Source organism: Novosphingopyxis iocasae (genome assembly GCF_014334095.1).
Taxonomy (GTDB): domain Bacteria; phylum Pseudomonadota; class Alphaproteobacteria; order Sphingomonadales; family Sphingomonadaceae; genus Novosphingopyxis; species Novosphingopyxis iocasae.
In genome coordinates this window covers 139,905-253,443 of record NZ_CP060495.1, presented here as the reverse complement: position 1 = coordinate 253,443, position 113,539 = coordinate 139,905, and the positions used below count along the sequence as shown (strand labels likewise).

102 protein-coding genes, 2 tRNA genes and 1 other RNA gene (2 of these 105 only partly in view) are annotated in these 113,539 nt (G+C 63.7%); 49 read left to right on the top strand and 56 right to left on the bottom strand.

Going from position 1 to position 113,539, the window contains the following annotated elements; translation table 11 throughout:
* Positions 1-648, bottom strand: the 5' end (the start) of a protein-coding gene (locus H7X45_RS01245; protein ID WP_214645510.1) for a peptide MFS transporter. The gene continues 1,206 nt to the left of window position 1, outside the view; 648 of the gene's 1,854 nt are visible here — the first part of the coding sequence; the start codon lies at positions 646-648; its stop codon lies off the left edge, out of view.
* Positions 649-776: 128 nt separating this feature from the next.
* On the opposite strand from H7X45_RS01245, the gene H7X45_RS01240 reads away from it, so the two are divergent.
* Both H7X45_RS01240 and H7X45_RS01235 read left to right on the top strand, forming a co-directional pair.
* Positions 777-1,358: a nitroreductase family protein gene (locus H7X45_RS01240; RefSeq protein WP_187335771.1), complete on the top strand. Its 582-nt coding sequence runs from the start codon at positions 777-779 to the stop codon at positions 1,356-1,358.
* A 204-nt stretch (positions 1,359-1,562) separates the two neighbouring features.
* Positions 1,563-1,904, top strand: a complete 342-nt coding sequence (locus H7X45_RS01235; protein WP_187335770.1) for a GntR family transcriptional regulator — start codon at positions 1,563-1,565, stop codon at positions 1,902-1,904.
* Here H7X45_RS01235 and H7X45_RS01230 read toward each other — a convergent pair.
* The 5 genes from H7X45_RS01230 to H7X45_RS01210 all read right to left on the bottom strand — a co-directional run bounded on the left by H7X45_RS01230 (position 1,901) and on the right by H7X45_RS01210 (position 9,018).
* Positions 1,901-3,814, bottom strand: a complete 1,914-nt coding sequence (locus H7X45_RS01230; RefSeq protein WP_214645509.1) for a tetratricopeptide repeat protein — start codon at positions 3,812-3,814, stop codon at positions 1,901-1,903. The two genes, H7X45_RS01235 and H7X45_RS01230, sit on opposite strands and share 4 nt — an antisense overlap.
* Positions 3,798-5,165, bottom strand: coding sequence for a PEP-CTERM-box response regulator transcription factor (gene prsR / locus H7X45_RS01225; protein ID WP_187335768.1), 1,368 nt, complete (start codon positions 5,163-5,165; stop codon positions 3,798-3,800). Before prsR ends, H7X45_RS01230 begins: the two co-directional genes overlap by 17 nt.
* On the bottom strand, positions 5,165-7,222 hold the full coding sequence (gene prsK / locus H7X45_RS01220) for an XrtA/PEP-CTERM system histidine kinase PrsK (RefSeq protein WP_187335767.1): 2,058 nt from the start codon (positions 7,220-7,222) through the stop codon (positions 5,165-5,167). Before prsK ends, prsR begins: the two co-directional genes overlap by 1 nt.
* Positions 7,212-8,600: a TIGR03013 family XrtA/PEP-CTERM system glycosyltransferase gene (locus tag H7X45_RS01215; protein ID WP_187335766.1), complete on the bottom strand. Its 1,389-nt coding sequence runs from the start codon at positions 8,598-8,600 to the stop codon at positions 7,212-7,214. The genes prsK and H7X45_RS01215 overlap by 11 nt, the downstream gene beginning before the upstream one ends.
* A gap of 130 nt (positions 8,601-8,730) precedes the next feature.
* On the bottom strand, positions 8,731-9,018 hold the full coding sequence (locus tag H7X45_RS01210) for a hypothetical protein (protein ID WP_187335765.1): 288 nt from the start codon (positions 9,016-9,018) through the stop codon (positions 8,731-8,733).
* Positions 9,019-9,160: 142 nt separating this feature from the next.
* Between H7X45_RS01210 and H7X45_RS01205 the strand changes: the two genes are divergently transcribed.
* From H7X45_RS01205 to H7X45_RS01195, 3 genes are read left to right on the top strand one after another with little or no spacing between them, the layout of a single operon-like run.
* Positions 9,161-9,583 (top strand): hypothetical protein, encoded by a 423-nt coding sequence (locus tag H7X45_RS01205; protein ID WP_187335764.1) that lies wholly within the window; start codon positions 9,161-9,163, stop codon positions 9,581-9,583.
* Between the two features lie 58 nt (positions 9,584-9,641).
* Complete coding sequence (locus H7X45_RS01200; protein ID WP_187335763.1) at positions 9,642-9,890, top strand: hypothetical protein; 249 nt, start codon at positions 9,642-9,644, stop codon at positions 9,888-9,890.
* Positions 9,887-10,891: a DUF6976 family protein gene (locus tag H7X45_RS01195; RefSeq protein ID WP_187335762.1), complete on the top strand. Its 1,005-nt coding sequence runs from the start codon at positions 9,887-9,889 to the stop codon at positions 10,889-10,891. The genes H7X45_RS01200 and H7X45_RS01195 overlap by 4 nt, the downstream gene beginning before the upstream one ends.
* Positions 10,892-10,957: 66 nt before the next feature.
* On the opposite strand, the gene katG is transcribed toward H7X45_RS01195, so the two are convergent.
* The 3 genes from katG to H7X45_RS01180 form a co-directional block, all read right to left on the bottom strand.
* On the bottom strand, positions 10,958-13,150 hold the full coding sequence (katG, locus tag H7X45_RS01190; RefSeq protein ID WP_187335761.1) for a catalase/peroxidase HPI: 2,193 nt from the start codon (positions 13,148-13,150) through the stop codon (positions 10,958-10,960).
* A 113-nt stretch (positions 13,151-13,263) separates the two neighbouring features.
* Positions 13,264-14,049 (bottom strand): 3-hydroxybutyrate dehydrogenase, encoded by a 786-nt coding sequence (locus tag H7X45_RS01185; protein WP_187335760.1) that lies wholly within the window; start codon positions 14,047-14,049, stop codon positions 13,264-13,266.
* A gap of 68 nt (positions 14,050-14,117) precedes the next feature.
* Positions 14,118-15,281 (bottom strand): patatin-like phospholipase family protein, encoded by a 1,164-nt coding sequence (locus H7X45_RS01180; protein WP_187335759.1) that lies wholly within the window; start codon positions 15,279-15,281, stop codon positions 14,118-14,120.
* 111 nt (positions 15,282-15,392) lie between these two features.
* On the opposite strand from H7X45_RS01180, the gene ypfJ reads away from it, so the two are divergent.
* On the top strand, positions 15,393-16,277 hold the full coding sequence (gene ypfJ / locus H7X45_RS01175) for a KPN_02809 family neutral zinc metallopeptidase (protein WP_187335758.1): 885 nt from the start codon (positions 15,393-15,395) through the stop codon (positions 16,275-16,277).
* A 44-nt stretch (positions 16,278-16,321) separates the two neighbouring features.
* Entirely contained in the window at positions 16,322-17,470 is a 1,149-nt protein-coding gene (locus tag H7X45_RS01170; protein ID WP_187335757.1) for an alpha-hydroxy acid oxidase, read from the top strand.
* A gap of 3 nt (positions 17,471-17,473) precedes the next feature.
* Here H7X45_RS01170 and H7X45_RS01165 read toward each other — a convergent pair whose 3' ends face one another.
* On the bottom strand, positions 17,474-18,037 hold the full coding sequence (locus H7X45_RS01165; RefSeq protein ID WP_187335756.1) for an ATP-dependent Clp protease proteolytic subunit: 564 nt from the start codon (positions 18,035-18,037) through the stop codon (positions 17,474-17,476).
* 77 nt (positions 18,038-18,114) lie between these two features.
* On the opposite strand from H7X45_RS01165, the gene H7X45_RS01160 reads away from it, so the two are divergent.
* On the top strand, positions 18,115-19,116 hold the full coding sequence (locus H7X45_RS01160) for an LLM class flavin-dependent oxidoreductase (RefSeq protein ID WP_187335755.1): 1,002 nt from the start codon (positions 18,115-18,117) through the stop codon (positions 19,114-19,116).
* A 65-nt stretch (positions 19,117-19,181) separates the two neighbouring features.
* On the opposite strand, the gene sdhA is transcribed toward H7X45_RS01160, so the two are convergent.
* From sdhA to sdhC, 3 genes are read right to left on the bottom strand one after another with little or no spacing between them, the layout of a single operon-like run.
* Complete coding sequence (sdhA, locus tag H7X45_RS01155) at positions 19,182-21,017, bottom strand: succinate dehydrogenase flavoprotein subunit (protein WP_187335754.1); 1,836 nt, start codon at positions 21,015-21,017, stop codon at positions 19,182-19,184.
* Entirely contained in the window at positions 21,017-21,406 is a 390-nt protein-coding gene (sdhD, locus tag H7X45_RS01150) for a succinate dehydrogenase, hydrophobic membrane anchor protein (RefSeq protein WP_187335753.1), read from the bottom strand. Before sdhD ends, sdhA begins: the two co-directional genes overlap by 1 nt.
* Positions 21,407-21,409: 3 nt before the next feature.
* Positions 21,410-21,844, bottom strand: coding sequence for a succinate dehydrogenase, cytochrome b556 subunit (gene sdhC, locus H7X45_RS01145; RefSeq protein WP_187335752.1), 435 nt, complete (start codon positions 21,842-21,844; stop codon positions 21,410-21,412).
* Positions 21,845-22,019: 175 nt separating this feature from the next.
* Here sdhC and H7X45_RS01140 point away from each other — a divergent pair, with 175 nt between their 5' ends.
* The 3 genes from H7X45_RS01140 to H7X45_RS01130 all read left to right on the top strand — a co-directional run bounded on the left by H7X45_RS01140 (position 22,020) and on the right by H7X45_RS01130 (position 25,143).
* A complete protein-coding gene (locus tag H7X45_RS01140) occupies positions 22,020-23,378 on the top strand; it encodes a methyl-accepting chemotaxis protein (protein WP_246449536.1) in 1,359 nt (452 codons plus the stop codon).
* 75 nt (positions 23,379-23,453) lie between these two features.
* Complete coding sequence (locus H7X45_RS01135; RefSeq protein ID WP_187335751.1) at positions 23,454-24,170, top strand: SDR family NAD(P)-dependent oxidoreductase; 717 nt, start codon at positions 23,454-23,456, stop codon at positions 24,168-24,170.
* Positions 24,171-24,177: 7 nt separating this feature from the next.
* Positions 24,178-25,143, top strand: a complete 966-nt coding sequence (locus H7X45_RS01130; protein ID WP_187335750.1) for a 50S ribosomal protein L11 methyltransferase — start codon at positions 24,178-24,180, stop codon at positions 25,141-25,143.
* Between the two features lies 1 nt (position 25,144).
* Here H7X45_RS01130 and phhA read toward each other — a convergent pair whose 3' ends face one another.
* Entirely contained in the window at positions 25,145-26,032 is an 888-nt protein-coding gene (gene phhA, locus H7X45_RS01125; protein WP_187335749.1) for a phenylalanine 4-monooxygenase, read from the bottom strand.
* A gap of 14 nt (positions 26,033-26,046) precedes the next feature.
* On the opposite strand from phhA, the gene H7X45_RS01120 reads away from it, so the two are divergent.
* The gene (locus tag H7X45_RS01120) at positions 26,047-26,754 is read left to right on the top strand and encodes a TIGR02117 family protein (protein WP_246449534.1); all 708 of its coding nucleotides are present in this window, start codon (positions 26,047-26,049) and stop codon (positions 26,752-26,754) included.
* 123 nt (positions 26,755-26,877) lie between these two features.
* On the opposite strand, the gene ligA is transcribed toward H7X45_RS01120, so the two are convergent.
* From ligA to rimP, 13 genes are all read right to left on the bottom strand, one after another.
* A complete protein-coding gene (gene ligA / locus H7X45_RS01115; RefSeq protein ID WP_187335748.1) occupies positions 26,878-29,001 on the bottom strand; it encodes an NAD-dependent DNA ligase LigA in 2,124 nt (707 codons plus the stop codon).
* A gap of 200 nt (positions 29,002-29,201) precedes the next feature.
* A complete protein-coding gene (gene recN, locus H7X45_RS01110; RefSeq protein ID WP_187335747.1) occupies positions 29,202-30,863 on the bottom strand; it encodes a DNA repair protein RecN in 1,662 nt (553 codons plus the stop codon).
* A gap of 83 nt (positions 30,864-30,946) precedes the next feature.
* On the bottom strand, positions 30,947-31,738 hold the full coding sequence (locus H7X45_RS01105) for an outer membrane protein assembly factor BamD (protein WP_187335746.1): 792 nt from the start codon (positions 31,736-31,738) through the stop codon (positions 30,947-30,949).
* A 171-nt stretch (positions 31,739-31,909) separates the two neighbouring features.
* Positions 31,910-34,207, bottom strand: coding sequence for a polyribonucleotide nucleotidyltransferase (gene pnp / locus H7X45_RS01100; protein ID WP_187335745.1), 2,298 nt, complete (start codon positions 34,205-34,207; stop codon positions 31,910-31,912).
* A 192-nt stretch (positions 34,208-34,399) separates the two neighbouring features.
* The gene (gene rpsO / locus H7X45_RS01095) at positions 34,400-34,669 is read right to left on the bottom strand and encodes a 30S ribosomal protein S15 (protein ID WP_187335744.1); all 270 of its coding nucleotides are present in this window, start codon (positions 34,667-34,669) and stop codon (positions 34,400-34,402) included.
* Positions 34,670-34,691: 22 nt separating this feature from the next.
* Positions 34,692-35,657, bottom strand: a complete 966-nt coding sequence (truB, locus tag H7X45_RS01090; RefSeq protein WP_187335743.1) for a tRNA pseudouridine(55) synthase TruB — start codon at positions 35,655-35,657, stop codon at positions 34,692-34,694.
* Positions 35,658-35,688: 31 nt separating this feature from the next.
* Positions 35,689-36,078, bottom strand: a complete 390-nt coding sequence (locus H7X45_RS01085; RefSeq protein WP_187335742.1) for a hypothetical protein — start codon at positions 36,076-36,078, stop codon at positions 35,689-35,691.
* Positions 36,079-36,087: 9 nt separating this feature from the next.
* Positions 36,088-36,696 carry a thymidine kinase gene (locus H7X45_RS01080; protein WP_187335741.1) on the bottom strand — a complete coding sequence of 203 codons (609 nt, stop codon included), beginning with the start codon at positions 36,694-36,696 and terminating at the stop codon, positions 36,088-36,090.
* A gap of 44 nt (positions 36,697-36,740) precedes the next feature.
* Positions 36,741-37,154, bottom strand: coding sequence for a 30S ribosome-binding factor RbfA (gene rbfA / locus H7X45_RS01075; protein ID WP_187335740.1), 414 nt, complete (start codon positions 37,152-37,154; stop codon positions 36,741-36,743).
* A 92-nt stretch (positions 37,155-37,246) separates the two neighbouring features.
* Positions 37,247-39,847, bottom strand: a complete 2,601-nt coding sequence (infB, locus tag H7X45_RS01070; protein ID WP_187335739.1) for a translation initiation factor IF-2 — start codon at positions 39,845-39,847, stop codon at positions 37,247-37,249.
* Positions 39,844-40,599 carry a DUF448 domain-containing protein gene (locus H7X45_RS01065; protein ID WP_187335738.1) on the bottom strand — a complete coding sequence of 252 codons (756 nt, stop codon included), beginning with the start codon at positions 40,597-40,599 and terminating at the stop codon, positions 39,844-39,846. The genes infB and H7X45_RS01065 overlap by 4 nt, the downstream gene beginning before the upstream one ends.
* Positions 40,580-42,220, bottom strand: coding sequence for a transcription termination factor NusA (gene nusA / locus H7X45_RS01060; RefSeq protein ID WP_187335737.1), 1,641 nt, complete (start codon positions 42,218-42,220; stop codon positions 40,580-40,582). Before nusA ends, H7X45_RS01065 begins: the two co-directional genes overlap by 20 nt.
* Before the next feature lie 66 nt (positions 42,221-42,286).
* On the bottom strand, positions 42,287-42,838 hold the full coding sequence (gene rimP / locus H7X45_RS01055) for a ribosome maturation protein RimP (protein WP_187335736.1): 552 nt from the start codon (positions 42,836-42,838) through the stop codon (positions 42,287-42,289).
* Positions 42,839-43,056: 218 nt separating this feature from the next.
* Here rimP and H7X45_RS01050 point away from each other — a divergent pair, with 218 nt between their 5' ends.
* Entirely contained in the window at positions 43,057-44,256 is a 1,200-nt protein-coding gene (locus H7X45_RS01050; RefSeq protein WP_187335735.1) for a PQQ-dependent sugar dehydrogenase, read from the top strand.
* Between the two features lie 27 nt (positions 44,257-44,283).
* Here the strand turns inward: H7X45_RS01050 and H7X45_RS01045 are convergent.
* From H7X45_RS01045 to H7X45_RS01035, 3 genes are all read right to left on the bottom strand, one after another.
* A tRNA-Gly gene (locus tag H7X45_RS01045) sits at positions 44,284-44,357 on the bottom strand.
* A 67-nt stretch (positions 44,358-44,424) separates the two neighbouring features.
* On the bottom strand, positions 44,425-45,156 hold the full coding sequence (locus H7X45_RS01040) for an extensin-like domain-containing protein (protein ID WP_425498186.1): 732 nt from the start codon (positions 45,154-45,156) through the stop codon (positions 44,425-44,427).
* 7 nt (positions 45,157-45,163) lie between these two features.
* Entirely contained in the window at positions 45,164-46,051 is an 888-nt protein-coding gene (locus tag H7X45_RS01035) for a DUF1499 domain-containing protein (RefSeq protein ID WP_187335733.1), read from the bottom strand.
* 134 nt (positions 46,052-46,185) lie between these two features.
* Here H7X45_RS01035 and H7X45_RS01030 point away from each other — a divergent pair, with 134 nt between their 5' ends.
* Genes H7X45_RS01030 through H7X45_RS01020 form a run of 3 tightly spaced genes read left to right on the top strand, consistent with a single transcriptional unit; the run spans position 46,186 to position 48,504 of the window.
* The gene (locus tag H7X45_RS01030; RefSeq protein ID WP_187336918.1) at positions 46,186-46,749 is read left to right on the top strand and encodes a DUF1285 domain-containing protein; all 564 of its coding nucleotides are present in this window, start codon (positions 46,186-46,188) and stop codon (positions 46,747-46,749) included.
* Positions 46,746-47,330 (top strand): CoA pyrophosphatase, encoded by a 585-nt coding sequence (locus H7X45_RS01025; RefSeq protein ID WP_187335732.1) that lies wholly within the window; start codon positions 46,746-46,748, stop codon positions 47,328-47,330. Before H7X45_RS01030 ends, H7X45_RS01025 begins: the two co-directional genes overlap by 4 nt.
* Positions 47,323-48,504, top strand: coding sequence for a CCA tRNA nucleotidyltransferase (locus H7X45_RS01020; RefSeq protein WP_187335731.1), 1,182 nt, complete (start codon positions 47,323-47,325; stop codon positions 48,502-48,504). The genes H7X45_RS01025 and H7X45_RS01020 overlap by 8 nt, the downstream gene beginning before the upstream one ends.
* 25 nt (positions 48,505-48,529) lie before the next feature.
* Here the strand turns inward: H7X45_RS01020 and parC are convergent, their stop codons facing one another.
* The gene (gene parC / locus H7X45_RS01015) at positions 48,530-50,794 is read right to left on the bottom strand and encodes a DNA topoisomerase IV subunit A (protein ID WP_187335730.1); all 2,265 of its coding nucleotides are present in this window, start codon (positions 50,792-50,794) and stop codon (positions 48,530-48,532) included.
* Between the two features lie 305 nt (positions 50,795-51,099).
* Between parC and H7X45_RS01010 the strand changes: the two genes are divergently transcribed.
* The 3 genes from H7X45_RS01010 to H7X45_RS01000 all read left to right on the top strand — a co-directional run bounded on the left by H7X45_RS01010 (position 51,100) and on the right by H7X45_RS01000 (position 54,578).
* Entirely contained in the window at positions 51,100-52,140 is a 1,041-nt protein-coding gene (locus tag H7X45_RS01010; RefSeq protein ID WP_187335729.1) for a type I restriction endonuclease, read from the top strand.
* Between the two features lie 167 nt (positions 52,141-52,307).
* A complete protein-coding gene (locus H7X45_RS01005; protein ID WP_246449533.1) occupies positions 52,308-53,921 on the top strand; it encodes an acetyl-CoA acetyltransferase in 1,614 nt (537 codons plus the stop codon).
* A gap of 30 nt (positions 53,922-53,951) precedes the next feature.
* On the top strand, positions 53,952-54,578 hold the full coding sequence (locus tag H7X45_RS01000) for an SOS response-associated peptidase (protein WP_246449532.1): 627 nt from the start codon (positions 53,952-53,954) through the stop codon (positions 54,576-54,578).
* A 7-nt stretch (positions 54,579-54,585) separates the two neighbouring features.
* On the opposite strand, the gene H7X45_RS00995 is transcribed toward H7X45_RS01000, so the two are convergent.
* Entirely contained in the window at positions 54,586-54,951 is a 366-nt protein-coding gene (locus H7X45_RS00995; RefSeq protein WP_187335728.1) for a hypothetical protein, read from the bottom strand.
* A gap of 241 nt (positions 54,952-55,192) precedes the next feature.
* Positions 55,193-55,354 (bottom strand): hypothetical protein, encoded by a 162-nt coding sequence (locus H7X45_RS00990; RefSeq protein WP_187335727.1) that lies wholly within the window; start codon positions 55,352-55,354, stop codon positions 55,193-55,195.
* A gap of 332 nt (positions 55,355-55,686) precedes the next feature.
* Here H7X45_RS00990 and H7X45_RS00985 point away from each other — a divergent pair, with 332 nt between their 5' ends.
* The gene (locus H7X45_RS00985) at positions 55,687-56,508 is read left to right on the top strand and encodes an alpha/beta hydrolase (RefSeq protein WP_187335726.1); all 822 of its coding nucleotides are present in this window, start codon (positions 55,687-55,689) and stop codon (positions 56,506-56,508) included.
* A gap of 52 nt (positions 56,509-56,560) precedes the next feature.
* On the opposite strand, the gene H7X45_RS00980 is transcribed toward H7X45_RS00985, so the two are convergent.
* Positions 56,561-56,800, bottom strand: coding sequence for a DUF6289 family protein (locus H7X45_RS00980; RefSeq protein WP_187335725.1), 240 nt, complete (start codon positions 56,798-56,800; stop codon positions 56,561-56,563).
* Positions 56,801-56,981: 181 nt separating this feature from the next.
* On the opposite strand from H7X45_RS00980, the gene otsB reads away from it, so the two are divergent.
* From otsB to kynU, 5 genes are all read left to right on the top strand, one after another.
* On the top strand, positions 56,982-57,728 hold the full coding sequence (gene otsB / locus H7X45_RS00975) for a trehalose-phosphatase (RefSeq protein WP_187335724.1): 747 nt from the start codon (positions 56,982-56,984) through the stop codon (positions 57,726-57,728).
* A 41-nt stretch (positions 57,729-57,769) separates the two neighbouring features.
* The gene (locus H7X45_RS00970; RefSeq protein WP_281385200.1) at positions 57,770-59,542 is read left to right on the top strand and encodes a glycoside hydrolase family 15 protein; all 1,773 of its coding nucleotides are present in this window, start codon (positions 57,770-57,772) and stop codon (positions 59,540-59,542) included.
* On the top strand, positions 59,539-60,957 hold the full coding sequence (gene otsA / locus H7X45_RS00965; RefSeq protein ID WP_187335722.1) for an alpha,alpha-trehalose-phosphate synthase (UDP-forming): 1,419 nt from the start codon (positions 59,539-59,541) through the stop codon (positions 60,955-60,957). The genes H7X45_RS00970 and otsA overlap by 4 nt, the downstream gene beginning before the upstream one ends.
* A gap of 161 nt (positions 60,958-61,118) precedes the next feature.
* Entirely contained in the window at positions 61,119-62,030 is a 912-nt protein-coding gene (locus H7X45_RS00960) for an alpha/beta hydrolase (protein ID WP_246449531.1), read from the top strand.
* Positions 62,027-63,256, top strand: coding sequence for a kynureninase (gene kynU, locus H7X45_RS00955; protein WP_187335721.1), 1,230 nt, complete (start codon positions 62,027-62,029; stop codon positions 63,254-63,256). The genes H7X45_RS00960 and kynU overlap by 4 nt, the downstream gene beginning before the upstream one ends.
* Positions 63,257-63,275: 19 nt before the next feature.
* Here the strand turns inward: kynU and H7X45_RS00950 are convergent, their stop codons facing one another.
* On the bottom strand, positions 63,276-65,066 hold the full coding sequence (locus H7X45_RS00950) for an autotransporter outer membrane beta-barrel domain-containing protein (protein ID WP_187335720.1): 1,791 nt from the start codon (positions 65,064-65,066) through the stop codon (positions 63,276-63,278).
* A 219-nt stretch (positions 65,067-65,285) separates the two neighbouring features.
* Here H7X45_RS00950 and purC point away from each other — a divergent pair, with 219 nt between their 5' ends.
* From purC to H7X45_RS00925, 5 genes are all read left to right on the top strand, one after another.
* Positions 65,286-66,065 (top strand): phosphoribosylaminoimidazolesuccinocarboxamide synthase, encoded by a 780-nt coding sequence (purC, locus tag H7X45_RS00945; protein WP_187335719.1) that lies wholly within the window; start codon positions 65,286-65,288, stop codon positions 66,063-66,065.
* Positions 66,066-66,207: 142 nt separating this feature from the next.
* On the top strand, positions 66,208-69,147 hold the full coding sequence (locus H7X45_RS00940) for a M16 family metallopeptidase (protein ID WP_187335718.1): 2,940 nt from the start codon (positions 66,208-66,210) through the stop codon (positions 69,145-69,147).
* Between the two features lie 260 nt (positions 69,148-69,407).
* Positions 69,408-69,653 (top strand): phosphoribosylformylglycinamidine synthase subunit PurS, encoded by a 246-nt coding sequence (purS, locus tag H7X45_RS00935; RefSeq protein WP_187335717.1) that lies wholly within the window; start codon positions 69,408-69,410, stop codon positions 69,651-69,653.
* On the top strand, positions 69,650-70,315 hold the full coding sequence (purQ, locus tag H7X45_RS00930) for a phosphoribosylformylglycinamidine synthase subunit PurQ (protein WP_187335716.1): 666 nt from the start codon (positions 69,650-69,652) through the stop codon (positions 70,313-70,315). Before purS ends, purQ begins: the two co-directional genes overlap by 4 nt.
* Complete coding sequence (locus tag H7X45_RS00925) at positions 70,291-71,007, top strand: Crp/Fnr family transcriptional regulator (RefSeq protein WP_187335715.1); 717 nt, start codon at positions 70,291-70,293, stop codon at positions 71,005-71,007. The genes purQ and H7X45_RS00925 overlap by 25 nt, the downstream gene beginning before the upstream one ends.
* 23 nt (positions 71,008-71,030) lie before the next feature.
* Here H7X45_RS00925 and H7X45_RS00920 read toward each other — a convergent pair whose 3' ends face one another.
* Together H7X45_RS00920 and H7X45_RS00915 are read right to left on the bottom strand one after the other, a co-directional pair.
* Positions 71,031-71,471 carry a hypothetical protein gene (locus H7X45_RS00920; RefSeq protein WP_187335714.1) on the bottom strand — a complete coding sequence of 147 codons (441 nt, stop codon included), beginning with the start codon at positions 71,469-71,471 and terminating at the stop codon, positions 71,031-71,033.
* Between the two features lie 92 nt (positions 71,472-71,563).
* Positions 71,564-72,319, bottom strand: a complete 756-nt coding sequence (locus H7X45_RS00915) for a queuosine precursor transporter (RefSeq protein ID WP_187335713.1) — start codon at positions 72,317-72,319, stop codon at positions 71,564-71,566.
* Positions 72,320-72,377: 58 nt separating this feature from the next.
* On the opposite strand from H7X45_RS00915, the gene H7X45_RS00910 reads away from it, so the two are divergent.
* Positions 72,378-72,454: transfer RNA gene (locus H7X45_RS00910), tRNA-Arg, on the top strand.
* A gap of 145 nt (positions 72,455-72,599) precedes the next feature.
* Positions 72,600-73,223: a retropepsin-like aspartic protease family protein gene (locus tag H7X45_RS00905; protein ID WP_187335712.1), complete on the top strand. Its 624-nt coding sequence runs from the start codon at positions 72,600-72,602 to the stop codon at positions 73,221-73,223.
* A 19-nt stretch (positions 73,224-73,242) separates the two neighbouring features.
* Here H7X45_RS00905 and H7X45_RS00900 read toward each other — a convergent pair whose 3' ends face one another.
* Entirely contained in the window at positions 73,243-74,178 is a 936-nt protein-coding gene (locus H7X45_RS00900) for a GGDEF domain-containing protein (protein WP_187335711.1), read from the bottom strand.
* A gap of 168 nt (positions 74,179-74,346) precedes the next feature.
* A complete protein-coding gene (locus H7X45_RS00895) occupies positions 74,347-77,892 on the bottom strand; it encodes a PAS domain S-box protein (RefSeq protein WP_187335710.1) in 3,546 nt (1,181 codons plus the stop codon).
* 150 nt (positions 77,893-78,042) lie between these two features.
* On the opposite strand from H7X45_RS00895, the gene H7X45_RS00890 reads away from it, so the two are divergent.
* The 3 genes from H7X45_RS00890 (at position 78,043) to mprF (ending at position 82,273) form a co-directional block, all read left to right on the top strand.
* On the top strand, positions 78,043-78,768 hold the full coding sequence (locus H7X45_RS00890; protein ID WP_187335709.1) for an alpha/beta fold hydrolase: 726 nt from the start codon (positions 78,043-78,045) through the stop codon (positions 78,766-78,768).
* Between the two features lie 46 nt (positions 78,769-78,814).
* Positions 78,815-79,594: a transglutaminase-like domain-containing protein gene (locus H7X45_RS00885; protein WP_187335708.1), complete on the top strand. Its 780-nt coding sequence runs from the start codon at positions 78,815-78,817 to the stop codon at positions 79,592-79,594.
* Positions 79,595-79,684: 90 nt separating this feature from the next.
* A complete protein-coding gene (gene mprF / locus H7X45_RS00880; protein WP_187335707.1) occupies positions 79,685-82,273 on the top strand; it encodes a bifunctional lysylphosphatidylglycerol flippase/synthetase MprF in 2,589 nt (862 codons plus the stop codon).
* Between the two features lie 3 nt (positions 82,274-82,276).
* On the opposite strand, the gene H7X45_RS00875 is transcribed toward mprF, so the two are convergent.
* A complete protein-coding gene (locus tag H7X45_RS00875; protein ID WP_187335706.1) occupies positions 82,277-82,915 on the bottom strand; it encodes a DUF1345 domain-containing protein in 639 nt (212 codons plus the stop codon).
* Entirely contained in the window at positions 82,912-83,637 is a 726-nt protein-coding gene (locus tag H7X45_RS00870) for an AcvB/VirJ family lysyl-phosphatidylglycerol hydrolase (RefSeq protein ID WP_187335705.1), read from the bottom strand. Before H7X45_RS00870 ends, H7X45_RS00875 begins: the two co-directional genes overlap by 4 nt.
* A gap of 189 nt (positions 83,638-83,826) precedes the next feature.
* Here H7X45_RS00870 and H7X45_RS00865 point away from each other — a divergent pair, with 189 nt between their 5' ends.
* From H7X45_RS00865 to H7X45_RS00850, 4 genes are all read left to right on the top strand, one after another.
* Positions 83,827-85,494: a M28 family metallopeptidase gene (locus H7X45_RS00865; protein ID WP_187335704.1), complete on the top strand. Its 1,668-nt coding sequence runs from the start codon at positions 83,827-83,829 to the stop codon at positions 85,492-85,494.
* A 120-nt stretch (positions 85,495-85,614) separates the two neighbouring features.
* Entirely contained in the window at positions 85,615-86,778 is a 1,164-nt protein-coding gene (locus tag H7X45_RS00860) for an alpha-hydroxy-acid oxidizing protein (RefSeq protein WP_187335703.1), read from the top strand.
* A gap of 56 nt (positions 86,779-86,834) precedes the next feature.
* The gene (locus H7X45_RS00855; RefSeq protein ID WP_187335702.1) at positions 86,835-87,752 is read left to right on the top strand and encodes an oxidoreductase; all 918 of its coding nucleotides are present in this window, start codon (positions 86,835-86,837) and stop codon (positions 87,750-87,752) included.
* 189 nt (positions 87,753-87,941) lie between these two features.
* Positions 87,942-90,113, top strand: coding sequence for a S46 family peptidase (locus H7X45_RS00850; RefSeq protein WP_187335701.1), 2,172 nt, complete (start codon positions 87,942-87,944; stop codon positions 90,111-90,113).
* Between the two features lie 229 nt (positions 90,114-90,342).
* Here the strand turns inward: H7X45_RS00850 and H7X45_RS00845 are convergent, their stop codons facing one another.
* The 8 genes from H7X45_RS00845 to H7X45_RS00810 form a co-directional block, all read right to left on the bottom strand.
* On the bottom strand, positions 90,343-90,615 hold the full coding sequence (locus H7X45_RS00845; protein ID WP_187335700.1) for an HU family DNA-binding protein: 273 nt from the start codon (positions 90,613-90,615) through the stop codon (positions 90,343-90,345).
* 203 nt (positions 90,616-90,818) lie between these two features.
* Complete coding sequence (gene lon, locus H7X45_RS00840; protein WP_187335699.1) at positions 90,819-93,215, bottom strand: endopeptidase La; 2,397 nt, start codon at positions 93,213-93,215, stop codon at positions 90,819-90,821.
* 81 nt (positions 93,216-93,296) lie between these two features.
* Complete coding sequence (locus H7X45_RS00835) at positions 93,297-93,632, bottom strand: YbaB/EbfC family nucleoid-associated protein (protein ID WP_187335698.1); 336 nt, start codon at positions 93,630-93,632, stop codon at positions 93,297-93,299.
* On the bottom strand, positions 93,629-95,371 hold the full coding sequence (locus tag H7X45_RS00830) for a DNA polymerase III subunit gamma/tau (RefSeq protein ID WP_187335697.1): 1,743 nt from the start codon (positions 95,369-95,371) through the stop codon (positions 93,629-93,631). Before H7X45_RS00830 ends, H7X45_RS00835 begins: the two co-directional genes overlap by 4 nt.
* A gap of 97 nt (positions 95,372-95,468) precedes the next feature.
* An RNA gene (gene ffs, locus H7X45_RS00825) (signal recognition particle sRNA small type) lies at positions 95,469-95,564 on the bottom strand.
* Positions 95,565-95,709: 145 nt separating this feature from the next.
* On the bottom strand, positions 95,710-96,045 hold the full coding sequence (locus tag H7X45_RS00820; protein ID WP_187335696.1) for a 2Fe-2S iron-sulfur cluster-binding protein: 336 nt from the start codon (positions 96,043-96,045) through the stop codon (positions 95,710-95,712).
* Positions 96,046-96,052: 7 nt separating this feature from the next.
* Positions 96,053-97,159 carry a cysteine desulfurase family protein gene (locus H7X45_RS00815; protein ID WP_187335695.1) on the bottom strand — a complete coding sequence of 369 codons (1,107 nt, stop codon included), beginning with the start codon at positions 97,157-97,159 and terminating at the stop codon, positions 96,053-96,055.
* A gap of 130 nt (positions 97,160-97,289) precedes the next feature.
* Positions 97,290-98,342 (bottom strand): cysteine desulfurase family protein, encoded by a 1,053-nt coding sequence (locus tag H7X45_RS00810; RefSeq protein WP_187335694.1) that lies wholly within the window; start codon positions 98,340-98,342, stop codon positions 97,290-97,292.
* A 109-nt stretch (positions 98,343-98,451) separates the two neighbouring features.
* Here H7X45_RS00810 and H7X45_RS00805 point away from each other — a divergent pair, with 109 nt between their 5' ends.
* Positions 98,452-99,108 (top strand): alpha/beta hydrolase, encoded by a 657-nt coding sequence (locus H7X45_RS00805; protein ID WP_187335693.1) that lies wholly within the window; start codon positions 98,452-98,454, stop codon positions 99,106-99,108.
* 118 nt (positions 99,109-99,226) lie between these two features.
* On the opposite strand, the gene H7X45_RS00800 is transcribed toward H7X45_RS00805, so the two are convergent.
* On the bottom strand, positions 99,227-99,448 hold the full coding sequence (locus H7X45_RS00800) for a hypothetical protein (protein ID WP_187335692.1): 222 nt from the start codon (positions 99,446-99,448) through the stop codon (positions 99,227-99,229).
* A 103-nt stretch (positions 99,449-99,551) separates the two neighbouring features.
* Here H7X45_RS00800 and rpiB point away from each other — a divergent pair, with 103 nt between their 5' ends.
* The 5 genes from rpiB (at position 99,552) to H7X45_RS00775 (ending at position 103,224) form a co-directional block, all read left to right on the top strand.
* Positions 99,552-100,004 carry a ribose 5-phosphate isomerase B gene (gene rpiB, locus H7X45_RS00795; RefSeq protein ID WP_187335691.1) on the top strand — a complete coding sequence of 151 codons (453 nt, stop codon included), beginning with the start codon at positions 99,552-99,554 and terminating at the stop codon, positions 100,002-100,004.
* Positions 100,001-101,308 (top strand): serine hydroxymethyltransferase, encoded by a 1,308-nt coding sequence (gene glyA, locus H7X45_RS00790; protein ID WP_425498178.1) that lies wholly within the window; start codon positions 100,001-100,003, stop codon positions 101,306-101,308. Before rpiB ends, glyA begins: the two co-directional genes overlap by 4 nt.
* Positions 101,309-101,350: 42 nt before the next feature.
* A complete protein-coding gene (nrdR, locus tag H7X45_RS00785) occupies positions 101,351-101,812 on the top strand; it encodes a transcriptional regulator NrdR (protein WP_187335690.1) in 462 nt (153 codons plus the stop codon).
* A gap of 70 nt (positions 101,813-101,882) precedes the next feature.
* On the top strand, positions 101,883-102,521 hold the full coding sequence (locus H7X45_RS00780; protein WP_187335689.1) for a hypothetical protein: 639 nt from the start codon (positions 101,883-101,885) through the stop codon (positions 102,519-102,521).
* Positions 102,522-102,777: 256 nt separating this feature from the next.
* Complete coding sequence (locus tag H7X45_RS00775) at positions 102,778-103,224, top strand: OsmC family protein (RefSeq protein WP_187335688.1); 447 nt, start codon at positions 102,778-102,780, stop codon at positions 103,222-103,224.
* A 325-nt stretch (positions 103,225-103,549) separates the two neighbouring features.
* On the opposite strand, the gene H7X45_RS00770 is transcribed toward H7X45_RS00775, so the two are convergent.
* From H7X45_RS00770 to H7X45_RS00745, 6 genes are all read right to left on the bottom strand, one after another.
* Entirely contained in the window at positions 103,550-103,753 is a 204-nt protein-coding gene (locus H7X45_RS00770) for a hypothetical protein (protein ID WP_187335687.1), read from the bottom strand.
* Complete coding sequence (locus H7X45_RS00765) at positions 103,750-104,001, bottom strand: hypothetical protein (protein WP_187335686.1); 252 nt, start codon at positions 103,999-104,001, stop codon at positions 103,750-103,752. The genes H7X45_RS00770 and H7X45_RS00765 overlap by 4 nt, the downstream gene beginning before the upstream one ends.
* 73 nt (positions 104,002-104,074) lie before the next feature.
* Positions 104,075-104,872 carry an SDR family oxidoreductase gene (locus tag H7X45_RS00760; RefSeq protein WP_187335685.1) on the bottom strand — a complete coding sequence of 266 codons (798 nt, stop codon included), beginning with the start codon at positions 104,870-104,872 and terminating at the stop codon, positions 104,075-104,077.
* Between the two features lie 144 nt (positions 104,873-105,016).
* A complete protein-coding gene (locus H7X45_RS00755) occupies positions 105,017-106,165 on the bottom strand; it encodes an acyl-CoA dehydrogenase family protein (protein WP_187335684.1) in 1,149 nt (382 codons plus the stop codon).
* Positions 106,166-106,263: 98 nt separating this feature from the next.
* The gene (locus H7X45_RS00750) at positions 106,264-107,400 is read right to left on the bottom strand and encodes an acyl-CoA dehydrogenase family protein (RefSeq protein WP_187335683.1); all 1,137 of its coding nucleotides are present in this window, start codon (positions 107,398-107,400) and stop codon (positions 106,264-106,266) included.
* A gap of 168 nt (positions 107,401-107,568) precedes the next feature.
* Entirely contained in the window at positions 107,569-108,750 is a 1,182-nt protein-coding gene (locus H7X45_RS00745; protein WP_187335682.1) for an acyl-CoA dehydrogenase family protein, read from the bottom strand.
* 196 nt (positions 108,751-108,946) lie between these two features.
* On the opposite strand from H7X45_RS00745, the gene H7X45_RS00740 reads away from it, so the two are divergent.
* From H7X45_RS00740 to H7X45_RS00725, 4 genes are all read left to right on the top strand, one after another.
* Positions 108,947-110,380, top strand: a complete 1,434-nt coding sequence (locus H7X45_RS00740; RefSeq protein ID WP_246449529.1) for an MFS transporter — start codon at positions 108,947-108,949, stop codon at positions 110,378-110,380.
* A 97-nt stretch (positions 110,381-110,477) separates the two neighbouring features.
* Positions 110,478-111,785: an acyl-CoA dehydrogenase family protein gene (locus H7X45_RS00735; protein ID WP_187335681.1), complete on the top strand. Its 1,308-nt coding sequence runs from the start codon at positions 110,478-110,480 to the stop codon at positions 111,783-111,785.
* A 137-nt stretch (positions 111,786-111,922) separates the two neighbouring features.
* Complete coding sequence (locus H7X45_RS00730; RefSeq protein WP_187335680.1) at positions 111,923-113,005, top strand: Zn-dependent alcohol dehydrogenase; 1,083 nt, start codon at positions 111,923-111,925, stop codon at positions 113,003-113,005.
* 19 nt (positions 113,006-113,024) lie between these two features.
* Positions 113,025-113,539 carry the 5' end (the start) of a phosphotransferase family protein gene (locus H7X45_RS00725; RefSeq protein WP_187335679.1) on the top strand. The gene runs 559 nt beyond the window's last position, so 515 of the gene's 1,074 nt are visible here — the first part of the coding sequence; it begins with the start codon at positions 113,025-113,027; its stop codon lies off the right edge, out of view.

The following is a 113,539-nucleotide window of genomic DNA, read 5'->3' as shown; positions in this document are numbered from 1 at the left end:
GCCGTAGGACCAGCCGATCGTCTCGCCGAGATAACCCGCGATGATCGTGCCGATCGCGGCGCCGACATTAATGCCCATGTAGAAAATGGTGTAGGCGCCATCGCGGCGGATGTCGGTGCGCGGATAAAGCTGCCCGACGATCACCGAGATGTTGGCTTTCAGGAAGCCCGAGCCGACGATGATGAAGGCCAGCGCCAGCCAGAAGACGTTGATCGCGGGATTGTTCTGATAGCCTGCGCCCGCATCGCCTTCGAAGGCCATGAAGAAATGGCCGATCGTAAGCAGTACCGCGCCGAAAAGCACCGCCTTGCGCTGCCCGAGATAACGGTCGGCCAGCCAGCCGCCGAGGACGGGGGTGATGTAAACCAGGCTGGTATAGGCGCCATAGATAATGGTCGCCTGCCCATCTGAGTAAAGCCAGTGCTTGACGAGATAGAGCGTCAGCAGCGCCCGCATGCCGTAATAGGAGAAACGCTCCCACATTTCGGCGAAGAAGAGAACGTACAGACCCTTTGGATGGCCTGCAAATTCCTTCTTGGGTTGTGTGACGGCGTACGCGCCAATCGCCAGAAAAACGATCAGAGCGAGGGAACCGCATGCCGCGATCCAGTCACTCTCGTTCCACAATCCGACAGCTTTGAAACCCACTCCGAACCCCTCTTCCAATCAAACACACCCGTCTGCGCGCGGGCCATATGGCGGCGCAACCTAACGCAAAAATTGCGGCTGTGAAGAACATTGTTGCCGAAACGTTACCGCGCGCCCACCTTGGGCCCATGACCTTCAACGATCTTTCCAGCCCGCTCAAATACTTGACCACGCGCCGCTCGGCCAAGCCACGCGAGATGGCGGGCAAGCGTCCGGACACTGCCGAAATGCGCGAATTTGCAGCGATCGCCGCGCGCTCGCCCGATCACGGCAAGCTGGCACCGTGGCGCTTTACGATCGTGCCGGACGAGGCTCGCCCCGCCTTCCGCGCGCTGTTGGACCGCGCCTTCCGCACCGCCAATCCGGACGCGCGCGATGCCTCCGTGGAGGCGGCTTGCCAGATGGCCGATTACGACGCAGCGATCATGGTCGCCAGCTTCGCGCCGGTCGAAAGTGCTAAAATCCCCCGCTGGGAACAGGAACTGAGCTGCGGCGCGGCGGTGATGAACCTGTGCCACGCCGCCAATGCCAGTGGCTATGTCAGCGGCTGGATCACCGGCTGGGCGAGCACCGATCCGCTGGTGACCGAAGTCTTCGCGCCCCAGGGCGGAAAGATCGCGGGAATCCTGTTCTTGGGGTCGCCCGGCACGGAAATGGAAGAACGGCCGCGGCCCGCATTGGACGATGTGGTGAGCGTCTGGGAGGGATAAGCCCCTTTTGAACAACAGCACCGTTCGTACTGAGCCTGTCGAAATACTGTTCTTCTCGGCGCGCGATGGAGAAGAAAGGGCGGGGCTTCGACAGGTTCAGCCCGAACGGACGGCGATTCGGGCTTCTAATAGACCGCTGTAATGCGCGGGCTGCATCACCCGCGCCCTTGACCCGCCCTACTGTCTTATGGCACTGATCCAGTCATGCCCGATTCCCAGAAACCCGTCTATCTTCGCCTGCGCGATGTGATTGCCGCATCAATTCTCGATGGTACTTACCGGGACGGCGATGCCCTTCCCTCCGTGCGCAGCTTCGCCGCGGACCAGGGCGCCAATCCGCTGACTGTCGCCAAGGCTTATCAGACGTTTCAGGACCAGGATCTGGTCGAGGTGAAGCGCGGGATCGGCTTGTTCGTGGCGGATGGCGCGCGCGAAAAGCTGCGGCAGATCGAGCGGGCACGGTTTCTCAGCGAAACCTGGCCGCCGGTGAAAGCGCAGATGGACCTGCTCGACATCGATTTTGCGGACCTCAGCGAGAACGCCTAGTCCTTGCGCAGCGCCGCTTCGGCCATTGTCAGATGGCGGCGGGCGAGCGGATTGTCCGGCAACATCGCCACCGCTTTTTTCAGAATCTCGCGCGCTTCCTCGTGCTCGCCCGCCTGCAGCGCCACATAGCCGTAGATGTGTACGACTTCGGGATTGCCCGGCTGCACGCGATAGGCTCGGCGGGCCTGGTCCAGCGCCGCGTCCGCTCGCCCTGCGCCCGATAAGGCACGCGCATATCCCGCGTGCAGCATGGCATCATTGGGGCCGATCACGGCAATCAGATCGCGATAGAGCGCAGCGGCAGCTTCGTTTGCGCCTGCCGCCAGATAGGTCTCTGCCAGAAGGCGGCGCGCCGGAAGGCTGGCGGGATTTGCTTGCAGGAAGCGCACGAGCACCCCCAGCGCGGCGTCTTCGTCCCCCACGGCGCGGGCCATGGCTACCATGCGCTGCATCAGCGATGGGCTGAAATCCAGCGCGGCGGCGCGGCCATAAGCGGCCATCGCGCCGCGCGCATCGCCTTGCTCCGCCAACACATCGCCCAGCAGGATCTGCGCGTCCGCCACCCCCGGGTTGCGCTCGGCGAGTGTCTGGGCAACCGATCGTGCGCCAGCAAAGTCGCCTGCGGCGATCCGTGCTCTGACATCCGCCGCCGGTCCTGCGCCGGATCCTGGCAGTACCGCCGCGCCCGAACCCGGCACCTGCGCGCGGTTCAGCATTGCCATTGCCGCATCGCGATTCCCAAGCGCTTCGAAGCTGCGCGCGAGCACCCATTCGCCATAGCTGCCCGTATCGCTCGCAGCATCGACGGGCAGCATCTGCGCCGCCCCGGCCGCATCGCCGGCGCGATAGAGCGCGCGCGCCGCCAGCGCTGCCGCGGTTCGATTGAGTGGCTGCATCTCGGCCAGTCGCCCCCAATATTCTGCGGCCAGCAGATCGTTTTCGAGGCCATATTCCACGCTGCCGCTCAGCAGCAGCATCGCCGGGACGGTGTTCATCTGCCCGTCGGTCAGACCGATCAGGCGCTTCGCAAGCCCAAATTCATGCGCGCGCGCCGCGATCACCGCCTGCATGAAATAGCCGTTCGGATTGCCCGGCTGCAGCGCCACGATACGGCGCGCCACGGCCAGCATCTCCCGGTGCCGACCCAGATCGCCGAGCGTCGCGCCATAAGCTTCCAGCAGCGCGATATCGTCCGGACTTGCGCGCAGCCCCTGCTCGAACCAGGGCAGCGCTGCGGCCAGACCGAACTGCGCGCGCACGGTTTCACCGCACAGGCCCAGCGCACCGGCATTACGGCCATCGATGGCAACCGCGCGCTCCGCCGCATCCGCCGCCCCCGCTATGTCGCGCCGCGCCAGCCGGAAGCGGCCGATATCGGTCCACAATTCGGCGCCCGGATCGCCCAGCGCCAGAGCCCGGTCGAACGCGGCACGCGCCGAGTCTGCATTCCCAAGGTCCTGATAGGTGCGACCGGCGTAGCGGGCCGCCTCCGCGCGATGTTCAGGCGCGATGTCGGCGGCTTCCAGCTGACTGAGCGCCTCATCATAGCGGCGCTGCTGCCGATAGGTCTCGCCCAGCAAATGCCGGAGCTGTGCGGGGCTGGCGCCAAGATCGATCGCCTTGCGCAAGGCGGCATCGGCGCTGTCCGGGTCCGCCAGACGCAGGCTTATTTCGGCAAGCGCGACGCGCGCGGGTGCCCAGTCCGGATCTTTCTGCACCGCGTTGAGCAGTTCCACCCGCGCCGCGCGATCATTCTGCGCGGCAGCGAAGCGTTCTGCCGCAGCCAGAGAGTTTTGCGCGGGTGAGTTTTCATCCTGCGCCGCCAACGGCAAACCGATCGCCAGCAGCGATGCAGCGCATAGTGCCGTGGCCCAGCGTCGAAGAACCCTCCGCTCAGGTCTGCAATTCATATTGCTTCAGCAGATCATAAAGCGTGGGACGGCTGATGCCGAGCAGCTTCGCCGCGCCGGAAATATTGCCGCCGGTGCGGGCGATGGCGCGGCGTATCGCCTTGCGGTCGGCAATCTCTCGCACGGCTTTCAGATTGATCGCCTCCCGGTCGTCATCATCGTCCGGCGCATCGAGATCGAGATCGGCGGCGCGGATGTTCTTGCCATCCGCCATGATGACCGCGCGTTTCATGCGGTTTTCCAGCTCACGAACATTGCCCGGCCAGCCATGCGCCTCCAGCGCGGCGATGGCATCGGGCGCAAAGCCGCTGACGCGCGCGTTCATCTCGGCGGCGAACCGGCCAAGGAAATGCTTCGCGAGCAGCGCAGCGTCGCCGGTCCGCTCGGACAGAGCGGGGATCGGCACCACGATCTCGGCGAGGCGGTAATAAAGGTCCTCGCGGAACGTCTCCTCCGCGATCATCGCCGCCAGGTCGCGGTGCGTGGCGGTGAGGATGCGCACATCGACCGGGATCGCGCGGCGTCCGCCGACCCGCTCGATCACCCGCTCCTGCACGAACCGGAGCAGTTTTACCTGCAGCGGCAGCGGAATATCGCCGACCTCGTCCAGGAACAGCGTTCCGCCCTCGGCCAGCTCGATCTTACCCTCGACCGTCTTCAGTGCCCCGGTAAACGCCCCCTTTTCATGGCCGAACAATTCCGCCTCGAGCAGTGTTTCGGGGATCGCGGCGCAGTTGATCGCGACAAACGGTCCATCCGCACGGTCGCTCGCGGCATGAACGCCTTTGGCGAGCAGTTCCTTGCCCGTTCCGCTGGCACCTTGCAGCATGACGGACACCTGCGTCGCCGCCACGCGCTCCAGCGTGCGCAACGTCTTGGCCATTTCGGGCGCGGCGGTGATGATGCTGGAAAACGCTCCCGCGCCTTGCGGTCCGGCTTCGCTCAACCGGCGATTTTCGCGCTCCAGCGCGCCGACATGAAAGGCGCGGGCCACGATCAGCTGCAGCTCCTCGATATCGACGGGCTTCTGATAGAAGTCCCACGCCCCGCCCGCGATGGCGGACTGCGCGCTTTCGCGGCGGCCATGGCCGGAGGCGACGACCACCTTGAGATCGGGCTTCAGTCGCAGCATTTCGGCCAGCGTCGCGAAACCTTCGCTGGTGCCGTCCGGATCGGGCGGCAGGCCCAGGTCCAGCGTCGCCACGGGCGGCTCTTCGGAGCGCAGCAGTGCAATCGCTTCGGCGCGGTTGCCCGCGGCCAGCACGTCCCAATCCTCATAGGCCCATTTCAGCTGCCGCTGGAGACCCTCGTCATCCTCGATCACGAGCAGCTTGGGTTTCGTTTCGGCCATTACGCGGCTTCCTTTCGGATTTGGCCCGGCGCGGCGGGCAGGCTAACGGTGAAGACCGATCCCTCGCCAGCGCGGCTGGTGGCAGTGACATCGCCGCCCATGGCGCGGGCCAGCGTGCGCGCCTCATAGACGCCGATGCCAAAACCGTCCTGCTTGCTGGACTGGAAGGGACGGAACAGGGAGTCGGCCAGGAATGCCTCATCCATCCCGCATCCCTGATCGATCAGATCGAGCCGCACGGTTTCGCCATCACTGCGGCTGCAAAAGCGGATCGGCGCGCCGGGGCGGCTCGCCTCGACTGCATTGGTAAGAAGGTGAATAAGGATCGTGCGCAGCCGATCGGGATCGGCCGAAACAGCAAGACCGCGCTCGACCTCGTCCAACTCCACCGGATTGCGCCCGCCCGCGGCCGGCACGACGTCACGCACCACATCGCTCAGCAGCACGGGCCGCCGCGCCGCCGGGGCGAGCGCGCCCTTGCCGTCCAGGCGCGCGAGCAGTTCCTGCATCTTGGCGGAGGAGCCCTTCAGCGTCGCGATCATATCCGCGCGAAAATCCGGGTTTTCCGCATGTCGCTCGGCATTGCGGGCCAACAGCGCAAGCTGGCTGACCACATTCTTGATATCGTGCATGACGAAGGCGAAGCGGCGGTTGAACTCCTCGAACTGGCGCGCCTCGACCAGCCGCGCCTGCCCCTCCGCTTCAGCCAGATAGCTCGCCGCCTGACGGCCTGCGACGCGCAGAATATCGAAATCCTCCCAATCCAGCGAACGCGCGATCGGTGGCCGCCCGAGCAGAGCGAGCCCGACCAGCCGATCGAGATGAACGAGCGGCACGATCGCGAAGAGCCATACCGACCCCGACAGGCCAGGCGGCAACCAGCTGGCGGGAAACAGCGCATCACTGCCATCGCGGATCGCATCGCAATCGGCGATAAACCCGCGCTGTTCGAACAGATCGAGCGCGTCTTCCGCCCAGGACCCGGTTATTTCCTCTTCGCATTTCCAACGCCCGCCGATGCGGAACGAGGCCGTGCCGGTACGCAGTAAAACCATCCCGCCCGATGCGCCCAGCACGTCGGCCAGCGCCTTGGCGACCCGCGCGCCGAGGGTCATGCCTTCTCCGTCCGGCCTGCCCACGGTGTCGGCGAACCGCACCCACTGCTCGCGATAATCATAACGGTGGCGGAAAAAATGCTTGGCCAGCACCACTTTCAGCGTTGCGCGCAAGCGATCCGACGGGATGGAGGGCAGCGCCGCCAGCGAGAGCAGGAACAGCATCACCGCCGCCGCGGCGCCCGAACTGCGATCGACCGCAAGGGCCACGATCACGACAACCCCGAGATAAAGCGCGATCAGCCCGATCGATGCAAAGCGAAAGGCGGCCTGGTGCGATAGGGCAAAGCGCCATCGCCGGCTGTCGCGCAGTGCGAGCGCCAGCACCGGTGCCATCAGCGCAATCGCTATACCGCGCGCAGGCAGCAACAGGCCCGGGCCGTAATCGGGCAGCACTGCGAAGAAATACAGCCCCAGATCATAGGTCCACATCGCCGCAAGCGTGGCCAGCGCCAGCGCCATGCCCTCCTGCCGCCGCGCCTCCGCCAGATGATAGAGGTTGTGGACCAGCACCAGCGCGCCGATCGCGAACAGCATGCGCAGCGATGCCTCAACCGGGCCGATAGGCTCATCACGTAGCGCGTCCCAGATACCGAGGCCCATCAGGATGTAGAGCAGCACGCCCATCAGCGCTCCCACCGTGGCGGGGCCTTTGCCGGTGCGGCGGAAGATGGCGTAGAGAAAGGCCAGCCAGCCCGCATTGCGCAGCGTTTCTGCAAGCGATGCGGTGACCGATGCAGGGCCGGCCAGCGCCGCCGCCACGCCCCATGCCGCCGTCAGCAGAAGCGCTGCAACCAGCGTCTTGTCCGCGGTGCGCCTGATGGCGGTACGGCGCACCAGCCAGATCGCCAGCGCGAAAAAGGCAAAGGCGCAGAGACCAGCGCTCCAGAAACCGAAATCGTTCATCGCGGCGATGGGCGCGACGGCATCCTCATCGCGCACCGTCCGGCCAGAGCACCACCCGCAGCGTCTGCAACAGGATCAACAGATCGAGGAAGGGCGTGTAATTCTTGGCGTAATAAAGATCATATTCCAGCTTGTGCCGCGCATCTTCCACGCTGGCGCCATAAGGATAGTTGATCTGCGCCCAGCCGGTGATGCCGGGCTTCACCATGTGGCGCTCCGCATAATAAGGCATCTCCTTCTCCAGATCGGAGACAAATTCGGGGCGCTCGGGCCGTGGACCGACGAAGCTCATTTCACCTTTCAGCACGCTCCAGGCCTGGGGAAGTTCGTCGATCCGGACCTTGCGGATGAAGCGGCCTACGCGGGTGATGCGCGGATCGTTCTCGCTGGCCCAGATGGCTTTACCGCCCGCTTCGGCATCGGTCCGCATCGAGCGGAGTTTCAGGATCTGGAAGTCCTCTCCAAAACGGCCGACACGCGTCTGACGGAAAAACGCAGGCCCCTTGCTTTCCAGTTTCACGAGCAGCGCGAAGAACAAGATGATCGGCCCGGTCAGCAGCAGCAAAAGACCGCTCGCCAGCATGTCAAAACAGCGCTTGGCGATTGTGGAAATGCGCCGCCCTGCAGAGAAACCGTCGGAGAAGATGAGCCAGCTGGGGTTTACACTGTCGAGATCGACGCGCCCGGTCTCGCGCTCCAGAAAGGTGGAGAGGTCATTCACATGCACGCCGGTGGTCTTGATACGCAGCAGATCGTCGAGCGGCAGCGCGTTGCGGCGCTCCTCCAGCGCCAGCACCACTTCGCTCGCGTTCATGCGGACCACGAATTTCTTGAGGTTGCGGATCGCGCCGCGGGCGATGGCCTCCTCCACGATCTGCTCGCCCTCGCTCATCGCGATATAGCTGACGACGGTGAAGCCGCTTCCGGGCCGCTCTTCCAGCATGCGGATACGGTCTGCGCGTTTGCCCGCACCCAGCACGATCATGCGCCGCTTGAACGCCTCTCCGCCGATAAGACTACCGAGCGCGACGCGGCTGACAAATATGAAGAGGAAGGAAATGACCATCGCGTAGAGCGAGATCGATCGCCACAATGTGATGCCCGGAAAGGCAAAGGCGAGCAGCGCCAGAAGAATGATGCCGAGTGATACCGCGACTAGCCAGCGTGCGGTGGCGAAGCGGACAGATTGCAGCGCCTGCGGACTGTATACGCCGACCGAAACCGCCGCGAGTTCCAGCGCCACGCCGAAGCTGATAAGCGAATCGACCCGGTCGCCGATATGGCTCAGTTCCATGCCGATCTGCTGTGCACGGATCATCCAGCCGACCTCCGCCGCGGCGATCAGCAGCAGAAAATCGATCAGCCCCAGGAACAGGACTGCATGGGGCACATAATGTTTGAACAGCCTGATCACGGAAAGCGACGAACCCTTTTATGGTTCGTGCACCCTACAGGCGCAGGCGTGAAATGTCGGTTAACTTTACAGGTCTGTCACGCATTCCGACAGCTGTTGGGGCGGGCAAAGAACCCGCCCCAGGGCAATTTTAATTGTTGAGATTGTCTGCCGCGTCCTTGGCGGCATCGCCGACATTCTTGGCCGCATCGCTCACATCGCTGGCGGCCGAGCTGATGGCATCATTCTTGGCGGTTTCGCTATTGCTCATCTGCATCAGGAAATAACCGCCCACGACCAGCGCGATAAGCAAGATCGCTCCGATGAGGATGCCGCTGCCACCGCCGCGTCGCGGCTCGGCCCCGTCACGCTCGATCACGGTGGTGGTGTGGGTGGAACCGTCTTCAAACCGCTCGGTACGACGTTCTTCGGTAGTCATAATCGAAACCCTCTCGACCATTAATCCAGCCTGCCAAACTGACGAATCAGCATAAAGGTTCCGCAGGTGAAACGACCGCCACCAGTCCCCCGGCTTGCAGACCTCAACCGATCCTTAAGCGGAGCGCGTTAAGCAGACGCGCATGAACCGAAATATCAAACTGCTTGGCGGAGTGATCGGATTTGCGATGATCGTAGCGCTGGTCTTGCCATCGGGCGAGGAGGCGGCACCAGATCCGGCCCCTGCCGTAACGAGTGCTGCGCCCGCTCCAGCCGCCGCGCCCGCTCAGCCCACGGTTCGCATGACAGCCGAAATGCCGACCGATTTCACGATGAACAACAATGGCACGTTCGGCGAACCGACCGGCATCGACGGCTCACCGATCGGAAGCCAGCTAAGCCCTGCGCCAGCGCTGGCGCCCTCACCCTCCCCTGCACCCGGCCCCGTGATGGGCCCCCCGCCCCCACCACCGGCAGCAAGTGCTGCGAGAGGCGATAGCGCCCCGCCGCCGCAAATTGATCCGCCGAAGCCTGGACCCAAGGTCGATCGGTCCACGCCGAGCTGAGGCAGCATCTTTCGTTAGGGATCCTGGGCTAAGGGGCCCAGCAAGAGAGGAAGCCGAGATGGATTGCGCAACAATCACCATTGTTTCTCCGACGGATGATCGCTGGAGACAGCTCATCCGCGGTGACCTGATGCCCAAATATGAATGCCTTGCTTTGCGGATCCTGATGATCCGCCTGCGCAGCGATTATCAGCAGGATGAAGCCTCGATCGACGATCTGGCGGCCGAGCTCCACCAGTTTTTCACCAAGAACATCCGCTTTGCCGCAGCCGATTACCAGGCCATCTTCCACGGAGAACGCGCATGAACGCCTTGAAAGCCGATCGATCGCTGTTCGGCGTGGAGGCGGTCGCGCGCATGATCGAAAGCGGGGCCACGCTGCTCCTGGCGGCTGAAGAAGCGCTGCTCGATCAGCTACCGCGCGGCAACTGGATCGCGGGGACCATCCCCTATTTCATGAGCGCCGAACAAGGCGGCGTGGAGGATCACGAACGCATTTTCGTGACCCGCCTGCCAGAGCAGGCGCGCGTCCATCGGCAAGAACTGATGGACGGCGAGGCCCTGCCTTCCTTCGCGCAATCGGGGCCGGACAACGGCTTCACCCTGCTCTACCTTCCTTCACAGAGCGACGTGCATGGGATGTTCGCCTTGCATGGTCAGACCTGGCCCGGCCTGTTCGATCGTCCGGTGGTGGGTTGGGTCGCCGGAACCACGCTGGACCGCGTCGGACTGGACACCGCAAAGGTCTATGACGGCGCAAGCGGCACGAAATCCGATACGCATGCGGCGGTGATGCACATCGCTTTGCCGGATCACGCATGGGCTGCGGTGGACACCGTCAATCTGTTCGAACAGGGGGATGGCGATGCGATCCATTTCGACACGCTCGGCTTCACTGCCGGGGAGGCCCGGATCAACGGGCAGAAACGCCGCCTGATCGACTATATCGAAGAGCATGGCATCGATACGCGCCTGCCGCTGGTCGCGGACTATAACGGCGCGAAGATCAACGTCGCGACCGCGCGGATCATCAAAGAAGAGGGCACGCTGGAATTCTTCGCGCCTGTCTTCCCTGGCATTACCTATCGCTTCGCCAAGCCGATCGGCGATTATCCGGCGCTGTTCGAGGAAAAGGTGGCGAAGATGGACCGCCCGCCCAGTTTCAGCTGCAACTGCATCCTGAATTACAACTATGCCGATCTGGAGGGTCGCCACACCGCCGGGATCACCGGACCGATGTCTTTCGGGGAGATCGCCTATGTTCTGCTCACTCAGGCCGTGGTCTATCTGACCATCGAGGGGCTCTAGCTCCTCCGCAAAAAGGCCCGCCCCCCAATGTAGGGAGCGGGCCAGTCTGAGGGAAATCTCCGGCGATCAGTTCAGATCGAACCGATCCGCGTTCATCACCTTGGTCCAGGCCTTGATGAAGTCATTCACGAACTTCTGTTCGTTGCCGTTTTCGGCATAGACTTCCGCGATCGCGCGCAGCTGCGAGTTCGAACCGAAGATCAGATCGGTGCGCGTGGCGCGCCACTTTTCCTCGTCCGTCTCGCGGTCGGAGCCGATGAACTCCTCATCGCCGCTCTCGTCGACCACCTTCCAGGCAGTCTTCATGTCGAGCAGGTTGACGAAGAAGTCGTTGGTCAGCTGGCCCACACGGTCCGTGAACACGCCGTGCTTGCTGCCGCCCTGGTTCGCACCCAGCACGCGCAGGCCGCCGATCAGCACCGTCATTTCCGGCGCCGACAGACCGAGCAGCTGGGCCCGATCGAGCATCAACTCTTCGGTCTTCACGCTCATCTTGGTCGACAGATAGTTGCGGAAACCGTCCGCCTTGGGCTCGAGCGGCTCGAAGCTTTCGGCATCGGTCTGCTCGTCGGTCGCATCGCCGCGGCCGCCGTGGAACGGCACGCTGACGTCGAAACCGGCATCCTTCGCCGCCTTCTCGACCGCCGCGGTGCCCGCCAGCACGATGGCATCGGCCATGGAAAGGCTGCCGCGCAGCTCGTCGATCTTGGCGAGCGTGTTCGAAAGCTCGCTCGGATCGTTGACCGCCCAGTCCTTCTGCGGAGCCAGCCGGACGCGGGCACCATTGGCACCGCCGCGATGGTCCGACTTGCGATAGGTGGACGCGGACGCCCAAGCGGCGCGAACGAGTTCGGATACCGAAAGGCCACTGTCCAGGATCTTCGACTTGAAGTCCGAGACATCGCCGTCCGCGGGCGTGCTGCTGGCGGGAATCGGATCCTGCCAGATCAGATCTTCCGACGGCACTTCCGGCCCATGATAGCGGACCTTCGGCCCCATATCGCGGTGGGTCAGCTTGAACCATGCGCGGGCAAAGGCATCTGCGAAATAGTCCGGATCGGCCCGAAATTTCTCCATGATCTTGCGATATTCCGGATCGACCTTCATCGCCATGTCGGCGGTGGTCATCATCGTCGGCACCTTCTTGCCCTCGCGATGGGCATCGGGGGCCTGCGTTTCTTCCGGATTGCCCTTGGGCTGCCACTGCTGCGCACCTGCGGGGCTCTTCACCAGTTCATATTCGTGATCGAGCAGATTGTCGAAATAGCCCATGTCCCACTGGATCGGCGTCGGCGTCCATGCACCTTCGAGGCCGGAGGTAATGGTGTGCTCGCCCATGCCGCTCTCGAACCCGCTGGTCCAGCCGAGGCCCTGGAAGGCGACGTCCGCACCCTCCGGCTCCGCGCCGACCAGGCTGGCATCGCCCGCGCCATGACACTTGCCGAACGTATGACCGCCGGCGGTCAGCGCGACGGTTTCCTCATCGTTCATCGCCATGCGCGCAAAGGTTTCGCGGATATCGCGGGCAGAGCCCATCGGATCGGGCTCACCGCCCGGGCCTTCGGGATTGACGTAGATGAGGCCCATCTGGATCGCCGCGAGCGGGTCTTCCAGCGCCATTTCCTTGTCGGGCTGGATGCGCGTTTCGGCGCCCGTGTTCACCCACTCTTCTTCGGTGCCCCAATAGACGTCCGTCTCGGGCTCGAACACGTCCTTGCGGCCGCCGCCGAAGCCGAACACCGGGCCGCCCATGGATTCGATCGCGACATTGCCGGTCAGGATCAGCAGATCGGCCCAGCTGATATGCTTGCCATACTTCTGCTTGATCGGCCACAGCAGGCGCCGCGCCTTGTCCAGATTGGCGTTGTCCGGCCAGCTGTTGAGCGGCGCAAAGCGCTGCTGACCGCTATTGGAGCCGCCGCGGCCGTCCGCGGTGCGATAAGTGCCCGCAGCGTGCCAAGCCATGCGGATGAAGAACGGACCATAATGGCCGTAATCCGCCGGCCACCAGGGCTGGCTGTCGGTCATCAGTGCATGAAGGTCCTTCTTCAGCGCATCATAATCGAGCTGCTTGAAAGCTTCGACATAATCGAAGTCTTCACCCATCGGATCGGGCGACTTGCCGCCCTGATGCAGGATTTCCAGCTGCAGCGCGTCCGGCCACCAATCGCGGTTCTGCCGTCCCAGCAACCCGCGAACACCGCCATCACCGTGAAAGGGGCATCCGCCGCCGCTCATCTCGCCTGTCTTCATATCCATGGGAATATTCCTCTCTGCTTTTCGCTCAGTTATGATCCTTTATAGGTCGCGCCATTGATCGAATGAAACGATATGGCTTTGTCAGACAGAGTGATCGGATCGATTGATATCGATTACTCCGCCGTCCAGCCGCCGTCGACGGACCAGTTGGCGCCGGTCACCTGCGCGGCTTCGTCCCGGCACAGGAACAGCGCGATCGCGGCGACCTGTTCGGGGGTGACGAACTCCTTGGTCGGCTGGCCTTCGAGCAGCACCTTTTCGATCACGTCCTCGCGGCTCATGTTGCGCGCCTTCATCGTATCGGGAATCTGGTTCTCGACCAGCGGCGTCCAGACATAGCCGGGGCTGATCGCGTTTGCCGTCACGCCGTGCTGGGCCAATTCCAGCGCGATCGTCTTGGTGAAACCGGCAATGCCGTGCTTGGCGGTGACATAGGCCGTCTTGAACGGAGAGGCCGCCTTGCTGTGCGCACTCGCGGTGGCGATGATACGGCCCCAGCCCTTCTCCTTCATATAAGGCACGGCGAGGCGCGTGGTGTGAAACGCCGCGCTGAGATTGAGCGCGATGATCAGATCCCATTTTTCGACCGGAAACTCCTCGACCGGATCGACATGCTGCGTACCGGCATTGTTGATGAGGATATCGATGCCGCCGAATTCGTCGGCCGCCTGCTTCATCATCTCCTCGATCTTCTCCGGCTTGGTTAGATCCGCGTCGGAATAGATCGCCTTCGCACCGTTCAGCGTTTCCAGCGCCTTGCGCTCCGCCTCGATCTCATCGGCATCGCCGAAGCCGTTGATGACGATATTCGCGCCTTCCGCAGCCAGCGCCTTGGCATAAGCGAGGCCGATACCACTGGTAGAACCGGTGACGAGAGCGGTTTTGCCTTTGAGGAACATGGGAGAGATTTCCTTTCTTCTTTTATGACTCAAATTGCGGGACATGCGGAAAGAACGCCCGCATCCGCTCAATCCACCAGATCGAACGCGTCGGTTTTGCCGTCCGCGATATTGTGCGCCAGGATGTCCCCCTTATCGATCGATCGGCACAGGGCGTCATGGCCCTGGTGCCAGTGATCGAGCATGGTGCTGCGCGAAAATTCGAAATCCTTTGCGCCGGTTTCCCAGGCACGCGTCCGATAGACGAGCTGAACGACATTGACCGCGCTCTCGGCCACGCGTTCGCGCAGCGCCTTCACCTCCGGCTCGTCCTGCATATCCTCGGGCAGTCGGTCTAGCAGCTTGCGCATCGCTTCATGGTCCTGGCGCAGGCGCAGATACTGGTCGGTCACCGCGCGGGTCCGGCTGGAAAAGCGGATATCCTTTTCGCGCGCCCAGACATCGGTCATGCGGCGCGGCAACTGGCCGCGGGCCGGGAACAGATCGACCTGGAAGATCAGCGTATCTTCATTGCCCTGCGTGTCCAGAATGTACCCGAGCGGTGTGTTGGAGACGAGGCCGCCGTCCCAATAATGCCGCCCGTCGATCTCCACCGGCGGCAGGCCCGGCGGCAGCGCGCCGGACGCCATGATGTGCCGCGCATCGATGCGGACCGGATCATCATCGCTCCGCGTATCGAAATACTGGAAATTGCCGGTTTCGATATCCACCGCGCCCACAGCGACGCGCATCGGCCCGTCGTTCAACAGATCCCAGTCGACAAGCTTGTCGAGCGTTTCGGCAAGCGGGGCGCTGTCATAATAGCTGATGGAAGCTTCGCTGCCCGCCGGGGACCAGCCCGGCGGCACCCAGTGCGGGCGGAAGAAGCCCGGTACACCGAAGCTGGCCACAGTCGCGGCTGCGGCGATGTGCGCGCCTTCGCGCACCCGATTGTCTTCGGGCAGCACGAAATTCGGCATCCCGCCGGACACCATGTTCCAGAATGTAGTGAGCGCTTCGAGGCGCTTTTCCGGCGGGTTGCCCGCGATCAACGCGGCGTTGACGGCCCCGATGGAGATGCCCGCAACGCAGGTGAGCGGAATGGAAAGCTCGCTCAACCCCTGAAACACACCGGCCTGAAAACTGCCTAAGGCGCCGCCGCCTTGAAGCAGCAATACCGTCTGGTCGGGCAGCGGCATCGCCGGCCCGGCGCTGCGTTTGCTGCGTTCCGTGTGCGCTTCGATATCCGCCATGTCCAACCTTCAAACCTTTGATAGAGGAACCGGTGGCGGCGTGTGATGGTTCCCACCGCGAAACAATCTGCTAGCCTTCTTCATCCGGCCCTCTGCCCAAGGATTTCTGTCATGCGTCTCGATGATTACGACAACGACATTCAGGTCAGTGACCAGCGCGGACAGAGTTTCGGGGGCGGCGGTGGCTTGGGCGGCCTGCTCGGCCTTCTACCGCTGCTTATGGGTCGCAAACTGGGCTGCGGTACGATCGTGCTGATCGCCATTGTCGGCTTCTTCATCTTTTCGAGCGGCGGGCTGCAATTGGGCGGCGGTGGTGGCGGCTCGGCAGGCAGCGCGCAGCGGGGCGGCACTTCTCTGGAAAGCTCCTGCAATATCGATGCCGTCAGCAAAGAGGCCTGCAATACATTGTCGTCGCTCGACAACACATGGGAACAGGTTCTGCCCGGCTTCCGCCAACCGACGCTGGTCTTCTACTCGCAGCGCGGCCAGTCCGGTTGCGGCGCCGCGCAGTCCGCCATGGGACCGTTCTATTGCCCCACCGATCAAGGTATCTATCTCGACACGGATTTCTTTCGTCAGCTCGACCAGCAAATGGGTGCAGGCGGAGACTTCGCGCGTCGCTATGTCATTGCGCATGAAATGGGCCATCACATTCAGAAGCTGACCGGCGTTGCCGACGAGGTGCGCCAGCGTCAGGCTCGGGCGAGCCAGGAGGAAGGCAATGCGCTGCAGGTGCGCATGGAGCTGCAGGCCGATTGCTATGCCGGCGTATGGGCGGGCCAGAACCGCGACCGGCTGGAGCCGGGCGATATCGAGGAAGGCATGACCGCCGCGCACGCCATTGGAGACGACACGTTGATGAAGGAAGCGGGCCGCCGTCCGGTGGAGAGCATGTTCACGCACGGCACCAGCGAACAACGCATGCGCTGGTTGCAGCGCGGCCTCCAGTCCGGCGATCCGCAAGAGTGCGATACCTTTGCCGCGCGGACGCTTTGACGGCATTGTCGTCGCCCGGCGCGATCGGATAGCGAGGCAACATCATGAAGCTATCCGATTGCCATAATGTCGCGGACTTCCGGCGGCTCGCCAAACGCCGCCTGCCCTATCCCGTCTTCCATTATATCGACGGCGCGGCGGACGATGAGGGCACCAAGGCGCGCAACACCGCCGCCTTCGACGATGTGGACCTTGTCCCCAATGTCCTCGCGGGCAGCGAAGCGATCGACATGGGGATCACTTTGATGGGCCGGCGCATCGAGATGCCGCTGTTCCTCTCGCCCGCTGCCTTGCAGCGCCTGTTCCATTGGGAAGGCGAGCGCGCCGTCGCCCGCGCCGCGGAAAAGTTCGGCACCTGGTTCGGGATCAGCTCGCTCGCCACGGTGAGCATCGAGGAAATCGGCGCCCTCGTTTCCACGCCGAAACTGTTTCAGCTCTATGTTCACAAGGACGAGGGGCTGAACCGATCCATGATCGAGCGCTGCAAGGCGGCGAAGTTCGATGCGCTGGCGCTGACCGTGGACACCATCGTCGCCGGCAATCGGGAGCGCTGCCTGCGCACCGGCTTCACCTCCCCGCCCAAGCTGACGCCGCGCAGCGCGGTCAGCTTCGCCGCGCATCCCGGCTGGACGATGAACTATCTCTTCCGCGAGAAATTCCATCTGCCCAATCTCGATACGCATGTGGACGCGGGCAGCAATGTCGCCGTCTCAGTCGCCGACTATTTCAACACCATGCTGGACCGGACGATGGACTGGCGCGCCGCGGAGAAAATCCGCGACGAATGGGGCGGCACCTTCTGCCTGAAAGGCATCATGTCGGTCGCCGATGCCAAGCGGGCCGTGGCGATGGGCGCGGATGCGATCATGGTGTCCAACCATGGCGGGCGGCAGCTCGACGGCAGCCGTTCACCATTTGATCAGATCGCCGAAATTGCCGATGCGGTGGGCGGGCAGATCGAGATCATCTGCGATGGCGGCGTGCGGCGCGGCACCCATGTGCTGAAAGCCATCGCAGCAGGCGCCAATGCCTGCTCGGGCGGACGGCTCTATCTCTACGCGCTGGCCGCCGCCGGCCAGCCGGGCGTCGAGCGCATCCTCGGCAAGCTGCGCGACGAAATCGAACGCGACATGCGCCTGATGGGCGTGAGCGGAATCGACGAGCTGGGCCGCGATCAGCTGCGCCGACGCTGACGATCAGACAATGTCGAGCACCAGCCCCAGCCGTTTGGCTTCCTGTGCTTCGATATACCAGTTTTCCGGCGCCTTTTCGCGGATATCCTCGAAACTGACGTCGGACTGCTCGGCGAGTGCGCGAAAGCCCTCTTCCTCGATCTCGATCGAATGTTCGATCTCGTGCAGCTTGGCCTTCAGCTGCGCGATACACATGCGGAGAGGTCCGTTCAGATTGACGCTAGCGTTCATCTGCCGCTCGTGAACCATCAGGCGCGTTTGGCGCGTCAGGAAACGATGTTCGCGCGGGAAATAGCTCATGAACGTGGCCCCCGCGGAATAGACCGCCTGTCGACCGAGGAAAAGGAGTTCGCGCCCGTCATATTCGCGCAGCATGCGAATATCATCGCCCATGGTGCGCGCCACTTCCGGATCGCCGCCCAGCGTGGTCAGCGCGATCACGATGCTGCCATCGACAGGCGCATTTTCCAGCGCGTTGCGGAACTGATTGTACATGTTCTGATCGACAGCCCCCGTCAGCCGGACATGGGGATTGGCGAGAAGCGGATATTGCTGGGTATCGGTCATGGCGGGCGCAACGGGGCGCGCGCAAGCCGGTTCCGGATGGCGTTGCAATCAATCGCTGCGCTTCTCACATCAGGGGCATGACAAAACTCTCCCTACTCGATCTCGTCCCCGTCACCGAGGGCGGCAGCGTTTCGCAGTCGCTGGCCAATGCGGCCGACCTTGCAGCCCATGCCGAAAGGCTTGGCTTCACCCGCTACTGGGTGGCCGAACATCACGGCATGGAAGGTATCGCGAGCGCCGCGACCAGCATCGTCCTGGGCCATGTCGCCGCCGCTACCAACACCATCCGCGTGGGCGCGGGCGGCATCATGCTGCCCAACCACGCGCCGATGATAATTGCCGAGCAGTTCGGAACCCTCGATGCCCTTTATCCGGGCCGGATCGACCTGGGCCTGGGCCGCGCGCCGGGATCGGACGGACGGGTTGCCGCCGCGCTGCGCCGCACACTGGACAGCGATCCCAACGCCTTCCCCCGCGATGTGCTGGAGCTTCAAAGCTATTTCGCCGATGACGGCCAGACGGGCATTCGCGCCACGCCGGGCGCAGGTGCCGATGTGCAGATCTACATTCTCGGCTCCAGCCTGTTCGGCGCGCAGCTCGCCGCCGCGCTGGGCCTGCCTTATGCCTTTGCCAGTCACTTCGCGCCGGCCGCGCTGGACGAAGCACTCGAAATCTATCGCCACCGGTTCGAGCCTTCCGCCGTGCTCGACAAGCCCTATGCCATGTGCGGCTTCAACGTCTTCGCCGCCGACAGTGAGGATGAGGCGGAGCTGCTGGCAAGCTCCATGCAGCAAAGCTTCGTGGCGCTACGCAGCGGCAATCCAGGCCGCCTGAAGCCGCCAGTCGCGGGCTATCGCGACAGCCTGCCCCCGCAGTATCGCCAGATGCTCGACGGCGTACTCGCCGCCACCGCAACCGGCACCGGCGAACAGGTAGGCGACAAGATGGCGAAGTTCATCGATCGCACGCAGGCGGACGAACTGATCCTCACCAGCTCGATCTTCGATCATGAAGCGCGCAAGAAGAGCCTGTCGATCGCTGCCAGCGCCTTGGCCGATCAAGAGAGTGTCGCCGCCTGAACGACGGCGGACCGACCTATTGCAAATAAAAACTGCCGGACCATCGGGCCCGGCAGCTTGTTGTTTCAATATACCCGCTTCTTCGGTTCGATATAATCGATCTCGTCGGTCAGCGTGTATTCGTGGACCGGTCGGTAATCGAGGCGGACGCCTTCGTTAGCGCCGTTGGGCTTGCCGCCCCAGCCGTCATACCAGCTGACGGTGTGCTTCATCCATTCCGCATCGTTGCGATCCGGATAGTCCTCATGGCTATGCGCGCCGCGGCTTTCCTTGCGGTTCGCGGCGCTCTTGATGGTCACCATCGCCTGCGCCATCAGATTGTCGAGCTCCATCGTCTCAACGAGGTCGGTGTTCCAGATGAGCGAGCGATCCGACACGTGGATGTCCTGCATCCGCGCGTTGACCTTGGCCATCTGGCCGAGCCCCTCGTTCAGAAGCTCGGTATCGCGGAACACGGCGCAGTGCGTTTGCATGGTCTTCTGCATGTCGCGGCGAACGTCGGCGGTGGGCGAACCGCCCTTGGCGTGGCGGAAATGGTCCAGACGCTCCAGCGCGAACTCTTCCGAACCCTTGGGCAGCGGCTTGTGCGAAGAACCCAGCTCGATCGTCGCGGCAAGACGCTTGCCGATCGCGCGGCCGAACACCACGAGATCGATCAGGCTGTTGGAGCCGAGACGGTTGGCACCATGGACCGACACGCAGCCCGCCTCGCCTGCCGCATACAGGCCCTTCACGACCTGATCGGGGTTGTCGGCCGTCGGGTTCAGCACCTCGCCGTGATAATTGGTGGGGATACCGCCCATATTATAGTGCACGGTCGGTACCACCGGCAGCGGCTTCTTGGTCAGGTCCACCCCGGCGAAGATCTTGCCAGTCTCGGTGATGCCAGGAAGACGCTCGGCCAGAATGGCGGGATCGATATGATCGAGATGCAGGAAGATGTGGTCCGCTTCCTTGCCGACGCCGCGGCCTTCGCGAATTTCCATCGCCATGGAGCGCGACACGACGTCGCGGCTGGCCAAGTCCTTCGCGCTCGGCGCGTAACGCTCCATGAAGCGCTCGCCCTCGGAATTGGTGAGATATCCACCCTCGCCGCGCGCGCCTTCGGTAATGAGCACCCCCGCGCCGTAAATCCCGGTGGGGTGGAACTGAACGAATTCCATGTCCTGCAGCGGCAGGCCGGCGCGCATAACCATGCCGCCGCCATCGCCGGTGCAGGTGTGCGCGCTCGTCGCGCTCTGGAACACACGGCCGCAACCGCCCGTCGCCAACACCACGGCATGGCTGCGGAAGCGGTGGATCGATCCATCCTCGAGGCACAGCGCGATGACGCCGCGGCACTCACCATTTTCCATGATCAGGTCGATCGCGAAATATTCGATGAAGAAGTCCGCATCATATTTCAGGCTCTGCTGGTAGAGCGCATGAAGCATGGCGTGGCCGGTACGGTCCGCCGCGGCGCAGGTGCGCTGCACGGGCGGGCCTGCGCCCATATTCTGCATGTGGCCGCCGAAGGGGCGCTGATAGATCTTGCCCTCGTCGGTGCGGCTGAACGGCACGCCGGCATGTTCCAGCTCGTACACTGCGGCCGGCGCCTCGCGGCACAGATATTCGATCGCGTCCTGATCGCCCAGCCAGTCCGACCCCTTCACGGTATCGTACATGTGCCAGGTCCAGTGGTCCGGCCCCATATTGCCGAGGCTGGCGGCAATGCCCCCCTGCGCCGCCACGGTGTGCGAGCGGGTGGGAAAAACCTTGGTGATGCAGGCGGTACGAAGCCCCGCTTCGGCGCTGCCCATGGTGGCGCGCAGGCCCGATCCGCCGGCGCCGACCACCACCGCGTCATAGCTGTGGTCGATGATCTGATAGGCAGGCTGGGTGGTCGTCTGGTCGTCGGCCATTATGCGGCGGCTCCGGTAAAGGCTAGTTTCAGGACGGCGAAGGTGCCGAGCGCGGCAGCAGCGATCGCGTAGAAGTTGAGGATGATGAGGAGCGGCAGCTTGGCGCTCGGCTCATGCGCATAATCCTCGATGAAGACCTGCAGGCCTAGGCGCAGGTGCCAGCAGGTGCTGACGACCAGAAGGATCATCGGCACTGCGACCAGCGGGGAGGATAGCCAGGTCGCCACCGTCTGATAGCCTAGCGAAGGAAGCGCCAGCAGCGATCCCACAAACCAGAGCAGAAGAAGCAGGTTGGCAAGCGCGGTAAGGCGCTGGCCGATCCAGTGATGCGCGCCTTCTTTGGCGGAGCCGAGTCCGCGGACCCGGCCAAGTTCGGTACCATTTCCCATGGTTCAGCTCCCCAGCCCGCGCATCGCAACGAATACGATGAGCAACAATGTCAGAAGGATCGATCCTACAAATGTCAGGATCGCGGCGGTGCGGTTCGCCTTCAGCTCATATCCCGCGCCCAGATCCATCACCAGATGGCGCAGGCCCGAAAGCATGTGCTGAAAGAACGCCCAGGCAACCAGGATCGCCGCCAGCTTGAACAGGAATGTGGTGACCGCGGCCAGGCCGCCGGCATCGCCCGCGTCGATCACCCAGGTGCTGAAGGTCTGATAGGCTTCCGGACCGGACGAGGCAGCCAGCAGCCACCATACCAGGGTGGGAATGCCGACGAGCGCGAGGATGGTCCCCGTCGCGCGATGCGCGATCGAGGCCGCCATGTGCGGTCCCCATTTCCAAATCTGTAGATGCGGAGAGAGCGGACGATTGGCCCCGGCCATAAAGGCTCCTTCAAGAGACAAGCTGTAATTTGGCCCGCCTTCTAGCCGAACCGCAGGCCGATGCAACCTGGCGCGCGCGGTTTTGGCACCGTTAGCGGCATGTTTACCAATATAGAGATATGGCAGCATCACGCGAATGCCGAGCGATCGGCCGGCTGCTCCGAAGGATTGAAAATTGTTGAATAACACCGGTAATGTTCATCTCGACGAGCTGCAGAATTCTTTGGTTTCCAGATTGGTGAGGCTGGGATCGGACGCCCGGCTTGCTGAGGACGCGAAGGATATCTGGAGCCTGATTCAAGGGCACGAACGCGCCGCCGCCGCAGCGTTCTGGGAAGAATTTCGGCTCGACAATCCGGTAGCAGCCGGGCTTTCAGAGGAGCGGAAGGACGAGCTGATCTCCCATATCGTTGGCCACATCACGTCAAAATATAGCGGTCCATTCGAACCCGTTTGGATTGGCTTTCTGCGGCAATACGTAGTCCAGGCTGTCAGTAGTTCCATCGATCCGGCAAGAATTTCCGCCGGAATGACGGCAGCCCACCGCTGCGTGCTCGACATCGTAAAAAATGGCTGTGGGGGAGACATCGATCGGTTCTCCCGCGCGGCCTATACGCTTTACCTATTAAGCAGTATGGAATTCGAAGTCGTTGCGAGCTTCGGCCACGCCGCGCTGACGATCGAACAAAGCAACGAACAGGCCCGAATGCTGTCCCTGTTCCGGGAACAGGTCGAATCGACCGTGCGGCAGGCAGGTGATCACAGCAAGAATGTGATCGGCACCGCTTCCCAAGCGAAGAACTCGGCCCATTCCATGCTCGGTAAATCGTCCGAGGTAGCTGCCGCGTCCGAACAGTCTGCCGTCGCGATGCGCGAAGCGGCACAGACCGCCGCCGGCCTGATCCGGGCGATCGAAGAGGCGCGCGAAGAGGTGGAACAATCCGTGGAGATTACCTCGCGCGCTGCCCAGCAATCCGAAGATGCGGTCAATGTCAGTGCCGAGCTTTCGGCACATACACAATCGATCGAATCGATCCTTGGCCTGATCCGCGATATTGCCGGGCAGACCAATCTCCTTGCGCTCAACGCCACCATCGAGGCAGCGCGTGCTGGCGAGGCTGGACGCGGTTTCGCGGTAGTGGCGCAAGAGGTGAAGAGCCTGGCCAACCAGACTGCCAAGGCCACCGATGAGATCGACAAGAAAATCAGCGCTATCCAGACCGCCACCTCGCGCACCGTCGAAATGAACGGTTCGATCCGCTCAACGGTCGGCGAGGTAAAATCCTCGGCAGAGCGCATCCGTCAGGCCATGGAAATGCAGGCGCAGACGGTGACTATGATCACCAGCGCCGTCGACGAGACCGCGCTGGCCGCCGATTCGATGTCCAGCACCATCGCTTCGATCCGCCGGGACAGCGAAAATGTGACGGATGAAATCGACCGGGTGAGCCAGGCGTTCTCCGAAATGGATCGCCACCTTTCGCAGCTCGATGGGGCCGCCGACGATTTCGTGATGCGGTTCGCACAGGGCTGAACCGCGCGGGACAACGCTGCGGCCTAAATCCGCCGCGCCCTTTTCCTTCTCGTCCGGCCCGCCTAAGTGGCGGACATGGAAAAGCAGTCACATATCCTTCTCACCGGCGCGAGCCGCGGCATCGGCAAAGCGATCTTCGAAATACTCGATATCGCAGGCACGCGCATCGTCGGTCACGCCAGCAGCGCGCGCGGCAACCTGATCGGCGCAGACCTTTCCCTGCCCGGCGCCGCCGAGGCTCTTTGGAACGCTGCGCTGGAGAGGCTGGACGGGCGCATCGACGTCCTCGTTAACAACGCCGGTATCTTTGAAGCCAATCCGATCGATCGTTCTGACATTGAATGGCTCGACGGATGGGAGCAGACCATGCGGATCAACCTCACCGCGTCTGCGGAGCTGTGCCGCTATGCCGTTCGCCATTGGCAGGAAACCGGGCGTGGCGGGCGCATCGTCAATGTCGCCAGCCGCGCGGCCTATCGCGGCGACAGCCCCGCCCACTGGCATTATGCCGCGTCCAAGGCCGGAATGGTGGCGATGACCAAGTCGATCGCGCGGGGCTATGGTACCGATGGAATTCTGGCCTTTTCCGTCTGCCCCGGTTTCACCATGACCGGCATGGCCGAGGACTATCTCGCCAGTCGCGGCGGGCCGGAGCTTTTGAAAGACATTCCGCTCGGCCGCGTCGCCGAAACCTCAGAAATTGCCGACATCGTGAAATTCTGCGCTGTCGACGCGCCCCCGTCCATGACCGGCGCGGTCATCGACGCGAACGGCGCAAGCTTCGTTCGCTGATCCGATCATGGCCAGTTACAAGCTATCCCTGCCCTGCACCCGCGCCGAAGCGGAAGCGCTCGAGGGCGATGTCGCGGCGTTCCTCGATGTCGATCCCTCACCGGTGCTGGTGACGCGCGAGCGCGCGGAAGACAGCAGCGAGTGGATCGTGGAGGCCTATTTCGAGGAAGAGCCGAGCGCGCACGCCGCCGATGCGATCCGCGCGCTGATCCCTAGCGCAGCAGATGCCGAGGCCGAGATCGAACAGCTGGGCGATGAAGACTGGGTCACCGCCAGCCAGTCCGGCCTCGACCCGTTCACCGTGGGGCGCTTCTATGTGCGCTTGAGCGGTGAGGCGCCGCCGGACGATCCTTCGCTGATCGACCTTCGTATCGACGCCAGCCGTGCCTTTGGCACCGGGCATCACCCGACCACCTTCGGCTGCCTGTCCGCACTCGACGATCTGCGCAGCTCCGGCTCACGTTTTTCGCGTGTCGCCGATATCGGAACCGGCACGGGCCTGCTCGCTTTCGCCGCCGCGCATCTCTGGCCGCGCGCGCGGATCGTGGCGAGCGATATCGATCCGGTCGCGGTCGAACTTGCTGCCGAATTCGCTGAACTTAACGGCATTGCCACCGGCCGCGCTACCGGCGACATGACGCTGCTTACCGCGCCGGGCGCCGATCATCCGCTGATCCGGCGGCGTGCGCCTTACGACCTTGTGATTGCCAACATTCTCGCCGGGCCGCTGATCGCGCTCGCCCCCGATCTCGCCGCGATCCAGGCGGAAGGCGGCACGCTGGTCCTCGCCGGACTGATGAGCGATCAGGCGGAGCGCGTGGCCGCCGCCTATCGCCGTCAGGGCTACAGGCTGGCGGAACGACGCGAGCGTGAAAACTGGCCCACGCTCGTTCTGAAAAAACGCCGTCGCCACGGTTTCCGCCGCAAGGCCCGCGGCGCGCGGGAGGCACCAACCGGCACCGGCGAGTGGTAGATCAGGCGTCGCGCGCGGCTTCCAGCTCCTTCGCCATCGCGTAGGACTGCGTGCCGTCGGTGAGCACGTCGTCGCCCTCCACCAACTCGGCCACCTCGATCGTCGGTTTGTCGGCCAACCGTTCGTACACCGGCGCGAAATCGGTCTCGACGGTGGTTTGCAGCAAGCTCTCGAAGCTATCGATCACGAAATAATTCTGCTGATAATCGTCGATGCGATATTTGGTCCGCATCACCCGCTCCAAATCGAAACCGATGCGATTGGGACTGTCGCTGTCCAGCGCGAACTCGCTCTCGCCATAGCTGGAGACGATGCCGGCACCGTAAATGCGAAGGCCGTCATCTTCGCGCACCAGCCCGAACTCCACCGTGTACCAATAGAGCCGCGCCAGCTTCTCCAGCGCGCCCAGTTCCAGCGCGCGCTTCCCGCCCCGACCATAGGCCGCCATATAATCCGCAAAGGTGGGATCGGCGAGCATCGGGACATGCCCGAACACGTCATGAAAGATATCCGGCTCTTGCAGATAATCGAGCTGATCCGGCCGGCGAATGAAATTACCCGAAACGAAGCGGCGATTGGCGAGATGATCGAAGAACACATCGTCCGGGACCAAGCCCGGCACCGCCACCACTTTCCAGCCCGTGGCGTTCATCAGCCGCTCGTTGAGCTCGTCGAAATCGGGAATGCCCGGCTTCGAAAGTTGCAGCACGTCGAGCCCTTTCAGGAACTCGGCCGAGGCGCGCCCCGGCAGCATTTCGCGCTGGCGAGCGAACAGCTTGTCCCAGGTGGCATGCTCTTCCGCCGTATAGGCATCCCAGCCCTGCGGAATGGTCCAATCGGGCGCGGCGCCCTCGGGCGGCGTTTCGAAGACGTGACTTTCTGCGTTCATGCGGCGATCCTAGCATGATGAGCCCGAAAAACGAAACAGGCACGCGTTCGGCTCCCGGGCGTGTGATCAGGGCGCTGATCGGCTGGCTGCTGCTCGCGATCGGTCTCTATTTCGCTGCCGCGCTGGCCGGATCGCTCGTCGCCGCCAATCCAGGCTGGCGGGAGCCCGAAAACGGCATCACCATCTGGGTGGAGACGAACGGCGTCCACACCGGCATCGTCATGCCGATGGCAAACGACATCGCCGACTGGCGCGATCTGCTGCGCCCCTCCGACATTCGCGATCCGCGCTATTACAGCAACCATGTCCTGATCGCCTGGGGCGAGGCGCGCTTCTACCGGGAGACGGAGACCTGGGCGGACTTGACCCCCGCCATCGCCTGGAACGCAGCCACGGGATCGGACGAGACGCTGATGCATGTCGATTTCCTATATCGGCCGGGTCCGCAGCCTTATCGCCGCCGCGTGACGCTAACCGACGAGCAATATTTTCGTCTCGCCGCCGCGGTCCGCGCGCAGTTCGAAACCGGTCCGGACGGCCGCGCGGTCCCCAGTTTCGGTTATGGCCCCGCCGACGCCTTCTACGCCGCGCATGGGCGCTACAGCGCGCTCAATAGCTGCAACAGCTGGACCGGCCGCATGCTGCGAGAGGCGGGCGTTCGGGTGGGCATCTGGACGCCGATCGCGGGCGGCGTCATGCGCTGGTTTCCGCCGAAAGACTGAAGCTCGCCCTCCGTTCGTGCTGAGCTTGCCGAAGCACCGTGTTGTTTTTTACCATCTTCAACGGAGGAAGAGCTGCCCTTCGACTAGCTCAGGCCGAACGAACAGTCGAACTTTACAGAACCTTCACCCCGCCCGCTCGACGATCGCCGCCCAACCCGCCTCGTCGATCACCTCGATGCCCAGCTCCTGCGCCTTCTTCATCTTCGATCCCGCGCCCGGCCCGGCCACCAGCAGATCGGTCTTGGCGCTGACCGAGCCTGCCGCCTTCGCGCCGAGCCGCTCGGCCTGCGCTTTGGCTTCGTCGCGGCTCATCGTCTCCAGCTTGCCGGTGAACACCACCGTCTTGCCCGCAACCTCGCTTTCGCGCGTCTCGACGACGAAGGGTTCGGGATCGACTTCCCCCATCAGATCATCCCACGCCTCGCGATTGTGCTTCTCATGGAAGAAGTCGGCGAGCGCGAAGCCGACGGCGACCCCGATTCCGTCTGTCTGCACCTCCAAAATGCTCTTCACCTTTTCATCCATGCGCGACTTGAACTTGCCGTCGCTCTCGGCCTCCATCTGGGGGTTGGCCTCACGATAGTCATATATTTCCAGCGCCTTACCCGGCAGTCTTTCGAGCTTCCCGAGACCTTTCAGCAGGTCGCGCGCGGTGACCGAGCCGACATGGCGGATGCCGAGACCGAATAGCAGCCGCGCAGCATCGGGCTTCCGCTTCGCCTCGATCGCGGCGAGCAGATTGTCGACCGATTTCTCCTGCCACCCCTCCCGCGCCAATATGTCGTCGCGATGTTTGCGCAGGCGGAAGATGTCCGCGGGGCTGTGGATCAGCCCAGCGTCCAGAAACTCGGCGATACTCTTTTCGCCCAGCCCATCGATGTCGAGCGCGCCGCGCGAGACGAAGTGGATGAGGCGCTGGTAACGCTGGGCCGGGCAGATCAGCCCGCCGGTGCAGCGCACATCGACCTCGCCCTCTTCGGCCACCGCCTCGGACCCACATTCCGGGCAGGTCTCGGGAAAGTGAAAGGCCGGACGATCTTCATTACGCGTCAGGTTCTCGACAACCTGCGGGATCACGTCACCGGCGCGCTGGATGCGCACGCGGTCGCCGGGGCGCACGCCCAGCCGCTCGATCTCGTCGCGATTGTGCAAGGTGACATTGGAGACGACCACGCCGCCCACCGTCACCGGCATCAACCGCCCGACCGGTGTCAGCTTGCCGGTGCGCCCGACCTGGATGTCGATCGCCTCCAGCGTCGTTTCCGCCTTCTCGGCGGGAAATTTGTGCGCGATGGCCCAGCGTGGCGCTTTGGCGACGAAGCCCAGACGTTGCTGCCAGTCCAGCCGGTCTACCTTGTAGACCACGCCGTCGATATCATAAGGCATATCAGCGCGTTGCGCTTCGATGCTGCGATAATGTTCGAGAAGCTCCGAGACATCGTCGAAGCGTTTGAGATGATCGGAGAGCGGGAAGCCCCAGCCTTCGATCGCACGCATCACATCGGTCTGCGTATCGCCGGACACCGCGCTGTGATCGCCCCAGCCATGGGCCAGAAAGCGCAGCGGCCGCGCCTCGGTAACCCGCGCATCCTTCTGCCGCAGCGATCCGGCGGCGGCGTTGCGCGGGTTGGCGAAGATCTTCTCGCCCGCCGCTTCCTGCGCGGCGTTGAGGTCGGCAAAGGCGGCCTTGGACATGTAAACTTCGCCGCGCACCTCGAACAATTCGGGCGCATCGTCTGGGAGCGCCTGCGGAATGTCCGCAATCGTCAGCGCATTGGGCGTCACATCCTCGCCCACCTGCCCGTCCCCCCGCGTGGCGGCGCGGACGAGCTTGCGGTCTTCATAACGGATCGAGAGCGACAGCCCGTCGATCTTGTCCTCCGCCGTCAGGCAGAGCGGCTCGTCTTCCGATAGGCTGAGAAACCGACGCACGCGGGCCACGAAATCGGCAATGTCTTCATCGGAAAATCCATTGTCGAGCGAATAGAGCCGAACCTCGTGCCGCACTTTGCTGAGCGGAGATCCCGCCACCGCGGCACCAACCTGTGCGTTCGGGCTATCCGGGCGCACCAGATTCGGAAACGCCGCCTCGATCGCGTTGTTGCGCTTCACCAGTGCGTCATAGTCCGCGTCCGAAATCTCCGGCGCATCCTCGGCATGATAGAGCCGGTTATGCTTCGCGATCTCCTTCGCCAGCCGCATCAGCTCATTGGCGGCCTCGGCTTCCGATTCGGGCAGATTGCTCATGCCTCCGCCCCATTCGACTTGGCGCCATCGCGCAACAATCTTGCTGAAAGGTCGCAAGGGTCCGCATACGGGGGGGGCCCTTTGGCTTCCGCAAGCGATAGCGAATGCTGGGTAGGGGCGCGCGAAAAAATAGCGAAGGTCATGCCGCCAAGATTAGCCGATACACTTGCCGATAGGACAGGAAAATTGCCGCTGTCGGACTAGACTTCCAGCAATCGATCCGCCTGCGCCCTCGCCTCGTCCGTCACTTCGGTGCCGGAGAGCATGCGGGCGATTTCCTGGCGGCGTTCAGCACTGTCCAGCTGGTGCACGCCCGTACGCGTCACGGTGCCGTCGGACGATTTGGCGATGAAGAAATGGTGCGTGCCGGTGGCCGCGACCTGCGGGCTGTGGGTGACGGCGAGGAGCTGGCGGCTGGCGGACAGGCGGCTCAGGCGTTCGCCGATCGCGGAGGCCACCGCGCCGCCAACGCCGCGGTCGATTTCGTCGAAAATGATCGTCTCCGCCCCGCCCTCTTCGGCGAGCGCCACCTTCAAAGCCAGGATGAAGCGCGACAGCTCGCCGCCGGAAGCGATCTTGGCGAGCGGCGCGAAGGGCGCGCCGGGATTGGTGCTGATGAGAAATTCGATGCGGTCCTTGCCGCGCCCGCCCCATTGCTCTTCCGGCAGTTCCTCGACCGAAGTTCGGAAACGCGCGGCATCAAGCTTCAGCGGCGCAAGCTCGCCCGCCACCGCGGCATCGAGCCGCTCGCCCGCCTCGCGGCGCTGGGCGCTCAGCGCGTCGGCAGCTTCCGAATAGGTAGCCGCCGCGGCCGCCTCCGCCGCCTCCAGCTTCGCGATGCTGTCCGCGCCGCCTTCCAGCGCGTCTAACCGGGCGGCCAGTTGTTCCAGCAGCGCGGGCAGCGCATCCGGCTCCACCTGATGCTTGCGGGCGATGGCGCGCAGATCGAACAGCCGCGTCTCCACCGCGTCCAGCCGCGCAGGATCGAACGCCAGCGCCTCGGCCGCATCGTTCAACTTGTCTTCCGCCTCGGTAGCCTCGGCCAGGGCACGGTCGAGCGATTCCAGCGCTTCGCCGAGCAGCGCGTGGCCCTCCGCGACCCGGTCGAGCCGCCGCGCGGCGCCGCGCAGCTGGGCCATGCCGCCGTCCGATCCCTCGAACACGGCACGGATCGCGTCCAGATCCTCGGCAATCCGCTCGCCCGCCTGCATCGAGGCGCGTTCTTCGGCGAGGGATTGTTCCTCGCCCGCTTCGGGCGCGAGCGCTTCCAGCTCCCCCACGGCATGGTCGAGCCACTCACGGTCCCGCTCGGCCTCGTCGCGTTCGGCGCGCGCCTGCTCCAGCCGGTCGCGTGCAACACGCCAATCCCGCCAGGCCGCGGCAACCGCGCCGCCATCGCAGCGCCCGAAAGCGTCCAGCAGTTCGCGATGTCCCTTGGGGTTCAAGAGGCCGCGATCGTCATGCTGGCCGTGGATTTCGACGAGATAACGCCCGACCTCGCGCAGGAGCGCGGCGCTGACGGGCTGATCGGCGAGATGCGCACGGCTGCCGCCGTCGGCTTTGACTGTGCGGCGGATGACCAGCGGTTCGCCCGGCTCATGCTCGATCTCGTTCTCTGCCAGCAGCAGGGCGAGCGGCGATCCGGTTTCCGGGGCGGCGAAGCTGGCAGTGACCTTGGCGCGTTCGGCCCCCTGACGCACCAAGCCGCTGTCGGCACGGGCACCGAGCGCGAGGCCCAGCGAATCGAGCAGGATGGATTTGCCTGCACCGGTCTCTCCGGTGAGCACACTAAGGCCGCCTGCGAACTCCAGGTCGAGTGCCTCGATCAGCACGACGTCGCGGATGGAAAGCCCGGTGAGCATAAGCCCGCCTCTAACGGCTTAGCGGCGGAAGGGGAATAGAAGGCGAACGAATGCTGTGCGATCCGTCCGCATTCCCGTTCCGATCAGACGTAATTGGGCGCCTTGTCCTGCATTAGATCATAAGCCCGGCTATACCATTTGCTGCCCGGATAGTTCGCGCCGAGCACGGCGGCGGCCTTCTTGGCCTCTTCCGGAATACCGAGCGACAGATAGGATTCGACCAGGCGGTACAGCGCCTCGGGCGCGTGCGTGGTGGTCTGATAATTATCGACGACCTCACGGAAGCGCAGCGTGGCGGCAAGCCACTGGTTGCGGCGCTCGTAGAAGCGGCCGATCTCCATTTCCTTGCCGGCCAGGTGGTCGTTCACGAGGTCGATCTTCAGCGCGGCATCGGCGGCGTAGCGCGTGTTCGGATAGCGGCGTTGCACTTCGCCCAACGCGGCGAGCGCCTGCTCGGTCGTGCTCTGGTCGCGGCGGACATCGGCAATCTGCTCATAGTGGCTGACGCCGATCAGATAATAAGCATAGGCCGCGTCCTTGTTGCCCGGATGGATAGCAAGGAAGCGCTGCGCGCTCTCGATCGCTTTGGGATAGTCGGCATCCATATAATAGCTGAACGCGCTCATCAGCTGCGCGCGGCGGGCCCAGGGCGAATAGGGATGCTGGCGCTCCACCTCATCGAACAGGGCGGCGGCAACCTTGTACTGGCGCTTGTCGAGCCGGTCCTTCGCGGCGTTGTAAAGCGTGCCCACATCGCGCGCGACATAAGCGGTGTCCGCGCCCGTCTTGTTCCCGCCGATGCCCAACGTAGAGCAACCAGCCAGAAGAACGGTCGAAAGCGCGATCGCGCCGGTACGAAGAATGATGCGTGTCATGGCGCTGTTCCCTAGCCTGCCGAGCTTCCCGCGCCAAGCCGTAAGCGCGCGCGCCTGTATCGCGGATTAAGGGTATAGCGCGGATGAAGCGCCACGCGCTCGCTTGCGGCCAAAAGAAAAGGGCGCCGGATCGCTCCGGCACCCCTTCGTTACTTCATGATCGGACGACGATCAGTCGTTGGTGATGAAGTCGGGCAGGCCAGCGGCATCACCCTTGTCACCATCGTCCTTGCCGCCGTCGCGTCCACCGCGACCGCGTCCCCGGCCCCGGCCGCGACCACCTTCGCCGCGTCCGCCGCCGTCACGGTCTCCGCGCGGCTTGCGATCACCGCGATCGCCGCGCGGTTCGCGCGCCGGACGGGTATCTTCCAGCTCTTCGCCGGTTTCCTGATCGACGACGCGCATCGACAGGCGAACCTTGCCGCGCTGATCGATCTCGAGCACCTTGACCTTGACTTCCTGGCCTTCGGACAGCTCGTCGGAGACCTTTTCCACGCGCTCGTTCTTGATCTCGGAGACGTGGACAAGACCGTCCTTGCCGCCCATGAAGTTCACGAACGCACCGAAATCAACGAGGTTGACGACTTTGCCGGTGTAGATCTTGCCGACTTCGGCTTCCTCTACGATGCCTTCGATCCACTTCTTCGCGGCTTCGATCTGGCTGATGTCGGAAGACGAGATCTTGATCACGCCGTCATCGTCGATGTCGACCTTCGCGCCCGTCTCGGCAACGATCTCGCGGATCACCTTGCCGCCGGTACCGATGACGTCGCGGATCTTGGTCTTGTCGATCTGCATCGTCTCGATCCGCGGAGCGTAATCGGACAGTTCCTGACGGGTGCCGCCAAGCGCTTCGTTCATCTTGCCGAGGATGTGGGCACGGCCGTCCTTCGCCTGCGCGAGGGCGGTCTTCATAATCTCCTCGGTGATCCCGGCGACCTTGATGTCCATCTGGAGCGAGGTGATGCCCTCTTCCGTACCGGCCACCTTGAAGTCCATGTCGCCCAGATGGTCCTCGTCACCCAGAATGTCGGACAGGACGGTGAAGTCCTCGCCTTCCAGGATGAGGCCCATGGCGATGCCGGAAACGGGGCGCTTCAGCGGCACGCCCGCGTCCATCATGGCCAGCGAGCCGCCGCACACGGTCGCCATCGAGGACGAACCGTTGGACTCGGTGATGTCCGAGAGGACGCGGATCGTATAGGGGAACTCGTCCATGCTCGGCAGCACCGGGTGCAGCGCGCGCCAGGCGAGCTTGCCGTGGCCGGTCTCGCGGCGGCTGGTGAAGCCGAAGCGGCCGACTTCGCCGACCGAATAGGGCGGGAAGTTATAGTGCAGCATGAAGCGCTCGTAGCTGAGCCCTTCCAGACCGTCGATCATCTGCTCGGCATCCTTGGTGCCCAGCGTGGTGGTGCAGATCGCCTGCGTTTCACCGCGGGTGAACAGCGCCGAACCATGCGCGCGGGGCAGGAAGTGCACCATCGCCTCGATCGGACGGATCTCGGTGGTCTTGCGGCCGTCGATACGGCTGCCGTCCTTCAGGATGGCGCCGCGAACGATCTCGGCTTCCAGCTTCTTGACCATCTTGCCGGCGGTCATCTGCGTCTGGCCATCGGCCTCCGCATAATGCGCCTTCGCCTTGTCGCGCGCCGTATTGAGGGCGGCGGAGCGCTCCGACTTGTCGGTCAGCTTGTAGGCAGCGGCGATGTCATCGCCGACGATGCCGCGCAGCTCTTCCTTGATCGCGTCATTGCCATCGGTGCTCTTCAGCTCCCAGGGCTCCTTCGCGGCCTTCTCGGCCAGATCGATGATCGCGTTGATGACCGGCTTGATGTTCTCATGCGCGAACATGACGGCACCAAGCATGATGTCTTCCGAAAGCTCCTTGGCTTCGGATTCCACCATCATCACGGCATCGCCGGTGGCGGCGACGACGAGGTCCAGCTCGCCTTCTTCCTTGGTGGAAGCGATGCTGGGGTTCAGCTGATATTCGCCGTCCTGATAGCCGACGCGCGCGCCGCCGATCGGGCCCATGAAAGGCACGCCGGAAATGGTCAGCGCAGCCGAGGAAGCGATCATCGCCAGGATATCGGGCTCGGTCTCGCCATCATAAGACAGGACCTGACAGATCACGTTGATTTCGTTGTAGAAACCTTCGGGGAACAGCGGGCGCACCGGACGGTCGATGAGACGGCTGGTCAGCGTCTCCTTTTCCGTGGCGCGGCCTTCGCGCTTGAAGAAGCCGCCCGGGATGCGACCGGCGGCCGAGAACTTTTCCTGATAGTGGACGGTGAGCGGGAAGAAGTCCTGTCCTTCGCGCACCGACTTGGCGGCGGTCACGGCGCACAGCACCACGGTATCGCCGTAAGTTGCCAGCACGGCGCCGTCTGCCTGACGGGCGATGCGGCCGGTTTCCAGAGTGAGGGTCTTTCCGCCCCATTCCAGCTCTACTTTTTTCGTATCGAACATAAATTTTCCTTATGAACCCTTCCGCCCTATTGCGCGAAGGGGCCTCTTGTTCCGCACGGGTCCGGTACGGATCGGATCGGGGCCTTGATACGCCCCTATTTGGCCATCCGCCTCATTGCGGAGAGCCCCGTTCATCCCATTCGTTCGGGATTAAACGAAAACGGCCCCGCATCGCGGAGCCGTCTTGTCGTCTTACTTACGCAGACCGAGCTTCTTGATCAGATCGGCGTAGCGCTGGTCGTCCTTCTTGCGGAGATAGTCCAGCAGGCTGCGACGCTTGTTGACCATGGCCAGAAGGCCGCGACGCGAATGGTTGTCCTTGTGGTTGCTCTTGAAGTGATCGGTCAGATTGTTGATGCGCTCCGTCAGGATCGCGATCTGCACTTCGGGGGAACCGGTGTCGCCCTTTTCGCGGGCATTGTCCTTGATGACTTCCTGCTTGCGTTCTGCAGAGATCGACATGTGTATTTTCTTCCTTCGAACATCATAGATTGAAACCGCGGACGATGCGGAGCTCTCCGCCTTCGATCTGTACCAGCGCAACGGGAATGCCATCCGGCGCCCGCGCCCATGTCAAACCGTCGTCTGCGGCGATCCCGGATAGAGAACGGCCCTGGCGGACCGCCTCTGCCTCTCCGGGGGTGAGGGTGAGAGCCGGGATGTCGTCCAGCCCCGCCTCGATCGGCAAGAGTGCTTCCTCAAGCGCGGCCCCTTGGCCGAGTTCGGCCACCCTGTCCAGCGAAATCGCGGAATCCAGCGCGAAGGGACCTGCGCGCAACCTCCTTAACATGGTGACGTGGCCCACCGTATCAAGGGCGCGCGCGATATCGCGGGCGAGCGAGCGGATATAGGTGCCCTTGGAAACGTGAGCGATGAGCGTGATGGAATCGAGTGGCGCGCCCTCGTCACCGCTCATTCCCGTGCGTGCTGAGTTTGTCGAAGCCCAGTTCTCGTCCGAAAGACGTCCTTCGGCAGGCTCAGGACTTACGGTCAAAGATTCGATGGTCACGCGCCGCGTCTTCATCTCCACCTCGACACCGGCACGGGCCAGATCATAGGCTCGCTTACCATCGATCTTTAGCGCGGAATATTTCGGCGGGATCTGTTCGATCGGCCCGGTGAACCGCGGCAGCACCGCCTCGATGTCGGCAAAAGCGGGGCGCACCTCGCTGGTTGCGCTCACCTCCCCTTCCGCATCCAGCGTTTCGGTTTCGGTGCCGAAGCCGATGGTGAAGGCGTAGACCTTGCTCGCATCGAGCATGCGTCCGGCCAGCTTTGTCGCCTCGCCCAGCGCGATCGGCAGCACGCCGGTCGCCAGCGGATCAAGCGTGCCTCCGTGGCCCACCTTGCACTTGGCGTAGCCCCCTGCCCTCAGCGCGCGTTTCACCGCGCTCACGCCTTGCGTAGAACCCAGTCCCAGGGGTTTATCGAGGATCAGCCAGCCATTCACATCGCCCGCCTAGGCGAGGGGGCGCGGAGGATCAATCGATCGGCACGCGCGACTTGCTGTCGATCATCGGCGGTGCCTCGCTCGCGCGGATGCTTTCGATGCTGCAACTGCGGCTCGTGCGCGGAAAGCGTACGACCGTCAGTTTGTCGATGCGGTTGTTCGGCAGCGAGTCGAACGAGACCGGGTCCTGCCGACTGAAATTACCCTTGGTGCACCCATCGTTGAGCGCCACGCGAAACCAGCGATTGTTGTTTCGCACGAACATGATGTCGCCCTTGCCGAACAGCACTTGCGAGAGGCCGCGCGCTCCGGCGTCGATAACCGTCTCCTCGTCGGAAACGCCCGGAAGCGACTGAGCGGCAAGCGGCGCCGCAAAAGCCAGCGCGGCGCAAAGGATGAGCGGGATCGAACGGATGAACATGAAAGGCCTCTAGCCCACCACCGCTGAACCGGCGCTGACGACCTCCCGCAGCCGCTCCATGAAATGACGACGGCACAGCGCGACATAGCGCTCCTCACCGCCGATTTCGGTCTGCGCGCCCTCGCGAACCGCCTTGCCGGCGGCATCCACGCGCAGGTTCATCGTCGCCTTGCGCCCGCATTCGCACACGGCTTTGAGCTCAATAAGCGCATCGGCAATGCCGAGCAGCGCGGCCGCGCCGGGAAACAGCTGCGCCTGGAAATCGGTGCGCAGGCCGTAACAGAGCACGGGAATATTCTCCTCGTCCGCCAGCCGCGCGCATTGAAACACCTGATCTCCCGTCAGGAACTGTGCCTCGTCGATCAGGAGGCAGGCAATCCGCTCCTCTCCGTGCTGACGCATCACCGCATCGTACAGATCGGTGCCCGCATGGAAGCGATGCGCATCGCTGGAAAGCCCGATCCGGCTGCTGATTGCGCCGAAGCCCGGCCGGTCGTCGATCGCCGCCGTCCACAGCATCACCGCCATGCCGCGCTCCTGATAATTGAACGCAGTCTGCAGCAACGTGGTGGATTTGCCCGCGTTCATGGAGGCGTAGTAGAAATAAAGCTTGGCCATAGGACGCTGGCCTATCGCAATTCGCGCCGTCCGCGAAGGGACCTTCAATCTTCGGAAGGTTCGTCCTCGTCCAGATCTTGCGCTACCTTGGGATCGCGCAGCAGCGAGTCGATATGATCGCCCTCGTCGAAGCTTTCGTCCGGCAGGAATTTCAGGTCCGCAGCATATTTCATGCGCACGCGCTTGGCGACTTCGCCCTTGAGATAGCCCGCATGTTCGCGCAGCGCCTTGTGCACGTCTTCCTCATGCTGGCCGAGCAGCGGTTTGAAGAACACGGTGGCGTGGCGCAAATCGGGCGACATGCGCACCTCGGTAATCGAGATGGTGAGACCGTCCAGCCGGGGATCGTGCACATCGCCGCGCTGCAACAGCTCGCTCAGAATGTGACGCACCTGCTCGCCGACCCGCAACGTGCGGATCGAGCGACCTTCGGGACTGGTGTCGTTATATTTGGCCATCGTTGATTGGAGCCCATGGGCGGGGATCGAACCCGCCAAACCTCAATGAGATACTGAGGCCTCCGCCGACCGGATCAGGACCCGCTAACTCCTTACAGCGTGCGTTCGCGCTCTTCGACCTCGAACACCTCGAGCGTGTCGCCCGGTTTGATGTCGTTGGTGTCTTCCAGCACCACGCCGCATTCGAGACCCGCACGGACCTCCGCGACATCGTCCTTGAAGCGACGGAGCGAGGCGATGACGGTCTTCGACACGATGACATCGTTGCGCGTGAGGCGCGAGCGCAGACCCTTTTTGAGGAAGCCGTCGGTGACTAGCAGACCTGCCGCCTTGTCGCGCTTGCCCGCAGGGAAGACTTCCTTCACCTCGGCGCGGCCGACCACGGTTTCGATGATCTCCGGACCCAGCTCGCCGGCCATTTCCTTACGGATATCGTCGGTGAGATCGTAGATCACGTCGAAATATTTGAACCGGATCTTCTCACGCTCGGCAATCTGACGTGCCTTGGCGTTGGGACGCACGTGGAAGCCGATGATCGGCGCGCCCGATGCGGCCGCCAGCGTCACGTCGCTCTCCGTAATCCCGCCGACGCCCTGATGCAGGATGCGCACCTTGATGTCGTCGGTGGAGATCTTGTTGAGCGCCTGGACGATCGCCTGCGCGGTGCCCTGCACGTCCGCCTTCACTACCACCGGATATTCGATCGCGGCGTCAGCGCCCATGGCCGAGAACATGTTCTCCAGCGATGTCGGCGCCTGCGTGGTGCGCTGCTTGCGGGCCTGTTCGGAACGATAGGTGGCGACTTCACGCGCACGCTGCTCGTTCTCGACCACGGTAAGCATGTCGCCCGCATTGGGCACACCGGACAGGCCGAGCACCTCGACGGGCACGGACGGACCGGCTTCCTTCACCTGCTTGCCCTGATCGTTGATCAGCGCACGGACTTTGCCGCTCTCGCCGCCGACCACGAAGGTATCGCCACGCTTCAGCGTTCCGCGCTTCACCAGCACGGTGGCAACGGCGCCGCGACCCTTGTCGAGCTTGGCTTCCACCACCACGCCTTCGGCATCGCGGTCCGGACGGGCCTTCAGTTCGAGCAGTTCGGCCTGAAGCGCCAGCTTCTCGAGCAGATCGTCGAGACCGGTCTTCTTCAGCGCAGACACTTCGACGTCCTGCACTTCGCCGCCCATATCTTCGACGATCACCTCATGCTCCAGCAGGCGCTCGCGCACCTTCTGGGGGTTGGCGCCTTCCTTATCGACCTTGTTGATCGCCACGATCATCGGCACATCCGCCGACTTCGCGTGATTGATCGCCTCGATCGTCTGCGGCATCAGCCCGTCATCCGCCGCGACCACCAGGATCACGATGTCGGTGACGTTCGCGCCGCGGGCACGCATTTCGGTGAACGCTTCATGGCCCGGCGTATCGAGGAAGGTGATCACGTCACCGCCCTTGGTCTTCACCTGATAGGCGCCGATGTGCTGCGTGATGCCACCGGCCTCGCCGGATGCGACGCTCGCGCCGCGAATGGCGTCGAGCAGACTGGTCTTGCCGTGATCGACATGCCCCATGACCGTGACGACCGGCGAACGCGGCTTCAGCGTCTCTTCCGGATCGATATCGGTTTCGGTGTCGATCTCGACATCGGATTCGGACACGCGCTTGATCTTGTGGCCGAACTCTTCGACCAGCAATTCTGCGGTATCCTGATCGATGGTCTGATTGACCGTCACCATCAGGTCCATCGTGAACAGCGCCTTCACCAGATCCGCGCCCTTTTCGGCCATACGGTTGGCGAGCTCCTGCACGGTGATCGCTTCCGGCACCACGACTTCGCGGCTCTGCTTGGGCTGCGCCTCGCGCTTGCGGCCCGTCATCTGGGCACGCTTTTCCTTCTCGCGGGCACGCTTCAGCGCGGCGAGCGAACGGGCACGGGCACCATCGTCCTCGTTGAGCGCCGTCTTGACCGACAGCTTGCCCGAACGGCGACGATCGTCCTGCGGGGTCTTGGCACCGCGCGCAGGCTTCTTTTCTTTCTCGACACGCGGCGCGCGCTCAGGGCGTTCGACCGGGGTGAACCGGCGCGGCGGCGGGGCGTCGCTGGTAGTTTTGATCACAGCGGGCTTCGCTTCGGCGGCGGGCGCTTCTTCGGCCTGCGCGGCCTCAGGCTGCGCAGCGGCTTCCGGCGCTTTCTGCTCCGGTTCGGGCGCAGGCGCCGGCTCGGCGGCAGCCTTTTCCTCGGCGAGGCGGTTTTCCTCGGCGCGGCGGCGTTCTTCTTCCAGCGCCTTGGCCTTAGCCTCTTCCTCGCGACGGCGGGCTTCTTCGGCCTGCGCAAGGCGGGCTTCCTCGGCCTCGCGCAGCAGCTTTGCCTGCCGTTCCTGACGGGTCAGATTGTCCATCGGAGCCGGACGCGGCGCAGGGGCCGGAGTCGGCGCGGGCTTCGGAGCAGCCTTGGGCGCAGCGGGGGCGGGCGGCGGCGGGGGCGGCGGATTGAGCGCCTCTTCCTTCGCCTTGTCGGCAGCGGCAGCCTGGCCGGGCTTGCCAACCAGCTTCTTGCGCTTGACCTCAACCTCGACCTTATGGGTCCGGCCATGGCTGAAGCGCTGTTCGACCTGGCCCGCATCGACCGACCTCTTCAGGGTCAGCGGCTTGCGGCTCAGTTTCGGCTTGTCTTGGGTTTCTTCACTCATCGAACAGCAGTCTTCCTAAGGTCTTCGTCATCTGTCACAGCATCGTCCGTCCCGGCAACGGGGCCGGCACCGATACTGCATCCGGTATAATTTAGCCAGCGGGCGAGATGTTGCAGGACGCGTGCTGCGGCCTTCTCCCCCAAAATCGCGGCATGGACCGCATTTTCACGCCCCAATGCCATAGATAGGGCCTCTCGGTCCACCGGCAAGGCGATTCCGCCTTCACCGCTTCCCTCACGGTCCATTCCCACGCGCCAGGCCTGGTCCAGCTTGCGCTTTCCGTCGGGCTTTGCGTCCGAGCTATGGAGCAACAAAGAGACAAGCCCGCCGCGCGCGCGCTCGGCAATCTTTTCGGAGCCCGTCAGCAGGTTGGACGCACGCGCCTCCAGGCCGAGCCGATCGAGCGTCGCCTGGCGCAGCTGCGTATCGATCCACTCGGGCAGATTGTCCGGCACTGTAATACCGCCAGTTTTGAAGGCGCGGGCGAGCGCACCCTTCATGCGGCCCTTTTCGATCGCTTGCTCCAGCTCGGCGCGGGACACGCCGATCCACGCGCCGCGACCCGGGGCCTTGGCGTGAATATCGGGCGCAAGCTCCCCATCGGGCGAAACCGCGAGCCGGATCAGCAGATGCTGCGGCGCGCGATCGCCCGAAAGGATGCAGCGGCGGACAGGAACATGCGTGCCCCGCCCTTTGCCCGTGCCTTCGGTATCTAGGCGTTCGTCGCCCGTATCATTGGGAGGCTTCCGCATCGGCGGCCTCCGCTTCTTCTGCGGGCGCGGCGTTTGCGGCCACACCCTCATCTTCATCCTCGAACCAATGGGCACGGGCGGCCATGATGATCTCATTGCCCTGCTCTTCGGTGAGGCTGTAGCTGGCGAGGATGCCCGGCTTCACCTCAGTGCGGCGGCGATCGCTGTTGGAACGGCGCGGTTCCTGGCGCGGCTTGAAGATCAGCTCGTCGGTTGCGAGATCCGCCAGATCGTCGAGCGTCTTGATGCCCGCCTTGCCCAGCGTCACCAGCATGCCTTCGGTCAGGATCGGCAGTTCGGCCAGATCGTCCTCGACGCCCAGTTCGCGGCGTTCGGCGCGTGCGGTTTCCTCGCGGCGCTCCAGCGCTTCCAGCGCGCGGCTCTGCAGCTCCTCGGCCAGCTCTTCGTCGAAGCCTTCAATGCCGGAAATTTCTTCCAACGCGACATAGGCCACTTCTTCCAGCTCGCTGAAGCCTTCGGCCACCAGCAGCTGCGAGAGCGTTTCGTCGACGTCCAGCTCTTCCTGGAACATCTCGGTGCGTTCGGCGAATTCCTTCTGCCGCTTCTCCGAGCTTTCTTCCTCGGTCATGATGTCGATGCCGTGGCCGGTCAGCTGGCTGGCGAGACGAACATTCTGGCCGCGGCGGCCGATGGCGAGCGACAGCTGATCGTCAGGCACAACGACCTCGATACGGGTCTCTTCCTCGTCGATCACCACGCGGCTGACCGTGGCCGGCTGCAGCGCATTGACTACGAAGGTCGCGGTGTCTTCGGACCAGGGGATGATGTCGATCTTTTCGCCCTGCATTTCCTGCACGACGGCCTGCACGCGGCTGCCCTTCATGCCCACGCAGGCACCGACCGGATCGATCGATCCGTCATAGCTGATCACGCCGATCTTGGCGCGGCTGCCCGGATCGCGCGCGGCGGCCTTGATCTCGATGATGCCGTCGTAGATTTCCGGCACTTCCTGCGCGAACAGCTTCTTCATGAAGTCGGGATGCGCGCGGCTGAGCAGGATCTGCGGCCCGCGATTTTCGCGCTGCACCTTCAGGATCAGCGAACGGATGCGATCGCCGGTGCGCACCATTTCGCGCGGGATCTGCTGATCGCGGCGGATGACGCCCTCTGCGCGGCCGAGATCGACCACGATATGGCCAAACTCGACGGACTTCACGACGCCGGTAATGATCTCGCCCGCGCGGTCCTTGAACTCTTCATACTGCCGCTCGCGCTCGGCATCGCGGACCTTCTGGAAGATCACCTGCTTGGCCGACTGCGCATCGATGCGGCCAAGATCGACCGGCGGCAGCGGATCGACGATGAAATCGCCGACGCTGGCATCCTTCTGCAGCTTCTGGGCCTGCTTCAGGTCGACTTCCTTGAAATAGTCCTCGACATCCTCGACCACCTCAACGACGCGCCACAGCTGCAGATCGCCGGTGTTGGTATCCAGCTTGGCGCGAATGTCGTTCTCGGCGCCGTAACGCGAGCGCGCGGCGCGCTGGATCGCTTCCTCGAGCGCTTCGACGACGATCGCCTTGTCGATCATCTTCTCCTGCGCCACCGAATTGGCGATCGCGAGCAGTTCTGCCTTGTTGGCGGAAATCGGGCTGGCCATGGTCTTCTCTCTTCGACTTTCTATTCGTTCTATCATCCCGCGCGCATCGGCGCACGGATTATAAACTCAGTTTTCGCTCTCGTCCTCGATCTCTACGATCTCGTCCGCGCCGTCCGTTTCGATCGGCTGCGTCGCATCGATCAGCCGATCCGTCAGGATCAGCTTGGCCGAATGCAGATGGGCGGGATCGAACAGCAGCTTTCCGGACTTGCGGTCCTCGATCGCCACCATGCCGTCTTCCACGCCGATCAGATCGCCGCGCAGCTGTTTGCGGCCATCGACGCCGACGGTGAGATTCACCCGCGCCTCATGCCCCGCCCAATCGGAAAAATCCTTGAGGCGGGTGAGCGGCCGGTCGATCCCGGGCGAGCTTACCTCGAGCCGGTAAGCCCCGTCGATCGGGTCCTTGCCCTGCTCTTCCAGCGCATCGAACTTTTCCGACAGGCGGCGCGAGAGATCGGCGCAATCGTCGATGCCGAGCTGGCGCGTATCGGGCCGTTCGGCCATCACCTGCAGCGTGCGTTCGTCCCCGCCGAGCCAGGCAACGCGCACCAGATCGAATCCCAGAGCTTCGGCTTCGGGGGCGATGAGGGCAGTCAGGGCTTCGAGATCGGGCATGCGGCTCCTAATAATTCCATGGTTCCGTTCGAACAGGCAAAGCCGGTCGCCGCCGCGCTCTCCGGGAGAGGCGGCCCCGCAATCGTCTTCGCAATGTCGGGAACGGACAAGGATATAGATCGGTGCCGGGCGCGATGCAACCGCGAAAGCGCGCGGGGCGTTAGTGTCTCCTACTCCACGGGCTTTATCCAAGCCTTCGAACAGACCAGGGTATACCGATGAAAATTTCCATGATTGGCGCCGCCCTTCCCTTCACGCTCGCCCTGTCGCTCGCTGGCTGCAACGGATCGAACGACAAGGCTGTGGCGAACGATAGCGCCACGCAAAGCGCAGACCCGCTGAATAGCCAGAGCATGGGACGCCCGTTCGAGGAAACCGAGGTCGCGAAGTTCGATGAACCCTGGGCGATGAGCTTTTTGCCCGATGATCGTCTGCTGGTGACCGAGAAACGGGGCGTATTGAAAATCGTCGACGTGCTTACCGGCAAGATCGGGACCGTCAGCGGCGCGCCCACCGTGGATTATGGCGGCCAGGGCGGCCTTGGCGATGTCGTGACCGGGCCGAACTTCCGGGCCGACAAGATGATCTATCTCAGCTGGATCGAGGCCGGCAAAGGCGATACCCGCGGTGCGGTTGTCGGTCGCGGCCGGCTGAATTGCACGCAGCCGCTCGCCTGTTCGCTGGACGGGCTGAGCGTGATCTGGCGGCAGGATCCGAAGGTTACGGGTCGCGGCCATTATTCGCACCGCATCGCCTTTTCGCCCGACGGCCAATATATGTTCGTCTCGTCCGGTGAGCGCCAGAAGAAGGATCCGGCCCAGGACCTGTCCAACAATCTTGGTTCGGTGCTTCGCCTGAACCCCGACGGCACCGTGCCGGCAGACAATCCCTTCGCCGAACGTGGCGGCGTGTCCGCACAGATATGGTCCTACGGCCACCGCAATATCCTGGGCCTAGCCTTTGCGCCCAACGGCAATCTCTGGGAGAGCGAGATGGGCCCCAAGGGCGGCGATGAGGTCAACCTTATCAAGCGCGGCAAGAATTACGGTTGGCCCAATGCGTCGAACGGCATCAATTATGATGGATCGAACATCCCAGATCACAAGCCCGGCGATGGCTATGAACCGCCGGAAGCATTCTGGACACCGTCCATCTCGCCCGCAAACCTGATCTACTACACCGGCAGCCTGTTTCCGGAATGGCAGGACTCGCTGTTACTGGGCGGGCTATCGGGTGAAACGCTGATCCGGCTGAAGGTGGACGATCAGGATGTGTCGAAGGCGGACCAGTGGGACATGGGTTTCCGTGTCCGCGCGCTCGCACAGGGTCCGCAGGGTGCGGTCTGGGTGCTCGAAGACGGATCTAACGGACGGCTGATCAAGCTGACGCCGATCGATCACGGGCATGGCGAGAGCTGAGGAGCGTATGAAACTGTCGGAAGAAGCTGGAGCGGGCGGCGGGAATCGAACCCGCACGATCAGCATGGGAAGCTGACAGGCTACCACTACATCACGCCCGCAACGCCGCCTCCAATAGCCGTGCACCTGCGCGGTGACAAGCAATAGCGCGCGGTATTGTTCGGCCTCTCAACGGCAGGCACCCCACCCCATGCCGCCGCGGTTCGCCTGATCGAAATGGAAATGGTTCGCGTGCGCACTGTTGTAATCGGGCGAGAGCACGGTTGCGAACAGATCGCACGCGCCATCACGCACCGCGCGCAGGAAAGCCTGTTGATCCTCCGTGCCGCCGTTCCAGTCATCTAGGACGCTCACCGTCTTCCCATCCTCGGTTGTGAAGCTGGCGATATCGATCGCGTTGCCGGTTGCGTGCTCGCTCCATTTGCCCTCCGACGCGCCATACATCCGGCGGCAGCTATAGGAACCGTAGTGCCCGATGTCGGCAATCGGCAATCCGAGATATTTGCGCGCGGCGGGCTGCACCACCTGCCATTCCCATATGGCGAGCGCACTCACCACAGGGCAGCTCGGCGCGACGGAAGCCGGGCGCAACCGCACCGTGGTGGCGCCGCCGGGTTCCGGGATCAGGCCGTCCTCCTGAACGCACTTCCCCTCTCCGCGCGGCGGCTTGACCGCATAATCGACACCCGCACGGTCAAGCAGCGCACGGCATCGCGGGAAGTCTTCGCCGAGAGCCACGAGTTTCTGGCGAGTAAAGGCACCGATCGGCTGCCCGAGATCAAGGGGTGTCCAAGGAACATCTTGCGGCCGATCCCGCACGAAAACGAAACCGGCCACGGCGAGCGCCGCCAAAATGGCCAGGACGACGAGACTGCGGACGATGGCTTTCGCGGTCCGCAGCATCGGTTCAGCGGCTGGCAGCGGTCGTGGTGCCCGAAAGATCCGACAGGAAACTGCGCACGCGCTCGGCATTCACACCCAGATCGCTCTGACCGACCTCGCTGACCGAGCGCATGTCGATAATCGATCCCTGCCCCGCCCCGGCGGGCCGCACGCGAAGCACGACATCGTCCTTGAAACGGAAGGCGGACACCGTCGCGACGGCTTCCATATGACCGCGCGCGGGATCGGCGGCCACGATGTCCCAGCCGCGATCCGTGGCGAGCCGCTCTGCCGCCTCGATCACCTGGGGCACCGGCATATCGATGCGGACCGAACGGATATCGGGATAGGCTTTCTGGTGGAGCAATGCCCAGCGCTGACGGGGCGAAAGCCCGCGCATATCCTTGTCGTCCGCGCCGGGAATCGCATCCCAATTGTCGGCGCGCAGCGTCAGCGTGGTGAACTGCGGCGGATCGGCGAGATCGGTGGAGATATCGTGGATTGCCGGCACCGACATCGCCACGCTGAGCTGATAGCCGATATAGCCGGCAAAGATCGCCGCGCTGACCGCGCCGATCAGCAGGCGCGGCATCTTGGTGCGCATTCCCTTTCGGCGTCTCCAGATGAAAACGCCGATAGCGAGCACAAGCGTAAACAGCGCCAGGAAGAAGGCGTAGCGAATCCAGGTGAGACCGACAGTGTAATCCCAAAAGCCCCAACCCGGACCGAATGAGGCGAGCAGGCCCCAAAGCCCCGCGCCCGCGCCCAGAATCAACACGATCAGACCAAAAGGATCGCGCTTGATCAGCATCGGCTTGTCATGGCCGGCTGTGCCCGTGTCACCTGCACTCGTGTCAGCGGTGGCGGTCGCCACATGCTCCGTCGTGTTCGGATCGTTGAAATCGTCGGCCATCGGCCCTGTCCCCTCTGTTCGTCCCTGTTCCAACACTAAACGCCGCTTACGGGGCAGCGGTTGCACCGGTCCGCGCGCTTGTCCGCCACCGCCGCTGCATTGGCAAGCGGCTTGTGGCGCTCTATCTGGACGCCATGCCCTATGAAGCGCCCGACCTTGCCAGCCTGAGCCCGCAGGATATCGCCCGGCTTGCCGACGGCGAAGGCCTGCCGCCGGTTCAGGACTGGCATCCCGATGCCTCTTCCGATAGCCTGATGCGGATCGATGCCGAAGGCCGCTGGTATCATGACGGCGGGCTGATCGGCCGGCCAGCCATGGTTCGCGCTTTCTCACGCCTGTTGCGCAAGGAAGCGGACGGGCGGTTCGCGTTGGTACTGCCTTATGAAAAGCAGTGGATCGAGGTGGAGGATGCGCCCTTCCAGGCAGTCGAGCTGCGCGCTGACGGCGAAGGTGAAGCAGCCAGCCTCGGCTTTCGCCTGAATACCGATGACATCGTGGTGGCGGGGCCGGGCCATGCTATCCGCATTGGCGGCACCTCCAACGATCCGCGCCTATACCTTCACGTCCGCCACGGCCTGGAAGCGCGCATTGGCCGTTCGGTCTATTACGAACTGGCTGAAATGGCGCTGGCGCAGAACCCGGACCGCCCCGGCATATGGAGCAACGGTCAGTTCTTTCCGTTGACGGCTGCCGCATGAGCCTTGCAGCAATGCTGAAACGCGCGCTCGGGACTGAAACGGCGCATGAAGATGAGGCGGATTTCGGCGCGCCCGAGGGCGGCTACCGCGAAGCCGCGGTGCTCGTGCCGGTGACGCGGCGGGAGGAGCCCGGCGTGATCCTGACCCAGCGGCCCAAATGGCTGCGCAGCCACGCTGGACAGGTCGCCTTTCCCGGCGGCAAGCTGGAGCCCGAAGATGGCGGCGATCCGATTGTTGCTGCCTTGCGCGAGGCTGAGGAAGAGCTCGCCATTCCGGCTCGCCAAGTCGACGTGATCGGCACCGCCCCGGCCTATCATTCGGGCAGCGGCTTTCGCATCGTACCGGTGATCGGCCTCGTCCCCGCCGATCTCGATCTCGTGCCGTGCGCTGACGAGGTGGCGGACTGGTTCGAGGTGCCGCTCGCCTGGCTGCTGGACCCAGCGAATGCTGAGCGCAAGACCGGCATCTGGCGCGGGGTCCCGCGTACCTATTACGATATGGACTGGCAGGGCCGCCGCATCTGGGGCGTCACCGCCGGTATCATCGCCAATCTATCGCGCGCCTTGAACGAACATGCGTAATCTTCCTGATGCCCCCTGGCGGCGCGATCCTGCTTTGCTCGCGGTGGTCGATGCGTTGAGCGACGGAGAGGAACGCCCGCGCATCGTCGGCGGCGCCGTGCGCGACAGCCTGTTGGGCCGCGAGGTGAAGGACATCGATCTCGCCACGCCGCTGCTGCCCGAAGACGTAATGCAGCGGTTGAAAGCGGCTGGCCTGAAGGCGGTGCCGACGGGCATCGACCACGGCACCGTCACCGCGGTAGCCGATAATCGTCCGTTCGAAGTGACCACCCTGCGGCGCGATGTTTCCACCGATGGCCGCCGCGCGACCGTCGCCTTCTCGACCGATTGGCGCGAGGACGCGGCCCGGCGGGATTTCACGATCAACGCGCTCTATGCCGATCCGCAAAACGGCGCGATCAGCGACTATTTCGGCGGACTGGACGATCTCGATGCGCAGCGTCTGCGCTTCATCGGCGATGCGGACCGGCGGATCGCGGAGGATCATCTGCGCATCCTGCGCTACTTCCGCTTCCTCGCGCGCTTCGGGCGCAGCGAACTGGACGCAGAGGCCTATGCGGCATGCAAAGCCGGTGCGAACAGCCTGAAGGGCCTGTCGCGCGAACGGATCGCGGACGAGCTCACCAAGCTGCTATCGCTGGACGATCCCCGCTTCGCAGTGAACGCGATGGCGCAGGGCGGCATCTTCGCGCCGATCCTGCCGGAGGTAGAGGGTCCCGCGCCGTTCGATCGTCTGGTGGCGCGCGAGCATGAGTACGGCATTGCCCCGGATCCCATGCGCCGCCTGCTCGCGCTGCTACCCGCCGATCCGGAGGTCGCAGCCACGGTCGCGGCTCGACTTAAGCTGTCGAAGCGCCAGCGCGCTGCGCTACAGAGCGCGATTGCGGCGCGCGGCGCCGCCGATTCGCGCCGCGCCGCCTACGATCACGGCCTCGATGCCGCCCGCGACGCAGCGCTGCTCTATGCCGACGATGCCGAGCTTGACGAGCGGCTGGCAGCGCTGGACGGCTGGACCCCGCCACGCTTCCCGCTGAAGGGAGCCGATCTCATCGCCCGCGGCCTCAACCCCGGCCCCGAGCTGGGGCAGCGGCTCCGCGCGATCGAAGCCCGCTGGATCGAGGAAGGCTTCCCCGATGCGGACCGCCTCGATGCGCTGGTGGCGGAGCAGCTCTGAATTCTTTCATCGTTGGCCGCTCCCTTCAATCGAAGCGATTGTCCTTGGGGAAGCCGTTGGGAGGCAGCCGGCCGGCAGCACCGCGTGCCACGCGCCAGGGCAGCAGATCGTCCTTGTCCACGGTGCGCGTGCGTTCGGTCTCGCCGCCCATCGTCCAGCTAAGGCCGTCCTCCAACCGGAAGGTGGTGGCATCGGACAAGCCGCCATCCTTGTAGCGCTGCAGCATCACGCCCTGCCCCCGCGTCATCTCCGGCATCTCGGACAGCGCGAAGACGACGAGCTTGCGGTTCTCGCCCACCGCGGCGACCTGATCGTGGCTCGCATCGATCTCGCGCACCACGCTCAGCACCGCCTTGCCCTTGGGGTTGACCACCTGGCGGCCCTTGCGGGTCTCGGCGATCAGATCGTCCATATTGGCTACAAAGCCGCGCCCACCCGACGCGGCGAGCAGCAGTCGTCCGCCTTGCCGCGCCGCCAGCACCTTCACGATCGCGTTTCCGCCGTCGATGTCCACCATCGATCCGATCGGCTCGCCGAAGCCGCGAGCGCCGGGCAGCTTGTCCGCGCCCAGCGTGTAGAAGCGCCCGCTGGCCGTGGCGACGAGCAGCTTGTCCGTCGTCTGCGCCTCGAAGGCGAAGGCAAGCTCATCGCCTTCCTTGAACTTGACGCCGGACACGTCGTTGCCATGACCCTTCATCGCCCGGATCCAGCCCCGCCGGGAGACAATCACCGTCAGCGGTTCGCGCTCGATCATGGCTTCGAGCGGCACTTCGACCGTCGCCGCGGCCTCCTCCAGCCCCGTGCGCCGTGCACCCAGCGCGGTATCCTCGGCATAGTCCTTTCGCAGCTCGGCCAGGTCCTTCTTCAGCCGCGTGCGCTGGCGCGCCGGGCTGTCGATCAGCTTCACCAGCCCCTCGCGCTCCTTGGCGAGCTGGTCCCGCTCGCGCTTCAGCTCCATCTCCTCCAGCTTGCGCAAGCTGCGCAGCCGCATGTTGAGGATCGCCTCGGCCTGCCGGTCGGAGAGCTGGAACTCCTCCATCATCACCGCCTTGGGCTCATCCTCGGTGCGGATGATCTCGATCACCCGGTCCAGGTTCAGGAAGGCGATGATGTAGCCTTCCAGGAGCTCCAGCCGCGCGTCGATCTGCTCCAGCCGGTGGCGCGATCGGCGCACCAGCACCTCGATCTGATGCGCCAGCCAGTGCCGCAGCACCTCGCCCAGCCCCATCACCATCGGGGTGTGGTTGGCATCGAGCACGTTCATGTTGAGCGAGAAGCGGTTCTCCAGATCGGTCAGGCGGAACAGCGCGTTCATCAGCTGGTCCGGATCGACCGTGCGGTTCTTGGGCTCCAGCACAATGCGGATCGCCTCGTCGCTCTCGTCGCGCACATCAGCCAGGATCGGCAGCTTGCGGTCCGCGATCAGGTTCGCGATCCCCTCGATCAGCTTGCCCTTCTGCACCTGATAGGGGATCTCGGTCACCACCGCCTGCCAGGCGCCGCGCTCCAGCTTCTCGATCTCGAAGCGTGCGCGCACGCGGAAGGAGCCGCGGCCCGTCTCGTATGCCGCCGCGATGCTCGCCGCGCTGTCTACCAGCACGCCACCGGTCGCGAAGTCGGGGCCCTTCACGATCTCCATCAGCTGCGCATGGCTCGCATCCGGCTGATCGATCAGCAGCGTCGCGGCGTCGATGATCTCGTGGACGTTGTGGCTGGGGATGGACGTCGCCATGCCTACCGCGATGCCCGCCGCGCCGTTAGCCAGCAGGTTGGGGAACAGGCCGGGCATCACCTCCGGCTCCTCATCCTCCCCATTGTAGGTGGGCCGGAAGTCGGTGCCGTTCTCGTTCAGGCCGGCCATCAGCTGCATGGCCGTCTTGGTCAGCCGCGCCTCGGTGTACCGGTACGCCGCGGCGTTATCGCCGTCGATATTGCCGAAATTGCCCTGCCCGTCGACGAGCGGATAGCGCAGCGAGAAGGTCTGGGCGAGCCGCACCATCGCGTCATAGACCGACTGGTCGCCATGCGGGTGGTACTTGCCGATGACATCGCCCACCACGCGCGCGCACTTCTTGTACCCCTGCGCCGGATCGAGCCGCAGCAGCCGCATCGCCCAAAGGAGGCGGCGGTGCACCGGCTTCAGCCCATCGCGCAGATCGGGCAGCGAGCGCGCGGTGATGGTGGACATGGCATAGACCAGATAGCGCTCCGACAGCGCGGCATCGAACGGCGCGTCGACGATCTGGTCGAACTCGTCCTTGGGGCTCTCGGTCGTGCTGTCCTCGCTCATGGCGCCGCGCGATAGCAGCGTGGGAGCCGAAGGGACAGACCGCGAACGGCGAAAGCTGTGGAAACCGCCCGCGAGGGGCCAGCTTCACACCGCTTCACACTGTCCAGAGCGGAAAACCCGCGGGGGCGAAAAACGGCGTACAAAGACGCTGGATCGACAGTAGAAAGAGCAGGCTTTGCTATACTGGAAAGGGCACAGTGTAGGACAGCGTTACTTGATGCCCTGCTCTCAACTACCTGCATGGATGTGATTGCCTTCGACACAACCGTCTTTTATCCAAAGCAAATCGAAGGGGGAGATCAGATATGGAACTGGAATCGCGGCTGGAAGCACTGTCCGAGAAAGCACGGACGCATCGCGAAGCGCTTGCGACCGAAGAGGCCGCCAAGAACGCACTGGTCATGCCGTTTTTGCAGGCGCTGGGTTACGATGTATTCAATCCCGCGGAAGTGATTCCAGAATTTACGGCCGATGTCGGCACCAAAAAGGGCGAAAAGGTTGATTACGCGATCTGCGTGGAAGGCGAGATCGCCATGCTGATCGAGTGCAAGCCGGTCAATCAGGAGCTATCCCTCAAGCACGCGTCGCAGCTCTATCGATATTTCAGCGTAACCGACGCCAAGTTCGCCATCCTGACCAACGGCGCGCAGTTCAAATTCTATTCCGATCTGGAAGCCTCCAACCGGATGGATCAGAAGCCGTTTTACGAGTTCGATCTCTGCAAACTGCGCAAGACCGATTACCGCAATTTGGCGAAATTCCAGAAGGTCGGGTTCGACGTCGATGCGATCGTCGAGACAGCGGAATCCCTCCAGATGGAAGGCGCCGTCATTAAAGCTCTCGAAGCGGAATTGACCGAACCGTCCGCCGATTTCGTAAGGCTGATTGCTTCGAAAGTCGTCGATGGACGCCTGACACCAGGTTCCAAGTCGGCCATTTCGCGGCACATTCCCAATGCGTTTCGGGCGATCCTGCGGGATCGGCTGAACGATCGCCTCTCATCCGCAATCGACGAAGGGAGCGACGAAGAACCGGCCAGCAGCTCCGAAATCGAAACGACGCCCGACGAACTGGAAGGCTTTCAACTGGTTCGCGCCATCTGTTCGGACATCGTGGACCCGTCACGCATCCACATGCGCGATGCCAAATCCTATTGTGCGATCCTGCTGGACGACAACAACCGCAAGCCGCTCGCCCGCATGTGGTTCAATTCCGAGACCGCGCGCTATGTCGGCACTTTCGATGAGGACAAGGTGGAAACCAAGCATCCCGTCCAGAATGTCGTCGAAATCTACAAGCATAAAGCGGCGATCATCGACCGCCTGCAATCGATGCTGGCGGAGTAAACACACCTACATCGGTTCCGGCACGCGCTTCACGTTGATCGCGTCCGCAACCGCCTCGGCTTTCGCCAGATCATAGGCCGACTGCATACACAGCAAGGTTGTCGCCGAAATACCGAACGCCTTCTGGAAACGGATCGCCAGACCCTGCTGAAGCGCTTCTTTAACAATTGGCAGATGGCTGGTCGAAGACCACGTCGCGCCATGCTGAACGCTGGACTTGCCCCCGCACCCCCGCCAATCTTGCCGTCATCGGCGGAGAGGAGCGCGGGCGGATGGTGGATCATGCGGTGATCGTGGGGGTGGGCGAATGGTCCGATCGGCCGCGGAGAGCAGCCGACGCGTTGGAGCCTCTGGAATTGATGGCGCGGGCTGCGCGGGCGGCGGCGGAGGATGCGGGGGCGCCGGGCGTGCTCGGTAAGGTCGATATGCTCGATCTGATCGGGCTGATCAGCTGGCGCTATCGCGATCCCGCGCGGAAGCTGTGCGGGCGGCTGGGCATCGCGCCGGGGCGCGCCACCAATGCCAGCATGGGCGGCGAAACGCCGATGCGGCTGATCCACGATGCCGCCATCGCCATCGAAAGCGGCCGGATCGAGGCGGCGCTGATCCTGGGCGGCGAAGCGATGAGCAGCCGGCGGCTGGCGCAGAAGGAAGGCGTGGAGCTGGATTGGACCTCGCCGCCGCCGCGCGAAGAAACGGTGCGCTTTCCCGGCAGCAGTTACCGGACCGCGCGTCCCGCCCATCTGCTCGACATGCTGGACCCGGCGCGCATCTACCCCTTCTACGAAATGGCGACGCAAGCCGCCTGGGGGCAAAGCCCTGCGCAGGCGCATGGGCGCTCAGCCGATCTGTGGGCCGCTTATGCCGCGGCCGCCGCGCACAAACCCCATGCCTGGATCGACAGCGCGCCGGACAGCCAGCAGATCGGGCAGATAGCGCCCGGCAATCGCATGATCTGCTGGCCCTACCCCAAGCTGATGACGGCCAATCCGATCGTCAATCAGGCCGCCGCCCTGATCGTGATGAGCGAGCGAAAGGCGAGAGAATGCGGCATTCCGGCGGACCGGATGGTCTATCTGCACGGCGGGGCCAGCGCTGAGGAGAGCGAGGATTATCTGACGCGCGACAGCTATGCCCATGCCACCGCGCAGGCCGCCGTGCTGGACCGGGCGCGCGCGATCGCGGGCGGCGTGGAGCGCCTCGACCATCTGGAGCTCTACAGCTGCTTCCCCGTGGTGCCGAAGATGGCGCTGCGCACGCTGGGGCTCGATCCCGAGAGCACCAGCCCCACGGTAACCGGCGGGCTCACCTTTTTCGGCGGGCCGCTGAACAATTATATGACCCATGCCGCCGCGGCGATGGTCCGCCGCTTGCGTGAGGGCGATGCCGGGGGGTTGGGCCTGCTCTACGGTCAGGGCGGATATCTCACCAAGCATCATGCGCTGATCCTGGGCTCTGCGCGGCCCGGCACCACGCTGGACGCGGAGTATAGCGTGCAGGCCGCGGCGGAGGCGGCGCGCGGCGCGGTGCCCGAACTGATCGAGGACTATTGCGGGCCCGCCGTCATTGAGACCTACACCGTGCCCTTTGCGCGGGACGGCGCGCCGTTACAGGGCGTCGTCATCGCGCGCACGCCGGAGGGCCAGCGCCTGATGGCGCGCGTTCCGGCCGAGGACGGCGCGACGCTGGCGCTGCTGACGTCGATGGAGCGCAGTGCCATCGACGTAGGCGGCGAGGTGACGGCGGGCGCGGACGGCCAACTCGTTTTCAGCGCGGGCTGAGCGCGCGGACAATCTTCGGGGCTGAGGTTAATGCAATCCGCACCCGCCTTGCCGCCCTGGTCTGCGCGCTCTAATCTCTCCGCCATGTGCAATCTCTATCGCATGCGCAGCGGGATCAGCGAGATGGCGGCGCTATTCGGTCTGGCCGAGGCGCGGGCCAATCTGCCCGCTTTCGATGCGATCTATCCAGACCGGTCCGCGCCTCTGATCGTCTCGCAGGACAATCGCGCCGCGCTGATCGAGGCGCAATGGGGTCTGCCCGGCTGGCGCGAGGGAATGCGGCCGATCACCAATGTGCGCAATCTGGACAGCGGATATTGGCGCAATCTGCTGGCGGGTCCGGGCAACCGCTGCCTCGTGCCCGTCACCGCCTTTTGCGAATGGGAGGGCGAGGCGGGATCGAAGCGCAAGGTGTGGTTCGGGCTGAAGGAAAGCCCTCTGTTCGCTTTTGCCGGGCTGGTGCGCGGCGGCGCGGAAGGTGCGCGTTTCGCCTTTCTGACGACTGAACCGAACGAACTGGTGCGGCCCGTCCATCCCAAATCCATGCCGGTGATCCTTGGGCCGGACCGCTATGCGGCGTGGATGGAGGGCGGCGAGGCGCAAGCCCTCGCCCAGCCCTTCCCCGCAGAGGCGATGGAGATTGCGGAGCGGGAATAGCCGCGCCTCAGGCGGCGCTAGACAGCTTCGGATAGATATCGGCCAGCGGCGCGGTGGCGCTGAGGAACGCGCGCAGCGACGACGGCGCGACCAGCCATTCGGCGTGGCGGGCAGCCAGCGCATCGTCGCCTTCGGACAGCGCATCCAGAATGGCGAGCAGCGAACGCTCGTTGGCGGTCAGCTGCGCCGTGCCGACGGGGGCGATGTCGAGCGGGCGGCGCGCGCCGCGCTGGAGAACGGCAGCCATGCGGCAGAGCGACCAGTCGGCAACGCGCCCCTGCGCACGGCCGGGACTGTTCATCAGGGCATCGGCCGAGCGGCCCAGCGCACGTTCGTCTTCACCAAACCAGCGGGCGCGGAAATGATCGATCATGACGGCTCCTCGATTGCGTCTCTGCTATTGAGAATGATACGCAAGAGAAGCTTCGTCAAGAGGCAATCGCGGTTCTTTGCTCTAGAGCTTAGGGGCACTGCCGATGGCCAGCCCGAGAAGCCGCAAACTCCAGGCAAAAAGAAAGCGGCCGAAGCCGCTTCCCTTGTTCTTTGCATGGGGCCAGGCCCTCATGCGATTGGATGTTCGATCCGGCCGCTGCGATCCGCGCGGCCCGGTTCGATCAGGCGGCCTTACGCTCGCCTTCGCTCTTCACGAACTCGCCGCACCAATCGTCGGACGAAACGGTCGGCCAATGCGCCTTCTTGTCACCCTCGGGCGACGGGGCATAGCGGCGGCATTCGCTCTGGCTGGTCTGGAAGAATTTGCAGTTCTGGCAATTCATGGTTTGTGCTCCTTGTCCGTCGGTCTCGTCGATATGATGGGCTCGTAGCTGGCCAAGTTAAAAAAGTCAAATAATTTCAGTTACTTAAAAGTGATAATCACTAGCAATTCCGAATTGCGAACGCTTCTCGACATTGCTCGCAACACCGCCACGCCCCTGTCAGGACGTTTGCCGCCCGCGCCCTTTCCTATGCCCATATCGTCGCATGGCCCGTTTCCCCGGTCCCTCCGTCCGCCCGAAAAGCACAGGCGAAGCCATAGCCTCGGCCCAGACGTTCCTGCTGTAATGCCGCCCGCGCACCCGATGGCGGAAACACAAGCCGAGGATACCCGATGCCGTTTCCCTTCGTTCGCACCTCGTCCGCGCTGCTGGCGTTCCCGTTGATCCTTGCCGCCTGCGGCTCCGACGGCGGGCCCGTGGGTGAGAATGCCAACGCCACCCCGGCCAGCGGCGATCCGACCGTCGCCGCTCTCGCGCCAGGCGAAGCGCAGCCCGTGCAGTTCGAAGCGTCCGATGGCGTCACCGTTCATGGCGCCTGGTATCCGGCCAAGGAGCCAGCGGCGACCATCCTGCTGTTTCATCAGGCCGGGGCCAACAAGGCGGAATATGCCACCATCGCGCCAATGCTTGCCAAGGCGGGCTACAACGCCCTGGCGATTGATCAGCGCTCGGGCGGCGACATGTTCGGCGGAACGAACGAGACGGTGGCGGGGATCGGCGGCAGCGCGCCCGATTACGAGGCGGCGCTGGCGGACATGGACGCCGCGCTGGCCTGGGCGCGTACCAAGGGGGAGCCGGTGATCGTCTGGGGCAGCAGCTATTCCGCCGCCCTCGCCTTCCTCCTTGCCGCGCAGCACCCCGGAGAGATCGCCGCGCTGCTCGCCTTTTCACCGGGCGAATATCTGAAGGATAAGCAAGCGGTCCGAAGCGCCGCGAGCAAAGTCTCCATTCCCATCTTCACCATGGCCGCCGACCGGAACGAGGCCAATGCCGCCATGGCGATTCTCTCCGCCGTCCCGCGGGAGACGAACGAACCGGTGGTACCGCAACACGGCACCCACGGCTCCTCCACCCTGATCGCCGCCGAAAACCCGAAAGGCGCCGAAGCTAACCGCGCCGAGGTGATGGCTTTTCTGAAGCAGGTGACGCAGTAGCGCACTGGAAAAACGCGGTCCGGCAAAGCAGGCCGGACCGCACAACCAGTCCTTAGAGCGGTGGGCAATTACCGATTTTGCCTTTCCTGAAATCTGTCACCTCGCCCCATTCTTCCCAAATCGACATGCAAGTCAAAACCCGCTCGCCGACCACGGTCTGGTAACTGGCGTCGGAATAGTAGGTCGTTTTCTTGTAATAGTCCGTGTATGGACCTGCGGCGTAGACGGCGCTGGCCGCCGTAATACCGACCGCAGCCAGCATAAGCTTCGCCATTTTCGACTTCAACTTCATGATCTCGTCCTCCTTTGGCCGCTATCCAGAAAACGGCGGCATCACTGTGGCAGAAGAATGCGAGGCTCACAGTCACAACCCGCTCCGTGTTTGCTCGGAAACGGACCTACCCAAACTGCCCAATTGCACCCGTCGGATCGGCTGTCCTTGCGCAGTGCAGCAAAAGCCATAGAGTGTCGGTGTGACCGGCCCTTCCCCCCTGCCCGCCCCGCCGCGCGACCTGTTGGTCGGCGCGAGCTTGTTTCTGGATTTCGACGGCACCTTGGTGACGCTGGCCGACCGGCCGGAGGCGGTGGAGGTGCCCGATGGACTGCATCCGTTGCTGGAACGGCTCGGCGACATGCTGGACGGGCGGATGGCGATCGTCAGCGGGCGCGATGTGGATACGCTGCGCGGGCGCTTCGGGTTGGCCACGGTGCCGATTGCGGGCAGCCACGGCAGCGAAATCAGCCTGGAGCCCGGCACCATCGACCGGCCCGAAGCGCCGGAAACTCTCATCGTCGCGGGCCGCGCGTTCGACGCGATTGCCGCCACCGACGATGGCCTGCTGGTCGAGCGCAAGCCGCTGGGCGTGTGCCTGCATTATCGCCGCGCGCCGGAACGGGAGGCCGACTGCCGCCGGGTTGCGGGCGAGCTGGCACAGATGCACGGCCTCCACCTGCAGGACGGCAAGATGATGGCCGAGCTGCGCGCGGGCGACGACCATAAGGGCAGCGCCATCCGCGCCTTGATGCAGCGCGATCCGTTCGGCGGCGGTGCGCCCGTTTTCCTAGGCGACGACGTGACCGATGAGGATGGGTTCGAAGCGGTCCGCGATCTGGGCGGCCACGGCATTCTGATCGGCGAGGAACGCGAAACCGCGGCACAATATCGTCTGGCGGACGTTGCCGCCGTTCACCACTGGCTCGAACAAGGAATTCCGCAGTGAGCAACGCGCCCAGCGACAAGCGCAACCTGAACCTCTGGCCGATCGGCAATTGCCAGGCCAGCGCGCTGGTGGACGACAATGCCCGCTTCGTCTGGGCGTGTATTCCGCGCGTCGACGGCGATCCCATCTTTCCTGCGCTGGTGGACAATACCCCCTTCGATGACGAGGAAAAGGCGGGCGGTTTCTGGGCGATCGACCTGGAAAACTGCACGAGCATATCGCAGCGCTACATGCGCAACGCGCCGGTGCTGATCACGCGCAAGATCGATGCGTCGGGCAGCGCGATCGACATTATCGATTTCGCCCCGCGCTATCGCCGATCGGGCCGGACCTATCGTCCCAATGCTTTCGTACGCATCGTGCGCGCCGTCACCGGAAGCCCGCGCATCCGCGTGCGCCTGCGCCCCGCATCGGGCTGGACGCTCGACAAGGTGGCCCGCAGCTATGGCTCCAACCATATCAGCTACGACATCGAGGCGATGCCGATGCGCCTGTCCACCAACGCGCCGATCGGCCTCGTCAATCAGGAAAACCCGTTCCGCGTGGAGCGCGACCTTTATTTCTTCCTGGGACCGGACGAGAGCTTTTCCACCGCGATCGAGCCGGAGCTGGAAAAGATGCTCGATGACACGCTAAACGAATGGCGCGGCTGGGTGCGCGGCCTCGCCACCCCGCCCGAATATCAGGAAGCGGTGATCCGCGCCGCCATCACGCTGAAACTGTGTCAGCATGAAGATACCGGGGCGATCGTGGCCGCGCTCACCACCTCGATCCCCGAACATGCGGACAGTGGCCGTAATTGGGACTATCGCTATTGCTGGGTTCGCGACGCCTATTACACGGTCGAGGCGCTGAACCGGATCGGCGCGCTGGACGTGCTGGAATCCTATCTCGAATATCTGCGTAATATCGTGGACGCGAGCGAGGGGGGCAACGTCCAACCGCTCTACGACGTGCGCGGCAATGCCCGGCTGGAGGAGGGCGAGGCGGACGGCCTGTCCGGCTATCGCGGTATGGGTCCGGTGCGCGTGGGCAACGCCGCTTACAGCCAGAACCAGCATGACGCCTATGGCCAGATCGTGCTCAGCTCTGTCCAGGCGTTCATCGACCGGCGGCTGATGCGCATGTCAGGCATCGAGGATTTTGAATCCCTCGAAAAGGTGGGCGATCGCGCGTTCGAGCTTTATGACCAGCCGGATGCCGGGCTGTGGGAGCTGCGCACCAAATCGCACGTCCACACCTATAGTGCAGTGATGTGTTGGGCGGCGTGCGACCGGCTGGCGAATGCCGCGCGCGAACTGGGCCTGCCCGACCGCGCCGACCATTGGCGTGAGCGGGCCGATAGCATGAAGGCGCATATTCTGAAGGCTGCCTGGCGTGAAGATAGCCGCGCCATCTCCGCGACTTTCCAGGGCGACATGCGCGATGCCAGCCTGCTGCAGCTGCTGGACCTGCGCTTCCTGGACGGCAGTGATGAGCGGTTCCAGAGTACGCTGACCGCACTGGAAAAGGCGCTGCGGCGCGGCGACCATATGCTGCGTTACGATAGCGAGGATGATTTCGGCATGCCCGAAACCGCCTTCACCGTATGCACTTTCTGGCTGATCGAAGCGCTCGCCCAGTCGGGCCGCGAGGAAGAGGCCAAACATTTGTTTGCCGACATGCTGGGTCGTCGCACGCCGGCCGGTCTGCTATCGGAGGATATCGACCCGGTGTCGGGCGAGCTCTGGGGCAATTACCCGCAAACCTATTCGCTCGTCGGCATCATCAACTGCGCCGTCCTGCTCAGCAAACCCTGGAGCGAATATCGATGAGCCGCCTGATAATCGTCTCGAACCGCGTCCAGAAACCCGGCCCCGATGGCGCGCAGGGCGGCTTGGCCGTCGCGCTGTCAGCCGCGCTGCGCGAGCATAAGGGCATCTGGTTCGGCTGGTCCGGCGAAAGCACGGACCGGTTCACCGGCCATATCCGGATGGACGAATATGACGGCGTGCGCACCGCGACGGTGGACCTGGAAGAACAGGACATCGACGAATATTATAACGGCTACGCCAACCGCACTTTGTGGCCGCTGTTCCATTATCGCATGGACCTGGCCGAATATGTGCGCAGCTTCGGTTCGGGCTATGAACGCGTCAACAAGCGCTTTGCCGAGACCATGCAGCCGCTGGTGGAGCCGGACGATGCCGTCTGGGTGCATGACTATCACCTGATCCCGCTGGCCTGGGACCTGCGCCGGCAAGGGGTGAAGAACCGTATGGGCTTCTTCCTCCATACGCCCTGGCCTCCCACGCGGCTGCTCGTCGCGCTGCCGCATCATCAGCGGCTGGTGCAATCGCTGTTCGCCTATGACGTGATCGGTTTCCAGACCGCCGAGTGGCTCGAAAGCTTCCGCCATTATTGCGAGAAGGAGATGGGCGGCACGATCGACGGAGACGACATCACCGTCGGCACGCGCACGATCAAGGCCTTCGCCTGCCCGATCGGCATCGATTATGACGAATTTCTGGATGCGGTGAACTCGGACGTCGCCAAGGAAGCCGAGGCGACGATGCGGGCCAGCGTGCAGGACAGCCGCGCGCTGATCATCGGCGTCGATCGGCTGGACTATTCCAAGGGGTTGGAGGAGCGCTTCAAGGGGTTCGAGCGCTATCTGACCGAGCATCCGGAGATGCAGACCCAGGTAGTGATGGTGCAGATCGCCCCGCCCTCGCGCAGCGAAGTGAAGAGCTATCAGGAAATCCGTGCTTCGCTGGAGGCGGAATCGGGCCGCATCAACGGCCGCTTCGCGCATGTCGATTGGACGCCCATCCGTTACGTCAACAAGGGCTATCCGCGCGACAAGCTGGCCGGCATCTACCGCGCGGCGAAGGTGGGGCTGGTAACACCCTTGCGCGACGGCATGAACCTGGTCGCCAAGGAATATGTCGCGGCGCAGGATCCCAAGGACCCCGGCGTCCTTATCCTCTCCCGCTTTGCCGGGGCGGCTCAGCAGCTTACCGAAGCGATCCTGATCAATCCCTATGCGGATGAGGAAATGGCCGACGCCATCGAACAGGCGCTCACCATGCCGCTGGAGGAGCGCCAGCGGCGCTGGAAGATCATGATGCACGAAATCGGCGAGACCGACGTCGTGTGGTGGCGCGAAACCTATGTGAACAAGCTGATGCAGGCGCATGACGTGAAGAACGCCGAGGACAAGCTGCTGCTGGACGTGCCGGGGGAGTAAGAACCGCCCGCTGTTCCGTTCAGACTACGTCATTGCGAGCGCAGCGAAGCAATCCAGGGTCCCGCGGCGCTTTGGATCGATCAAATGGCTCTGTAATCGCTCTGGATTGCCGCGTCGCTTCGCTCCTCGCAATGACGAATGTCCGAGGCTACAACGCCCACATGCGCACTCTCCTCATCGCCGCCGCGAGCATCGCCATGACCGCCTGCACTCCGTCCGAGCCTCCCGCCACGCCAGCCGCCGAAGCCGCCGCGCCGAAGCTGATGACGTGGGACGATCTGACGAACCGCACCCGCCCGGTGCCGGACGAGACCATCAGCTATGGCAGCGATCCCCTGCAGGTCGCGGACCTGTGGCGTCCCGAGGGCGATGGCCCCTTCCCCACCGTGCTGATGATCCACGGCGGCTGCTGGCAGACCGACATTGCGGACCGCACGCTGATGGCCTGGATCGCGGACGATCTCCGACAGCGCGGCATCGCGGTGTGGAATATCGACTATCGCGGCGTGGACCGCGAAGGCGGCGGCTATCCCGGCACCTATCTCGACGTGGCCAATGCGGCCAAGGCGCTGCGCGACAATGCGGCGCGGCTGAAGCTCGATATCGATCCGCTCGTCGCCATCGGCCATTCGGCGGGCGGCCATCTGGCGCTGTGGCTCGCAGGCCAAGGCAAGCTGCCGGAAGGATCGCCTCTACGCGTCTCCGATCCGGTGATCCCCGACACCATCATCAGCCAGGGCGGCTTGCCGGACCTGAAGCTCGCCGCCACCCCGCCGGGTTCGGGCTGCGGAACCGAAGTGATCGACAGAATTTCGGGCGGCGGCAAATATGCGGAAACCTCGGTCCCCGAACTCGCCCCGCTGGGCGCGCGGCAGGTGCTGGTGAACGGCCTGAACGACCGGATCATCCCCACCGATTACGCAACCCGATATGAAGCCGCCATGCGCGCCAAGGGAGACGATGTGCGCGTACGCTTCGTGCCCGATAGCGGCCATGTGGAGTTGGTATCGCCCGAAACCGCGGCATGGGGCGTAGCGGTCGACGAAATCGAAAAGGCGCTGGGCCGCAAATGACCATCGATTTCGATCACGCCCACGCCCTCGACGCCGCCGATCCGCTCGCGCTTTTGCGCGATCGCTTTCACCTGCCGGACGGCGTCATCTATCTCGACGGCAATTCGCTCGGCCCCCTGCCCCGCGCCACCGTCGCGCGGCAGAAGGACATGCTCGAAAAGCAATGGGGCGACGGCCTGATCCGCAGCTGGAATGATGCCGATTGGATCGGCGCGCCGGAGCGGATCGGCGGCAAGATCGCGCGGCTGATCGGCGCGAAACCGCATGAGGTGCTGATCGCGGACTCGGTCTCGGTCAATATCTTCAAGCTGCTGGTCGCCGCGGCGCAGCTTTCGCCGGATCGTCCGCAGATCCTGTCCGAGGCGGGCAATTTCCACACCGATCTGCACATCGCGAGCGGCGCGGCCGAGCTGTTGCCCGACCAGCGCCTCGATGTGGTGGAGCGCAGCGCGATCGAAGGCGCGATCGGCGGGGACACCAACATCGCGCTGCTCACCCATATCCACTACAAGACCGCCGAGCGGTTCGATATGGCCGCCCTGACGGCGCGGGCGCGCGACGCCGGAGCGCGGGTGCTGTGGGATCTTAGCCATTCGGTGGGCGCAGTGCCGCTGGACCTGAACGGTTGCGGCGCGGAGCTGGCGGTGGGCTGTGGCTATAAATATCTGAACGGCGGGCCGGGCGCGCCGGCCTTTCTCTACGTCGCCGAAAGCCTGCAGGACCGGCTCGTCAGTCCCTTGCGCGGCTGGTTCGGCCATGCGCGCCCCTTCGCGTTCGAGGACGCTTACGAGCCTGCACCGGGCATCATGCGCTTTCAGGCAGGCACGCCGCCGATGCTGGCGATGGACGCGCTGGAGGGCGGCATCGCCAGTTTCGACGGCGTGGAGATGGACGCGGTCTGGGCGAAATCCGTGCAGCTGTTCGATCTGTTTGCGCGGCTGGCGGAGCGTTATTGCGGGCAGCTGACCTGCGTTTCACCGACCGATCCGGACCGGCGCGGCAGCCATATCAGCTTCCGCTTCGACCATGCCTATGAGCTGACCCAGGCACTTATCGCGCGCGGCATCATCGGCGATTTCCGCGCCCCCGACATCATCCGCTTCGGCCTCACACCGCTCTATCTGCGCCACGAGGATATCGTGCGCGCGGTCGCGGCGATGGCAAAGATCCTGGCGGAAGAGAGCTGGCGCGACCCACGTTTCGCCGAGCGGGGCCGCGTCACCTGAGTTTTGCCGAAGGGCGGCGTCAGAAGGGCAGATAGAGCCCGGCGGACGCGTTCACCGCATCCAGATCGCCCCGGCCGAATTCGCCGCCAGCCTGCGCACGCACGCCGACCGGACCGATCCGTCCGTTTACGCCCATGCCCACCGAGGCATAATCGCGAGGCAGACGGCCCAGGTCGCCGGACCAGCTGACCGGAGCGCCTGCCGGGGTGATCGAAAAGCTGCGCGGATCGTCATCGAATTCGTGCACATAGGAGCCGCGCACGAAGAAGCCCGTGCCGCCGATCATGCTGCCCGATGCGACGAGACCGAAGCGACCGGTCAGGCTCTCCAGCTCCTGCGAACCGAAACTGGCCTGTGTGCTGAGCGTATCGCCCTCGCTGAACCCGTCGATATCGATCTTTTCGTAAGACACGCCCGCTTCCGGCCCGAAGTTCAGCAGCGGACCGTTCACCAGATCGATACGCAGCGCGCCGCTGGCGGAAAACAGATCGCTATCGGTGGAGCCGGAATGCTGGCGCAAAGCCGGGCCGAGGCGCACGCTGCGCACCGTATCGAGATTGCCCTGACCATAAGTGACATCCGCGATCAGCTTGGCCGGACCGATGGCCGCACGGCCATAGCCGCTGATCATCCAGGTTTCGCTGTCGAAACTGCCCTGTCCGGCGTCGAACTGCCCGTCGCCGTCCGAATAGCCGCCGACGATGCCGAGGCCGAGCCGTTCGCCCATGCCGATGTCCACGCCCAGCGTGCCGGTGACCGACTGCTCGCTGCCGCCGATGCGGGTGCGCGAGCTGTCGCGATCGAAATAGCCGTAACCGATGCCCCCGAACAGCGCGATCCCGTCCTGGCCCAGGCCGTTGCGCTGTTCATTCTCGAACGCGGCGCGGTGACGGCGCAAGGTGGCCTGCTGGGACAGCGCGAGGATGCCGATCTGCTCCGGCGCCTTGTAGAGGCTGGCGATCGCCTGCCCCTGCACCCGCTGCGAAATGCCCGCAGGATGGACGGAGTCGGCCAGAATATAGGTGTTGTTCGCGTTTGGACTGACCAGCGTGTTGCGCGTGCAGTTGAGCGAGCTGGCGGTGGTACAGGCCTGTCCCGTCACATTGGTGATGCCGAAGGAGGCTGCATCGACGACCAGTTCGTTGAACAGCTTGTCGGTATCGAAATAGAGGACGTTGCTGCCCTGCGCGGCGAGCTGCGCCTTGTAGCGCGCATTATAGGCCTGCAGCGGCGCGGCGCCGCCGGACTGAACCGACATGGTGATGATGGTGGGCGCGCCTGCCTGCTCCAGCCGCGCGACTTGCGCCGCCAGCGCGTCCGCAGCGTTCGTCAGGATCGCGGGATTGGCGCCGCCGCCCGCCAGAAACGCGAAATAGTCATTGCCGCCGCCCTGAATGTAGACGACGTCGCCCGGCCGAAAGCTGCCGGAGGCCAGATAGCGGTCGATCTGCGTCGTGATCGACGGTGCGAACCCATTAGGCGCAGTCACGCGCGCGCCGCCCACGGCGTAATTGGTGCCGTTCTTGCCGTAGACCGGATCGAGCGTCAGACCGAGCTGGCTGGAAAACACCTCCGGCGCCACCGGATCAGGATTGGTGGTGAAGCTGCCGCCGCCGGGCGCGGCCGCGCCGAGAGCGGCGAAGAAGCCACCGTCCGACAGGCTGTCGCCAAACACGATGACGCGGCTGGCGGCGGTATCGCCGTCCCTGACATCCGCCGTGTCACCGGCGCTCTGGGCGTATGACGGAGCAGCTGCCGTCACCGCGGTAAAGGCGGTGGCCGCCAGCAAAAAGGGCTTCGTAATGTTCATGATGATCCTCTCGAGGGTACGCGAAAGTCAGGGTCTTCTGCCCTGCTTCCATCTTGTTGACCGAACGAACGGTATTCCTGCAATTGCGTTCCCACAAGCCGGGAAAGGTGCAAGCGCCGATGGTGAATTGCCTGCATCGGGGAACGGCGCTATGACCTTGCCCATCGCCCCGGTCCGATGCGGATTCGGGGCTTATCTGTTTCACCGTCGGAGCCGCCCATGTCCCGCCGCCGCAAGATTTACGAAGGCAAGGCCAAGATCCTGTACGAGGGCCCCGAGCCCGGCACGATCATCCAGTATTTCAAGGATGACGCGACAGCCTTCAACGCCCAGAAAAAGGGCACGATCAACGGCAAGGGCGTGATCAACAACCGCGTGTCCGAGCATGTGATGACGCAGCTGGGCAATATCGGCATCCCGACGCACTTCATCCGCCGCCTCAATATGCGCGAGCAGCTGGTGCGTCAGGTGGAGATCGTGCCGATCGAGGTGATCGTGCGCAATGTCGCCGCCGGTTCGCTGTCCAAGCGCCTCGGTATCGAGGAAGGCACGCCCTTGCCACACACGCTGCTGGAATATTGCTACAAGGACGATGCGCTGGGCGATCCGCTGGTGGCGGAAGAACATATCGCCTGCTTCAACTGGGCGAGCGATGAGGAAATGCGCGATATCTCCGGCCTCGCCATCCGCATCAACGATTTCATGAGCGGCATGTTCGCGGGCATCGGCATCAAGCTCGTCGACTTCAAGCTGGAGTTCGGGCGGCTGTGGGACGGCGATTTCAGCCGTATCATCCTGGCCGACGAAATCAGCCCGGACGGCTGCCGTCTGTGGGACATGGAAAGCGGCGAAAAGCTGGACAAGGACCGCTTCCGCCGGGACCTTGGCGGCGAAGTGGAAGCCTATCAGGAAGTCGCTCGCCGCCTGGGCCTGCTACCAGAAGAAAACGGCAACACCGTGCTCGACATGGAAAAACACCGCAACAAGACGCGCCACTGAACCGGCATAGTTCTTTATCCGCTTTGATCGAACGCCCCCTGCCGTTCGTCGATGCTCCGCCGCCGTTCAGCTTGAGGTGGACGAAGTGATACTATAGCCCGGCGCCGAATGACCTTGTTTCGGCAAAAGGCTTAGTATCACCATGACATCCACCGTAAAATCGCGCCTTCTTCGTTCAGGTGCGCTGCTGCCGCTCGCCCTGCTTGCCGCGCAGCCGATCGCGGCCCAGACCGCAGAGCCCGCCGCCCCCACCACGCAGCAGCAGCCGGGCGCCGAGGACAAGGTATTCGTAGGCCAGGACGGCGCGACCGGTTGGGGCGTGCCGCTGACCGATGTGACGCCCGATCCGTCGATCACCTTCGGCGTGCTGCCCAACGGCATGAAATACGCCATTCAGCAGAACGACACGCCCAAGGACAGCGCCTCGATCCGCATGGCGATCGACTTCGGCTCGATCGCCGAGACCGATGAGGAGCAGGGCCTTGCGCACTTCATCGAGCATATGGCGTTCAACGGATCGAAAAATGTGCCCGAGGGCGAGATGGTCTCCATTCTGGAGCGTAACGGCCTGGCTTTCGGTGCGGACACCAACGCGTCGACCGGGTTCGAACAGACCGTCTACAAGCTCGATCTGCCCAAGACCGACGAGAAAACCGTGGACATCGCCATGATGCTGATGCGCGAAGTGGCGGGCAATCTCACCTTCGATCCGGGCGCGGTGGACCGTGAGCGCGGCGTCATCATGGGCGAAATGCGCGCGCGCGACAGCGTGGGACTGCGCAATGTGAAGGATCAGCTGGCTTTCATCGCGCCCGACGCGCCCTATGCCAGCCGTCTGCCGATCGGGACCACCGATGTGCTGGAGAACGCGCCAGCATCGCGGCTGAAAGCGCTGTGGCAGCGCTATTATCGCCCCGAAAACACCACGCTGGTCGTAGTCGGCGATTTCGACGTGCAGGCGATGGAAGCGGAAATCCGCGAACGGTTCGGCGACTGGCAAGGTGAAGGCCCCGCGGGCGCGCCGCTAAACTTCGGATCGGTCGATCTGAACCGTGCGACCGAAGTCGAGGTGTTCACCGACCCGGACGTTCCCTATTCCGCCTCGATCAGCAATTTCCGCCCTTGGGAAAGCCCTGCGGATACGCAGGCCGAGCGCACCAAATCTCTCATCGACGCGCTCGCCATCGGCGCGTTCAACCGCCGGATCGAGCGCATTGCTTCGCAGCCCGACAGCGTCATCGTGGGCGGCGGCATGAGCACCAACGATCTTCGTGACGCGGCGCTCGGCACCTCGGTCGCGCTCACTGCGAAGGACGGTGAGTGGGCAAGCGCGCTCACCACCGCAGAGCAGGAAGTGCGCCGTGCCGAGCAATATGGCTTCACCCAGGCGGAGCTCGACGTGCAGCTCGCCAATATGGAAACGAACTTCAAGACCGCGGCGCAGCAGGCCGATACGCGCCGCAGCCCGGCCCTTGCCAACGCCATTCTCTCCACGCTGGATGACGACAGCTTCGTCACCACACCCGCTTATCGCCTGCAACTTTTCGAGCAGGTGAGGCCGCAGCTGACGCTGGAAGCGGTGAATGCCCGCTTCAACGCGCTGTGGGACGGCAGCGCCGACCTCGTCCGGGTGACCAGCAAAAAGCCGCTGACGCAAAGTGAACAGGCGGTGCTGGATGTCTATCAGTCTGCCCAGCGTGCCGAGCTTACCCCGCCCGACGACAAGGCCGCAGCCGCCTTCGCCTATGACGATTGGGGCACGCCCGGAAAGGTGGTGTCCGACACGCTGATCGAAGACCTTGGCATCCGCCAGGTGCGCTTTGCCAACAATGTGCTCCTGAACTTTAAAAAGACCGATTTCGAACAGAACCGGGTGCGCTACAGCGTGCGCGTGGCGGGCGGCCAGCTCGCCTTTCCGGCAGACGAGGCCGGGCTCGGCACCTTTGTCTCCTCGATCTGGCCCGCCGCCGGTCTGGAGGCGCACAGCCAGCCGGATCTTCAGGAAATCCTCGCGGGTAAAAATGTCGGCATGGGTCTTCAGGTCGCCGACGATGCGCTGGTTTCCAGCGGATCGACTACGCCCGCCGATCTCGATCTGCAGATGAAGCTGTCCGCCGCCTTCCTGCTGGATGCCGGATATCGGCCCGAGGGCGATACGCAGTGGACCAATATCGTGCCCGTGTTCATGGGGCAGGTCCGCTCCCAGCCGCAGGGTATTGCCGGGCTGGTGGTGCCGAAAATCGTCGCGAACAACGATGCGCGCTTCGGCATTCCGGATCAGGACGTGCTGCTCCAGCGCAATCTCGCCGAAGCAAAGCAGGTGATCGAGCCGCTCGCCAGCTCCGCACCGATCGAGATCGCCATCGTCGGCGATGTCGATGAGGATAAGGCGATCGCCGCGGTCGCGCAGAGCTTCGGCGCGCTGCCCAAGCGTGAGCTGAAGGCCCCCGATTACAGCGCCGCGCGGCAGGCCAGCTTCGCGCAGGATCTTTCCCCGCGCACGCTGACGCATGAAGGCCCGGCGGATCAGGCCATGCTGCTCGATTTCTGGAAGACGACTGACGACAGCGATTACAAGCGGGAGATCGTCGGCAGCGTCGCCGCCCGCGCCATCGATATCCTGATGCGCGACAAGCTGCGCGAGGAGTTGGGTGCCACCTACGGGGCGCAGGTTAGCTCCAGCATGTCGGACGTGTACAAGGACTTCGGCACGTTCAGCGTGGCCGCCACGCTCTCGCCGGACCGGTTGGACGAAGCGCAGACCGCGATCGGCGAAGTGCTGGCAAAACTGCGCGCCGAGCCGATCGACGACGATCTGCTGCTGCGCGCCCGTGCGCCGGTGATCGAGAGCATCGAAAAGTCGCGCCGCGAAAACGGCTTCTGGCTCGGCGTTGCCTCCGAAGCGCAGAGCCGTGCGGATCGTCTGGAGCGGGTGCGCGAGCAGCTGGACCAGGTGAAGGCAGTGACGCCCGCGGAAATCCAGCAGTTCGCGCAAACCTATTTGACGCCGAATAAAATGCTGCCGATCCGCATCGTCAGCTCCAAGCTGGGCGCGGACGGCGGGGCGGCGGGCACGCAATAGAAAGCTCGTCATTGCGAGGAGCGAAGCGACGCGGCAATCCAGGGCAGATATGGTGCTGCGCCTGCTCTGGATTGCTTCGCCTTCGGCTCGCAATGACGTACGCTCTTGGTGGCTTACTTCCGGCCATCTGTCGGCAGACACCATTGCCACTAGAGCACGCGCAAGCGTGATCGGCATGGAGCAAACGCGCCCCTTGCCACGCATCCCCCGCCCTCTGTAGGGAAGCGCCGAGTCCCCTTATCCGCAAAAGGCCTGCCCCCATGAAAGCACGCGTGTTCGTCACCCTGAAGCCCGGCGTGCTGGATCCGCAGGGCAAGGCCATCCATCATGCACTTGCCGGCCTCGGTTTCGACGGCGTGGAAGATGTCCGCGCGGGCCGGATGATCGAGCTCGACCTGGCGGACGGCACCAGCGATGAGGATATCGACGCGATGTGCCGCAAGCTGCTCGCCAATACGGTGATCGAAAATTACCGGATCGAACATGTCGAGGGTGCCAAGGCGTGAAGGCTGCCGTCGTCCAGTTTCCCGGCTCCAATTGCGACCGGGACATGCTCGTGGCGATCCGCGACGTGTGCGGCGCCGATGTCTCTCATGTCTGGCACGCGGAAAGCGACCTGCCGGACGGTCTGGACCTGGTCGCGGTTCCCGGTGGCTTTTCCTATGGCGACTATCTGCGTTCCGGCGCGATGGCCGCGCGCTCGCCCGTCATGCAGGCGGTGGTCGCGGCGGCAGGACGCGGCGTGCCGGTGCTGGGCGTGTGCAATGGTTTCCAGATCCTCACCGAAGCGGGCCTCTTGCCCGGCGCCTTGATGCGCAACAGCGGCATCGATTTCGTCTGCCGCGATGCGCTGCTCAAGGTCGAAAATGCGGACAGCGTGTTCACCCGCGGCTATGATGCGGGCACGACGATCACCATTCCCGTCGCCCATCATGACGGCAATTATTTCGCCGATGATGAGACGCTCGATCGGTTGGAAGGCGAAGGCCGGGTGGCGTTCCGCTACACCGACAATGTCAACGGATCGTCCCGCTCCATCGCCGGGATCCTTAACGAGGGCGGCAATGTGCTGGGCATGATGCCGCACCCGGAACGCGCGATCGATCCCGTCCATGGCGGCACCGATGGGCGCGCGATGTTTGCATGTCTGGTTCGCACGCTGGCCTGAACCCCGATCCGGCCGGGCGGCTGGCCTGCGCCGATTGCCCGGTGGGCGACAGCGCGGTGTGTGCGGTGCTCAGCCCGCAGGAAAAGCTCGCTCTGTCCGGCATCGGGCGCCACCGCATTTTGGCCGCGGGCGAGCGATTGTTCGATGCAGGCGACGATGCCATCGCCTGCGCCACGCTGATCTCCGGTAGCCTGAAGCTCTCCCGGCTGGACGAGGACGGTACCGAACGCCTGTTCGGGATCATCCACCCCTCCGGCTTTCTCGGGCGCCTTTTCTCCACCCAGACCGACACCACCGCCACGGCGCTGACCGAGGCCAAGCTCTGCATCTTCCCCCGCCGTGATTTCGAGCGCGTGCTGGCGGACCGTCCGCAACTGATGCAGCAGATTCTATCCCGCACCATGGACGCGCTGGAGGAAAGCCGCGCGCTGGTGGAACTGATCGGCCGCCGATCCATGAAGGACCGGCTGCGCGGATTCCTGGCGCTGTCGCTGCGCGGCCAGTGCACGCCAGGCGTCACAGAGCAGCCGATGATCGATCTGGAGCTCGACCGCGCCGATCTCGCCGCACTGCTCGGCACCACGATCGAGACGCTGAGCCGCCAGTTCGGCGCACTGGAAGCAGACGGGCTGATCGCGCGTGACGGAAACCGCCGGATCAAGATACTCGATCCGGCGGCCCTGCTGGGTTGAATTGATCAGCGGCCCGACGCCCTTTACTGGCCGAGAAACGCCCAGTAGCATTTGATGAACAGCGCCCAGCCAAGGATCACCACAGGCAGTGTCATCATCTGGACGATCACGGCTTTGCCCGACAGATCGCCGCTATAGGTCGCCAGCTTCTCGCGCTTGAACTGCGCCCAGCTCTGGAAGCGCCCTTCCTGCCGGGGCATCGTGCGGCCGATCACCGCGGGCACGGCGAAGAACATGCCGATCGTGACGAAAAACACGGCGAAGGGCACCATCAGCTTCGGATCGGCCGCCGCCGAACCCATGATCAGCAGATAGACGCCGAAGCTGCCCGCGAACGCCCAATGCAAAGCGGGCGGCAATTCCCAGGCACGCTCGGCGCGCTGCGGCACTGCTTTCGCGGGTACGGCCCGCGCAACCTTTACGCCTTCGTCGGCGAGGACGGAAATGGGTTTGTGGACGCTCATGGTCGGTCTCCTTCCGGGTGATGGAGACGTTGTGCCGCGCCGCGCGGCGAGACGCTTTGACAGGCGTCAAATGGCGCGGAAAAAATAGCGGGCTACAGCCGCGCGCGGAACGGCGTGAAATTCGTGCCCTCGTCATAGAGGTCGAGCCCCTCGCGCCGCTTCAGAAATCCGACCACGGCGTAGGTAACGGGCGTCAGCGCCGCCTCCCAGCTCACCTTCAACAGCCAGTTGGTGATCATAACTGTCACCACCTGCGCCGTCTCCCACACGCCCAGAAAGGCGAGCGGATAGAAGATCAGGCTGTCCATCCCCTGCCCCGCAACGGTGGAGCCGATGGTGCGCGTCCACAGCCAGCGCCCGTCCGTCAGCAGCTTCATCTTGGCCATAACGAAACTGTTCACGAACTCGCCCGCCCAGAATGCCGCGATGGAGGCGAACACGATGCGCGGCACCTGCCCGAACACCTGTTCATAGGCCGCCTGCCCGTCCCATCCGTCCGCGGGCGGCAGGGCCACGACGACCCAGCTCATGAACGCCATGAACAGCACCGCGGCAAAGCCTGCCCAGATCACGCGCCGCGCGCGGGCATAGCCGTACACCTCGGTCAGCACGTCGCCGATCACATAGCCGATAGGGAAGAACAGGATGCCCGCGCCATACACCCACTGCTCGCCGAACAGCGTGACATAGGTGGGCTTCGCCGCGCCGATCACGTTGGAGAGCAGGAGGATGGTGACGAAGGCGGCCATCACGAAATCGAAATAACGCAGAGGCCGCGCCCCCAGCTCGCCTGCCGCCATGCGCCGCGGCGCGGCCTCCGCCCCGCTTTTGTTGCCCTGCCCGTCCATGCGCCCCGCTTACCGCTCTTTCAAACCGCGCGCAAAGCGGATAGTTCGTGCCCGCAACGCGCCCTTAGCTCAGTTGGATAGAGCACGAGACTTCTAATCTTGAGGCCGCAGGTTCGAATCCTGCAGGGCGCGCCACATCGCGGTACGGTCGCGCCGTCGGGTCATTACTTGAGTACAAAGCTGCACCGCAAACGTCGCAACGCTTTAACACGTGTCCGCAAGCGAATGATCCACGGCCGGATAGCTGGCAGCAGGCGGGCGGCGTTCCTATCTTGCGGCGATGAACATCGCGGCGGATCCTCAATGGCAGCAATTGGCGCTCTACGCGCTGGGCATCGCGCTGGTGCTGATGCTGCTGTTTCGCCTTCCGTTCGTCGGACGGGCGTTTCGCGCGCTTTTTTCACTGGGGCTGCTGGCCTTGGCTGTTTTCATTGTGTTGCAGCAGGCACCCTATGATCCTGCGCTATCGCGCGTGACTCAGACGCTGGGGCTGGACCGGCAGGAAGTGACCGGAGACGAGGTGCGCATCCGGATGGCGTCGGATGGGCATTTCTGGGCCGATGCGGTGATCGACGGCGTCGAGCGGCGGATGCTGATCGACAGCGGCGCGACGGTTACGGCGCTTAGCGGCGAAACCGCGGCAGCGGCCGGAGTGGAGCGCGGCGGAAATCTGCTGCCGACGATGATCCGCACCGCCAACGGAACCGTTCAGGCCGAAACCGGCACTATCCGGCAACTGGAGCTGGGCGGCATCGAGGCGCGCGATCTGAAGGTGGTGGTCTCGCCCTCGCTCGGCGTCGATATTCTGGGCATGAACTTTTTGTCGCAGCTCAAAAGCTGGCGCGTGGAAGGGCGGACGCTGATCATGGAGCCGCCGGCACCTGTCGATACAATAGCGAGCTGAGCGACGCAGCCGAACGGTCTTATTTGCTGACCTTGGCCACCACAATCTGGTCGCGGCCCGCATCCTTCGCTTCATAGAGCGCCGCGTCAGCGCGCGCGATCGCGTCTTCCACGCCGCCCTTTCCGATAACGGCTAGGCCTGCGGAAAAAGTTACCTTCCCAATCCGTTTACCGCTGTCGCGCGATCGGAAGTGGCGCTCCCTCAAGGCCTCGGCCGCTTCTTCGATCAGCGCCTTGGCAGCTTTGGAACCTGTGCCAGAAAGCAGTGCGAGAAATTCCTCGCCGCCCCAACGCGCGATTTCATGAGATTCCAGACAATCGCTGAGCGATGACGCAACGACTTTCAGGATCCTGTCGCCGACCGCATGGCCGTGGCCATCATTCAGTTGCTTGAAGTGATCGAGATCGATCATCACAATCGTATCGCCCGCCTCAGCGGCTGCGAGCTGAGCCTCGATCCCGCGGCGATTCAGCAGTCCCGTGAGCGCATCGCGCCCGGCATTGCCGCGCTCCGCCTCAACTTCCTGACGCAGCGCTTGAATTTGGGCGAGCGCGGAGGCGAGCTGTCTCTCGGTCGCCTCCGTACGGTCGATCATGTCGCGCACCTGGCTGATCAGCGGTTCAGGCGCTTGGTACAGACCGCCCAGATCGGAGGTGAGGCCTTTGCCGAACTGTTCGTTGGCACTGGCCGCGCGCGCCGTCAGTTCGGCCAAGTGACGCGCCTGTTGCCGCAGCTCTAGGCGCTCATGCTGGCCCCCATCGGCACTATTTCCATCCGCCGGTTCGAGCGACGCGCGAAGCTCAAGAATGCCAGCGTCGGTCAATTGCACCCCGCTCATCAACAACGCATCGACGGCCTTGGCCAACAGCTTGTCGGGGGCGGCAAGATATTCGTGGATCGTCGCGTAATTTTCCGGGGAGTCGCTCAGTCCATGATCGGTGAGGAACTTCAGCACCGCAAAGCCGCCGCCGGGCCGAGGTTTTTCCTCAGCAGCACGATTTCGCTTCGGTTGAAAGAATGCCAACCCGGCCAAAGTCTCAATTCCCCCTCGTTTTCGCAATCCTGCTAACATAAACAGGTTAGAAAATCATTGCACTTTCACAACGGCCGAAGATCCGGAGTGTTACGCAGCTTGCCGCAGCAAGGTGACGGCTTCCTCCATGAGCGCTGCGCGACCCTCGGCCGCCCCTTCTTTCAGTGCAAGCTCGATTTCGCGCGCGCGGTTGCCCAGATCGTCCTCGCCGAAAAATCCGGCCGTACCGGCAATCTTGTGGAGCTCACCGGCAAGATCTTCGATCCCGGCGTCTTCGAACCGGTTTTCGCGCAGCGCCTTGGAGAACATCTCGAGCGCCTGCGCCTTGCGTTCGGCATAGCGATCCTTGAGCGATGGTCGCGGCGACTTGGCCGGCTTTGGTGGAGTTGCGGAGGGCACCGCGCCCGCACCCCAGCGGCGCACCGAGGCAAGAAAATCGCGCGGATGCAGCGGTTTGGCGAGGTGCCCCTGCATGCCCGCACGCCGGCAGTTTTCGATATCTTCCGCAAAAGCGTTGGCGGTGAGCGCGACGATCGGCAGCTGCTTCGCGTCATAACCCTTTTTACGCAGTAGCTTCGTGGCCGAAATGCCGTCCAAACGCGGCATTTGCATGTCCATCATGATCATGGCGAAGGGTTCACCGGCCGCCGCAGCCGCCTCCACCTTCTCGACCGCTTCCTGCCCGTCTTCGGCAATGACGATGTCGATGCCCAGGCTCTGCGCCATCTGGCGCACCAGTTCCTGGTTGATGTCGTGATCCTCGGCCACGAGCACGCGGCCGATATGGACCGGGACCGGGGCGCTGGGCGAATCCGAAGCCGCACCGGTGCCGATCTCCTGCGGCGCTTCGGCCTTGAGCAACGGAATTTCCAGCATGAAGGTGGAGCCTTCCCCGATCTTGCTCCGGACGGCAATCCGCCCGCCCATCATGCGTGCAAGCTGGTTGCTGATTGCAAGGCCAAGCCCCGTTCCACCGAACTTCCGCGCGATACCGGAATCGGCCTGGGCAAACTGATCGAATATCTGTCCCAGCCGGTCGGATTCGATGCCGATGCCGCTGTCCTGCACCGATATCTGCAACAGCTTTCCGCCTAGACCCTGACAGACGGACGCGTGGAGACGCACCTCTCCCTCGTCGGTAAATTTTACGGCATTGCCGACGAGATTGAAGATAATCTGCCGGAGCCGCAGCTTATCGCCCAGCACCCATTCCGGCACATCGGGATCGATTTCCGTCACGAGTTTCACGCCCTTCGAGGTGGCAATGCCTTCCATCAACCCGGTGACCGATTTCAGCTTGTGCCGGATCTTCAGCGATTCTTCGACAACCGTCATCTGACCTGCCTCGATCTTCGCCATGTCCAGAATATCGTTGAGCAACCGCATCATCGCGCGCCCCGATTCGGCGATCAGTTCGATATTGCTGCGCTGCTGGTCGTTCAGCTCTCCGGCAAGCACCAACTCGGTAAATCCGATCACCCCGTTCATAGGGGTACGAATTTCATGGCTCATATTGGCAAGGAATTCGCTTTTTGCGCGCGCCGCCTGCTCAGCCCGCGCGCGGGCTTCGCGAAGGTCCGCTTCCAGAGACTTGGTGTGGCTGATATCGCGGATCGAAACCACGATTTCGCTGGGCGCGTTCGTTTCGGAATCGCGAACGAGACCGCAATTTGCCTCCACCCATATCCATCGGTCCTCGTCGCGAAGGCTGCGCGCCCGATAGGCCAGGATCAGATCATCCTTGTTACCGGCAGCAAGGTCATGAAACGCGGATATTACCGCGTCATGATCGTCCGGATGAAAGCCCGTCAACATATTCTGGCCGATGAGATAGTGCCTCGGCAAGCCCAGCAGATCGCCGCTGGACGGGGAAGCATAAGTGCAGATGCCGCCGAGCGTGAGGCGCATTACCGCGTCCGTCGCGTTGTCGGCGAGCGTTTTCAGCTCCTGCTCGCGCTGTTTGAGTTCCGCTTCTGCCTGCCTGCGCTCCGTGAAGTCGATGCACACGCCGATAAAGCCTTCCACCTCGCCATCGACGGCACGGTCAGGGCGCCCGAGCGCCGTGGTCCAGGCGACGCTGCCGTCTGAATGTACCCAACGGAAGTCGCCTTCATAATCCCTTTCCTCGGCCACCGCGGTACCCCAGTCGGCGAAGACCCGTTCGACATCATCCGGATGAATGGCGTTCGCCCAGCCCTCGCCCTCCCACTGGCCGTCTTCCAGACCGGTAATTTCTTTCCAGGCCTCGTTCACATAGTTGCACTGACCGTCCGCGTCGGTGCGGAAGATACCGACAGGCGCAATCTTGGCGAGTTCCTCGAAGCGGCTCTCGCTTTGCTGAAGGGCACGCTCCTGAAGCACCCGCGCGGTGACATCGCGAATACTGCCGATCGTTCCCGCAAACGCGCCATGACCGTCAACCTGGCGGCGCACGACCAGCTCGATATGATGCATCTCCCCACTCCGGTCGCAAAAGCGCTGCGGAAGGGTGATGTGCTCGATCTCTCCGGTATAAATCTTGGTGTAGATTGGCTTGGCCGCCTCCTTATCCTCATCGACCAACAGGGCTGAGGTTTTCCAGCCGAGGCTTTCCTTAACCGAATATCCGGTCATTTCTTCCCAAGCGCTGTTGAGAAAAACCCAGCGGCCTTGGGCATCGGTCTTGAACACCACCTCACCCACATTCTCCAGCACCTGATCGAACAAATCCCGGCTTTCGGTGAGCTGTTGCGCGATCACCGCCCGGCCGCGCAGGACACTCGCCACCGGCAGTCCGATTACGAAGCAGGTTGCCAGGAAAAGTTGGAGGGTTGCGAATTCATAGGCCAGATCGTCCTTCACCAGCGTGACCGGTCCGCTGCCGAGCAGCGTTGCCGCTGTCGCCACGATCGAAACGATAAGGATCGAGACCGCCGTGCCCAGCATGCCTGTTCGAAACGCAGCCACCAGCACGATCGGCGCTGCCAGAAACAGGAAGGGATAGCGCGACTGGCCGAAGATCGCGGCAGTGGACAGCAATGTGCCCAGGACAAGCCAGATCCACTTTCGAACTTCACCGGGGAGCGGACGGCGACGCGCGCGCCAGCTATCGATGAAGATCATAACCGTGGGCGCCAACGTCGCCATCGCCAGCGCGTGGGCGCTATACCATTTGAACGCGCTGGAAACCGAAAATCCCGCGCCGGCTCCTGCCATCGCTACGCCCGGCAGAACGCAGGAAAGAGCCGGGACCGCGGCAGCCACCAGCAACATGGTATTGAGATTTCTGGCGACCCCGATATCGGGCCTGCTGCCACACAGGCGCTGCATCAGCGCCCCGGCGACGATCACCTCCGCCACATTGCCCAATGCCAGCGCCAGCGCGGTAATCGGCAAGTCGCCCACGGCCAGATTGATCGCAATGTTGGTGAGGAAACCGGCCAGCAGATAAAATGCGGCCTGCGCCTGACTCACCCGCAGCATCAGCGCCAGCAGGATCGCATTGGGCAGCCACACGGCGGCGATGCGGCCATCCAGATAGGTCAGCTGGATGCCCTGATAACCGACAACGGCATAAACCAGCACCAGCGCCGCGAGCGACAGAATGAAGGTGAAGCGGCCGTGGCCGCCGCGCAGAGACGGGACAGAGCGGTTCATGGTCGCCACCCATGCCAAAAAATGGTTAATCAATCGGTAACGTTGTCTGGAGTGGCGGCGGCGGCCCGCTTGGTCTAGGCCGCGTAGCTATGGACAGTTTCACCCCAGCCCGCCCTATCCGCACCTGCCAGTCGCCGGGGGGACGCTGACATGGCGCGCTTCGTCCTTCTCGCTGGGGCATGGCATTCCGCCTGGTGCTGGGAGACGCTGGCCCCACTGCTCGAGGCACGCGGTCACACCGTACTGACCCCGGATCTCGCCGGCATGGCGCGCGGGCAGCCGCAAATGGCCGATGCGATGACGATCGCCGCATGGGCAGATGACATCGCCGAGTTGATCGAGAGGCAGGACGAGCCCGTAATCCTGGTCGGCCACAGCCGCTCCGGCCTCATCATCAGCGAGGTAGCGGAGCGCGCGCCGGACAAGATCGCCCGGCTGGTCTATCTTGCCGCCTTCCTGTTGCCGGACGGCGCGTCCATCGGCCGGACCGCCGGCACGATCGATCGCGGGGTGACACCGGACGTGCTGGAACCCGCCGCCATGGAAGGCTTCGTAACCGTGAAGCGCGGACTGGCCGTACCGTTGTTCTACAATGCCTGCGGCGCGCAGGATGCCGCCGCCTCGGTCGACCGGCTCGTGCCCGAACCGCAGTCGAGCTTCGCCACGCCCGCCGCGCTCAGCCAGGAGCGCTACGGCAGCGTACCGCGCGGCTATATCGAATGCAGCGACGACCATGCCGTGCCGCTCGACCTGCAGCGCGCGATGCAGGCCGCTTTACCGTGCGATCCCGTGGTGACGCTGGAGAGCGACCATTCGCCCTTCTATTCCGCTCCGGAAGCGCTTGCCGACGCGCTGGAGACGATGGCGAAGGTCTGATCTGACAATAAGGAGCCAAAGCGGCCCGGCGACCGTTCAAGCCTCCATGAGAATTCGCATCCATTCACAGCTCGATTACAATTTCGAAGCTCCCACCGATCTTCTGCTGCAACTGGAGGCGGCGATGATCCCGGAACAGTTTGTCGAGCAGGCGCATATCGCGCTGCCGCCCAAGCTGGAGCATTTCGCCCGCGTTCCAGCCCATAATGACATTGGCGAGCGGCTCTGGCTGCGCACGTCGGGCAATGTCGTGATCGATTACAACGCCGTCGTGCGGATCGACCGGGTTCTAGCGGATGTATCCACCCTGCCCGCCGTCCCGCCGCACCAGTTGCCGGGCGAGACGATCGAATATCTCTGGCCCTCCCGCTTCTGCCCGTCAGACCAGTTTCAAAGCTTCGTCGAGGCCGAGTTCGGCGACCTGCAGGGCGGCGCCAAGGTGGCGGCGATGCTGGACTGGATTGCGGACCGCTTTTCCTATGTTCCCGGTTCCAGCGGGCCGGATACCACCGCGCTGGAAAGCTTCGTGAAGCGTGAGGGTGTGTGCCGCGATTATGCGCATGTAATGGTCACCCTGGCGCGCGCCGCGGCGATCCCCGCACGCGTCGCCGCGGTCTACGCGCTCGGTGTCGAGCCGCAGGATTTTCATGCGGTGGCGGAGGTTTTCCTCGGCGGCAGCTGGCACCTTGTCGATGCCACGCGCATGGCCGAGGAAGGCGGCATGGCCAAGATCGGCGTGGGCCGGGACGCCGCCGACGTCTCCTTCCTTACCGCCTACGGCCAGGCGCACATGAACGCGCAGACCGTCGAGGTCGAGCCCGCCTGACTTCCTGACGCGGACAGGCTTCGCCTGTTGCCCTCGTCGCGCTAAGAGCGGCGGGGAATCGGAACTGGGCAAAGGCGGTAGGGTGTTCGCATGGACGAGGTGACCGACACCGCCGACAGCGCGATAAACCGCGCCCGGGCGTTCCTGACGCGATACAAGACGCCGCTCAGCCTGCTGGTCATGATTGTCGTGACCTCACTCGGCCTCCTGGCGGTGCACGCGCTTTCGAAGGAAATCCACGTCTCCGACTTGCGGCGGCAGCTGCGATCCATTCCGCCTGTCCACATCCTCCTGGCCTTGCTGTTCACCGCGGGCAGCTTCACCTGCCTGACGCTCTACGATTTTCTGGCACTGCGTACGATCGGCCGTCCGCAGCCCTATCCCCTCGCGGCGAAGGGCGGCGCGATGAGCTATGCCGTGGGCAATATGCTCGGCCTTTCGCTGCTGACCGGCGGATCTGTCCGCATGCGCATTTACGGTGCGGCCGGCATATCGCCCGAAGACGTAGCCCGCGTAATCGCGATTGCCGCGCTCACCTTCTGGACGGGCATTTTTTCCGTTTTCGCGATGGTCCTGCTGGTCCGGCCCGGTGCGCTTTCGCTGGGCGGTTTCAATGTGCCGGACTGGACGCAAATCGCCATTGCCGCCGCGATCCTTGGCGGGCTCGCCATCGCCGTAATCCTGTCGTTCCGGGGCCTGCGCCAGGTAAAACTCGGTCCGCTATCCTTGCCGTTGCCCAGCCCCGGCATCGGCATGGCCCAGCTCGCTACCGCCGCCATCGACATCGGCTGTTCTGCGGCGGTGCTGTTCGTGCTGGTGCCGGGCCTTGGCTGGGAGAGCTATCCGACGCTTCTGACGGCCTATGTCATCGCGCTGATCGTCGCGGTGCTGACCCACGCGCCCGGCGGCCTGGGCGTGTTCGAAACGGTGATCCTGGTCGCGCTGCCGCAGATCGACAAATCCGGCCTGCTGTCCGGCCTTATCGCCTATCGCCTGATCTATTATGTCCTGCCGTTCCTGCTCGCGCTCGGCACTCTCGCGGCGAGCGAGGGCGCACGGCTCCACCGCCATCTGGGGCAGGTGGCGCGCGGATCGCGCTTTGTCGCCACCTCGATCGCGCCGTTCGCAATGGGATCGCTGGTTTTTGCCGCCGGGGCCATCCTTCTGCTGAGCGGATCGCTGCCCACCCTGCCTGATCGTCTGCGCACGGTGCGCGAAGTGCTGCCGATGCTGGTGGTGAACTTTTCGCACCTGGTTGCCAGCCTGATCGGTACGCTGCTCCTTTTCGTCGGCTATGGTCTGTACCGGCGGCTCGATGCGGCGCGGCACGCGGCCAGCCTGTTGCTGCTTGCCGGTGCGCTCTTCGCGCTGATGCGCGGCATCGATTATGAGGAAGCTGCAACGCTGCTGATCGTGTTCGGCCTCCTGCGCTGGACAGGCCCGGCCTTTTACCGCCGCACCGCCTTTTCGGCCGAACCACTGTCGCGCCGCTGGCTGGCGGCCGTGATCGTGGTGGTCCTGCTCAGCGCATGGCTCGGCATGTTCGCCTATAAAAATGCAGCCTATAATGGGGATTACTGGTGGGAACTGGGCCGCGGCGGAGATGTGCCGCGTTTCGTACGCGCGCTGGTCCTCGCCGCATTGGTGGCGGTAGGCATCGCGATCTGGCGGCTTGCCGCACCGCATCATATTCGACAGTCGGTCGATCAATTGCCGGAGGACGTCTGGACCGGGGCGCTTGCGGTGACCGGCAATGCGGAAGCGCATCTCGCCCGAACCGGAGACAAACGCTTCCTCATCAGCGACGATGGCACCGCCTTCCTGATGTATCAGGTGCAAGGACGCAGCTGGATCGCGATGGGCGATCCCGTCGGCCCGGCGGAACGCTGGAGCTCGCTGATGTGGCGTCTGCGCGAAACCGCGGACCGCGAACAGGGCCGCGCCGTCTTCTATCAACTATCCGCCGAGGCACTGCCGCACGCCATCGATTTGGGGCTGGGCCTCATGAAACTGGGCGAGGAAGCGCGCATCGATCTGGGCGCGTTCACCTTGCAGGGCGGCGCGCGCAAGAGCCTGCGCAACACGCACGGCCGGATGGAGCGCGAGGGTCTGCGCTTCGAGGTGCTGGAGGGCGAGCGGCTGGAGGCGGAATATGACGCGCTGACTGCGGTTTCGGACGCCTGGCTCGCCGACAAGAAGCAGAAGGAGAAGCGCTTCAGCCTGGGCCGGATGGACCGGGACTATATTCTGGGCGGGCCCGTCGCGATCGTTCGCGATCCGCAAGGCCAAATTACCGCCTTCGCCAATCTCTGGACGCTGCCGGGGCGCGAGGAGCTGTCGATCGATCTTATGCGCCATGCGCCGGAGGCGCGCAGCGGCACGATGGACTATCTGTTCACCGAAATGTTCCTTTGGGGACAGGCGCAAGGGTATTGCTGGTTCAACCTGGGTATGGCGCCATTGTCCGGCATCGAGAATCGCCGCCTCGCCCCCCTCTGGGCGCGCGCGGCCGGACTGCTCTATCGGCATGGCGAGGTGCTCTACGGCTATGAAGGTCTGCGCGCCTATAAGGAGAAATTCCGGCCGGTCTGGCGATCGCGCTACATGGCCGCACCGCGCGGGATCGGGATGGCTCAGGCGCTGATCGACACGACGCTGCTCGTTTCCGGCAAGGCCTGAACGCTATCCGCTGCCTGCCAGAATGTTCACGGTGAGCGCAATCGCACCGACGTTGAACAGAAATGCGCCCAGCGCGTGGAACAGCGTCAGACGCCGCATCGCGCCGGTGGTGGTATCGACGTCGCTGGTTTGAAACGTCATGCCGATGGTGAACGCGTAATAAGCAAATTCCCAATAGCCCGGCTGCTTCTCATGCGGAAATTCCAGCCCGCCGCGGTCCTCTCCGTTCTGCGATCCGTAATAGAGGTTCGCATAATGCAGCGTCATCGCCATGTTCGCGAAGATCCAGGCATCGACCAGCGCGATCGCGCCGATCAGGGTGCGGGCGAGCCCGCCCTTGGAGCCGGTAATTTCCGCCGTGATCGCGCCGAGCACGACCAGCATGACGAGCGCCATAATCACCAAAAACAGAAGTGCCCCGGCATCATTCTGTTCGGCGCGGCGGCGAATGTCCTCGACAGCGGAGCCGCGCACCTGCCTCATGAGATATCCGTAAAAAAGCAGCGTGGCAGCACAGAAGGACACGAGGCCCGCCTCCACCGGATCGAGCAGCAGTCCTGCGCCCGCGCCGAACAGGGCCCAACCGATGAGAAACAATTTGAACGCGCCATGGCCGCCAAGGCCGCGCGGACCTCCGCTCACAGTCCCCGCGCCCGCTGCGCGATCGCATTGCTCAGCGCGCGGTAAACGGCTTTGGAATCCTTATCGAGATAATGCCCGCCTGGTAGAGAGACATGCGCGATGTTGGGCTGCGTCATGACGCTGCAGAGCGAATGATCCTCGGTCTCGCCATGGATGCAGACCCCGGGCACCCAGGTCAGTTCCCGCGCGCTGGGCGCGGCGGGCAGATCGGGCGGAGACCAGTTGAAGATTTCCGCTGGCGATGCCTTCAGGAACACCGTGTCCGTGGGCACCACCAACCCGACGAACGCGACATGCTTGCGCAGCGCTCGCGGCATGGCGGGAAGGCCCAGATGCAGCGCATCGGCCCCGAAAGACTGCCCGATCAGGACGACTTTCTCCACACCGAAATCGCGCATCGTGCGCCTGGTGATATACTGCACCATCGCATTCACTTCTTCCGGCGTGCGGCGATGGCGGAACCAACTGAGCGAATTGAAGCCCAGCACCGGCACGCCGTCATTGACGAAGCGTCTGGCAATTTGCGGCCCCATTCCGGCGTTGAAGCCCATGTCGCCCGACATGAAAGCGATCGCATAATCCGGTTTCTGAGCCCCTTCGGGAGGGCGCATCACCGTGAAAGGATCATCCGAGAAATAGCCTAGATAGGTGACGTAAGCACCGCCGCCGATCAGCAGCAGGCCGATCAAAGCGGCAAAGCCGATAGCGATTTTCTTCAGCATGGCACACCGTGCCGGATGAGCGCAGGGAGAGAAGAGAGAGGCATCGATCGGTGGCCTTCTGTAGGTTATTTCCGCAAACGCACGGTCCGTCGCGTTGCTCCCCGGCAAAAGCTGCCGATTGACGGTGGCCAAACGCCCGCGCCGCGCCTTAAGGTGGCCCCTTCTGCTATCCCTCATCGGAGCGCCCTTATGAGAGCCATCGCCTGCACCATCGCCCTTCTGGCAAGCGCCGCCACCGCCCCGGCGCTGGCGCAGACTGCCGATCCGAACGAAGTCAGCGCGGCGAACCTGACCGAGATTGCAGGCACGCTCGCGTCCGATCAGTTCGAAGGCCGCGCGCCGGGTACGCCGGGCGAGGACAAGACGATCGGCTATCTGATCGGCCGCTTTCAGGCGCTGGGTCTGGAGCCGGGCGGCGTGGACGGGAGCTGGACCCAGCCGGTGCCGCTGCTTCACACGCAGCTCGGCACGCCGGAAGCTCTGTCGGTGGACGTGAAGGGCAAGACGACCGATTGGACCTTTCCGAAAGACATCTACGTCTCCACGCTTCAGCCGAAGGATATGGCCGCAATCGACGGCGCGCCGATGGTGTTCGTCGGCTACGGCGTCGATGCGCCCGAGCGGCAGTGGGATGATTTCAAAGGGCAGGATCTGAAGGGCAAGGTGGCCGTCTTCCTCGTCAACGATCCCGACTTCGCCGCACAGGCCGGCGAGCCGGTGGCCGGCAAGTTCAAGGGCCGCACGATGACCTATTATGGTCGCTGGACCTACAAGTTCGAGGAGGCGGCCCGGCGCGGCGCGGTCGGCGCGCTGATCGTGCACGAGACCGAGGCGGCGGGCTATGGCTGGAACGTCGTCGAGAGTCCCGGCGGCGAGAATTACGACATCGTGCGCAAGCCCGATGATGTGACCAGCCTGGCGCTTCAGGGCTGGATTTCCGGCGAGGCGGCGCAGAAGCTTTTTTCCGAAGCCGGGCTCGATCTTGCCAAGTTGCGCAAACAGGCGCGCACCGCCGCGTTCAAGCCGGTGCCGATGGATGCCACGCTGACGGCGCGCTTTCCGGTCAAACAGGAAACCGTGCAGAGCCAGAATGTGCTGGCCAAGATTCCGGGCACGCAGCGGCCCGATGAGGTCATCATGTACGGCGCGCACTGGGATGCTTACGGCAAGGGCGCGCCCGACGAACAGGGCCGCATCTACCGCGCGGGCGCCAATGATGATGCGCTGGGCATTGCCGGGATGATGGAAATCGCGCGGCTGATGAAGGCGGACACCCCGCCCGAGCGCAGCGTAGTGTTCGCCGCCTGGAGCGCGGAGGAGCGCGGCCTTCTCGGATCCGAAACCTACGCCAATGATCCGATCTATCCGATCGAAAAGACGGTCGCGAACCTGACGCTCGATATCCTGCAGACGGCGGGCAAGGCGAAGGACGTCATCCTGGTCGGCAAGGGTCAGGGCACGCTGGAGGACGATCTGGCGAAATTCGCGGCCGAACAGGGGCGCACGGTGACGCCCGAAAGCCTCCCCGAACGCGGCCTGTTCTACCGCGCGGACCATTTCTCGCTCGCCAAGCGCGGCGTGCCGGTGCTGCTCATCATGGGCATTTCGGGCGCGAGCGATCTGGTGGAGGGCGGCAAGGAAGCGGGGCAAGCCTGGGTCGATGACTATACCGGTCGCTGCTACCATCAGGCCTGCGACGCGGTGTCGGACGCTTGGAACCTCGCCGGTGCGGTGCAGGATATCGAAGTGATGTACGCGATCGGCGAAGATCTTGCCCAGTCGGACCGCTGGCCCGGCTGGAAGGACGGATCGGAGTTCAAGAAGATTCGCGAGGCCAGTGCCGACGCGAGAAAGTAGGAAACAACGTCATTGCGAGCGAAGCGAAGCAATCCAGTGTCCGGTAGCGCTGTACCCGCTGTGGATTGCTTCGTCGCCTTCGGCGCCTCGCAGTGACGCCATGAAGAGAGGAGAGCCCGGATGCCCCATTATGGTGACCTGCAAAACGCAATTTATTTTGCCGGGCTTGGCGGCGTGGTGCCGAAATATCCGGTCGATTACGCCACGTTGAAAGCCCGCGCCGAACAGGCCATGCCCCCGCATGTCCTGAACTATGTGCAGGGCGGCTGCGGGGACGAGCTGACGCAGGAACGCAATCGCAGCGCGTTCGACCATTGGGGCATGGTGCCGCGCATGATGGTGGATTGCCGCCAGCGCGATCTGTCGATCGAGCTGTTCGGCAAGACGCTCCCCTCCCCTCTGTTCATGGCACCGATCGGCGTCAACGGCATCGCCACGCAGGATGAGCATGGTGATCTTGCCGCCGCACGCGCGTCCGCGGCAACCGGCGTGCCGTTCAGCAGCTCTACCCTCGCCAACGATCCGCTGGAAGACATCGCCAAGGCCTGCGGCGACACGCCGTCCTTCTTCCAGCTCTACACGCCCAAGGATGAGGAGCTGGCCGCCAGCCTCGTCAGCCGCGCCGAGAAGGCAGGATATAGCGCGATCCAGGTGACGCTCGATACCTGGGTGACCGGATGGCGCCCGCGCGATTTGAACGCGTCCAACTTCCCGCAGCTGCGTGGCCACGTCCTGCAAAATTACTTCACCGATCCGGTCTTTCGCTCGCGCCTCGCCAAGCCGCCGGAGGAAGATCCGCGCACCGCGATCACCACTTGGGCCGCCACCTTCGGCAAGGTGCTGACCTGGGACGATATGAAGTGGCTGCGCTCGCTCACCAAGCTGCCGATCGTACTCAAGGGCATTGGCCATGGCGACGACGCGCGCCGCGCGATCGACGAGGGCGCGGACGGCATCTACTGCTCCAACCATGGCGGGCGGCAGGCCAATGGCGGCATCGCGGCAATCGACATGCTGCCCGACGTGGTCGCGGCGAGCGGCGATACGCCCGTGCTGTTTGACAGCGGCATCCGATCGGGCACCGATGTGGTGAAGGCGCTGGCGCTGGGCGCGACGGCCGTGGGCGTCGGGCGTCCCTATTATTACGGGCTGGCGCTGGGCGGTGCAGAGGGCGCGGAACATGTCCTGCGCTGCATCCTGGCCGAGGCAGATCTGCTGATGGCGGTGAACGGTTATCCCACGATCGAGGCCGTGCGCGCTGCCGGAGCGCAGCGGACCGGCTGAAACCTTATCCGCCGCTGCGCGCTGTCCGGGCAAGGAACAGACCCGGAGCCAAACGCATGAGCGGATTTACAGAAACCCAAGTGCCCGACCAGAGCGGGAAGACCGCATTCGTGACGGGTGCCAACTCCGGCATCGGCTTCCACGTCGCACGCGTGCTGGCCACCAAACATGCCCGCGTGCTGATGGGCTGCCGGTCAGAGGAGCGCGCGCGCCAGGCGATGCGAAAGATCAAGGCGGCCTATCCCATGGCCGATCTGGTCTACGTCCCGCTCGATCAGGCCAGCCTCGCCAGCGTGCGTGCGGCAGCGGACAAGGTGAAAGAAGAACCGCGGCTCGATCTTCTGATCAACAATGCCGGCATCATGAACACGCCGCTTTCGCGGACGGAGGACGGCTTTGAATCGCAATTCGGGGTGAATTACCTCGCGCCGTTCGCGCTGACCGGTCTGCTGCTGGACAAGCTCGAACAACGCCATGGCGGCCGCGTCGTTACCACCTCCAGCATCGCCCACCGGCGCGGGCGGATCAATTTCGACGATCTGAACGCGGAGCGGCGGTACGATTCCTGGAAACGCTACGGCCAGTCCAAGCTTGCCGATCTGATGTTCGCGCTGGAGCTCGACCGGCGGCTGGCGGCAGCGGGGCGGCGCACCATCTCGGTTGCCGCTCATCCGGGTGTCGCCGATACCGAACTGACGCGCCACATGCCCAATTTTCTTCAGAAAGCTTTCGGCACGGTCGTCGGCGGCGTCTTCAACAGCGCCGAACAGGGTGCCTGGCCCACGCTGATGGCGGCAACTGAGCGCCATGTGAGCGGAGGCGACTATTATGGCCCCACCGGCCCGCTCGAGATGCGCGGCAAGGCCGGCAAGGCGAAACCGACCAAGCGGGCCCGCGACAATCAAACGGCTCGGCAGCTCTGGGATGTCTCGATTGAAATGACCGGGGTGGATCCGGGACTCGCCGCGGCGTAGCGAGGGGCCGCGCGAGACATGAAATAATATATCATTCTTGCGCAATGCGGGTGCCGGACGGGCGCTACGAAATGATTGGATGATGCGACCGCGGCGCTCCGCGCCGTTGCGGCCTTGCGCCCTGCGGCGTTCCAGCTATCCCCTTGGCGATCCAATTCATTCGCCACCCGATAGGGAGAGGGAGCTCTTATGAAACCAACCAAGATGTTCGCCGCAGCGTTGTTGCTCGGCAGCAGCCTCGCGGCCATGCCAGCCGCCGCCAAGGAGGGCATGTTCACGCCCGATCAGCTGCCCGAAATCGCAGATGATCTGAAGGAAACCGGCCTCAAGCTGGACGCGGACGAACTCGCCGACCTCACCGGCTTCCCGATGGGCGCGATCGTATCGCTGGGCGGTTGCTCGGCCAGCTTCGTTTCTCCGCAAGGTCTTGTGGTCTCCAATCACCACTGTGTGCGCGGATCGGTGCAGTATAACTCCACTGCGGAGCAGAACTATCTGGAAGACGGCTTCCTCGCCAAAACGATGGATGCGGAAGTGCCCGCCGCGCCCGGCAGCCGCATCTATGTCACCACCGAGTTGACGGACGTTACTGAGCCTGTGACCAAGGGCACGGAAAATCTTTCTGGCGGAGAGCGCTATGCGCTGGTTGACCAGCGCATGAAGGATCTGGTCGCCGAATGCGAGCAGACACCCGGCTACCGCTGCCAGGTCGCCAGCTTTTACGGCGGCGACCAGTACAAGCTCATCAAGCGCCTCGAAATTCGCGACGTGCGCCTCGTCTACGCGCCGGGCGATTCGATCGGCAAATATGGCGGCGATGTCGATAACTGGCAGTGGCCGCGCCACACCGGCGATTTCGGTTTTTACCGTGCCTATGTCGCGCCCGACGGTTCGGCCGCCGACTATGCCGAAACGAATGTGCCCTATAAGCCCGAGCATCATCTGAAGGTGAGCGCCGGCGGCCTCAAGGAAGGCGATTTCGTGATGGCCGCGGGCTATCCGGGCTCAACCAGCCGCTATGCGCGCCTCGCCGAGGTAGAGAACACCTTCGACTGGCAGTATCCGACCTATGTCACGCTGCTGAACAACTGGATCGACACGATCGAGAGCGCGGCGCCAGACGGTTCGGACGCCCGCGTGAAATACGAAGCGCGGCTCGCCGGTCTCAACAATTACGAGAAGAACCTGCGCGGCCAGATTGCCGGTGCGCGCAGCGTAGGCCTCGTCCAGCGCCGCCGTGAGCGGGAGGACGCGCTGAACGCCTGGATCGCTGCTGATCCGTCGCGTGCGCATTATGCCGCTGACCTTACAGCGCTCGATGCGTTGACGGCCGAATCTGCAGCCGCCGCGCGTCAGGACTTCTGGTACAATTTTGCGACCAATTCCCAGCTTCTTGGCACGGCGGAGCGGCTTTACCGGCTTGCCAAGGAAAAGGAGAAACCGAACGCGGAGCGTGAATCCGGCTATCAGGAACGCGACATGACCTTCTTCAAGCAAGGTCTGCAGGCGCTTGATAGGCGCTATGACCCGGCGGTCGACAAGGCCGAATGGATGATGTTCCTCAAGGACTATATCCAGCAGCCGCAGGCGCAGCACGTCGCGGCGTTCGACAAGGCCCTGGGCCTCACCCCGAACATGACCGACGCGCAACTGAGCCGGAAGCTGGACGCCTATTACGCCAACAGCACGCTGGACGAGACCGAGCAGCGTCTGGCGCTGATGGATGCCAGCGTTGCGCAGATCGAGGCGAGCAAGGATCCATTCCTGCAGCTTGCCGTCGCGCTTTACCCGCATGACCGCGAGCAGGAAGCGGAGTCCAAGGACCGCGCGGGCCGCGGCCTCGCGCTGCGCCCCGCTTATATGGACGCGATCATCGCCTGGCAGCGTGAGAACGGCAAGATCACCTATCCCGATGCCAACAGCACCCTGCGCGTTACCTATGGTACGGTGCTGGGCGGCTCGCCCAAGGACGGGTTGGTCTATACGCCGTTCACGACGCTGGAAGGCATTGTAGCGAAGAACACCGGCGAAGAACCGTTCAACGCGCCCGAGCGCGAGTTGGAGCTGATCCGCGCCGAGAATTACGGCCCCTATGAGCTGGAAAGCATCGATTCGGTGCCCGTGAACTTCCTCTCGGATCTCGATTCCACGGGCGGCAATTCGGGCTCTGCCACGATGAACGCGCGCGGCGAACTAGTCGGCCTGCTGTTCGATGGCACGTTCGAAAGCGTCAACTCGGACTGGGATTTCGATCCCCGCACCACGCGAACGATCCATGTCGATTCCCGCTACATGCTCTGGGTGATGTCCTTGGTCGACGGTGCCACGAACCTGGTCGAGGAAATGGATGTCGTGAACTAAGGCCGATCCCGGCTAAATGCCGGGCCTGTAGGTAAGATAAGCGTTGGCGGCGATTGCTCTTTTGCGATCGTCGCCATTTTCATTTTGCCACCTCGGGAAACGACGACGCTCGGCGTCATCTCATCGAACGAAGACAAAAAAGGGCGGCCAAATGGCCACCCTCTCTCACCAGCCCGCAAATCCAGGCTGATCCTTAATATCGCCAGGGCGTGAAAGCCCTCGCCTTAGTTCAGTTGACCGCGTCTTTCAGCGCCTTGCCAGCCTTGAACTTAGGCTGCGTCGACGCCGGAATTGTCATCGGCTCGCCCGTACGCGGATTGCGGCCGGTCGAGGCCTTGCGCTGCGAAACCGAGAAGGTGCCGAACCCGACGAGGCGGACGTCGCCGCCGCTCTTCAGCGTGGAGGTGATGGTGTCGAACACCGATTCAACCGCCTTGCTCGCATCGGATTTGCTAAGACCGCTGCTGTCTGCCACCTGGTTCACAAGATCCTGCTTGTTCATTATCTGAAGCCCCTCTTCTAACTACTCTCTGATTCCTACCAACGGGAATCTCGGCTTGGCCGTGGGCTGGAGTTAGGAGCAGCGACGCGGGAGTGTCAAAGGAAAATCCCGCTTTTCCGGGCTTTTTGGTGCAGTGCCGCAACAAAAGTCGCGGCACCAAGGCACCTCATACAACATAAGTAAGCTGGAATACCGACCGGCCACTAATGGGTCAGCGGCAACCCCTGCTCGCCTTGAACGATAGAAGGCGACAGTGCGGCAAGCTCGTCCGCCTCCGTCCAGTCGATCGGCTCAAGCTTCTCGGTCAAAGCATGCGCCAGCACCTCGTCGACATGAGAGACGGGCACGATTTCCAGCCCTTCCTTGATGTTGTCGGGGATGTCGGCGAGGTCTTTCTCATTCTCCTCAGGGATCAGCACCTTGGTGATGCCGCCGCGAAGCGCAGCGAGAAGCTTCTCCTTCAGCCCGCCGATCGGCAGCACCCGGCCGCGCAGCGTCACCTCGCCAGTCATCGCAACCTCGCGTCGCACCGGAATGCCGGTCAGCGTGGAAATCATCGCGGTCACCATGCCGACACCGGCCGACGGGCCGTCCTTCGGCACCGCACCTTCGGGCAGATGGATATGCACGTCCTTGCGCGCGAAAATGCTGGGCTTGATACCATAGCTCGGCGCGCGCGCCTTCACGAAGCTGAGCGCGGCTGCGATGGATTCGTTCATCACATCGCCAAGCTTGCCCGTCGATTTGATCTGACCCTTGCCGGCCGCGGTGATCGCCTCGATCGAAAGCAATTGGCCGCCCACTTCGGTCCAGGCCAAACCGGTCACCGCACCGATCTGATTTTCCTTCTCACCGATGCCATGGCGATATTTCCGCACACCCGCGAAGTCGGAGAGATTGTCCGGCGTTACCGTGATGCTCTCATATTTCTTCTCGAGAATTCCGCGCAGCGCCTTGCGTTGCAGTCTGGCAATCTCCCGCTCCAGCGTACGCACGCCGGCTTCGCGGGTGTAATAGCGGATAAGGTCGCGCAACGCCTCTTCGGTCAGCGTGAACTCGGCCTCGGTCAGGCCATGCGCCTCGCGCTGCTTGTCGATCAGGTGCCGCTTGGCGATCTCGACCTTTTCATCCTCGGTATAGCCTTCGAGGCGGATGATCTCCATCCGGTCGAGCAGCGGCTGCGGCAGGTTCATACTGTTCGCGGTGGTCACGAACATCACATCCGAAAGATCGACGTCGATCTCCAGATAGTGATCGTTGAACTTTCCGTTCTGTTCGGGATCGAGCACTTCGAGCAGCGCCGAAGCGGGATCGCCGCGGAAATCCTGGCCCAGCTTGTCGATCTCATCCAGCAGGAACAGCGGGTTCATCGTGCCCGCCTTTTTGAGGTTGGAGACCACCTTGCCGGGCAGGCTGCCGATATAGGTGCGCCGATGACCGCGGATTTCGGCCTCGTCGCGTACGCCGCCCAGGGACTGGCGCACGAATTCGCGTCCGCAAGCCTTGGCGATGGAGCGCCCCAGCGAAGTCTTGCCGACGCCCGGAGGACCGACGAGACACAGGATCGGCCCCTTCAGCTTGTTGGTGCGCGCCTGAACCGCGAGATATTCGACGATCCGGTCCTTCACCTTTTCCAGCGCATAGTGATCGTCATCGAGCACCTCCTGCGCCTGCGCGATGTCCTTCTTAAGACGCGATTTCTTGCCCCAAGGCAGGCCGAGCAGCGTGTCGAGATAGTTGCGCACGACCGTGGCCTCGGCGCTCATCGGCTGCATGCCCTTCAGCTTTTTAAGCTCGGACTGCGCCTTCGCCTTGGCTTCCTTGGAAAGCTTCAGCTTCTCGATCTTCGAGGTCAGCTCGGCGATTTCATCGCCATCTTCGCCGTCTTCAGACCCCAGCTCCCGCTGGATCGCCTTCAGCTGCTCGTTCAGATAATATTCGCGCTGCGTCTTCTCCATCTGGCGCTTCACGCGGCCACGGATCTTCTTTTCGACCTGGAGCACGCCAAGCTCGCCCTCCATGAAGGCAAACGCCATCTCCAGCCGCTTGGCCGGGTCAGCCTCGACCAGCAGAGACTGCTTGTCGGCAACCTTGATGTTGATATTTGCCGCAATCGCATCGGCCAGCGCCGAAGCATCCTCGATCTCGCTCAGCTGCACCGCGGTTTCCGCCGGAAGCTTGCGGTTGAGCTTGGAATAATTTTCGAACTGGTCGAGCACCGAGCGCATCAGCGCATCGATTTCCTTGCCTTCCACGGCAGGCTCTTCGGGAAAGCCGATCTCGACCGCGCAATATCCGTCGCGCTCTTCCATCGACTCAAGCGTCACGCGCTGCTTGCCCTCGACAAGCACACGCACCGTACCGTCGGGCAGCTTCAGAAGCTGCATGATGGTGGCCGTGACGCCCATTTCATACAAATCTTCTCTGCCCGGATCGTTCTCCGAAGGATCCAGCTGGGCGATGAGGACGATTTCCTTGTCCTTCTCCATCGCCTTTTCCAGCGCGACGACGGATTTGTCGCGGCCGACGAACAACGGCACGATCATGCCGGGAAAAACAACGATGTCGCGCAGCGGCAACAGCGGCAAAGACTGGCTCATAAATACTCCAACACGCCGCGAACTCCCACGCGGCGTTACCCCTGATATATGGTGGGCAGCGCCCTGCCCTTCAACCGCGCGTCAGAACGGCAGCTTGAAGCCCGGGGGAAGCGGCAGACCCGCGGTCATGTCGCCCATTTCCTTTTGCGCAGCGGCATCCGCCTTGTCGCGCGCGTCGTTGATGGCAGCGGCGACCAGATCTTCGAGCATCTGCTTTTCGCCCGGCTGCATCAGGCTGTCGTCGATGGAAACACCGCGGATCGATCCCTTGGCGGTGGCGCGGACCTTGACGAGACCGCCGCCGGCAACGCCCTCAACCTCGATGTTCTCGAGCTTGCCCTGCGATTCTTCCATCTGTTTCTGGATGTTCTGCGCCGCCTCCTGAGCGGCCTTGATCATCGATTCCATGTCTTTCATGCGCTTGCGCTCCGTTGCTGCGGATCACTGTCCGCTCCGTCTTCCAAAATTCTCGCGTCCGGAAAGGCTTCCAGCGCGGCTTTGACCAAGGGGGACGCCAGCAGGGCTGCACGCTCCTCCTCGGCCCGTTTCTCTTCGACCTCGCGCGCGGTGAGTTGGGCCTCGCCCTCCCCTTCTTCAACCGTCCAGCGTTCACCGGTCAATTTGTAGAGCACATCGCGAACGTCGTTCTCGAAGCCCGAGGGCAGGCGGCCCGCGGCCTGATAGATCAGTTCCGGGGGCGCGTAGCGGACGAGACGCATCGCGTCGCTCATGATCGCAGCAACCAGCGGACGCTCGGTCTCGACGAGGTCGATCAGCGAGGCAAAATCGCTCGGAATGACGGACGCCGCCGCAGCCGGAGCATCTGCCGGCGGCCCTTCGGGTGCGGATGCACTGACAGCGGTGGGCTGATCCGCGCCGCCCTGCGCGATCATCCGCGCCAGTTCGCCCGGATCGGGCAGCGTCGCGGCGTGCATGATGCGCAGGAGCGCCATCTCGCAGGCCTGCATCGGCATGGCCGCGCCGCGCACCTCGTCATGCCCTTTCAGCAAAAGCTGCCACAGCCTGTGCAGCACGGGAAAAGAGAGTTTTTCCGCCCAACCGGACAGCGCCGCGCGCGCCTCATCGGACAGAGCCGGATCGGGCGCGCCGCCCGCCTTGGTCAGCGTGACGCTGTGAATCTCCGAAAGCAGTCCGGACAGGATCGCCAGCGGCTCGACGCCCAGGCTGTGCTGTTCCTTCACGGCAGCGAGCATGGCGGGAACGTCACCGCCCAGCAGCAGCCCGAGCAGCCGCCGAATTGCGCCGCGATCGCTGAGGCCCAGCATATCGCGCACCTGTGCCGCGGTCACCGTACCGTCGCCTTCCATGTCGGCATGGGCGATGGCCTGATCGAGAATGGAGAGGCCGTCGCGAACCGATCCTTCGGCGGCGTGGGCGACCAGCGTGATCGCCTCCGGCTCGGCCTGCGCGCCTTCCATGGTCGCGATTTGCGCAAAATGACGCGCCAGAAGATCTGCCGGAATGCGCTTCAGATCGAAGCGCTGGCAGCGCGACAGCACCGTCACCGGCACCTTCTGCACCTCGGTGGTCGCGAACAGGAATTTCACATGCGCAGGCGGCTCCTCAAGCGTCTTCAGAAGCGCGTTGAACGCGTTCTTGGACAGCATGTGAACTTCGTCGATGATGTAGATCTTGTAGCGCGCGGAGACCGCGGCGTAGCGCACCGCCTCGATGATCTCGCGCACGTCGTCGACGCCGGTATGGCTGGCGGCGTCCATCTCGATCACGTCGATATGGCGCCCCTCGGCGATGGCGCGGCACGGCTCGCAGACCCCGCAGGGGTGGATCGTCGGGCCGCCCTCCCCGTCAGGGCCGATGCAATTCAGCGCCTTGGCGATCAACCGCGCGGTGGAGGTCTTGCCCACCCCGCGCACGCCGGTCATCAAAAAGGCGTGGGCCAGCCGGTCGCGCTTGATCGCGTTCGCCAACGTCTGGACCATCGCGTCCTGACCGATGAGCGCATCGAAGCTCTGCGGGCGATATTTGCGCGCAAGCACACGGTAAGCGGGGTCCGCCTCCACCGGCGCGGGCGCCGCGGGTGCGGGCTTTGCCGGCTCGGCCAGACCGAGGCCGAGCGCATCCTCCGGCATCTCGGGTTCGCGCGGTGTCAGTTCGAAGTCTTCGGAATCAGGCATCGGGGCCAATGTAGGGAGGTGCGCCAGCGCTGTCGAATGGCGAGTGCGCTATTGCGCTCGCAGCAGAATGGCGCAGCCATCGATCAGAAAAATGCGGAAAGTAGGAGCCGGACGACCCGCAGCGAATATCGTTACGGCTGCTTCCGTCAGGACCTGACCGGGTTGGCGAATGCCACGTCCGCCCGACTCCCGTGCGAGCATATGGCGAAACATAGCCATGATATCAAGGTTCGCGATAACCCCAGTTATTTCGGGACGACTCTTAGAATGTTAAGCTCGTCGACGTCCGGCACTCCACCGGCTGCGCGGCCTGCCGCGTGGCGGCATCAGAAGCTCCGTCAGACGCCCTGCATGTTGCGGCTTTCGGCGGGGATGCGGACGATGAGGCCGTCCAGCTCCTCGGTCAGATCGATCTGGCAACTGAGGCGGCTGGTGCGGCGGGCTCCCGCTGCAAGATCGAGCATGTCCTCTTCTTCTTCGCTGGCGGGCGGCAGGCGATCGAACCAGTCCGCGTCGACGATGACGTGGCAGGTCGAACAGGCCATCTGCCCCTCGCAGGTACCTTCCAGCGGCTGGCCATTCGCTTGCCCCAATCGCAGCAGATTGTCGCCGGGAGCGCCCTCAACGTCATTCTGGGTTTCGCCGTCGCTCGAAAGAAAAGTCACTTTCACCATGGGGCCCCTATTGCGCCTCGGCGGCGCGGTTGATCAAGTCCGCTGCGGCTTTCAGTTCTTCCCGAGTGCTATACCGACCGAAACCGAGGCGGATGGAGCTTTTGATCTGCGCATCGGCAAGACCCAAAGCCGCCAGCACATGGCTCGGACGGCCCGAACCACTGGCGCAGGCCGATCCGGCGGAAAAGAGCACGCCGCGCACGTCCGACATCAGCCGCGCGACATCCAGTCCGTCCACGCGGATATTTAGATTGCCGTGATAGCGTCGCGTCGCCGACCCGTTGATCGCCCACCCCGAGAAGGCTTCTCGCGCGGTTTCCCAGAGCGCTTGGACATGCGCCGCGTCCTCTTCCGCCCGTTCGCGCATCAGCTTTGCCGCCGCGCCGAAGCCCGCGCACAAAGCCGGTGACAGCGTGCCGGAGCGCAGCCCCTGCTCCTGACCGCCGCCGTGCAGAAGCGGCGGAATCTCCACTCCCTCGCGCAGCCACAGTGCGCCGATACCCTTCGGCCCATGCACCTTGTGCGCGCTGACCGCGATCATGTCCGCGCCGTCGGGCAACGGCACACGCCCATATCCCTGCACCGCATCGCAACAGAACAGCGCGCCCGCATCATGCGCCAGGGCCGCCAGTTCATCGAGTGGCTGGGTCACGCCGATCTCATTATTCACCGCCATCACGGCGACGATCGCTGTCTTTTCGTCGATCGCGTCATAGGCGGCGTCGCGGTCAACAATCCCTTCCTCATCGACCGGCAACAGAGCCAATTCATGGCCTTCCCGCTCCAGCCAGTAAGCGGTGTCGCGCACCGCGGCATGTTCCGTCGCGATGGTCACCAGCTTGCGGCGTCCGGGCGGCGCGGCGCGCATCGCGCCGATCAGTGCCATGTTGATCGCCTCGGTCGCCCCGCTGGTGAAGACCATGCGCCCGCCGTCCGGCATCAGCGCCGCGACCTGGCCGCGCGCGACCTCCACCGCCGCCGCTGCCTGCCATCCGCCGCGATGCGCGCTGTGCGGATTGTAGAAACCGGCATCGATCCAGCGACGCATGGCCTCAGCGGCTTCCGGCGCCATCGGCGTCGTCGCCTGATAATCGAGGTAGATCGGATCGGTCATAATCGGGCCCCAGACACAGCCCGTAGCCCTGAGCCTGTCGAAGGGCGCCTCTCGAATTCGCCCCGCGCTGCCTGCGAGAAACGTCCTTCGACAAGCTTAGGACTTACGGTCTTGGGGCAAGGTTTCTGCATCACGCCGCAATCGTTCTCCACGCTCTCACGAAGCGCTGGACATCAGCCTCGCTCGTCTGAGGGCCGAAGCTGACGCGCACCACCTCGCCCGCGGCCTGCGCATCCCAGCCCATCGCCGTAAGCACATGGCTTGGCTTGATCGTTCCCGAAGAGCAGGCGCTGCCGGCCGAAACCGCGATGCCCGCCATGTCGAAGCGTACCAGCTGCGCCTGGCTCGATTTGCCGGGCATGCGATAGCTCGCGATGGTCGGCAGCCGGGCGCTGTCCGCCGCAACCACTTCGCCGCCCGCTCCTGCGATCTCGCTATCGAGCATCGCGCGGAGGCGGACCGCCTCTTCCAACCAACCGAAATCCTGCTCCAGCGCTACCGCGAACCCCACCGCAGCGGGCAGATTCTGAGTCCCGCCGCGATAGCCCTTTTCCTGCCCGCCGCTGGGCGTGAGCAGAGAGAGATCGCGCAAAAGCAGCGCGCCGATGCCCGGCGGTCCGCCCAATTTGTGGGCAGACACCGCGATCAGGTCCGCGTCCGGCAGCGGCAGCTTGCCCGCGCTCTGCGAGCAGTCCGCAAACAGCCTGCACTCGTTGAGGCGCGCGATCTGCGCCACATCGTCCAGCGGCTGGATGACGCCGGTTTCGTTGTTCGCCTGCTGCAACGCGATGATGCCATTGGGCCGATGCGCCAGATATTCGCTTAAATGATCGAAATCGACGATTCCGTCCGCGCCCACCGGCAGCAGGTCCGCCTGGGCGGCGGCGCGCAGCACCGCGTCATGTTCGGTCGCGCCGATGGCGTGGACCGGCAGGGCCGCGCGGCCAAGCGCGATACCGATCGCTTCGCTGGCCCCGCTGGTCAGAATCACTTCGCCGTCCCAGCCGAGTGCGGCGGCGATGCGCGCGCGCGCATCTTCCAGCATGCGCCCGGCAGCGCGGCCCGGCGCATGGGGCGAGCTGGGATTTGCCCACTGCTCCATCGCCTCCGCCATCGCCGCGCGCACCGCCGGCAGCACCGGCGTGGTCGCGGCATGATCCAGATAAAGCGGCGCTTCGGTCATCTCGATGTCCATCATTATTGCAGTTCGCGTGGCTTTTTCTATATAGCCAGTCAATTGCCGCGCCGTCCGTCCGGACGTGCCGCCCTCATGTTAGCGGACTGTTTCTCCCATGCCCGAAGTTATTATTCCCGGACCTGAAGGTCGGCTCGAGGGTCGTCTTTCCCCCGCCCCGCGCCCGCGCGCGCCTGTCGCCATGATCCTTCATTCTCACCCCAAAGCGGGCAGGACGATGAACGAGCGTATCACCCAGAACCTGTTCAAGACGTTCAAGCAGCGCGGGTTCCTCACCCTTCGCTTCAACTTCCGCGGCGTCGGGCGCAGCCAGGGTGAATTCGACAATGGCATCGGCGAACTGTCCGATGCCGCCGCCGCGCTGGACTGGGTGCAGAGCTTCCATGAAGAAGCGCAGACCACCTGGATCGCGGGCCACAGCTTCGGCGCGTGGATCGGCATGCAACTCTTGATGCGCCGCCCGGAAATCCGCGGTTTCATCTCGATCAGCCCGCCCGCCAATATGTATGATTTCAGCTTCCTGGCCCCCTGCCCCAGCTCGGGCATCATCATTCAGGGCAAGGAAGACGATATCGTGACCCCCAGCGGCGTGCAGAAGCTGGTCGACAAGCTACGCACGCAAAAGCACATCACGATCCATCATGACGAAATTCCGCGCGCCAACTTCCTTTACGATGGCGAACAGGAAGCGCTGATGGCGTCGGTCGACAATTATCTCGACATGCGGCTGGATCCGAACTCACCGATCAAGTGAGGGTCTGACACTTCGACTAATGCCGTAAGTCCTGAGCCTGTCGGAGGACGTTTTTCGATTGAGCTCAGAATTTGCAGGATAGGCGCCCTTCGACGAGTTCAGGGCTACGGAGACATGCTCAGGGCTGTGGACTGCGATCCAGGGTATCCGCCTCGCCCGCCAGCGATTCTCCGCTGCCGGTGGGGATCGCCCAGATCGCGACATTGCCGAACATCACGAGCGCGGCGATCACCATCAGGATGATGCGCCGCCGCTCGCCGCCGCGCTTGTGCAGCATCCAGGCACCGGCCAGCAGCGCAATTCCGGCGATCATCAGAAGCGATAAGACGATATTTCCCATGGCTCGGCTCTAGCGCGCTTGATCCCTGCACGCCACATCCGGGTTGGCGCGGGCCGCCCCCATCGCTAGAGGAGCGGGCGAGTCCCCACAGCAGGAGCCGCCCATGCGTATCGCCATCGCGTCCGACCATGCCGCCATCGAGATGAAGGCCGCGCTCGCCGATATGATGCGCGAGGCCGGGCATGAGGTGGACGATCTGGGGCCGATGGACACAAGCAGCGTCGATTATCCTGACTATGGCTACAAGCTGGCCGAGGCGGTGGCGTCCGGAGCAGCGGAGCGCGGCGTGGCGCTGTGCGGATCGGGTATCGGCATCTCGATCGCTGTCAACCGCAACCCCGGCTGCCGCAGCGCGCTCGTCTCCGAACCGCTGTCAGCCGAACTGTCGCGTTCGCACAATGATGCGAACGTCATTGCCATGGGCGCGCGCCTGATCGGCATCGAGCAAGCCAAGGCTTGCCTCACCGCCTTCCTATCCACCGATTTCCTTGGCGATCGGCACCAGCGCCGTGTCGACAAGCTGACCAATCCCCCGCATCAGGAGACCGCATCATGAGCACTGTGATCGAACGCGACGTCCGTCGCACCGGCTTTTTCTCGACCCCGCTCGTGCGCGCCGATCATGCGGTGGCCGAGGCGGTTTCCGCAGAACTCCGCCGTCAGAAGAAGCAGATCGAACTGATCGCCTCCGAAAACATCGTCAGCGAGGCGGTGCTGGAAGCGCAAGGGTCCGTCTTCACCAACAAATATGCCGAAGGCTATCCCGGCAAGCGCTATTATCAGGGCTGTGCGCCGTCCGATTCGGTTGAAAAGCTGGCGATGGACCGCGCAAAGATGCTGTTCGACTGCGCCTATGTGAACGTGCAGCCCCATTCAGGCGCGCAGGCCAACGGCGCAGTGCTGCTCGCTCTCGTGCAGCCGGGCGATACCATCCTTGGCATGAGCCTGGATGCCGGCGGGCACCTTACCCATGGCGCCGCGCCTGCCATGTCTGGCAAATGGTTCAACGCCGTGCAATATGGCGTGCGCGAGGACGATCACCTGATCGATTATGATGAGGTCGAGCGGCTGGCGAAGGAGCATAAGCCGAAGCTCATCATTGCGGGCGGGTCGGCCTATCCGCGCCATATCGATTTCAAGCGCTTCCGCGCGATCGCGGACGAAGTGGGCGCCTATTTCCAGGTGGACATGGCGCATTTCGCCGGGCTGGTCGCCACCGGCCTGCACCCCTCCCCGCTGCCGCACGCGCATGTGGTCACCACCACCACGCATAAGACGCTGCGCGGTCCGCGTGGCGGCATGATCCTTTCGAACGACGAGGCGCTGGGCAAGAAGTTCAACAGCGCGGTGTTCCCCGGCCTGCAGGGCGGCCCGCTGATGCATGTGATCGCAGCCAAGGCGGTGGCGTTCGGCGAGGCGCTGCAGCCCGAATTCCGTAGCTATTCCGCCGCGGTAATCGAGAATGCGCAGGCCCTCGCCCAGCGCCTGAAGGATCGCGGAGCCGACATCGTCTCGGGGGGTACCGACACGCATCTCGCGCTCATCGACCTGCGCCCGCTCGGCGTGACCGGCAAGGATGCGGACGAGGCGCTGGAGCGCGCCTCCATCACCTGCAACAAGAACGGCATCCCCTTCGATCCGCTGCCGCCGACCAAGACCAGCGGCATCCGCGTGGGCTCGCCCGCCGGCACGACCCGCGGGTTCGGAAAAGCGGAGTTCCAGGAGATCGGCGATATGGTCGCGGATGTGCTCGATGGCCTGAAAGCCAAGGGCGAGGAAGGCGATCCCGCGGTGGAAGCAGACGTGAAGCGCCGCGTCGAGGCGCTGTGCGATCGCTTCCCGATCTACGGCGAACAGTAACTTCCCAAACACCGTTCGGGCTGAGAAGAAAGCTTTCGGAATATGCGCTGCCCGTTCTGCGCCCATGACAACAGCCAGGTGAAGGACAGCCGCCCCAGCGAGGATGGGGCGGCGATCCGGCGGCGGCGGCAGTGCGAGAGCTGCGGCGCGCGCTTCACCACGTTCGAACGCATTCACCTGCGCGAAGTCACCATCGTAAAGAGCGAAGGGCGGCGCGAAAGCTTCGACCGGTCCAAGCTGGAAAAATCGATCGCCCTCGCCTGCCGCAAACGCAGCGTGGCGCAGGAGCGGATCGATCAGCTCGTCTCCGGAATTCAGCGCCAGCTGGAAACCAGCGGGGATAGCGAAGTCGCCTCGCAGAAGATCGGCCAGATGGTGATGGATGGGCTGCGCCAGCTCGACAGTGTGGCCTATATTCGCTTCGCCTCGGTCTACAAGGATTTCACCGAAGCGCGCGATTTCGAGGAATTTGCCGGCACTGTGAAGGATATCGTCAAGGCTTGATCGGCGCTGGAAACCCTTCGGTCGCGCAGGTCTTTATCCGTTAAGCTATAACGGATAGACTTAGGGCGTCATGGCCAAGCGTATCGCCATTATCAGCGGCCTTCTGGTCTTCGCCATGTTGGCAGGGCTGCTCGGTGCCGAGCTTCTGGGAGGTCCATTCGCCTCGCGCAGCTACCGAGACGATCGGACGGCGACCGAACGCTATGCCCTGGGCCGTGATGTCTATCGGCAGGAAGATTATGCGGTCGACACGCGCTATGCCCCTTATCAGCCCGGCGAAAAGCGTATCGCCAACCCTACGGTGAGCGGCGCGCGCAAGATCGAACCCTATGAAGCCGCCCGGCCGGATCATCGCATCCGGTTTGAATCGATCGACGATTATTACGGCGAGTCCGCGGGTGGGGATCTGGATGATTACGCCTTCATCGATCCACCCGCACGGGCGAAAGCGAAACCGAAACCCAAGCCTGCGACAACTGGCGAGAATGCCGACGGCCCAAAAAACCTGCTGCCCGGCTATATCCGTACCGAGCGGCCTCGCTATGCTGAGACGCCTTCGGAGCCTGAACCGGTGAGAACGCAGCCGGACCCCGTTGCCGAGACCGAGCGGCGCATCATGGATATCGCAGCGCGCAAGAATTCGCCGTCTAGCAACGCCGCATCCGCTGCGCCGAATCGCGAAAGCGCCCGCCCCTCCGACGGACTGTAGCGCGCCCGTCACGATCGACCACGGTTCGACAAACGCGCGGAACCGCTTCGCCCCATCATCGGTTTGCCATCCGAACCCTGCATTTCGCTAGGACAGGATGGGCGCGATGACGATAGGCCGGATGACCACCCGCTTTCTGACGCTGAGCGCTCCACCTTCGGCCTTGGCTCTGCTCATTGCCTGGTTCAGCTACGGCTGAACTGGCCCTTTTGCGAACTGCTACATTTCCGCAATTTTGCAAAAAGGAACATTCATCATGGCAACTACCAATTGGGGCACCGCCCGTTACGAAGGTCTCGGCAAGGACGGCAAGGGCCACGTGTCCACCCAGTCCGGCGCGCTTGAAAATCAACCCTATGGTTTCAACACCCGTTTCGAAGATGCTCCGGGCACCAATCCCGAAGAGCTGATTGCCGGTGCGCATGCCAGCTGCTTCACCATGGCCCTTTCTTTCGCACTCAACGATGCGGGCTATGAGGACGGCGTGCTTGATACCAAATCGGTCGTTACGTTGGAAAAGGACGGCGATGGCTTCAAGGTCTCCAAGTCCGAACTGACGCTGACGGCTCAGATCGCCAATATCGAGGAAGAGGAATTCGCGAAAATCGCGAAAGGCGCAAAGGAAAATTGCCCGCTGTCCAAGCTGCTCGATTGCGAAATCACTCTGGAGCATACGCTGAACAGCGAATTCGCCGTCGGCTGAACCCGGCAGAACGTAAAAAACAAAGGCGCGCTGTAACGGCGCGCCTTTTTTTGCGTCGAGATCCGACGCTGCAGTGCCCCGCATCCCACCTGGATGGCAGCAGTCCATCGGCAGCGGCCTCAAAAAGAAACGGCCCCCGAGCGGCAAGCTCAGGGACCGTCTCCTAATCACTTCGGCGGGAACGGGGGGAGGAGGAGAGGAAAGCCCCCGCACGAAGGATCGCCAGCACCGTGGCCGGCGTTGAAGCTTAATTACGCCGTCACGCAACAAATACAATTGCAGTCATGCGATCATTGCTTGCCAAAACTGCAAGCTGTCGATGCAATCAATCGTCCTTCTTGCGGTTCGGGCTGCCATAATCGGGCTTTCCACCGTCGCTGTCGGGGTAGGCATCCGGGCTGGTTTGCGACTGTGTGTCGCTCGCTCCGTCATTGCCCTGTGGCTTGTTCGGCTTGTCGCTGTGAACCGGGCCTTCGGGTGCAGACGGCTTGCCGTCCTTGTCGTGATTGCCGTAGCCGCCGCCGCTCATGACCGGCCCTCCCCAGCGTTTTCGTCGTCAAGCGCATCCACAATACGCTGGTCGGGCGTGTCGGCGATTGCGTGAAGTTCTTCCTCGCGCGCTTCGCCCTCTGTGATCGACTGCCCCCGATCGGGCGTGAGATCATCGACGATCGCGCCGCGCTTGGGATTGCGCCCCTCGGTCTCAAGAATTTCGGCCCGCTGTGTTTCGTCGAAGCCTTCCAGCTCCTCGGTCATGTTCGGATCTTCGTCTGCCATGATGGAATTCCTTTCTTCCATCCGACAACGGAAGGCGGGGCGAAGCCGTTCCGTGCCCGCCCCGCTTTGTCGTTCAACCCGCGTCGATGCTGTTACCCGGAAGCCCCGCGTCAACGATGCCGCCGTCCACGGTAAGGGTGGACCCGACAACATAATCGCCCGCCCGGCTCGCCAGGAACACCGCGGCACCCGCCATATCCTCAGCCGATCCGATGCGTTTGGACGGAATGTTCTTGGCCACCGCATCGCCATGATCTCGCGCGGCCTTGTTCATGTCCGACTGGAAGGCGCCGGGGGCGATCGCCGTCACCACAATATCGTCGCGGATCAGACGCGCGGCCATGCGCTTGGTCAGATGCAGGATCGCCGCCTTGGAAGCATGATAGCTGTAGGTTTCCCATGGGTTCAGCTTGCGCCCGTCGATCGATCCGATGTTGATGACCTTGGCCGGCTGGTCCGCGGACCCTGCTGCTTTCAGTAGCCCGTAAAGCGCCTGTGTGAGGTAGAACGGGCCCTTCACGTTCACGTCCATCGCCTTGTCCCAGCCCTCTTCCGGGAACTCCTCGAACGGCGCACCCCAGGCGGCCCCGGCATTGTTCACCAGAATGTCGAGCTTGTCCTCACGCTCCGACAACTCTTTGGCGAGCGCGCGACAGCCATCGACGGTGCTAACGTCGCCCTGAATGGCGACCACCTTGTCGCCCAGCGCTTCCGACGCCTCGGCAAGCTGATCGGCCTTGCGCGCGCTGATATAGACTTTTGCGCAGCCCGCGCCGAGCAGGCCTTCCACGATCATGCGACCGATGCCGCGCGATCCGCCGGTGACGAGCGCCGTACGGCCTTCGAGCGAGAATAGTTTCGGTGTGTCCATTGGGTCTCTCCTATTGGGTTATGTCATCGCGACGAGCCCGAAGGGCGACGCGGCGATCCAGAGCAATCGCAGCGCTGCAACGGCTCTGGATTGCTTCGTCGCTGCGCTCCTCGCAATGACGATGACTTTTATGCGGCGACAGGCCTAGCCCCCCGCCTTCATCACTTCGCGTGCGATGATGCTGCGCTGAATTTCGCTGGTGCCTTCGTAGATACGGAACAGGCGTACGTCGCGGTAGAAACGCTCGACGCCGTAATCGGCGATATAGCCCGCGCCGCCATAGACCTGCACCGCACGGTCGGCGACGCGGCCCACCATTTCGCTGGCGATCAATTTGGTCGCCGCGCAGTCCATCGTGATGTTCTCGCCCGCATCGCGCTTCTTCGCCGTCTGCTCGACCAGCGCGCGCGCCGCCATGCATTCGGCCTTGCTGTCGGCAATCTGCGCCTGGATCATCTGGAAGTCGCTCAAAGGCTTGCCGAACTGTTCGCGCTCGCCGGCATAGCCGACCATGTCTTCGATCAGCCGCTCGGCCGCGCCGACGCAGACGCCGCTGATATGGAGGCGTCCGCGATCGAGCACCCGCATCGCCACCTTGAAGCCTTCACCTTCCGCGCCGAGGCGATTTTCGGCGGGCACTTCGACATCGTCGAAATTGACGTCGCAGACATGCGCGCCCTGCTGGCCCATCTTGCGCTCGGGCTGCCCGACGCTGAGACCCGGCAGATCGCGGGGCACCAGGAAAGCGGTGACGCCCCGCGCGCCCTCCCCGCCCGTCCGGGCCATGACCGTGAACAGATCCGCCTTGTCGGCATTGGTGATGTAGCGCTTCGATCCGTTCAGGCGATAGACGCCCTTCGCCTCGTCATAATCCGCCTTGGTCTTGACCGAAGCGGCGTCCGATCCGGCGCTGGGCTCGGTGAGCGCGAAACTGGTGATGATCTCACCGCTCGCGATCTTCGGTAGCCACTTCGCTTTCTGCTCGTCCGTACCGGCCATGACGAGACCCTGGCTGCCGATGCCGATATTGGTGCCGAAGGTTGAACGCATGGCCGGCGAGGTGTGCCCCATCGCGATGGCAATGCCGATCTCTTCGGTCATGTTGAGGCCGAGGCCGCCAAACTCTTCGGGAATCGAAAGCCCGAACAGCCCGAGCTCCTTCATCTCTTCGATCAGATCGTCCGGAATCTCGTCTGTTTCCGCAACCTGCCCCTCGAGCGGGCGCAGTCGCTCGGTCACGAAGCGGGTGATCGTATCGATCAGCTGGTCGTAAGTGTCTTGGTCCAATGCCATGTCTTAATCCGTAAGTCCTGAGCCTGTCGAAGGACGGCTCCCGATCGAGAAACGCCCTTCGAAAAACTCAGGGCTGCGGATGTGGTCGCGGCGGTGCCTCAATAGCCGCTCATCTCCGCGACGCGGTTGGCGTGGTAGTTCGCATCGCCCAGGAATTCGGCGAGCGCGCGGTCGCGTTTCATATAGAGGCCGATGTCATATTCATCGGTCATGCCCATGCCGCCATGCATCTGCACGCCTTCGCGCACGGCAAGGTCGCTGGTGGCGCCGGCCTTAGCCTTGGCGATGGAGACCCAAAGCTCGGCATCGTCCGAGCCTTCGTCGAGCAATTGCTGCGCCTTGAGCACCGCAGCACGCGCGATTTCCATCTCGCTATAGAGATGCGCCGCACGGTGCTGAAGCGCCTGGAATTCGCCGATCAGACGGCCGAACTGCTTGCGCTCCTTCAGATAGTCCACCGTCATGTCCATCGCGCCCGAACCAACGCCGATCATCTCCGACGCCGAACCGACGCGGGTGGCGGCGAGCACTTTCTTCAGCACGCTCCAGCCCTGATCGACCTCGCCGACCACTGCATCCGCGGTCACCTCGACGCCGTCGAACTCGATATGCGCGGCCATCGCGCTGTCGAGCAGGCGCGCGCTTTCCATGCTCATGTTCGCCGCATTCTTGTCGACCGCGAACAGCGTCAACCCGTCGGTTTCACCCGCCGAGCCGCCGGTGCGCGCGGCGACAATCAGTGCATCGGCGCTGCCGCCCTGCACCACGAACTGCTTCTTGCCGCTCAGCTTGAAGCCGTTGCCGGACCGCTCCGCCTTCATCGCGATCCGCTCGGGCCGGTGCTTGGCGCTTTCATCGATCGCCAGCGCCAGCACCGTTTCACCGCCGATGATGCCGGGCAGATATTTCTCGCGCAGCGACGCGGCGGCCTCGTTCAGCGCGGTCACGCCCGCAACCGACGTGGTGAGGAAGGGCGACGGCGTCAGATTGCGGCCAATCTCCTCCAGCACGACACCTGCCTCGACATGGCCCATGCCGAGACCGCCATCGTCTTCGCTCGCCAATATGCCGGTGAAACCCATTTCACCGAACTGCTTCCACAGATCGTGGCTGAAACCGTCCTTGCAATCCATGTCGCGGAACTTGCGCAGATGGGCGACGGGGGCCTGCTCGGCCATGAACGGGCGCGCGCTGTCCTGCAGCATCGCCTGATCTTCATTGAGATAAAGTGGCATTGGGTGTCCTCATAAAATGTCGTCATTGCGAGCGAAGCGAAGCAATCCAGGGCAGTTGCCGTGCTGCGCTCGCTCTGAATTGCCCGACTGACTGCTTGCAGAAGTCGCTCAGGAGCGGGTTACTCGCGTTGGGCTCCTCGCGATGACGTGGAGCCGAAGGGAAAGCGCCTATGCTCCTGGCAGCTCCAGAATGCGCTTGGCGACCACGTTCAGCATGATCTCGCTCGTGCCGCCTTCGATGCTGTTGGCCTTGGTGCGCAGCCAGGCCCGCGGGCGCACGCCCTCGCTGGAGCGCTCGCTTTCCCATTCCAGCGCGTCCGATCCGCCCGCTTCCATGACCAGGGCATGGCGGCGCTTGTTCAGTTCGGTGCCCGCATATTTCAGCATGTTCGGCTGCGCGGGATGCCCCTTGCCGGCCTTCATCTCATCGACGAAGCGCTCGGACATCGCGGTGAAGGCCAGCGCATCGACATCGAAGCGTGCCAGTTCTGCGCGCAGCATCGGATCGTCGAGCCGGCCGCTATCGTCCTTGCCGACGGTATCCACCAGCGCCGCGCCGAGCGAGCCAGCCCGGTCTCCGCCGCCGGTGCCGGAGATCATCTCGCGCTCATGGCCCAGCAGATATTTGGCGACATCCCAGCCGCGGTTCACCTCACCCACGATCTGGTCCTTGGGCACCTTCACATCGTCGAAGAAGGTCTCGCAAAACGGACTGTTGCCGCTGATCAGCTTGATCGGCTTGGTCGAGACGCCGTCCGATTCCATGTCGAACAGCAGGAAGCTGATGCCTTGATATTTGTTCTCCTTGTCGGTGCGCACCAGGCAGAAAATCCAGTCCGCCTGATCGGCATAGCTGGTCCAGATCTTCTGGCCGTTCACCACCCAGTGATCGCCCTTGTCTTCGCCATAGGTCTGGAGGGACACGAGGTCCGATCCGCTGCCCGGCTCCGAATAGCCCTGGCACCAGCGAATCTCGCCGCGCGCGATGGGCGGCAGATAATGGCGCTTCTGCTCTTCCGTGCCAAAGTGCAGCATGGCGGGCCCCAGCATGGAGATGCCGAAGCTGTTCAGCGGGTTGCGCGCGTTGATCCGCGCCATTTCTTGCCGCAGGATCTTGGTTTCGGCCGCGGAAAGCCCGCCGCCGCCATATTCCTTGGGCCAGTCCGGCACGGTCCAGCCGCGCCCCGCCATCGCCTCAAGCCATTGCTTCTGCGCTTCGTTCTTGAAGGTCCAATTGCGCCCGCCCCAGCAGGCATCCTTTTCGTCCTTCATCGGCTGGCGCATTTCCGGCGGGCAGTTTTCTTCCAGCCAGGCGCGCGTTTCGGCGCGGAATCTTTCCAGGTCGCTCATCGTTTCTCTTTCTCCTGCATGCGGCATCCCATGCGCCGCGGGCGGCTTGGCCGCAATTGCACCAAATTCGGGCCGTCTGCGCAAGGGCTCGTTTCGTCTTTTCGAAAAAAGGGTATGGCGTAACGCCGTTGACGCGCGGCGGACGGCCTCTAAGGTGCGGTGCCAAGGCGGAACGCCGCGAACGGGAGAGGGTATCATGGCGCAGGCAGTTCATATCGCGCCCAAGACAAGGGTGCCGATGGGCACCAAGCTGGCCTACGGATTCGGCGCGGTCGCCTACGGCATCAAGGACAACGGCTTCTCCGTCTTCCTGCTGCTGTTCTACAATCAGATCGTGGGATTGCCTGCGGAGGCGGTGGGGCTGGTAATTGGCCTGGCGCTGATCGTGGATGCGTTCATCGATCCGGTGATCGGCAATCTTTCGGACCGCACGCGCACCAAATGGGGCCGGCGCCACCCATGGCTTTACGGCTCCGCCTTGCCGATCGCCATCACCTGGCTTTTGCTATGGAATCCACCAGAAGCGAGCACCGGCGCGACGCTGGGCTATCTGTTCACCTTCGGGCTTCTGGTACGCGCCTCGCTCTCGGCCAACGAGGTGCCCTCGCTGGCGCTGACGCCGGAACTGACGAGCGACTATACCGAGCGTACGCTGGTGGTGCGGTACCGCTTCCTGTTCGGGTGGGTCGGTGGCCTGCTGATGCTGGCGCTGGCTTATGGGGTGATCCTGGTCCCTACTCCCGGATATCCGGACGGATTGCTGAACCCGGCCGGTTATCCGCGCTACGCCTTGGTGGGCGCATTGATCATGTTCGTATCGGTCCTCGTCTCAGCCATCGGCACGCATAAGCGCCTCGCCCGCCCCGTGCCCGGCCGCCCCGACACCGCGGAAAGCGTGCGCGATATTCTCGCGACCCTGCGCTACAAGCCGTTCATGGTGGTGATGGTCGCCGCTCTGTTCGGATATGCCGCGCAGGGGATCACCTTCGCGCTGAGCAATTATCTGCTCAAGTTCATATGGAATTTCTCCGCCCCCCAGTTCCTTTTCTACGCGCTGGTGCTGTTCGCCAGCGCCTGTGTGGCCTTTGCCGTGATCGCGCCGATCGCCAAGCGCACACCCAAGCAACGCGGTGCCGCCGCCTGCGCCATCGTGGCGGTCATTTTCGGCAGCGGCGCCTATTGGCTGCGCTATTTCGGGATCGCGCCAGCCAATGATTCGCCGCTGCTGCTGCCGGTCATCCTCAGCATAATTGGTATCGGCAATGCGGCCTTCATCTCCTCGCTGATCCTCACGGCATCGATGGTGGCCGACGTCACCGATCATGCCGCGCGCAGCACCGGCAGGCAAACCGAGGGGCTTTTCTATGCCGGCTTCTTCTTCGTGCAGAAATCGGTGACCGGCCTGGGCATTTTTCTGTCCGGCATGATCCTGGGTGCCGTCGGCTTTCCGGAAAAGGCAGCGCCCGGCACCGTGCCGGACGATGTGCTGGGGCGGCTGATCCTGGTTTACGGCCTGTCGGTCGCGGTCCTGGGGGCGCTCTCGGCCCTTGCCTATTTGCGCTATCCGCTATCGGGCCGTGAGGAGCCGGACGAGGACGGCCTTGCCGCCGTGGCGGACGCGGTACAATGATCGCATCGCCATACTCAATGCTGGAAAAGCACCGCGCCATCTGCCAATTTGCCCGCAAACATCACACATTCCCCGAATCACGAGAGGATGATCTTCCATGGATTTTGACCTGACCGAACGCCAGAGCCACTGGCGCGACCGCATCCGCAACTTCATCGAGGACAATGTGCGTCCCGCAATTCCCGATGTGGAAGCGGAGATGGCGGACGGCGACCGGTGGAAGGTCATCCAGACCATCGAGAAGCTGAAAGAAAAGGCCAAGGGCCAAGGCCTCTGGAACCTCTTCATGCCGCCCAATTCGGGCCAGCAGCATGTCGACGACAGCTTTGAATTCGAAGGCCCCGGCCTCAGCAATCTGGAATATGCGCTGTGCGCCGAGGAGATGGGCCGCATCGGGTTTGCGTCCGAGGTATTCAACTGCTCCGCGCCGGACACCGGCAATATGGAAGTGTTCCACCGCTACGGCACGCGCGAGCAGAAGGATCGCTGGCTCACCCCGCTGATGAACGGCGAGATCCGCTCCGCCTTTCTGATGACCGAACCGGGCGTGGCCAGTTCGGATGCCACCAATATCGAATGCCGGATCGAACGCGACGGCGACGATTACGTCATCAACGGCCGCAAATGGTGGAGCTCTGGCGCGGGCGATCCGCGCTGCAAGATCGCGATCCTGATGGGCAAGACCGATCCCGACGCCAGCCGCCACTCGCAGCAATCCCAGATTCTGGTGCCGCTCGATGCGGACGGTGTTACGATCGAGCGCTTCCTGCCGGTCTTCGGTTATGACGATGCGCCGCATGGCCATATGGAAATCGCGCTCAAGGATGTGCGCGTGCCCGCATCCAACATCATCCTGGGCGAAGGCCGCGGGTTCGAAATCGCGCAAGGCCGTCTTGGGCCGGGCCGTATCCACCACTGCATGCGCACTATCGGCGTTGCCGAGGAAGCGCTGGAAAAGATGTGCAAGCGCCTGCTGAACCGCACGGCGTTCGGCAAGCTGATTGCCGAACATAGCGTGTGGGAAGAGCGCGTGGCCCGCGCGCGGATCGATATCGACATGAGCCGCCTGCTCTGCCTGAAGGCCGCGGACATGATGGACAAGGCCGGCAACAAGGCCGCCCAGGCCGAGATCGCGATGATCAAGGTGCAGGGGCCGAACATGGCGCTGCGCATCATCGACGACGCGATTCAGGCACATGGCGGTGCAGGCGTGTCCGACGATTTCGGTCTCGCCAAGGCCTATGCCGGCCAGCGCACCCTGCGCCTCGCCGACGGCCCGGACGAGGTCCACAACCGCGCGATCGCCCGCATCGAGCTCGGCAAATATGGCGGCAAGGAAGCGGTGCAGGCCGCCAAGGCTGCCCGCGCCCAGCCCGCCGCCGGCCTGATGGGCCATTCGAGCTGATCCGCGCGAACTAGCACCATCGTCATTGCGAGGAGCCGAAGGCGACGAAGCAATTCAGAGCAAATGCAGCGCTGTCACTGCTCTGGATTGCTTCGGCCTGCGGCCTCGCAATGACGTAGTATTTTGAAGGTTTACTCATGAAAGCAGCCCTCCTCACCAAACCCAATGCGCCGCTGGAAATCGTGGACGTCACCGTCGACGATCCCATGCCGCATGAGGTTCTGATCCGTACCGTCGCCTGCGGCGTCTGCCGGTCCGATCTGCACTTCGCCGACGGGGCCTTCCCGCACCCGCTGCCCACCGTGCTCGGCCATGAAGCGGCCGGCGTGGTGGAAAAGGTCGGCAGCGAAGTCACGACGGTGAAGCCGGGCGATCATGTCGTCACCTTCTTCACCGTCTTTTGCGGCCAGTGCGATCTGTGCCTGACGGGCCACTACACCTTGTGCACCAGCCCCGCGATCCGCCGCCCGGACGATGCACCGCCCCGGCTCTCGCTGGACGGCGAGCCGCTGGCGCAGTTCATCAACCTCTCGGCCTATGCCGAACAGATGCTGGTGCACGAAAATGCCTGCGTTGCCATCGACAAGGAGATGCCGCTGGAAAAGGCCGCGCTTTTGGGCTGCGCCGTGCTGACCGGCGCGGGCGCAGTGTTCAACGATAGCCATGTGAAGCCGGGCGAAACGGTGGCCATTATCGGCTGCGGCGGCATCGGCCTCAGCGCCATCAACGCCGCCAAGATCGCGGGCGCGGGCCGCATCGTCGCAATCGATCCGGTCGCCTCCAAGCGCGATCTGGCGCTGCAATCGGGCGCGACGGACGCGTTCGATCCGATGGAGGAAAACGCCACCAAGTCGCTGCTTAAGATGAGCGGCGGCGGCTTCGATTATGCCATCGAATGCGTCGGCCAGCCGGCCACCGCGGAAATGGCGTGGAACATCGTGAAGCGCGGCGGCACGGCCACCATCCTCGGCATGATCGCGCCGGGCAAATCGGTTTCGATCCCCGGCCCCACCTTCCTGTCTGGCAAGAAGCTGCAAGGCTCGCTGCTCGGCGGCTGCGTACCGCCGATCGACCTGCCGCGCCTCGTGCAATTCTATCTGAACGGGCAGTTGGAGCTCGACTTGATGGTGGCCGAGGAAATCCGGCTCGAAGACATCAACGACGCGCTGGATGCGCTGCGCAAGGGCGATGCCGTGCGCTCCGTTATCCGGTTCGAATGACTTGGGCGGAGACAGGCGAATGAGCGAAGCACCCGCAGCAGACAATATCGGCACCATGGCCGTGCCGGAGAAGGACCGGCTCGACGAAGCCGCCCTCACAGGCTGGATGCAGGACCGTGTCGAAGGGTTCGAAGGGCCGATCGACCTGTCCAAGTTCAAAGGCGGGCAGTCGAACCCCACCTATCGCATCGACACGCCGGGGCGTTCCTACGTTCTGCGCCGCAAGCCCTTCGGCGAGCTACTGCCGAGCGCGCATGCGGTGGACCGCGAATATCGCGTCATCAGCGGCCTGCACCCCACCGGCTTTCCCGTCGCGCGGCCTTATGGGCTATGCGAGGATGAGAGCGTCATCGGATCGATGTTCTACATCATGGAGATGGTGAAGGGCCGCTCGCTCTGGGACGGCAGCCTGCCCGATATGGAGCCGGCGCAGCGCACCGAAATCTACCATGCGCTGATCGATACGCTGGCCGATCTGCACCAGACCGATCACGAAGCGGCGGGCCTTGGCGAGTACGGCAAGCCCGGCAATTA

What these genes read in the sequence shown, in the direction of transcription:
- H7X45_RS01240 (WP_187335771.1), top strand. Translation starts at nt 777, where the DNA reads ATGACCTTCAACGATCTTTCCAGCCCGCTCAAATACTTGACCACGCGC.
- H7X45_RS01235 (WP_187335770.1), top strand. Translation starts at nt 1,563, where the DNA reads ATGCCCGATTCCCAGAAACCCGTCTATCTTCGCCTGCGCGATGTGATT.
- H7X45_RS01230 (WP_214645509.1), bottom strand. Translation starts at nt 3,814, where the DNA reads ATGAATTGCAGACCTGAGCGGAGGGTTCTTCGACGCTGGGCCACGGCA.
- prsR (WP_187335768.1), bottom strand. Translation starts at nt 5,165, where the DNA reads ATGGCCGAAACGAAACCCAAGCTGCTCGTGATCGAGGATGACGAGGGT.
- H7X45_RS01210 (WP_187335765.1), bottom strand. Translation starts at nt 9,018, where the DNA reads ATGACTACCGAAGAACGTCGTACCGAGCGGTTTGAAGACGGTTCCACC.
- H7X45_RS01205 (WP_187335764.1), top strand. Translation starts at nt 9,161, where the DNA reads ATGAACCGAAATATCAAACTGCTTGGCGGAGTGATCGGATTTGCGATG.
- H7X45_RS01200 (WP_187335763.1), top strand. Translation starts at nt 9,642, where the DNA reads ATGGATTGCGCAACAATCACCATTGTTTCTCCGACGGATGATCGCTGG.
- H7X45_RS01195 (WP_187335762.1), top strand. Translation starts at nt 9,887, where the DNA reads ATGAACGCCTTGAAAGCCGATCGATCGCTGTTCGGCGTGGAGGCGGTC.
- katG (WP_187335761.1), bottom strand. Translation starts at nt 13,150, where the DNA reads ATGGATATGAAGACAGGCGAGATGAGCGGCGGCGGATGCCCCTTTCAC.
- H7X45_RS01185 (WP_187335760.1), bottom strand. Translation starts at nt 14,049, where the DNA reads ATGTTCCTCAAAGGCAAAACCGCTCTCGTCACCGGTTCTACCAGTGGT.
- H7X45_RS01180 (WP_187335759.1), bottom strand. Translation starts at nt 15,281, where the DNA reads ATGGCGGATATCGAAGCGCACACGGAACGCAGCAAACGCAGCGCCGGG.
- ypfJ (WP_187335758.1), top strand. Translation starts at nt 15,393, where the DNA reads ATGCGTCTCGATGATTACGACAACGACATTCAGGTCAGTGACCAGCGC.
- H7X45_RS01170 (WP_187335757.1), top strand. Translation starts at nt 16,322, where the DNA reads ATGAAGCTATCCGATTGCCATAATGTCGCGGACTTCCGGCGGCTCGCC.
- H7X45_RS01165 (WP_187335756.1), bottom strand. Translation starts at nt 18,037, where the DNA reads ATGACCGATACCCAGCAATATCCGCTTCTCGCCAATCCCCATGTCCGG.
- H7X45_RS01160 (WP_187335755.1), top strand. Translation starts at nt 18,115, where the DNA reads ATGACAAAACTCTCCCTACTCGATCTCGTCCCCGTCACCGAGGGCGGC.
- sdhA (WP_187335754.1), bottom strand. Translation starts at nt 21,017, where the DNA reads ATGGCCGACGACCAGACGACCACCCAGCCTGCCTATCAGATCATCGAC.
- sdhD (WP_187335753.1), bottom strand. Translation starts at nt 21,406, where the DNA reads ATGGGAAATGGTACCGAACTTGGCCGGGTCCGCGGACTCGGCTCCGCC.
- sdhC (WP_187335752.1), bottom strand. Translation starts at nt 21,844, where the DNA reads ATGGCCGGGGCCAATCGTCCGCTCTCTCCGCATCTACAGATTTGGAAA.
- H7X45_RS01135 (WP_187335751.1), top strand. Translation starts at nt 23,454, where the DNA reads ATGGAAAAGCAGTCACATATCCTTCTCACCGGCGCGAGCCGCGGCATC.
- H7X45_RS01130 (WP_187335750.1), top strand. Translation starts at nt 24,178, where the DNA reads ATGGCCAGTTACAAGCTATCCCTGCCCTGCACCCGCGCCGAAGCGGAA.
- phhA (WP_187335749.1), bottom strand. Translation starts at nt 26,032, where the DNA reads ATGAACGCAGAAAGTCACGTCTTCGAAACGCCGCCCGAGGGCGCCGCG.
- H7X45_RS01120 (WP_246449534.1), top strand. Translation starts at nt 26,047, where the DNA reads ATGATGAGCCCGAAAAACGAAACAGGCACGCGTTCGGCTCCCGGGCGT.
- ligA (WP_187335748.1), bottom strand. Translation starts at nt 29,001, where the DNA reads ATGAGCAATCTGCCCGAATCGGAAGCCGAGGCCGCCAATGAGCTGATG.
- recN (WP_187335747.1), bottom strand. Translation starts at nt 30,863, where the DNA reads ATGCTCACCGGGCTTTCCATCCGCGACGTCGTGCTGATCGAGGCACTC.
- H7X45_RS01105 (WP_187335746.1), bottom strand. Translation starts at nt 31,738, where the DNA reads ATGACACGCATCATTCTTCGTACCGGCGCGATCGCGCTTTCGACCGTT.
- pnp (WP_187335745.1), bottom strand. Translation starts at nt 34,207, where the DNA reads ATGTTCGATACGAAAAAAGTAGAGCTGGAATGGGGCGGAAAGACCCTC.
- rpsO (WP_187335744.1), bottom strand. Translation starts at nt 34,669, where the DNA reads ATGTCGATCTCTGCAGAACGCAAGCAGGAAGTCATCAAGGACAATGCC.
- H7X45_RS01085 (WP_187335742.1), bottom strand. Translation starts at nt 36,078, where the DNA reads ATGTTCATCCGTTCGATCCCGCTCATCCTTTGCGCCGCGCTGGCTTTT.
- H7X45_RS01080 (WP_187335741.1), bottom strand. Translation starts at nt 36,696, where the DNA reads ATGGCCAAGCTTTATTTCTACTACGCCTCCATGAACGCGGGCAAATCC.
- rbfA (WP_187335740.1), bottom strand. Translation starts at nt 37,154, where the DNA reads ATGGCCAAATATAACGACACCAGTCCCGAAGGTCGCTCGATCCGCACG.
- infB (WP_187335739.1), bottom strand. Translation starts at nt 39,847, where the DNA reads ATGAGTGAAGAAACCCAAGACAAGCCGAAACTGAGCCGCAAGCCGCTG.
- H7X45_RS01065 (WP_187335738.1), bottom strand. Translation starts at nt 40,599, where the DNA reads ATGCGGAAGCCTCCCAATGATACGGGCGACGAACGCCTAGATACCGAA.
- nusA (WP_187335737.1), bottom strand. Translation starts at nt 42,220, where the DNA reads ATGGCCAGCCCGATTTCCGCCAACAAGGCAGAACTGCTCGCGATCGCC.
- rimP (WP_187335736.1), bottom strand. Translation starts at nt 42,838, where the DNA reads ATGCCCGATCTCGAAGCCCTGACTGCCCTCATCGCCCCCGAAGCCGAA.
- H7X45_RS01050 (WP_187335735.1), top strand. Translation starts at nt 43,057, where the DNA reads ATGAAAATTTCCATGATTGGCGCCGCCCTTCCCTTCACGCTCGCCCTG.
- H7X45_RS01035 (WP_187335733.1), bottom strand. Translation starts at nt 46,051, where the DNA reads ATGGCCGACGATTTCAACGATCCGAACACGACGGAGCATGTGGCGACC.
- H7X45_RS01030 (WP_187336918.1), top strand. Translation starts at nt 46,186, where the DNA reads ATGCCCTATGAAGCGCCCGACCTTGCCAGCCTGAGCCCGCAGGATATC.
- H7X45_RS01025 (WP_187335732.1), top strand. Translation starts at nt 46,746, where the DNA reads ATGAGCCTTGCAGCAATGCTGAAACGCGCGCTCGGGACTGAAACGGCG.
- H7X45_RS01020 (WP_187335731.1), top strand. Translation starts at nt 47,323, where the DNA reads ATGCGTAATCTTCCTGATGCCCCCTGGCGGCGCGATCCTGCTTTGCTC.
- parC (WP_187335730.1), bottom strand. Translation starts at nt 50,794, where the DNA reads ATGAGCGAGGACAGCACGACCGAGAGCCCCAAGGACGAGTTCGACCAG.
- H7X45_RS01010 (WP_187335729.1), top strand. Translation starts at nt 51,100, where the DNA reads ATGGAACTGGAATCGCGGCTGGAAGCACTGTCCGAGAAAGCACGGACG.
- H7X45_RS01000 (WP_246449532.1), top strand. Translation starts at nt 53,952, where the DNA reads ATGCAATCCGCACCCGCCTTGCCGCCCTGGTCTGCGCGCTCTAATCTC.
- H7X45_RS00995 (WP_187335728.1), bottom strand. Translation starts at nt 54,951, where the DNA reads ATGATCGATCATTTCCGCGCCCGCTGGTTTGGTGAAGACGAACGTGCG.
- H7X45_RS00990 (WP_187335727.1), bottom strand. Translation starts at nt 55,354, where the DNA reads ATGAATTGCCAGAACTGCAAATTCTTCCAGACCAGCCAGAGCGAATGC.
- H7X45_RS00985 (WP_187335726.1), top strand. Translation starts at nt 55,687, where the DNA reads ATGCCGTTTCCCTTCGTTCGCACCTCGTCCGCGCTGCTGGCGTTCCCG.
- H7X45_RS00980 (WP_187335725.1), bottom strand. Translation starts at nt 56,800, where the DNA reads ATGAAGTTGAAGTCGAAAATGGCGAAGCTTATGCTGGCTGCGGTCGGT.
- otsA (WP_187335722.1), top strand. Translation starts at nt 59,539, where the DNA reads ATGAGCCGCCTGATAATCGTCTCGAACCGCGTCCAGAAACCCGGCCCC.
- H7X45_RS00960 (WP_246449531.1), top strand. Translation starts at nt 61,119, where the DNA reads ATGCGCACTCTCCTCATCGCCGCCGCGAGCATCGCCATGACCGCCTGC.
- kynU (WP_187335721.1), top strand. Translation starts at nt 62,027, where the DNA reads ATGACCATCGATTTCGATCACGCCCACGCCCTCGACGCCGCCGATCCG.
- H7X45_RS00950 (WP_187335720.1), bottom strand. Translation starts at nt 65,066, where the DNA reads ATGAACATTACGAAGCCCTTTTTGCTGGCGGCCACCGCCTTTACCGCG.
- purC (WP_187335719.1), top strand. Translation starts at nt 65,286, where the DNA reads ATGTCCCGCCGCCGCAAGATTTACGAAGGCAAGGCCAAGATCCTGTAC.
- H7X45_RS00940 (WP_187335718.1), top strand. Translation starts at nt 66,208, where the DNA reads ATGACATCCACCGTAAAATCGCGCCTTCTTCGTTCAGGTGCGCTGCTG.
- purS (WP_187335717.1), top strand. Translation starts at nt 69,408, where the DNA reads ATGAAAGCACGCGTGTTCGTCACCCTGAAGCCCGGCGTGCTGGATCCG.
- H7X45_RS00925 (WP_187335715.1), top strand. Translation starts at nt 70,291, where the DNA reads ATGTCTGGTTCGCACGCTGGCCTGAACCCCGATCCGGCCGGGCGGCTG.
- H7X45_RS00920 (WP_187335714.1), bottom strand. Translation starts at nt 71,471, where the DNA reads ATGAGCGTCCACAAACCCATTTCCGTCCTCGCCGACGAAGGCGTAAAG.
- H7X45_RS00915 (WP_187335713.1), bottom strand. Translation starts at nt 72,319, where the DNA reads ATGGACGGGCAGGGCAACAAAAGCGGGGCGGAGGCCGCGCCGCGGCGC.
- H7X45_RS00905 (WP_187335712.1), top strand. Translation starts at nt 72,600, where the DNA reads ATGAACATCGCGGCGGATCCTCAATGGCAGCAATTGGCGCTCTACGCG.
- H7X45_RS00895 (WP_187335710.1), bottom strand. Translation starts at nt 77,892, where the DNA reads ATGAACCGCTCTGTCCCGTCTCTGCGCGGCGGCCACGGCCGCTTCACC.
- H7X45_RS00890 (WP_187335709.1), top strand. Translation starts at nt 78,043, where the DNA reads ATGGCGCGCTTCGTCCTTCTCGCTGGGGCATGGCATTCCGCCTGGTGC.
- H7X45_RS00885 (WP_187335708.1), top strand. Translation starts at nt 78,815, where the DNA reads ATGAGAATTCGCATCCATTCACAGCTCGATTACAATTTCGAAGCTCCC.
- mprF (WP_187335707.1), top strand. Translation starts at nt 79,685, where the DNA reads ATGGACGAGGTGACCGACACCGCCGACAGCGCGATAAACCGCGCCCGG.
- H7X45_RS00870 (WP_187335705.1), bottom strand. Translation starts at nt 83,637, where the DNA reads ATGCTGAAGAAAATCGCTATCGGCTTTGCCGCTTTGATCGGCCTGCTG.
- H7X45_RS00865 (WP_187335704.1), top strand. Translation starts at nt 83,827, where the DNA reads ATGAGAGCCATCGCCTGCACCATCGCCCTTCTGGCAAGCGCCGCCACC.
- H7X45_RS00860 (WP_187335703.1), top strand. Translation starts at nt 85,615, where the DNA reads ATGCCCCATTATGGTGACCTGCAAAACGCAATTTATTTTGCCGGGCTT.
- H7X45_RS00855 (WP_187335702.1), top strand. Translation starts at nt 86,835, where the DNA reads ATGAGCGGATTTACAGAAACCCAAGTGCCCGACCAGAGCGGGAAGACC.
- H7X45_RS00850 (WP_187335701.1), top strand. Translation starts at nt 87,942, where the DNA reads ATGAAACCAACCAAGATGTTCGCCGCAGCGTTGTTGCTCGGCAGCAGC.
- H7X45_RS00845 (WP_187335700.1), bottom strand. Translation starts at nt 90,615, where the DNA reads ATGAACAAGCAGGATCTTGTGAACCAGGTGGCAGACAGCAGCGGTCTT.
- lon (WP_187335699.1), bottom strand. Translation starts at nt 93,215, where the DNA reads ATGAGCCAGTCTTTGCCGCTGTTGCCGCTGCGCGACATCGTTGTTTTT.
- H7X45_RS00835 (WP_187335698.1), bottom strand. Translation starts at nt 93,632, where the DNA reads ATGAAAGACATGGAATCGATGATCAAGGCCGCTCAGGAGGCGGCGCAG.
- H7X45_RS00830 (WP_187335697.1), bottom strand. Translation starts at nt 95,371, where the DNA reads ATGCCTGATTCCGAAGACTTCGAACTGACACCGCGCGAACCCGAGATG.
- H7X45_RS00820 (WP_187335696.1), bottom strand. Translation starts at nt 96,045, where the DNA reads ATGGTGAAAGTGACTTTTCTTTCGAGCGACGGCGAAACCCAGAATGAC.
- H7X45_RS00815 (WP_187335695.1), bottom strand. Translation starts at nt 97,159, where the DNA reads ATGACCGATCCGATCTACCTCGATTATCAGGCGACGACGCCGATGGCG.
- H7X45_RS00810 (WP_187335694.1), bottom strand. Translation starts at nt 98,342, where the DNA reads ATGACCGAAGCGCCGCTTTATCTGGATCATGCCGCGACCACGCCGGTG.
- H7X45_RS00805 (WP_187335693.1), top strand. Translation starts at nt 98,452, where the DNA reads ATGCCCGAAGTTATTATTCCCGGACCTGAAGGTCGGCTCGAGGGTCGT.
- H7X45_RS00800 (WP_187335692.1), bottom strand. Translation starts at nt 99,448, where the DNA reads ATGGGAAATATCGTCTTATCGCTTCTGATGATCGCCGGAATTGCGCTG.
- rpiB (WP_187335691.1), top strand. Translation starts at nt 99,552, where the DNA reads ATGCGTATCGCCATCGCGTCCGACCATGCCGCCATCGAGATGAAGGCC.
- glyA (WP_425498178.1), top strand. Translation starts at nt 100,001, where the DNA reads ATGAGCACTGTGATCGAACGCGACGTCCGTCGCACCGGCTTTTTCTCG.
- nrdR (WP_187335690.1), top strand. Translation starts at nt 101,351, where the DNA reads ATGCGCTGCCCGTTCTGCGCCCATGACAACAGCCAGGTGAAGGACAGC.
- H7X45_RS00780 (WP_187335689.1), top strand. Translation starts at nt 101,883, where the DNA reads ATGGCCAAGCGTATCGCCATTATCAGCGGCCTTCTGGTCTTCGCCATG.
- H7X45_RS00775 (WP_187335688.1), top strand. Translation starts at nt 102,778, where the DNA reads ATGGCAACTACCAATTGGGGCACCGCCCGTTACGAAGGTCTCGGCAAG.
- H7X45_RS00770 (WP_187335687.1), bottom strand. Translation starts at nt 103,753, where the DNA reads ATGAGCGGCGGCGGCTACGGCAATCACGACAAGGACGGCAAGCCGTCT.
- H7X45_RS00765 (WP_187335686.1), bottom strand. Translation starts at nt 104,001, where the DNA reads ATGGCAGACGAAGATCCGAACATGACCGAGGAGCTGGAAGGCTTCGAC.
- H7X45_RS00760 (WP_187335685.1), bottom strand. Translation starts at nt 104,872, where the DNA reads ATGGACACACCGAAACTATTCTCGCTCGAAGGCCGTACGGCGCTCGTC.
- H7X45_RS00755 (WP_187335684.1), bottom strand. Translation starts at nt 106,165, where the DNA reads ATGGCATTGGACCAAGACACTTACGACCAGCTGATCGATACGATCACC.
- H7X45_RS00750 (WP_187335683.1), bottom strand. Translation starts at nt 107,400, where the DNA reads ATGCCACTTTATCTCAATGAAGATCAGGCGATGCTGCAGGACAGCGCG.
- H7X45_RS00745 (WP_187335682.1), bottom strand. Translation starts at nt 108,750, where the DNA reads ATGAGCGACCTGGAAAGATTCCGCGCCGAAACGCGCGCCTGGCTGGAA.
- H7X45_RS00740 (WP_246449529.1), top strand. Translation starts at nt 108,947, where the DNA reads ATGGCGCAGGCAGTTCATATCGCGCCCAAGACAAGGGTGCCGATGGGC.
- H7X45_RS00735 (WP_187335681.1), top strand. Translation starts at nt 110,478, where the DNA reads ATGGATTTTGACCTGACCGAACGCCAGAGCCACTGGCGCGACCGCATC.
- H7X45_RS00730 (WP_187335680.1), top strand. Translation starts at nt 111,923, where the DNA reads ATGAAAGCAGCCCTCCTCACCAAACCCAATGCGCCGCTGGAAATCGTG.